Source organism: Kaistia hirudinis (genome assembly GCF_014196455.1).
In the GTDB taxonomy this organism is placed as follows: domain Bacteria; phylum Pseudomonadota; class Alphaproteobacteria; order Rhizobiales; family Kaistiaceae; genus Kaistia; species Kaistia hirudinis.
In genome coordinates this window covers 680,892-793,376 of record NZ_JACIDS010000002.1, presented here as the reverse complement: position 1 = coordinate 793,376, position 112,485 = coordinate 680,892, and the positions used below count along the sequence as shown (strand labels likewise).

Genomic DNA, 112,485 nt, shown 5'->3' with positions numbered 1-112,485 from the left:
CGGCCGGAGGCCGGCGGGAGAGGGTTTAGGGAATTCTCCGGATAGTCCGTAAACCCTCTCCCGGCCCTGCGGGCCGACCTCCCCCTCAGGGGGAGGTGAAAGAGGACCGCCGCCTGTGGCGGCGCCCCCCTCTGCCGCTCTCCCCCGCAAGGGGGGAGAGGGCTGATCGCGACCTCCATCGACGCCGGCCAAAGACGCGGAGAGCTGGCTTGCATTCCGCTCCACCGCCCCCGCAATCGCCGCTTCCGCTGCCTTGCTCAATGCCGTCGCCAGGGCGGCGCCTGTCAGCTTGCGGCTCATATCCGTTCCTCCTCGGCGTCGATGGTGAGGAAGCGGCGGTCCTCGGCCGCGTCGCGGAGGCTCGCGATGCGCAGGACGCGGCCGCGGTGCCGAAGGCGCATCGCGCCCGTCACGTCGTCGCGCCAGCGGATCGTCACGCGGTGGGTGATGCGCGTCGCGAGCCGGCCATTGGAGCTGTCTTCGCGAGCGGCGACCGGCTCGATCGCGGCCCAGACGGTCGCCAGCGTCTCGAAGGCGATCGTCGCGCCGCCGGCGCCGTCCTCGCTGCGGACGGGCCGCTCGATGACGACGCGATGCGCAATCCAGCCGGGATCGAAATCGTCCCTCACAGGGAACGGACCTTGTAGGGCGCGATCAGCGCCTCGAAGCCGGCGGGCGCGATCGCGCCGGAGAAATCATGGCCGACCATGCCGCGATGCTCGTACCAATGCGTGACGAGGATCAGAATCGCCTGGCGCAGCGGCGCCGGCACGTCGATCGACGAGACGCCATAGCCGGCGGTCAGGTCGATCTCGATGCCGTTGTCGTAGAGCGCGGCGGCCGGGCGGAGCTTCGCGACCAGGCGCGGCGGATTGGCCTGCGCCTCGACCCGCCAGTTCTCTTCCCCCCAGAGCGTCGGCGCGCCGACGATGTCGTAGAAGGTAACGGCGTTGACCGCGATCAGCGGCGAGACCGGCAGTTCGATCGCGCGGCCCTTCGGCCATTCGGACAGATAGAGGCGCCAGTTCTGACGGATCAGCGCGCGGCGCGTCGCGGTCTCGACATGGATGCGCGCGGAGGTGATCGCGGCGGTGATCAGCGCGTCGTCGTCGTCGAGATCGATGCGGAGGTGCGCCTTGACGTCGGCCAGCGACACGGGCTCCAGCGCCGGCCCGGTGGTGAGAGCAGCGGTCATGATGATGTCCTGCGAAAAGGGAAGGCGGAGGTGGTCAGCCGTGCCCGGTTCCCTCCCCCTTGCGGGGAGGGCTAGGGAGGGGCTACCGCCTCCGACGGATCAGGATGGGAAGGGAGCGCCGCTTCCAACGACATCGGCCGGCGCCGGTACCCCCTCCCCGATCCTCCCCGCAAGGGGGAAGGAGAAGAGTCGCCGGGGGCCGCTACGACGTCCCGAACTTCAGCAGCTTGATGGCGTCGAAATCCTGCACGCCGCCGCCGACACGCTTCGCCGTGTAGAAGAGCACATAGGGCTTGGCGGAATAGGGATCGCGCAGCACCGAGACGCCGAGGCGGTCGACGACGAGATAGCCGCGCTTGAAATCACCGAAGGCGAGCGCGAGCGCATTGGCGGCGATGTCCGGCATGTCCTCGGCCTCGGTGACCGGGAAGCCGAGCAGCGAGGCTTCGCCGCCCGCCACCGCCGCCGGCTGCCAGAGATAATTGCCTTCGGCATCCTTCAGCTTGCGGATCGCCGCCTGGGTGCGGCGGTTGAGCACGAAGCGGGCATTGGCGCGATAGCCGGCCTTCAGCGTGTAGATCAGGTCGATCAGCACGTCGGAGGGATTGGAAGCCGGCAAAGCACCGGACGCGCCGGTCACGACATAGCCGATCTTGCCCCAGCTCCAGGAGCCTTCCGCCGCCGTCGTATAGGCGAGGAAACCCTTCGGCTTGTTGGAGCCATCGCCGGAGACGAAGGCGGTGCCCTCCTGCGCGGCGAAGGCGCCCTCGACCTCGGCGGCGAGCCATTCGTCGATATTGACGGCCGAGTCATCCAGCAGCGCCGCCGTCGCCGCCGGCATGGCGTAGAGCTCCATGGCAGGGAAATCGAGCGCCGCGATGGTCGGCGAGGTCGTCTGGCTGCGCGCATCCGTCTCGCCGGCCCAGCCGACCGCCGGGCCCGCCGTCATGAAGGGACGGCGATAGGTGCCCGACGAGACCTGGCGCACATCGGCGATGGCGCGGATCGGCGAGATATTGGCGAGGCGCTTGCCGATCTCGGTCTCGGTTTCGAGCGGCACGGTGTAGCCGCCATCGGCATTGGAGCCGGCGGACAGCGCCTTGGCCTCAAGACGGCGGAGGCCATCCTCGTCGCCGCCGCGGACATAGGCCTCGAAGGCGGCCTTGTGCTCGCTCGGCCGCCGCTCGCCGCCCCGCTCGCCAGAGAGCGGCGGACGGCGGCTCTTCAGCGTCAGCTCGTCGAGCGACTTGTTGATGCGGTCGAGCTTCTCGACGGTGAGCGGATCGGCCGAGAGCTTCTGCTCGATCTCGGCGAGGCGCTCGTCATTCGTCTCCTTGAACGCCTCGAAGGCGGAGAGAAAATCGTCGAACGCCGCCGCGACGTCGCCGCCTTCGGCCGACTTCATCTCGGCCGGCTTCACCGTCCCGCCCTTGCCTTCGGCCGCCTTCGCCTCCGGCGCGCGGATCCGTTCCTCGATGCTGGTCATTTGGATGTCCTCTTGCTGCTGGTGGTGCCGTTCAGGGAGAGCGCCGCGCGCCGCATCTGCGCGGCCAGCGAACGGGAGGCGGGGCGCGCCTTGACGGCGGAGACGCGCGCCTCGGGCTGCATGGGAAAGGTGACGACCGAGATCTCCCAGAGATCGATTTCGGTCAGGCGGCGGATGCCGTTCGCCCGCTCGGCCCTCGCCTTCACGGTCTTGAAGCCGATCGAGAGCCCGTCGAGCGCGCCGGCCCGCATCAGGCTCGCCACTTCGCGGCCGCGGGCGACGTCGAGCGTCAGCCGGCCGCGAACGAAGAGGCCGCGCTGGTCCTCGCGAATGTCGAGCCAGACGCCGATCGGCTCGGCCGGATCGTGCTGGTAGAGCATGCGGATGCCCGAGGCGCGCCGCGCCGCGACCGAGCGGAGAAACGCGCCGGGCATGACGAGGCCGCCGGAGAGATCGGCGACGCCGAACAGGCTGGCATAGCCGGAAAACGTGCCCTCGCCGTCGATGCCGGACAGATCCGCGGCGGCGACTTTCGTTTCGAGCAAAGGCGGTGCGATCGGTGGTGGCATGGGGTCTCCATCGCGGCGCGGGCCGCGGTTGGCATGTCGTGCATCAGACGGTCGGGACGGAGGGCGGGAGCCCCCTCCCCAGCCCTCCCCCGCTGCGCGGGAGAGGGAGCAGGCCGGCGCCTTTCGATCGGCGTCGAGACAAGCGGCTGGCATCCCCTCTCCCGCTTGCGGGGGAGGGTTAGGGAGGGGGCTTGAAGCGCACGGCGCTTCAGAACTGAGTTGAGAAGGGAGCTATTTCCCGAATCCGCGGAATCCCTTGCGGCGACGGGCTCACAATCGGGTTCAGCCGTCCCATTCCCCCTCCCCTTCGGCGCCATAGCCGACGGCCTGGCGCTTCTCGTCGCGGGAGAGGAAATCGGCGGCGGCGACGCGGCGCCAGAGCGCCTCGCGCTCGTCGGCCAGCGCCTCGACGGCATCGGCGTCATAGCCGAGCCGGATGGCGCCGCCATAAGCGGGCGCCAGCCAGTTGGCGAGCGCCGCTGCCGTGCGCCCGACCAGCGGCAGCACGGTCTGGCGCCAGAAGGCGCGGTTGGCCTCGGCGTAGTTCGAATAGGTGCTGTCGCCGGGAATGCCGATCAGCATGGGCGGCACGCCAAAGGCGAAGGCGATCTCGCGCGCCGCGCCGTTCTTCGCCTCCATGAAATCCATGTCGCGCGGGGTCAGCGCCATCGACGTCCAGTCGAGCCCGCCTTCGAGCAGCAGCGGCCGGCCGGCCGAGATCGCGCCGGTATAATTGGCCTCCAGCTCGCGCTTCAGCCGCTCGAACTGGTCCTGGGAAAGGTTCGCCCCGCCCTCGCCGCGATAGACCAGCGCGCCGGAGGGACGGGCGGAATTGTCGAGCAGCGCCTTGTTCCAGGCGCCGGCGGCATTGTGGATGTCGAGCGCCACGGCCGCCGCCTCCATCGGCGCGAAGCCGTAGTAGTCGTCGAGCGGGTGGTAGCGCTTCAGATGCAGGATCGGCGCGATGTCGCCCGCGCCCGTCCCCTCGAAGCGCAGGGTCCGCCCGGCGGCGGTGTATTCATAGGCCTCGGGCCAGCCCTCCGGCCCCGGCACGATGCGCATCCGATCGGGCCGCAGCGCATGCAGCTCGGCCGGCGCGGCGCCGAGACGGACGAGCTCGGCATAGGCATTGCCGGCGACGAGCAGGTTCGCATAGAGCGTTTCCATCAACTCGGCGCCGCCCTGGTGGCGGTTCGGCCGGGCAAGCAGCGCCAGCAGCGGATGATCCGGCGCCTCCGCCTCGCCCTCATAGGCGAGCAGCGGCACCGAGGCCGCGGCTTCGGCGATCATCGTCACGGCGCGGTAGACGACCGCATTCTTCATGAAGCCCTCATGGGCGAGCGCGGCGAGATCGCGCGGCGTCCAACGGGCGCGGCCCTGCCCCTGCAAAGCCAGCAACGGCCCGGTCCGCGACGCCTTCGCCTCGGGCACGGCAACGCGCCGCCCGAGCAGGCGGGAAAGGAGTGAGGGTTTCATGAGAACTCCCGTCGATGAAGGATGTGCCGGCCGAACCGATGCGCCGCCGCGCCTTCCTCCTCTCCCTTGGGGGGAGGTGAAGAAGGGCGGGCGCGAGGCCGGATTGATGCCCTGCGGTGACTCGAGGTCGGGGCCTTACCCCCCGTCCCGGTGCGTCCTGAGGAACGCCCAGACGATCGAGGCGATGGTGGTGCCGCCGAGGATGGCGGCGACGAAAGGTTGCGCATGGGTGATCGCGACCGCCGTCACGGCGAGCGCGAGCAGCACGAAGGCGAAGGCAAACAGGCGACCCAGCAGATCGGCGCGCGCGAAAATCTCCGCCTCGCGGCGCTCCATCATGCGCCGATGGCCGGATTCGCCCTCCCATTGCCGCATGATCCGCTCGGCGCCGTCCGCGACCACGTCGTCAAACTGGCGCAGCAATTGCGGCGGCGGCAGCGGCCCGGCCCAGGCATAGGGATGGGCGGCGAGATCATCGGGCGGCGCCTCCTCCACGGCCGGATCGCTAGCCGGACAAGCGGGCACGATCGACGACCTTGCGGAAATCCGCGCCGAGCCGGTCCCAATCGCCGGCGAGCGAGCGCGCGACCCGCACCGATTTCGCCCCGGCATCGGCGCGCGGCGCGGGATGCGCGAACACGGCCAGCGCGCCGAGCCCGCGCAGCAGCGCCCCGATCGGCGACGCGCGGTGGGCGGGGTGCTTCTCCTTCGTCACGCCCATGGCGATCCTCCATCGCTCGAAGCGGCCTCAGATCATCCTCACCCGCGGCTCGCCGGCGCCTTTCAGCATCAGCGCGGTCAGCGCCCAGACGAGCGCATCGAGCCGGTCCGGCGAGCGGCCGTTCGAAAGCCCTTCCGGCCCGAAATCCGCCAGTTCGTCCTCCAGCTGCGGGAACGTCCCGGCATGGCGCACGCGGCCCTGTGCATAGAGCGCGGCCACCGGCTCGGCGCGCAGATATTTGCCCCGCGTCGCGCGCACCGGCGTCACCGGAATGTGCGGATCGACCTCGCCGATCACGCTCGCCACCATGTCGCCGCCCTGGTTGACCTCGGCGACGAGAATGTCGGCGTCGAGCGCGCGATAGAGCCCGACCGCCGCCGCTGCCCAGGCGGCGGGCTTCACCTCCGCCACCGAGCGGTCCGCCAGCACATAGGCCGTGCCGTCGCCGGCGAGGCCGCAGGCGACGATGCCGCAGGCATCCGCGCCGCGCCGCCGCGAGGCGGGCGGATCGACCGCGACCGCGATCCGCTGCAATTCCGGCGCGCTTTCGACGCGCAGCGCCTCGATCGCGTCACGGCTCCAGAGCGCGTCGGCGCGATCCTCGATCAGTTCGCCGTCGATCTCCTGCCGGCCGAGCCGCGTGCCCTTGTACCGGCCGAGCACGCGCTCCAGGAAGCCCGGCGCCAGATTGGCGAGGTTCGCCCCCGTCCCGGCTCGCGTCACCACGGTGCGTTCGGCGGCGATCAGGCGCTTCATCAGCTTCGTCGTGCGCGGCGTGGTCGTGACCAGTTGGCGCGGCAGATCGCCGAGGCGAAGGCCGAACTGCAGCATGTCCCAGGTCGCCTCGCCATGGCGCCATTTGCCGAGCTCATCCGCCCAGGCGGCCTCGAATTGCGGGCCGCGGAGGCTTTCCGGGTCCTCCGACGAGAAGCAGAGCGCATAGGCCCCGTTCGGCCATTCGAGCCGGCGGCGCGAGGGCTGCCACAGGGGCCGCTCGTCCCGCCGGTGCACGGCGAGGAGGCCCGAGACGCCCTCGATCATCACGTCGCGCACATCGGCCAGCGTCTCGCCGACGAGCGCGATCCGCCCGGCCGGCGCACTGGCATAGCCGGGGCGCCCCGCGGCCATGGCGCGGACCCATTCCGCGCCGGCCCGCGTCTTGCCGGCGCCGCGCCCGCCGATCATCAGCCAGGTGAGCCAGTCGCCCGCCGGCGGCAGCTGGTCGTCGCGGGCCCAGAAATCCCAATCCTTCGCGAAGGCGTCGATTTCAGCCGAGCTCAGCCGCGCGATCGCCGCCGCCGGGCTCCGGCCCGCCCGGATCGAGGCGTTCCAGGCGTTTCGCAAGCTCCGCGCGGAGCGTATCGAGATCGACGGCGACATCCTTCTTCCGGTCCTCCTCGGCCTTCAATCCGTTCAGCGTCTCGAATGTCTTGGCGAGCACGGCGAGCATGCGCGCATCCTTCTCGTCGCTCTCGCCATCGGCGGCCGCGAAGCGCTTTTCGAGATCGGCGATCTGTCGCTCGAAGGAGCGGAAGAGCCGCGCCACCAGCGAGACGCGATCGGCGGCGCGGATCGCCGCGGCCCGGGTCGGCGCATGCGGCCGCACCCAGCCCTCGCGTGTCGCCCGCGCCCGGAAGGTGCCGCGCGGCATGCCGGTCCGCTGCTCGATCTCCGCCTCGCTGAGCACCCCCTCCTCATAAAGCCGCCGCGCCGCGGCGACCGTCTCGTCGGAATGCGCGGGCATGGTAGAGTTCCTTTTGCGGACGCTATTCGTACGGCCTGCAGGCCGTCGCTCGTCGATCATGCAAGGCGCCGAAGGTGCCATCGTCTTGAGCCCTCCCCTTGAGGGAGGGCCAAAACCGCGTAGCGGTTTTGGGGAGGGGTCGCTTCGCGGGGAAGAGAAGCACGCTTCGGCGTTGCCGAAGCAAACCCCTCCCCGAAAGTGCTGCGCACTTTCGACCCTCCCTCAAGGGGGGGGTTCAAGCGGAGATCGCCGTCCACCCGCCGGCCCTCGCCACCTGCCACCCCCAAATAAGACGCGGCGATTCCGCCTTGCCGGGCCGACGCAGGACAACAGCCGCAGGCAAGGCGGAATCGCCGACCGGCCCGGGGAGGAACGGGCCGGGTCGGAGACCAACCAAGGATGAAAAGGGCAAAGAAAAAGCCCGCCAAAGCGGGCCACGAAGCTGTCTCGCATCGGACCGGCAAAACCACCACCCGGCGGCATCGCGCAACTGTCCGACTATGCCTGAACCCTACCGGAGCAGCGCGGCGCTGTCAAGGATTTTATTCCTAGGATTGGGTCCCTTGGCGCGCGACGCTGACAGAGTGCCGAGATGAAGCCCGCACAGGTTGTTGACGTTGGAGTTATTGCAATTAAAGATTGCGATCTATCCGGCATTCGCCTTTGGGGGGCAGGGAATGAGCGTGAGATCGACGGCCTTGGTTGTGGCCGTGGCGCTGGGGGTCAGTGCCTGCGCCTCCCGTCCGGATGATATCTCGGCGGCCTATGTATCGCCCCTTCCGTATCAGCAGCTGAGTTGCGAACAACTGGCCGCCGAGGCTCAGCGCGTCTCGATCAGCGCCGCAGCGTCTGCAGGCGCGCAGAACCAGCAGGCCAGCAATGACGCGGTGGCGACGGCGATCGGCGTCGTCGTGTTCTGGCCGGCGCTTTTCCTGATCAAGGGCGACAATGCCAAGGCCGGCGAGGTGGCGCGGCTCAAGGGCGAGATGCAGGCGATCGAGCAGGCGTCGATCGCCAAGCAATGCGATATCCGATTCCAAGGCGCGCCTCCGGCATCCGCGAAACGATCCCAGACGGCCTCCGCGCAAGCCAAGGCCGCACCCGCCGCACCTGCGCCGAAGGCCGCGCCGGCAGCACCACCGGCTCCGACTGTGACCACAACGGCTCCGGCCGCTCAAACCGTTGGCGCCACGCCCAACTGATGATCCTCCGGGCGGCCCCATCGACTGCCGAGACCAAGCAGTAACCGCCGCTCCCGTGCCGCGCTCGCCCGCCACCCGTCACATGCCCGCCAGCAAGACGTAGATGTCTGGGACTCGACCGGGCGTGACGGCGGCGGATCTCCACGGGTTCGCTCCTGACCACGCCCCCTCCCCCGTCATTGCCGGGCTTGACCCGGCAATCCAGGCCTCCTTCGCTGGGTCGAAGGCGGGCGCCGCGGGAAAGGCTGGATTGGCGGGTCGGGCCCGGCAATGACAAGCCTTGGCGGGCTGGCCGCGCGATATCTCGGCGCGGCGGATGCTGATCCTGCCGCGCCGTCCCCGGCGGATCAGTGCGGCCTGCGGGCCGGATGTGTCGCAGACGGCGCTCCTCTCATTCCGGCCGGCCTCCAACACTCCAATGTCATTTCCAACTCAACTGTTGGAATCTCGCCCCATCCATGCTTTGCTCTGTTCCAACAGCTGACCCCACAATCACCTTCCATTGCTGGAACCATGCAATTTCAAGAACTTGACAACGACCAGCGCCGTGAGATGGTCAATTCGCGGCAGCGTTTCGAGGCGTTTCAGGCGGCTTTGAAGCGAAGCGACAGCTATCGCGGGTCGATGGTGTTTTCGGCGACCGGCGGCACGGACTATCTGCTGAAGAGCTATTACGACCCCAAAAGCGGCCTCCGGCGGCAGAGATCGCTCGGCCCCCGCACGGCGGAAACCGAGGCGCTGAAGCAAGCGTTCGAGCGCGGGCGCGCGGAGGCGGCAGAGGATCTGAAGGCCGCGCGGGCCGCCATCGAACGGCAGGCCGGCATCAACCGGGCGCTCGGCCTCGACCGCATACCGGACCTCGGCGCGCGAATCCTGCGCGCGCTCGACGCTGCCGGCGTCATGGGCCGGGGCCTGCGCGTCGCAGGGACGAACGCGCTCTTCGCCTATGAGGCCGCGGCGGGGGTGCGCTTTCCGGTCGGCGTGACGACCACCGAGGACATCGACCTCCTGTTCGACGCCCGCGCCCGGATCGACTTTCTCGCCGAGGAGGAAGTCAGCGAGCGCAGCCTGATCGCGCTGCTGCGCCGGGTGGATCGCTCCTTCGAGCGGCTGCCGGCGGATTTTCGCGCGCGCAATCGCGATGGCTATCTCGTCGACCTGATCAGACCGCTCCGAAACCCGCCATGGCGCGAAGAGCGGACGGCCCTCTCCCCGGTCGCTTCGGACGAATTGCAGGCGGTGGGGATCGATGGGCTGGCCTGGCTCGAGAGCGCGCCGGAGTTCGCCGCGATGGCGATCGACCAGCGCGGCTATCCCGTCCGTCTCGTCGCGCCGGATCCGCGGGCGTTCGCCGTGCACAAGCTCTGGCTGTCGGGCCGGGTGGACCGCGAGGCGGAGCGGCGGGCGCGTGACCGGGCGCAAGCCGAGGCGGTCGCAGCCCTCGTCACCGCCCACATGCCGCATCTGCCGTTCGAGGTCGCGGCGCTGCAGAGCTTTCCGCGCGATGTCGTCGCGGCGGCCGCTCCCCTTTTCGTGGGGGAGACAGAGGCGGGGTTCACGTGGTAAGGAGCCTTTGCTGCCCCGGACGAAAGACGACCGGGGCGGATGCGGATCGGGAGCCCCCACAGCTCTTTTCCGCACCCTGCCCCGGCCCGCCCTCCCGGGCGTCTCTCCGGCGTGGGCCCTCCGCCCGCGCCGAAGGATGGTCAGGCGGCCTTGCCGCCGAGTTCCCGCATCTCCGCGATCCAGCCCGCGCGCGTTTGCGCGTCGACGCCCTCGACATTGCCGAGCAGCGTCTCGCGCACCGGCTTGATGCCGACGAAATTCAGAATGTTCCGCTCCATGCCCTTCAAGGCATGGGCGCCGAAATACCAGCGATAGAAGAAGGCCGGCATGCCCATGGTCACGACGAGGCGCGCCGACTTGCCGGTGAGCAGCTTCTTCGGGAAGCCGCCGTCGCCATCAGCGAAGGCGAGGTCCGGCCGCATCACCTGCTCGAGGAAGCCCTTGAGCAGCGCCGGCATGGTGCCGAGCCAGAGCGGGAAGACGAAGACGATGTGGTCGGCGGCGAGAACCGCGTCGCTGCACGGCTTCAGCGCATCGGGCACGGGGCTGTGCAGAAACGCATCCTGATTGCGCAGCAGCGCGAAATCGAGGGTGGCGACGCGGACGCGGAAGACCTCGTGCCCGGCATGCGCGGCACCCTCGCCATAGGCCTCGGCGAGCGCATCGCACAGATGCCCGCCGGCCGGATCCGGATGCCCGTCGATGATCACGATCTTCTTCGCCACGAAGCAGCCCACCCGCTCAATCGGATAAAGGCTAGGCGAGAAGCGGCGCCGCCAATTTGATCCCGATCAATCCGCCCTGCGGTCGATTGACCCGGCGATGCGATGCGCCAGGGCGACGAAGGTCGCGCGCTCGGCGTCTGTCAGGTCCGCGACGGCGCGCCGTTCGAGTTCGGCCAGCGCCGCCTCGGTGCGCTCGCGCAGCGCCTTGCCGCTCTCGGTCAGGCGGACGAGCGAGACGCGGGCGTCGTCGTCGGAGCGCGTGCGCGAGACGAGCCCGACCTCTTCGAGCCGGCGGAGCGATTTGGCGATGGTGGAATGGTCGAGCCGCTGCGCCTCGCACAGCGCCTTCTGCGATTGCCCGTCCTTGTCCCAGAGCAGCATCAGCGTGATCTCCTGGCCCGGAAAGAGGCCGAGATCGGCGAGCAGCGCCTGGACGGCGGCGCGGTGCGCGCGCGCCAGCATGGCGATCGCGCAGCTCGCGGGAAAGTCGCGGCCGAAGCTGGCCTCGGCCGCAACGCATTGACCGGCATCGACACCGCAGGGATCGTCCGGTCCGTCCTGCATCGCTCCTCCTATTCGGCGGCCTCGTGCACGGGCAGGCGCGGATAATCCGTATAGCCCGCCGCGCCGCCGCCGAAGAACGTCGCCTTGTCTGCTGTATTGAACTCGGCGCCGGACTTCAATCGTTCGACCAGATCCGGGTTGGCGAGCGCGAAGGTGCCGATCGGCTCGATATCGGCGATGCCGGCGGCCAGGTCGCGGCCGATCTGCTCGCGCGTGCGGCCGGGCCGTACGAGAAGCAGCGCATTCGGCCAGAGCGCGCGAATCTCGGCGAGCAGCGCCTCGTCGCCGAAATAGAAGAGATGCAGATAGGCGAGATCCAGCGCGGCGAGGCGCTCGACAAGGCGGCGATAGAGCTCCGGCCCCTCCGGACCCTCGTCGAGGCCAGCGATCACGAAGCCGGGCGAGAGGCGGATGCCGGTGCGCTCCGGGCCGATCTCGCCGGCGACGGCGGCGGCAACTTCGAGCGCGAAGCGGATGCGGTTGTCGATCGAGCCGCCATATTCATCGGTGCGGACATTGCCCGTCGGCGCCAGGAACTGGTTGATGAGATAGCCGTTCGCGCCGTGAATCTCGACGCCGTCGAAGCCGGCGGCAATGGCCGCGGCGGCGGCCCGGCGGAAATCATCGACCGTGGTGCGGATCTCGTCGGTGGTCAGCGCCTGCGGCACCGGGGCCGGCTGCGGTCCGGTCGGCGTGAAGACCGGCTCGCCGGTGGCGATGGCCGAGGGCGCCAGCAGCGGGCGATGATGCGGCGTGTTGTCGGGATGGCCGACGCGGCCGGCGTGCATCAGCTGCATGAAGATACGGCCGCCCGCCGCGTGCACGCGCTCGGCAACCTCGCGCCAGGCCGCCTGCTGCGCCGCCGTGTGGATGCCGGGCGTGTTCATATAGCCCTGCCCGTCCTCGGAGGGCTGCACGCCTTCCGTGATCAGCAGGCCGAGCCCGGCGCGCTGCGCATAATATTCGGCCGTGAGCGGGCCCGGCACGCCATCGGCTCCGGCGCGCGAACGCGTCATCGGCGCCAGCGCCAGGCGATGCGGCAGCTGGACGCCGCCCAGTTCGATCGGATCCCAGATCGTCGTCATTCCCGTGCTCCTTGATCCTTCGCCGCGCGCCCGGATCCTCCGCGGTCGCGCATCCGGCATTTCATGTTGCCGGCCACACATATCTAGGAGCGCATTATGTGGCTGGCAACATGATTCATGCGAATTTTTGAAGACGGGGCTGGTGGAGTGATGACCGGATGTAGGCACGCGGGTTGGGAAGTGCATGGGGAGGGAAGCGTGTCCGCAGCGTCTCCTTGCGAAAAGGCGGTCCGTATCGACGGGGTCTGCGCGCGCCGCCTCCCCTATTTGCCGTCATTCCGGCGAAAGCCGGAATCCATTCAGCCTGAGGCATCTCATCGTCCAGCACCGCGGCTGTATGGATCCCGGCTTTCGCCGGGATGACGCCGGAGTGTGGGGCGGCTCCGGTGAATCTGCTCTCCGCATGGGCGTCGCCAATGCGCAACGACGCGCGCCATTCGCGCGGCCCCCTCCCCCAGCTTGCCAAGCGACGTTTCGTCGCAGACACTGCGGCCCGCATGCGCGCCCGAGGCGGGAAGCGCGCGGCACGGGGGGATACCATGACGAGCGAGATCGAGCGGGACGGCGGCGCGGCGCGCCCTGGCCGGAGCCAGTCGCGCCTGTCGCGGCGCGGCTTCCTCGGCGCCGGCGCCGGTGCGCTCGCCACCCTGCCCGCGCTGCCGGTCGCCGCGGCCGAGCCGGCGATGAGCGGGATGAACCATGCGCATGGGCCGGCGGCGCAGCCGAGCGCCGGCGCGGCCGCGGTCCCGCCGGGCGATGGCCGCCTGCTCCGCGTGCCGTTCACGGCGGGCGAGCCGCTCGTCGAGCCCGAGGTGCGCCGCGCGGTGGACGGCGTGCTCGCGACGACGCTCCGCGCCGCCTATGCCTATCGCGATGTCGGCGGTTACCGCCTGTTCGTGCGCACCTATGAGGGCACGGTTCCCGGCCCGACGCTGCGCCTTGCGCCCGGCGACACGCTGAAGATCGACCTCGTCAACGACCTGCCGCCGAACCGCGATCCGATGCCGGCCTATATCGACCAGCCGCACCGGCTCAACACGACGAATTTCCATTTCCATGGCGCGCATGTCGATCCGGGCGGCATATCCGACAATGTCATGCGCTCGATGGAGCCGGGCCTGACGCATAAGATCGAGATCACGCTGCCGGAGGATCATCCGCGCGGCTCCTACTGGTACCACCCGCATCACCATGGCTCGGCCGATGTGCAGCTCGCGAGCGGCATGGTCGGCGCCATCGTGATCGAGGGCGATTTCGCCGACGTGCCGGAGATCGCCGCGGCGCGCGAGCGCGTGCTGGTGCTGAGCGAGATCGTCTATGACGGCTTCGGCATGATCGAGGGCTTCGAGACCCTCTTCCCCGAGACGGCGGCCCGCTTCTTCACCATCAACGGTCAGCGCGCGCCGGAGATCGACATGCGGCCCGGCGAGGTGCAGCGCTGGCGCCTCTTCCACACCGGCTATCAGGATGATTTCTTCCTGAAGCTCGACGGGCACACGCTGCAGGCGGTCGCGCGCGACGGCATGCCCCTGCCGCGCATGGGCACGCGCGAGATCCGCAGCGACGCCGACGCGACCGATCCCGACGCGATCCTGATCGCCCCGGGCCAGCGCATCGACATCCTAGTCAAGGCCGGCGCGCCCGGGGTCTATGATCTGAAGGGCCTGCCCTACGACCAGGGCTATCCCTCGCCGACCGGCCTGTTCGCGCGCATCCGCGTCGCCGGCGAGCCGATGGACATGGCGCTGCCCGCCGCGCTGCCACCGGCCCCCTTCCCCGATATCACCGACGCGGAGATCACCGGCCGCCGCACGCTGACCTTCTCGGCGATCACGCCCGAGGCCGATGCGGCCGGTCACTGGAGCGAGTTCAGCTTCCTGATCGACGGCAAGCCGTTCGACATGAACCGCGTCGACCAGCGCGTGAAGCTCGGCGCGGTCGAGGAATGGACCGTGGTCAACGCCCACAGGGACGACCACATCTTCCACATCCACGTGAACCCGTTCCAGCTCGTCGCGGTCAATGGCGCCAAGCTCACCGAGCCGGTCTGGCTCGACACCGCCGTGCTGCCGCGCGGTGGCTCCATCACCTTCCGCTCCCGCTTCCTCGATTTCACCGGCACCTTCATGCTCCACTGCCACATGATGAACCATGAGGAGCTCGGCATGATGCAGGTGGTGGAGGTGTATGAGGCGTGAGGAGGGACGACGGTCGGGGTCGTTGCGACTGTCTGGGGCCGCTCAGGCTTCCCAAGCGGCGGGGTCTGCCCTCCCCTTTCACCTCTCCCTGAGGGAGAGGTCGGCGCGCAGCGCCGGGAGAGGGTTTAGGGAACCTTCCGATCCTGCCGAGACGAATCAGCGCCCTATTCTGAGCCGTCCCTAAACCCTCTCCCGCCGACCTGCGGCCGTCGACCTCCCCCTCAGGGGGAGGTGAAGGAAGGGTGCCGTCCACTGCCGCGCTCCGCCGTCATCCCGTGCTCGACACGGGATCCATTCAGCCGAGGCGCGAGACGATGAGCCGCCTCAGGCTGCATGGATCCCGGCTTGCGCCGGGATGACGGCGTGCGGGACGAACGTCGGCGGCAAATCTCCGACGACGCGGCGTGCCAGCTGAGGCGTCCCCTCAGCTGAATCCCACCACCGCGTGCGGCACATAGGGCGCCTCGAGCTGGGCGATCTCGCTTTCGTCGAGACGGATCGACAGGGCGCCGGCCGCGTCGTCGAGATGTTCCGTCTTGGTGGCGCCGACGATCGGTGCCGTGATCACGCTCTTCGACAGCACCCAGGCGAGCGCGATCTGCGCGCGCGGCAGGCCGCGCTCGGCGGCGACATGGGCGACCGCCTCGACGACCTTCTTGTCCGCCTCGGCCGTCGCCTCATAGAGCGTCTTGCCGAAGGCGTCGGTCTCGGCGCGCGCCGTCGCCGCGTCCCAGTCGCGCGTCAGGCGGCCGCGCGCCAGCGGGCTCCACGGGATGACGCCGATGCCCTCGGAGGCGCAGAGCGGCAGCATTTCGCGCTCCTCCTCGCGATAGAGCAGGTTCACGTAGTCCTGCATCGAGACGAAGCGGGCGAAGCCCTCGCGTTCCTGCACGGCCAGCATCTTGGCGAACTGCCAGGCGAACATGGACGAGGCGCCGATATAGCGGGCGCGGCCGGAGCGGACGACCTCGTCGAGCGCGTCCAGCGTCTCCTCGATCGGGGTCGCATGGTCGAAACGGTGGATCTGGTAGAGATCGACATAATCCGTGCCGAGCCGCTCGAGGCTCGCATCGATCTCCGCGAGGATGGCCTTGCGCGACAGGCCGGCGCCGTTCGGGCCGGGGCGCATGCGGCCATGCACCTTGGTCGCGATCACGACATCCTCGCGGCGCGTGAAATCGAGCAGCGCGCGGCCGACGATCTCCTCGCTGGAGCCGTCGGAATAGACGTTCGCCGTATCGAAGAAATTGATGCCGAGATCGAGCGCCTTGCGGATGAAGGGACGGCTCGCCTGCTCCGGCAGCGTCCAGGCATGGTTGCCGCGGTTCGGCTCGCCATAGGACATGCAACCGAGGCAAAGGCGCGAGACTTCGAGGCCCGTGCGGCCGAGACGGGTATAGTTCATGGCGTGAGACTCCGGCGGATGGGGTGGGCGCAGAGCCTACGCCCGCACCCGCCCTGCGCCTACCGCCTTACCGTCACGATGCGGTGAGGCGGCCTCAGCCGGCCTCCTTGCCTTCCTTGTCGAGGGCGGCGAACTCCGCGTCCGACAGCGTCAGCGCCGCGCCCGCGACATTTTCTTCCAGATGCGCGACGCTGCCCGTGCCGGGGATCGGCAGCATCACCGGCGAGCGCTTGAGCAGCCAGGCGAGCGCCACCTGCCCCGGCGTCGCGCCGCGTTCGGCCGCGATCTTAGCCAGCACCGAGCCCGGCGCTGCCAGACGGCCGGAGGCGAGCGGCGCCCAGGGGATGAAGCCGATTGCCTTGTTGGTGCAATAGTCGAGCACGTCTTCGCTCTTGCGGTCGACCAGATTGTACTGGTTCTGCACCGACACGACGGGGAAGAACTTTTCGGCCGCCTGGATCTCCTCGATATTGACCTCGGAGAGGCCGACATGACGGATGAGGCCTTCCTTCTGCATCTCGGCGATCACGCCGAACTGCTCGGCCCGCGGCACCTGCGGATCGATCCGGTGCAACTGCCAGAGGTCGATGCGCTCGACCTTGAGCCGGCGGAGGCTCATCAGCACGCATTGGCGCAGATATTCCGGCCGCCCGACGACGCGCCAGATATTCGGCCCGTGCCGCGTCAGCGCCCCCTTGGTCGCGATCACCAGGCCCTTATAGGGCGCGAGCACCTCGGCGATCAGATCCTCGCTGACAAAGGGGCCATAGCTGTCGGCCGTATCGATCAGGTCGATGCCAAGCTCGGGCACGCGCTTCAGCACCCGCTTCGCCTCAGCCACATCCTTGGGTTCGCCCCAGATCCCAGGCCCGGTAATGCGCATCGCCCCGAAGCCAAGGCGCGTGACGGGAATATCGCCGAGCAGGAACGAACCGGACGGCGCAGCGGAGAGCGTGGCGGGCATGGCGGGGATCCTCGGGGTGGGGAAGCGGTCTTCGATGGACATAGGGGTTGAAGGGCCCGCCTTCCAGTGGCCGCCCCCTCCCCCGGCTTGACCCCGCGCGCCGGCGCTTTCAAAAGCAAGGGTGGGCGCGGGAGGAGAATGGGCGTGGCACAGGCGGCGATCGAGAGCGGCGGGACGGAGGCGCGGGCTTATAGCAAGGTCGTGCGGCGGCTGATCCCGCTGATGATGGTGCTCTATCTGGTCTCGTTTCTCGACCGGGTGAATGTCGGCTTCGCGGCGCTGACGATGAATGCCGATCTCGGCTTCACGCCTCAAATCTATGGCTGGGGCGCCGGCATCTTCTTCATCGGCTATTTCCTGTTCGAGGTGCCGAGCAATCTCGTGCTCGAAAAGGTCGGCGCGCGGCTCTGGATCTGCCGCATCATGGTCACCTGGGGGCTGATTTCCGCCGCCACAGCCTTTGCGAGCGGGCCGACGAGCTTCTTCATCCTGCGCTTCCTGCTCGGCGCGGCGGAAGCGGGCTTCCTGCCGGGCATGATCATGTATCTCGGCTACTGGTTCCCGCTCGCCATGCGCGCCCGCTATATCGCGCTATTCATGGCGGCGGTGCCGATCGCCAGCGCCGTCGGCGCGCCGCTTTCGGCGCTCGTCCTCCAGACCCATGGCTTCCTCGGCCTCGCGGGCTGGCAATGGCTGTTCATCATCGAGGGCGTGCCCGCGGCGCTGCTCGGCCTCGTCGTGCTGTTCCATCTGCCGGACGGGCCGCATCAGGCGCGCTGGCTGAACACGGCCGAAAAGCAAGCGATCGACGCGCGCCTCGCCGCCGACCATCAGGCCGGCGCGGGCGCGACGCATGAGGCGCTCTGGCCGGCGCTCGCCGATCCGCGCGTCCTCACGCTCGGCGCGATCTATTTCGGCGTCGTGGTGGGGCTTTATGGCATCGGCCTCTGGCTGCCGCAGGTCATCAGCGCCATGGGCTTTTCGACCGGGCAGATCGGCCTGATCCTGATCATCCCCTATGGCCTCAGCGCGCTCGCCATGCTCGCCTGGGGCCGGCACAGCGACATGAGCCGCGAGCGCATGCTGCATGTCGCCGCCTCCGCCTTCCTCGGCGGCGCCGGGCTGCTGGCCAGCGTGCACGCGCCCTCGCCGCTCCTCGCCATCGCCGCGATCACCGCCGCCTCGATCGGCATCTATTCCCTGCTGGGGCCGTTCTGGGCCGTGCCGCCGCTCTTCCTGCGCGGCACCGCGGCGGCGGCCGGCATCGCGCTGATCAATTCGATCGGCAATCTCGGCGGCTTCGTCGGCCCCTATCTCGTCGGCTGGATCAAGGGCACGACCGGCAGCTTCACCGCCGGCTTCGAAGTGCTGGCGGCGATCGTCGCGCTCGCCGGCGTGCTGACACTGGTGCTGCGGAGCCGGCTGCGGCGAGCGGGCGCGCGGACCATACTGAGAGAGGAAGGCACATCACGCTGAACGTGCCTACGACGACGACGCCGACCCGATCATCAACGACAACCGCGCCTTCACGGCAAAGCTCGAAGCCGCCGGCCGCCGCGTCGCTCTCATGGTCCAACCCGAGATGCGGCGCGGCTGTTATTTCTGCGCCAAGCTCCTCCCCCAAGGCAAAGCCGCCTTCGCCGCGATCAGGGCGTTTGTGGAGGGGTTGGGGTGACGGCGGGGTAAGGGGCAGCGGGCCGCGCGAGGCCGGTGGAGCTTTGCGGCGCCGTCGATGGATCACGAGGGTCATCACCCTCTCCTACAACCCGCCCTCCGAGGGCGGGGCACGGTGGCGCAGGCGATGAAACGGCACTCGCAGAAGGCTCAACGTCGATTGCCTCAGTGTTGGCCGGCCGGGTGCTCTGCTGCTTGGAAATTGACATACGCTTACTTGAGTGTCGAATATTCTCGCAGCTTGCATCGAATCTGATGCGCAACCGGATGGCTAGTCAGCCGAAAGTGAAAGGCAACGGATCAAGTTGATTTGCGATCAACTTGGGCCCGGTCGTCATTTGCGATGTAACGGAGAGGACGCGGAGAACGTGAGCGACCCAGTATCTGAAGGCAGGCAGGACACCTCCGCAGTGGATAGCGCGAAGTCTGAAGTTGGAGGGGTTAGCGTCGCTCCAGCCCTATCCAGCGAGATCCAGATCCTTAGGGACGCCGGCGACATCACTAGCTCTGTCGCCTTCGTCGGCGAAATTCCCGAGACTGATCTCGGTACCGCAGCACGAGATGACCAGTCGGCACTGGGCATTACCGACACCCGCTCCAACCGCGCAAGGCGCTGGACTCGTCTGGACTCAATCACCGTTCGCAATTTTAAGGCGACACAGGATGTTACAATTCCTCTTGGCAACGTAACAATTCTAGTGGGACCAAACGGCTCGGGGAAGTCTTCAGTACTTCAAGCAGTGCACTGGGCTGCTCGTGCCGCCAGTTACGTTGCACCCAAAAATACCAAGGAGATGATATCTTTTGAACGCTTGGACTACGTTCCGTCCAGCGAGCCCTTGCGGACCGCTCATAAGAGTGAACTCAAGACAGACTCAACGTCCACTCCCGTCGAGGTCGTATTTTCGCACATCCCGTTTGGGGAGGAGCGAACTGCGGCAACAGTAAAGATCCGCGCTGCCCGAAATCGTGGGGGCATCACGGCCTATATGGAGGGTGGTAGCGCGGTCACACCGTATAAGCAGCGCTTCCAATTCATCACCACCTACATTCCTGGCCTTGCGGGCCTCTCGGAACGGGAAAGCATCTTAGCGCAGCCCTCTCTCCGCCGGCAGGCAGCCAGCGGTGATGCGGGCGGAGTTATGCGAAATATTCTTCTGAATCTTCGCAGCCGTCGTTTGAACGAGGTCGACGATTCTGGCGGTACGGCTCGCCTCAAACGGCTCAATGAATACATAGACACCGTTCATCCAGGGAGCAGTGTTGATGTATCCTTCGACGAACGTGAAGACTATCATATTACTGCGACTTACTCTTCGCCTGGCCTTGACAATCAAGATCGACCTCTAGAAACGGCAGCTACTGGACTTCTTCAGGTTGTTCAAATATTTTCGTACCTGATATTATTCGAACCAAAGATCATGCTGATTGATGAGCCAGATGCCCATCTTCATCCAGACAAACAAGAACGACTGATCGAGACGCTGGAACGGGCCGCGACGGAATCAGAAACTCAAATTATACTGACAACTCACAGCCCTCATATCGCTCGTGGAGCGAGCCCATCTGCCAAGCTCGTCTGGATGAATCAAGGGCGTGTAGAGACCGACGATGGAGAAGCGATTCGCCGATTGCTAGGCTGGGGTGGCCTAGACAAGGCAGCACTGTTCTTCGTCGAAGACGAGGATGACACAGCTCTTCGAGCTATTCTTCGTCAATGGCCAGAATTGTCGAGACAAGTGGCCATCTGTCGATGCTTTGGAATTGAGAACCTCCCTAAAGACACGCTGTTGCGCGGACTACCCGTCGATGGACAAATAAAAACAAAGGCCATCATACATCGTGACGGCGATTTCATGAATACGGTTGAAGCCAAGATGTGGTCCGATCGCTTCAAAACCGAGGGTACCTTTCCTTGGGTCACATCGGGATGCGATGTAGAGGCTTATTTTTGTACAACGCCTTACTTGTCAAACCTCTATGATGTAGCCACCGATGTTGCAGAGGGATGGAGAAGCGAGGCTGCGGCAAAAATAAAAAAAGCCAAGGAAACGTTTTTCGAGAAGAGAAAATTAATAAATCGTGAGCTGTATCCGGACGGCGGATCACCAAATTCTGAGCATTTGTGGCTCCAAGCGGGCGGATCAACTGCATATACCGTCGTTGGGAAAAAGTTACTCTCCGCTCTTAAAGAAGTCATCAAGAGCAAAGGCTATGATGACAAACGTCTGAACACATATCGCACCACAAACAGTTATGAAGTTGCCAGCGATCTTCGAGCCTTGCTGGAGTCATGTCTCTTACCACATATGGCAGTGACGGGTGGCGCATAGCTTGTTGTGTTCGCTTAGCGCCAATAGAGCGCACAACGATTCGTTGCGGAACATCTAGGGATCTTGTTGTTTGACGCGCCCCTGAAGCCTCGCGAATGCCGGGTCCGGAGAGCCCCTCTCCCGCGCAGCGGGGGAGGGTTGGGGGGGGCTTGAAGCGCCGTGCCCCGACCGGGGATGAGAAAAGCCCGTCGCCTGCGGCGACGCCCCCTCTCCCGCTCTCCCCCGCTGCGCGGGAGAGAGGGCTGGCGGTGCGCGGCATCGGCGCCTTGCGGGTCGCCGGGCGTTGTTCGCGTGCGTCGCCCAGCCGTGGCGTCACTCCCGTGTCATTGCCGGGCTTGACCCGGCAATCCAGACTTGCTGTCCGCTTCGGAGTGTCCTCAAGAAAGTCTGGGTAGCTGGGTCAAGCCCGGCTACGACAGGGTTTTGGTGAGGACCGGAGGCTTGGTTCTGAACGGCCGCGGACTTTCGCGCAGCTCCGGAGGCGCGCACACGCGGCGCCCTTTGCGGCCCGGCATGGACCGAATGCCGACCGCCCCCTACCGCTCCGGCAATTCCCCCGGCCAGGTCACGATGAAGTCTTCATATTCCTCGACCGGGATGTCGGCTTCGCTCACCGTGCGGCCGGTGACGGAGATGCCGGCTTCGTGGACGGTTTCGGCGTCGCCGGAGACGAGGGGGTGCCACCAATAGAGGTCGCGGCCCTCGGAGACGAGGCGATAGGCGCAGCTGGCCGGGAGCCAGGTGAGCGAGCGCACCGCGTCGGGATCGAGGGGGATGCAGTCGGGCACGCGGGTGGTGCGGTTCGGATAATCCGAGCAGCGGCAGCTTTCATCGTCGAGCAGCTCGCAGGCGATCGCGGTCCACACGATCTCGCCGGTGTCCCAATCCTCGAGCTTGTTCAGGCAGCAGCGCGCGCAGCCGTCGCAGAGCGATTCCCACTCTTCCGTGGTCATCGCGTCCAGCGTCTTGGTCTTCCAGAAGGGCAGGCTCGCGGCATCCCCCGCATCGAGGGCGGGCGGCGCGGCGCCATCACCGTTTCCTTGCACGGCCATTTGAGTTGCGTATCCTTGCGGAAAAGCTGACAAGAAGCCCGTCCTAGAGGCTTTCGTGCCTTTTTGGAACAGGTCTCATCAGCGGGCGCCGCCAGCTTGCGTCCGTCTTCTTGGGCTCGCATGCGATCGGGTTGGTTCTTGCTGTCTCCGCGCACCCTTTTCCAACGGCTTTCGGACGGCATCGCCCGCCTGCTGGCGCATGGCCGCAGCGCCGCGCCGGACATGGATTTTCTGGCGCGCCGGCTCGGCGGCAAGGGGAGCGAAGGCCGCGATGCCGGTGCGGCGGGGAGTGGCGCGGCCCTACCGCCGCCGGCGGAGAGCCGCGACGCGCCGCCTTCGCTGGCGCCGCCGGTTCATCCCCCGCTCCTGCCCCCGCCGCTCCCGGAAGGGCCGCCGGCTCTGGCGCCGAACGAGGCGGCCGATGCGCCGCGGCGGCGGCTGCGGCTGATCGAGATCGATGCCTTCATCGATTCCTCGCTTTTCGCCGTCTGGTCCGCGCTCACGGCCGCCGTCGAGGGGCTGTCGCGCTTCACGCGGCGCTTCCGCGCCACCGGCTTTGCGCGCGTTCCGGTCGAGCTGGCCGGCGACGGTCTGACGATCGCGGCCGGCGGCGGCGTCGTCATGCTGATGCTGGCGCTGCCCGCCTTCGACGCGACCAAGCAGGACTGGCTGGCGCAATCAGACTATTCCGTCACCTTCCTCGACCGCAACGGCACGGAGATCGGCAAGCGCGGCGTGCGCCACAGCGAGGCGGTGCCGCTGGAAGCCATGCCCGACAGCCTGATCAAGGCGACGCTCGCGACCGAGGACCGGCGCTTCTATACGCATTTCGGCATCGACGTCTTCGGCACGTTCCGCGCGCTGTTCGAGAACCTGCGCTCCAATTCGGTCGTGCAGGGCGGCTCGTCGATCACGCAGCAGCTGGCCAAGAACCTGTTTCTCTCGAACGAGCGCACGATCGACCGCAAGATCAAGGAAGCGTTCCTCGCCATGTGGCTGGAGAGCAACCTCTCCAAGCACGACATCCTGCAGCTCTATCTCGACCGCGCCTATATGGGCGGCGGCAATTTCGGCGTCGCGGCGGCGTCGGAGTTCTATTTTGGCAAGAAGGTCACCGACATCAACCTCGCCGAGGCGGCCATGCTGTCCGGCCTCTACAAGGCACCGGCGCGCTATGCGCCGCATGTCAACCTGCCGGCGGCGCGCGCCCGCGCCAATGAGGTGCTGACCAATATGGTGCAGGCCGGCTACATGACCGAGGGTCAGGTGCTCGGCGCGCGGCGCAAGCCCGCCGACGTGGTGCCGGCGGCGGCCGACAATTCGCCGGACTGGTTCCTTGATTGGGCATTCGCCGAGGTGAAGCGGCAGGTGACCGGCGGCGACCGGACGCTGACGGTGCGCACCACGGTCGACATGAACCTGCAGCAGGCCGCCGACGACGCGGTCGAGAACGCGCTGCGCGAATCGGGCGAGCAGTTCCGCGTCAGCCAGGCGGCGATGGTGATCGCCGAGCCGGACGGCGCGGTGCGGGCCATGGTCGGTGGGCGCGATTATGGCGAGAGCCAGTTCAACCGCGCCACCGATGCACTCCGCCAGCCGGGCTCCTCGTTCAAGCCCTTCGTCTATACCGCCGCGGTCCAGAAGGGCTACACGCCGCAATCTATCGTCAAGGATGCGCCGATCTCGATCGGCAACTGGTCGCCGCGCAATTATGGCGGCCGCTATATGGGCTCGATCCAGCTCACCACGGCGCTGATCCACTCGCTGAACACCGTCGCCGTCCGCCTCGCCGCCGCGGTCGGTCGCGACACGATCATCGCGCTCGCGCATCGCATGGGCATCACGACGAATATCGTGAATTCGGTCGCCCTTCCGCTGGGCGCGACCGAGGTGACGGTGCTCGACATGACCGGCGCCTATGCGGTTTTCGCCAATGGCGGCTTCCGGGCGAAGCCCTATGCGTTCACGCAGATCGTCAATTCCGAAGGCAAGGTCGTTTTCGATCGCAAGCGCGATATCGGCGCGCCGGAACAGGTGCTGGACGAGAAGACGGTCGGCATGATGAACTACATGCTCAGCCAGGTTCCCGAGCGGGGTACGGGCCGCGCCGCCAAGCTTCAGGGCATCAAGACGGCCGGCAAGACCGGCACGACCAATGCTTATCGCGATGCCTGGTTCATGGGTTTCACAGGCAATTACGTCGGCGGCGTGTGGTTCGGCAATGACGACTTCACGTCGAGCAACAATATGACCGGCGGTTCACTGCCCGCACGGACCTGGAACCGCGTCATGACCTATGCGCATAGCGGGATAGACTTGAAGCCGATCCCTTATCTCGACGGCGGACCTTCCGATGGCGAGCGCCCTGCCCCCGCCATCGCCGCCGCCGGCGGCTCCGGCCAGCAGCCGCTGCTGCTCTCGGCCCGGACCACGGCGCAACTCGGCGCATTGCAGAAGGTGTTCGAGACGGCGCCGCCACTGAAGCGGCTGAACACGGCCGCGCTGACGCCGGAGCCTTCAGGTACGGCCAACTGATCGTGATGAATTTCGTTTGGGAAGCAAGAGGTTAGCATGACCGGATCCTCCGCGCGCGGCGCCATGGCAGAGCGGCTCGACGCCGTGATCGACGAGGCCGTCGGCCGATCCATCGTCGGCGCCGTGGTGCTGGTCGCCGAGCATGGCGACATCGTCTATGCCCGCGCCGCTGGCTATGCGGATCGCGAGGCGGGCCAGCCGACGCAACTCGACACGATCTTCCGCCTCGCCTCGGTGACGAAGCCGATGGTCGCCGCAGCGGCGCTGGCGCTCATCGAAAAGGGCGTCATCGAGCTCGATGCCCCGCTCACCCGCTATCTGCCGGATTTCCGGCCGAAGCTCGCCGATGGTCGCGAACCGGTCATCACGATCCGCAACCTGCTGACCCACACGAGCGGTTTCATCTATGGCTATCCGCCGGAGGCCGGGATTTCCGAAGGTCTCGCCGATCCGGGCCGCGGAATGGCGGAAAACCTTGAGAAAATCGCCGCCTGGCCGCTCGCCTTCGAGCCGGGAACGAAGTGGTTCTATTCGGTGTCGATCGATGTGCTCGGCGGCGTTCTCGAGAAGGCCGCCGGCAAGAGCCTTCCGCAAATCGTCGCCGAGACGGTTACCGGTCCGCTCGGCCTCAAGGATACGGCCTTCTCGGTTGTCGACCGCGCGCGCCTCGCCACGGCCTATGCCGACGGCACGCCGCCCTTCCCGATGGCGCCGTTCCAGAAGGTGCAGGCGCTCGACGGCGTGCTGGGCTTTGCCCCGGACCGCGTTTTCGATCCGGCCTCGTTCCCGTCCGGCGGCGCCGGCATGGTCGGAACCGCCGGCGATTTCCTCACCTTCCTCGAAGCCGTGCGCAAGGGCGGCGCGCCGATCCTCGGTTCCGAGAGCGTCGCGGGCCTGTCGCAGAACGCGCTCGGCGCGGTCGAGACGGGCCGGCCCGGCGTCGGCTTCGGCCTCGGCTGGTCGATCGTGCTCGATCCGGCGCTCGCGGAATCCCCGGCGAGCCGCGGCGCCTGGCGATGGGGTGGCGTCTACGGCAATGACTGGCTCGTCGACCCGGCGCGCGAACTCACCGTTGTCAGCTTCACCAACACCGCGGTCGAGGGCTGCATGGGCGCCTATCCCAAGGCGATCACCGGCGCGGTCTACGGGTGAAGCCAAGCCCCATTGACGCGGCCCGCATCGGCGGCTTTCCATGGCGGCCGCCGGCCGGAAGTGCATGGTGACGGCCAAGCTCCCGAGGCGCCCTTGCGACTGCTGATCGACCTCGCCATCGCCATCGCCGTCGCTGCGCTCGTCGGATTCGGCTCCGCCGTGCTGGTGCTCGACCGCGACAGCCTATTCGGGGCCGTCTCGCGCGGCCCCTGGACGGCCTGGCCGGATTCGGGCAGCCCGGATGCGGATCCCTACAGCAAGGCCATTCTGGCGCGTTCTGGCGAGGTTCCGCTGGGGGCGGGCGAAGGGATCGCGTTCCTCTCCGACCATGACAGCACCGGCAGCCGCCTCTCGGGTCGCTGTAATTATGAGGTCTCCGGCCAGACGCCGCCGGCGCGGCTCTGGACCCTCACGGCCTATGACGGCGACGGGCAGTTGATGCGCAATCCGATCGGACGGACGGAGTTCGCCTCGCGCGAGATCCTGCGGCGCGAGGACGGCTCGTTTGCGATCACGCTCTCGCCGGATGTGGTGCCGGGCAACTGGCTGCCCGTCGACCGGGACGCCAACCTCCGCCTCGTGCTCCGGCTCTACGACACGCCGCTGACGAGCAGCGGGGTCGGCGACGCCGTGCTGCCGGCGATCATGCGGGGGAGCTGCCGATGATCCGCACGCTCCTCTATGTCCTCGGCGGCATCTTTCTCGGCGGCATCATCCATATCGCCGTGGTGCTGCTCATCCCCGATTTCGCGAACCGCGACGCCTGGACGTCGATGGGCCGGTTCGGTCCGGACGGCGCCTTTCACATTCTGCCGATGTCCGAGCCGGGCACCGAGCCGCTGCCCTATCTCGATCCGCGCCTCGCGCATGCCGCCTGCCGCTTCTCGCTCGATGACGGCCCGATCCGGATCAAGGCGGCGATGCCGGACGAGTTCTGGTCTCTGGCGGTGTTCGACCGGCGCGGCAGCAATGTCTACAGCCTCAACGACCGCACGGCCGAGCGCACCGATATCGATCTGGTTCTCGCGACGTCGCTCCAGCTCACCAAGCTGCGTGAGAATCCCGTCGAGGCGCTCGATCAGTCGATCGTGATCGAGATCCCCGCGACGCGCGGCTTCGTGCTGATCCGGGCCTTCGTGACCGACAGCGCGGATACGAACCGCGTCAACACCGCGCTGAAGGCGGCGCAATGCTCCGCTCCGCTCGAGACGGCCCCTGCCCCGCCGCAGCCCGCCCAGCCCTGACGCCGTCTAGCGACCGAGGCCCGGGCTCGGGCGAACCCGGTCCGGCTCGACAGGCCGCTTCTCGGCCGGCGTGCGGTCGATCCTGACGCCATGGAAGATCACGATCTCCCCGCGCGGCCGGTCCTTTTGAGCCGGACGCTGACGGCGCCGCTTGTCGAGCGAGAAGGATAGAATGTCTGCCATGCGACCTCCTTTGGAGGTCCGTCTGACTGGATCGACGCCCCAACTGTCCGGCGGACGCTCTCGCTTGTCGTAAGTTTATTTACCGCCGAGCAAGGTTAACAGTCCGCTAACGAGTTGGCGGCAAGAATGGCGGCCGAGCCCGATGCTCCCGGTATCCGCGTACACCATGCATCCTTCCTTTCCCTCGGATGGTCTCATGGCCATGGCCGTTTCAAATCAGCAGAGCCGTGATGCAGCCCTCCTCCGGGCAACCACAGAGCTCTTTGCGCTCGGTTCCAAGCACGATGTCGACGAGATTCGTCGCTTCGAGGAACTGGCGACGCATTTTCTCGGCAAGGTGTCGTCTGCGGACCGCGCCTTCGTCGCCGAACGTCTCGCCAAGGCCAAGGATGCGCCGCCCTCTGTGCTGCGGATGCTGGGCAAGGATCTGATCGAGATCGCCCAACCCGTGCTCCGCCGCTCCGAATCGCTGTCCGAGATCGACCTCCTCTCGATCATTTCGTCGACCGGACCGGCGCATCACCGCCAGATCGCGCAGCGCGGCACACTGCCTGCACCCGTCGTGGCGGCGCTTCGCCTGGCCGGCGACCCGCAGACGATTTCCCTCCTGGCCGGCTATCCCGAAAGCCAGCCCGCAACAGCCCGCTCGGTCGAACCGCCCGCGCCGCGACCGGCACCCGCGCCTCTCCCGGCGCCGGCGGCACGGGCGGCCGCACCGCTGCCCGCCGAGACGAAGGCAGGCTCGACCGAACTGAAGCGCTTCGCCGCCGCTGGACGGCTCGAACGCGATCCGGGCGCCCGCGAAGTCTTCGCGACGGCACGCGCCATGACGGCGGCGCTCAGCCTCGAGATGGAGAGCTTCTCGATCTATCGCCCCGGCGAGCGAAAGAACGAGGCGCCGGTAGAGCTCCCGGAGGCTGAGGCCGCAGCACCACAGGGTGCCGCCGAGCCTCCGGTTGCTGCGGCGGAACCCGCACAGCCGGTTCAAACGGATGTCGAGACGCTCGCGCCCGCAGTTCCCGTTGCTGCCGACGTGACGCGTGCCGCACCGACCGAATCACCCGCGGAGGAACCGGCCGCCGAGGAGCCGTCCGAGCCGGCGCCCGAGATCGTTTCGACCTGTGTCGCGCCCGAGGCAATCGATCCGCTCGCCGATTTCCTCGCGCTGGACGCCCGTGGCCGTCTGGACGCCCTCGCGCGGCTTTGCGGCCGTGTCGGCCCTGCCGATCCGGGCATGACGGTGCTCGATGCCGACAGTGCCTTCCGTGTGGCGCTCGGCAGCGCGCGTGTCTCGCAATCCGCCCGCCGCCGCCAGCGCGAGGCGCTGATCCGCGCTCTCGCCGATGGCCTGAAGCTCGATACCGAGACCGTCACCGCCATCACCGACGACCCGTCGGGCGAGGCCTTGGTCGTCCTTCTGCGCGCAATCGGGCTTGCCGAGGCGGAAACGCATCAGGTGCTGCTCTTCGCCAACCCGACCGTCGCGGATGCCGTCGACACGTTCTTCCGCCTGGCGCGCCTCGGCGCCGAGGTCGGCCGTGACGCGGCCGAGAAGATCGTGGCGGGATGGCGCGGCGACGCTTCGTCGGGCCGGACCGGTCATCAGCCGCTTTTCGCCGATATGGAATTGCGGCGCGGCTCCCATGCCGGACACATGCGCGCTCCGGAGACCGCAGGCACGGTGGAAGCGGAGCGCCGTACCGCGGGCTAGAGCGGCAGACCGCTCAGAGCTTGTCGGGATCGATTGTTTCCAGGAATGCGCGGCCTTCCCGATCCTCGACCTCGACGAGCCAGAGGTCAGGATCGAAGCGCATTTCCTTGTCGAACCGCGCCAGAGCCACCGGACGCTCGGCGGCATGCTCCATGCGGATGAACAGGCGATCCCGCGGCCGGTCGTCGTCGAACGCCGTCTGTGGCGCCGGGCCGTACAGATCGACCGTCCCGTTCAGCCGATCGACGATGACGAAGATCGCGCCAGCCTCTTCCGCGCCACGCCGCATGGTGGCGGCGAAGCCACCCTGGACGAAGACGCGCCGGACATAGGCCGAAACCCAGAGCGCTGAGGTGACGCGGAGGGACATGGCGTCAGCCGGGCGGCATCGCGCCGATCATGACGAGCTTCGCGGCAAGCGCGTCGCTCACACGACCGGTCTGCGGCAGCCGGTTGTCGGCCTCGAAATGGCGAATGGCGGCGGCTGTCTTGTCGCCGTCGACCCCATCCTCCGGGATCGGCCCGTAGCCGATCTCGTTCAGCGCCTTCTGCACGCGCTTCAAGCGTGAATCGCCGACCGAGCCCGTAGACTGCGGCTCGATCGCAGCCGGATAGCCCTTGCGGATCTGCTGCAGCAGGCGCGGACTCGGCTGGCCGGTGGGGATCAGGCCGATCTTCATTTCGAAGCTCGAAATCGCCGATTTAGTCTGCGGCCCGAGGATGCCGTCCACCGGTCCATCATAGAGGCGCGAATCAAGGAGCGCGCGCTGCGTGTCCGCGATGAGCCCGGGCGCGCCGGCGGGCAGCGCCGTCGCGGGGGCGGATGCCGTCGTATTGCGCGCCGGGGCGGCCGTCTTGATGGCGGGCGCCGCGCTCGGCTTGGCGCGCGGCCGGGCGGGAGCCGGCGCGGCGACAGCCGACGTCTGCCGATCGCCGGCGCTGGTGTCGGCGGCTGGTGCGTCCGGGATCGCCTGCTGCTCGGCGGTCGGGAGCGGCGGCATGGGAGGTGTTGTCTCGGACGTGGTCGCCTGTGGCGCCTCGCTCGCTGGTGGCGTGGCCAGCTTGGTCGCGGGATGCGCCGGAGCCGCCGCCGTGCCGTCGGAGCGCGTCACGAAGAACGGATCCGGATGATGCGCCGTCTGGAAATAGGCCGCATTGGTGATGATCGCCCCGGAGATCAGGGCCATGGCGGCAAACCCGCCGGAGCGAACCGGGTTCTCGATCACGAGGTCCGCGAGGCGGCCGAACAGGCCATCGGACTCCGTGTAGACATCGGCATGGCGCGACAGCGGGCGGGAACGGCGGCGAGCGTCAGGCAATCTTGCGCTCCCTCTCGTCGAACCGGCCGACCGGCTGGAGGGCCACTACATCCGCCGGAAGACGGACGGTGACCGTGGTGCCCTGGCCGAGCGTGCTGGCGATCGACAGCGTGCCGCCATGCAGGGCGACCAGCCCCTTCACGACGGAGAGGCCGAGCCCCGTCCCCTCATAGCGACGGCCATAGCTCGCATCGACCTGAACGAAGGGCGTGCCGATGCGCGGCAGGTCGGCCGCCGGAATGCCGATCCCGTCATCGGCAACCTCGATCAAGAAGCTGCCCCGCTCCAGCCGTGCGGCGACGCTGACGCGCCCGCCGGGCTCGGTGAACTTGATGGCGTTCGAAAGGAGGTTGAGCAGGATCTGGCGGCATGCCCGCCGGTCCGCGAGAATGTCCGGGAGATTCGTGCCGATCCGGCGCGCGATGCGCAGCTGGCGCGCGGCGATCTGCTGCGAGAGCATCTCGACGGCGGAATCGACGACCGATCCGAGCGGAAAGCGCTCGCGCGTCAGATCGATGCCGCCGGCCTCGATCTTCGACATGTCGAGGATCGCGTTGACCACCTCGAGCAGGTGCTCCCCCGAGGCATGGATGAGGCGGGCATAATCATGATGCCGCTCGGCGCCCGCCCGTCCCGCCAGTTCCTCGCGCAGGATGTCGGAGAAGCCGATGATCGCGTTGAGCGGCGTGCGCAGCTCATGGCTCATATTGGCCAGGAACTGATCCTTGGCGCGGCTCGCCTGCTCGGCGTCGCCCCGCGCGCCTTCGAACGCCGCCTCGGCGTCCTTGCGCTGCGTGATGTCGCGCGTGACGGCGACCAGCATGCGCCGTCCATCGACGGGATCGACCGCCGGCCGGCAGCGCATCTCCAGCCAGGAATAGGTCGCCCGCGAGCCCGGCTCGCCGCGGCGCACGCGGAACTCGACAGACATCGACCGACCGGTGCGATCGGCCTCGGAGAAGGCCTGCAGAAAGGCCGGCCGGTCGGCGACCTGGACGCGCTCGAACAGGCCGCGGCCTTCGAGCTCCGCCGGGGCGCAGCCGGTCAGGGTGCGGGCGGACGGCGAGGCGAACTCGACATCGCCGGAAAGATCATGCCGGGTGATGAGGTCGGTCGCATTGTCGGCGAGCAGGCGATAGCGCCCCTCGCCGTCTCGCATGCGCTGCTCGGCGTCGGCATGGCGGGCGTGGAGGCGCAGAGCGAGGCTGGCGGCATAGAGAAGTGCCCCGCCCGCGACGACGAGCGTCAGCGCGCGATCCGGCACGCGCAGGTTCGGCAGCAGGCCTCCGAAATCGACGAGCGCGACAGCCGCGAGCGCGGCGCCGGCCACGAGAGCCGACACGGCCGTGATCCGCTTCGAGCCGGCAAGCGCGGCCTCGGCGGGGATCACCGCGAACCAGAGGATGACGGGCGAAGCGAGCCCGCCGGTCAGCGTGGCGACATAGGCCAGGAAGCCGGCGAGCGCGGCGCTCGACAGAAACTGCGCGGCGGCCAGACGGCCCGTGCGCGAAAGGAAGAACGCGATCGGCAGCGGCGCGGCCAGCCAGAGGAATGCGATCGCCGCGGCGAGCGAGGGGCGTCCGGCGACGGCGAGGAAGGCGGTCAGCGCGAGAAGGGCCAGGAGCCCAGCGGCGAGATGACTGGCGATGAAGTCGCGATGGCGGCGCGCCTCATGCACGTCTGCGACCACCGTCTCGTGCACGAGACCGTCGAGGTTCCGCCAGAGCGGGTCGAGGGAGTTCGTCAAACGCAACACGACAGGCGACGCCCAGTTCCAGCCTCAGGCAACACGCTCAGGCAACACGCCGGAATTCAAATTCCGGATGCAGCCATCATGCCCCTCGCGGCTTAAGGAACGCTGAAGGGGGCGGCGTCCCGGCAATCGCTAAAATTCTATCGATCGGCTGAACCGACGTTTCAATTCCTGGCGCTACAACCTGCGACGAGATCACGGCAATCCGTGACAGCAGCGACGTGTTTCTGCGTACCGAAGGTCAAGCCATGTTCATTCTGCGGGCCGCTTTCTGGTTGTGTCTTGTGGTTTTCCTGATCCCGGGCGATCCGGCCAACGGCAAGCCTGCGCCGGCGGCCGTCGCGATCGCCGCGCTTCAATCCGTGCGTGGCGCGATTGCCGATGTCGCGGGCCTTTGCGAGCGCCAGCCGGATGTCTGCAGCAACGGCATGGCGGCGCTACAGGCCGTCGCGGCCAAGGCTCGCGTCGGCGCCGCGCTGTTCGAGGCGGCCGTCGAGGGCGGCAACCATGGACCGGCCGGCGAAGCGGCACGCGGAACGCTGCGGCTCGAAGATCTCGGCCCCACATGGCGTGCGCCGGCTCCCGGCCGCGACGCCTGATCCTTGTTTCCCGGCGTGCCTTGCCGGGCGCCGCGGGCGTCCCTGCCCTTTTCGCCCGCGGCGCTTTTGTCTTCACGATCCGCCGCCAACGGTTTCGTTCCCTCAGCGCGGACGCTATATGTCCGCCATGACCGCTCCGGAAACCGTCCCCGCCCTCGCCCAGATCCTCGAGGATTTCGCTTTTCTCGATGATTGGGAAGACCGCTATCGGTACCTGATCGAGCTCGGCCGCGCGCTCGAACCGCTGCCGGAAGAGGCCCATAACGAAGCGAACCGCGTCCATGGCTGCGCCAGCCAGGTCTGGCTCCAGACGAGGCTCCGCCCCGAGGCCGATGGGACGCATATCGATCTCGTCGGCGACAGCGATGCGCTGATCGTGCGCGGCCTCGTGGCGCTGGCGATTGCGATATTTTCGGGCCGGACGACCGCCGAGATCGTCGCGACCGATGCCGAGGCGGTCTTCGCGCAGCTGGGGCTGCGCGAACACCTGACCGCGCAGCGCTCGAACGGATTGCGGTCCATGGTCAAGCGCATCAAGGACGAGGCAGCCGCCGTCGCCACCTGATCAGCCGGCGTCGCGGCGCAGCGTCTCGCTCCCCCGCCGCGGCGGACCGACCGCCTCGCGCGAGAAGCCATAATGGCGTGCAAGCGCCGAGAGGCCGAGTTGCAGGACGAGACGGGCCGAGCGTTTCGGCCAGCCCCGCTCCCGCTCGATGGCCTCGATGCCCTTCAGGAAGCAGCAGAAATCCAGCACCGTGCCGGACAGTTCCGGGCCGAGCGCGGTCATGGCGCGCTCGACGCGGATTCGGGCGGCGAGCGCCGCATCGGTCAGTTCGCCCATGCCGCCCGCCGCACCGCTGCGGCGGCCGGCCGGCGCGCCGAGATTCCAGTTCGCCGTCACCCGCGGCATCATCTGCCCGCGCGTGAAATCGGCGCGCAGCCGCTCCCCGGCCTCATAGGCGACGTCGTCGATCATCGGCTCGCCGTCGCGCCCCTTCCGCGCCCGCATCCAGGAGAGCGGGCTCTCGCCGAGATCGACGGAAACCCAGCGCTCGTCGGCGCCATCCCCGACCTTCGCGTGACCGCGGAGCTGGTGCTGCCCGTCGACGGCGCCGCCATTCGCCACCAGGCGTCGGGCAAGGCTGCGGCCCGGCTCGGAAAGCCGCCAATGGCCCTCGCCATCCTCCCGCAATGCCCCGCTCGCGCGGAGCCGCCGGAAGAGCGTTGCCGCCACCGGCGTCGCCTCGCCGCCGGAATCCGATCGCAACAGCACGATATCCCCGGTTACGACCAGGTAGCGTCCGAGGCCGGCGAGGCGCCGGACCAGCTTCATTTCGTCCGATGGCGTCTTCATGCGGCGCGTTCCCGCCCGGCCGCAGGGCCGATCCGGGCACTGACGGCACGATCGAGCTGTTCCACCAACCTGTCCGTCCGCACCCCGTCACGCGCTTCCTCGATCCGGCGACACGCATAGGCCGCCGTGGTCCGATCCCGTCCGAAGATCCGTCCGGCCTCGGTGAAGGTTACCCCGAAGCGCGTGCAGGCCAGATAGATCGCGACATGCCGTGCAAAGGCTGTCCGCGCATCGCCGCGCCCCTTTCGGGCGATGCGGCCCGGATCCACGGACAGCGTGCCGCCGATCATCTCGGCCAGCACCGTTCCCAGCCTTCGCGCAAACTGATCGCGCTCCCCATGGCTCCCCCGCGGTCGCCGCCCATTTGGTCCGCCAACCATTCGAATCTCCCCGACTCAACGCATACGCTAACACATAGGAATTTCTTCCTATGGTAGCGTAAGGCAGTTTCGGAAGGCGGGGATAGATTTCTTTGACCCGTCTGCTCAGTACCAGGGCCGGGTCGGCGGAAGCGGCGGAATGCGGTCCGTGGTGGTGACCGGGACCGCCAGGCTCCGCACCGGCGGCGCCGTCTTCCGGGCCTGTGTGACGGCGGGAACGTCGGTCGAGCGGATCGTGATCGTGCCGTCGCCGAAGGAGAAGCGCTTCAGGAGCCAGCGGCTCGAGGGCTTCACATAGACGAGTTCGAAGGCCAGCTTGAAGCTCGGTGTCGGCACCTCGCCGGCCAGCCTCAGTTCGCCGTCCGGGGACAGCGAAGGCGGCTCCGACAGCTCCGCATCCGCGATCGCGGCGAAGCCGAAATCACGCTGCTTCGCCCGCCAGGGCGCGAAGAGAGTGGCCAGCGCCTCGACGGGCAATACAGCAGCGGTTTCGGGGGTCATCAGCCCGCGCAGCAGGGCGTATTCGCCCGTTGCGTTCGAGAGGTTCGTGCCGATCAGCGTCGAGCGGAGCAGGATGGCCTCGGCGGGGCCAAAGGGAAGCCGGCGCTCCACCGTCGCCGGCTCAGCGGATTGGGCGGCGGCGGTGACCATCCCGCCGCACGTGGCGAGCACCACCAGCGCATAGCCTACACCCAGCCAAGCGAACCGGTTCGATCGACCAGCCATGGTCTCGCCCGTTGCTTACACCCAGCCTGTCCAGACATCAGGATACTGCGAAGGGCAACAACACGCCAATCATCCCCTGCCCCAAAACAAAAGGGCCCGGAAAACCGGGCCCTTCGCAATACAAGCAGCAGAATAAGAGATCAGCGGCGCTTGCGCTGCTGGCCGAGGCCCATCTTCTTGGCCAGCTCGGAACGCGCGGCAGCGTAGTTCGGCGCAACCATCGGATAGTCCGCCGGCAGGCCCCACTTCTCGCGATATTCTTCCGGGGAGAGGTCGTAATGCGTGCGCAGGTGGCGCTTCAGCGACTTGAACTTCTTCCCGTCCTCGAGGCAGATGATGAAGTCCGGGAAGACCGACTTCTTCGGATTGACTGCGGGCTTGAGCGGCTCGGGCTCGACCTCGACGACACCGCCGTGGGTGCGGCTGAGAGCCTGGAATACTTCCGAAATCAGCCCCGGCAGGTCATGTGCCGAGATCGAATTATTGCTGACGTAAGCGGAAACGATATCCGCCGTCAGATCGATCAGATCGGTGCTAGGGGTTTTATCACTCATCACGATACCTTACCTCGGTCGTTGTTCGTTGAGACTGTTGCGGTGATTCCACAAAATGCAGTCAGCCTGTCAAAGCTGCGGCTTCTTCGAGCGCAACTCACAGCCACCTGCAACCACGCTGATTCCGTTATTGGTCAGTTTCTATATAGACCTGATTATCTGAATACAAGTGCCGATCTGCCTATGCTTGAACATTGAGCGGCGATGGATCGCGGCGATTCGTCTCGCCACTAACTTTCCCGCATCATATGCGTGAACAGTCGGCATCATACCGCCGCGACGAGTAGTGCGAGGCCGAGCAAGGCCGTCGCTGCCAGCGCGATATCGCCGGTCCGCCAGTTCCCGGCCTCGAGCAGGCGGACCGCCCAAACCGGAAAACGCTCGCCAATTCCGGATCTTGCCGTTGTTAGCACGGGCTCGAAGAAGCCCTGCAGCTGCTTGCGCGCGCGGATCAGGCGGCCCAGCACCGCAGCCGGAAGCTCGCGCCACAGCCAGTCGAAATCAATCGTAATGCGTGACTTCGGCGCAAGTAGTTTCAGCAACACTCCGAAACAAATCCCGGCTGCGACGATAAGCTGAAGTTGGAACAGAATATGATCTGCGCTGAGCACCTTAACGGCCCCGATGGGCGGCGCAAGGCGGGCGAGCAGCGCCGGAGAGAAGCCGATGGCAAGATTGAACGCCGCCATGACGAGCATGGCGAGCTTCATAGAGACCGGCAGTGGCGCGACGGTGTCGGGCGCCTTCCCGTTCACGAGCGCGAAGAAGGGCAGCCTCAGACCGGCATAGAGGAACGAGCCGGCCGACACGGCTGTCAGGAGGAACCAGGCGAGGGCAGCATGGTCATCGGCCAGCGCGGCCATGATCGCCGATTTCGAGACGAACCCGGCCGTGAAGGGAACGGCGGCGAGCGAAAAGCCGCCGACCACCATGGCTGCGGCGGTCACCGGCATCAGCTTTGCCAGGCCGCCGAGCGCGGACAGGCGGATCTCGCCCGTGGCGCGCAGTATGGCGCCCGCCGCCATCATCAGCAGTGACTTGTAGAGGATATGGACGAAGGCATGCGCCGCCGCGGCGGCGAGCGCGTGCTCGGAGCCGATCCCGACGGCGACCAGCATGAAGCCGACCTGTCCGACGATCGAATAGGACAGCATGCGGCGGATGTCGTTCTCGATCAGCGCATAGACGAGCGCATAGATCGCCATGAAGAGACCGATCGGGACGAGCACCGCCTCGCCGGGAAACAGGCGGATCAGAACATAGACCGCCGCCTTGGTCGTGAAGGCCGAGAGGAAGACGGCGCCGGACCAGGATGCGCGCGGATAGGCGTCGGCGACCCAGGCAGAGACCGGCGGCGCACCGGCATTCACGAGGATGCCGGCGAGCAGCAGCCAGCTTCCGGGCGAACCGGCCTGGAACACCCGGAGCGCAAGGCCGCCGGGCTCGGCGGCAACGATGCCGAGGCCCGCGAAGAAGAGAATGCCGCCGAAGACATGCATCAGCGCGTAGCGGAGGGCGGCCTGGCTCGCTCCCCCGGCCAGGACGACGAGGGTCGAGCCGATCGCCATGAGCTCCCAATAGACGAAGAGCGTGGCGAGGTCGCCCGCGAAGGCGACGCCCATGGCGGCGCCAGCATAGAGCAGCGCCGCCGCGCGCTCCATCGTGCTGCGCCGGTCGAGCGCGAACAGCACGCCCGCCGCCGCGGCGAGCGCGAAGGCGGTTCCGAAGAGCCGCGCCAGCCAATCCGAGGCAACAGGGTGAAGCTGCAGGCCGAGCCACTGCAAGGGGACCGAGGTGCCTTCCGGGACGAGCCAGACCAGCGCGAGGGCCGCCAACGGCGCAAGCAGCGCGAGCGCATCCTGCACCACGCCGCGACGAAAAAGCAGGACGGCCAAACTCCCGACGATGAGCGGATAGGCGGGAGACATCGCGGCGAGCGCGTCAGTCATCGCGGCGCCCTCCGCGCACGGCGGCAAGGCTTGCCCAGCCGAGTGCCAGCGCGACGAAGAACACCGCCGACGCGAAGCCGTACCAGGCCGCGAAGCCGGGTGTGCCGTCGATGCCGAAGGCGCCGTGATGCTCGACGAAGAAATCCACCCCGACGAGAACGAGCAAGACGACGACGGCTATGGCGAGGACGCGCCGCCGCCGGGGCTCGATCGCAAGGATGCCGCGTGGCGTTGCCATGGCTAACTCCGGGGTCAGACGCCGACCATCGCGCGGGCGAGCCGCAGCGGAATGTCGGGCAGCAGGAAGAGCAGGATGGTGCCGGCGGCGGTTGCCGTGAGCGCCACGACCATCGCCAGCGGCGCCTCACGGACCGGCCCGTTCGCCGGCTTCATGAAGGCGCGGAAGATGATCGGCAGGAAGTAGGCGGCGTTGAGGACCGTCGAGACGATGATCACGCCAACCGCGAACCAGTTGGCGGCGCCCCCCGCCGCGCCGAGCATGAACCATTTGCCGAGGAAGCCGGCGGTCGGCGGCAGGCCGATCATCGACAGCGCGCCGATCGTGAAGGCCGCCATCGTCCAGGGCATGCGCCGGCCGATGCCGTCCATGGCGCTGACCTTGGTGACGTGCTCGGCCGTGTAGACCGAGCCGGCCGCGAAGAAGAGCGTGATCTTGGAAACGGCATGCGCGGCGATGTGCAGCGCCGCGCCGATCACGGCGAGCGGCGTCGCCAGCGCGGCCGCCATGACGATGTAGGAGAGCTGGCTCACCGTCGAATAGGCGAGCCGCCGCTTCAGGTCATCCGCACTGAGCGCGACAAAGGAGGCGGCGATGATCGTGAAGCCGGCCACATAGACCAGCCAGGCCGAGGAGCCGGTGGTCTGCAGCGTCTCGATCCCGAAGACGGAGACGACGACCTTCAGGATCGTGAACACGCCCGCCTTCACGACCGCGACGGCGTGCAGGAGCGCGGAAACCGGCGTCGGCGCCACCATGGCATTCGGCAGCCAGCGATGCAGCGGCATGACCGCAGCCTTGGCGGCACCGAAGACATAGAGGCCCAGCAGGACCGCCATCGCCTCCGGCCCGACGCGGCCCGCGAGGAAGCCTCCGGGCGCAAAATCGAGCGTGCCCGAGATGGCATAGGTCCAGATGATTGCCGGCAGCAGCAGGATCATCGAGGCGCCGATCAGCGTCAGCAGGTAAATGCGGCCGGCGCGCATCGCCTCGCGCGAGCGCTTGAGCGTCACCAGCGGATAGGTCGAGAGCGAGAGGATCTCGTAGAACAGGAACAGCGTCAGCAGGTTGCCGGCGAGCGCGAGGCCCATGGTCGCGAAGATCGCGATCGCGAAGCAGGCATAGAAGGTCGTCTGCCGCGGCTCATCATTCCCGCGCATATAGCCGATGGAATAGACGGAATTCGCGACCCAGAGCGTCGCCGCAATTGCCGTGAACAGCATGCCGAGCGGATCGACATGGAGCGCGATCGAGAGCCCGGGCGCCAGATGCGCCAGTTCGAGCGCTGGCCGCGCCCCCGCGAGGACGCCCGTCAGCAGATCGACGACCACGATGAACAGCGCCAGCGCGGCGACCAGCGTCGCGGCTTCGCGCAGATTCGGATGACGGGCGAGCGCGATGATCGCGAGCGCCGCCAGCGCCGGAATGACAAGGGCGAGCGCCAGGGACGCTTCGCCGGAGAGGAGCATGCCGGTCATGGCAGCGCCCCCTTCGAAACGCCGAGCAGCGCCTTCGCCGCGCTGCTCGCAAGCTCGACGGGAAAGCCGGCGTCGAGGCCGAACCAGATCGTGAGGGCCGCGAGCACGAGCGTCGGCGCCAGCAGGCTGAGGGGCACCGCCTGCGCCTCCAGCGAGCGCTTCGCGGGCTCGCGGAACCAGATCACTTCGAGGATCCGCCCGACATAGAGCACGGCCAGCACCGAGCTCGCGACGATCAGGATGGCGAGCCAGAGCCGCCCGGCCTCGATGGCGCCGAGGACGAGATACCATTTCGACACGAAACCGCTCGTGCCGGGCACGCCGATCAGCGCGAGCCCGGCGACGGTGAGCGCGCCGGCCGCCACCGGCATGGTGCGTCCGATGCCGGCGAGTTCGTCGAGCTTGGAGGACCCCGCGCTGATCAGGATCGCGCCGATCGCCATGAAGGCGGCGCCCTTCATCAGCGCGTGGTTCATGATGTGCAGGAAGGCCCCGGTCACGCCGGCCTCGTTGGCGATGGCGAGGCCGAGTGTGATGTAGCCGATCTGCGCGACGGAGGAGAAGGCGAGCAGCCGCTTGATGTCGTTCTGGAAGATCGCGGCAAGCGAGGCCGCGAACATGGCGAGCAGCGACAGCGCCATGAGGGCGTCGGCGACCGAGATCGGCCCGACGCTGCGCTGGATGCCGAAGACGGCGAAGAGATAGCGCGCCAGCAGATAGACCGCGACCTTGGTTGCCGTCGAGGCGAGCAGCGCCGTCGCGGAGGACGGCGCATAGGCATAGGCGTTCGGCAGCCAGGCGTGCAGCGGGAAGAGCGCCAGCTTCAGCGCGATGCCGACGACGATGAACGCCTCTGCGGCGATCAACGCGCGCGGGCTGGTGATCTCCGGCAGGCGCTCGACGATGAGGCCGAAGTTCAGCGTGCCGGTCGACAGATATAGCAGCCCGACGCCGATCACATAGAAGGTCGCGCCGATCGTGCCGACGATCAGATATTGGTAGGCCGCGAGCAGCGCGCGGCGGTCCCGCCCGAGCGCGATCAGCGTATAGGTCGAGAGCGAGGAGATCTCGAGGAAGACGAAGATGTTGAACGCATCGCCGCTCGCCGCCATGCCGAGCAGGCCGGCGAGGCAGATGAGCATCATCGTATAGTACCAGGCGACGCGCTCCGGGATGATCTCGACCGTAACGCTGCGGCGGGCATAGACGATGGCGGCGACGCCCATGGCCGCGACCAGCAGCAGGATCGGCGCGCTGACGGCGTCGATCCGGTATTCGATGCCGAGCGCCGGATCCCAGCCGCCGATCCGGTAGCTGATCGGCCCGCCCGCCATCACCTGGCCGGCGAGGGCCGCCGCGGCGGCCAACGTCGCGATACTTGCCACCAGCGCGATCCAGAACGCGGCCTCGTTGTGGCGCGACAGCGCGGCGAGCAGGCCGCCGAACAGCGGCAGCAGAACCACGAGGACCGGGAGATGGGCGGCGATCATTCGTCCCGCTCCACCCGCACGGCATCCTCACGCGCCAGGATCTCGTCCTCCTCGATCGTACCGAACGCTTCGCGGATGCGGACGACGAGGGCGAGGCCGAGCGCCAGCGTGCCGATGCCGACCACGATCGCCGTCAGGATCAGGACATGCGGCAGCGGATGGGCATAGACCTCGAAGGCGGGATCGATGATCGGCGCGGTGCCGCCGACGATCTTTCCCGGCAGGATGAAGAGCAGATAGACCGACGACTGGAACAGCGACAGGCCGACGAGCTTCTTCACCATGTTGCCGCGGGCGATGACCACGTAGAGCCCGGCCACCATGAGGAAGATGGTGACGCCGCGCGTCGCGAGCGCGATCAGCGGATCGATCAGCGTCATGCGCGTCTCCGGCCGGCGAAGGCGTAGAAGATGCCGACCATGCTGGAGAAGACGGTAACGAAGACGCCCGCCTCGACGAGAAAAACGCCCCATTCCTGGCCGTGCACCGCGTCGTGGGCGAGATGGTTGTAGCCGAGGAAATTCTCGCCGGTGAACATGCCGGCGACGCCGACAAGCGCGTAGATCAGCACGCCGGCCGGGATCAGCCGTTCGAGGACCGCGTCGGGGACGATACGTCGCGCCGCGGCGAGGCCGTTGATCAGCCCATAGAGGATGATCGCCGCCGCCGCGATGACGCCGGCCTGAAAGCCGCCGCCGGGCCCATAGTCCCCGTGGAACTGCACATAGAGGGCGAACAGGAGCAGCGGCGCCAGGATGAATTTGGTGGTGACGCGGAGGACGACGTCGAGCCGCATGGTCAGCCCTTCCCGTCGCTGCGGCGGCGCGCAAACAGCGCGAGAACGCCGATGGCCGCGGTGAAGACCACCGCCGTCTCGCCGAGCGTATCGAAGCCGCGATAGCTGGCAAGCACCGAGCTGACGACGTTCTGGATTCCCGTCTCGGGTATCGAACGGTCGAGATAGTCGGCGCCCTTGGTATGGATGGGCTGGTCGGCAGAGCCGAATTCGGGCAGATCGCTGAGGCCCCAGATCAGAACCCCTGCCGTGACCACGGCAACCAGCATCGGCGCCAGACGCCGTGCGCGGCCCGTCGCCTCCTTGACGTCCGTCAGATAGAGCGCGCCGAGGAAGAGAACCGTCGAAATGCCCGCGCCGACGGAGGCCTCTGTCATGGCGACATCGACCGCGTCGAGCACGATGAACAGCGTCGCCATCAGGAAGGAATAGGCGCCCAGCATGATCACGACCGCGAAGAGGCCGCGCACGCGCACGATCCCGAACGCGATCACCGCCAGCAGCAGAAGCAGCACCAGCGTGATGATCGGCTCCAGAAATTCGGCGGAGATCGTCATGCCTTGCCCCTCCCCTTGCGCGGCGGGGCCGCATGGGCCGCGACCTTCCTCGTGGCGCGCGCGGCGACCTGCTTGCGGGTTGTGGGCGAACCAGGCTTCAGGCCGGCCTGCAGAGCGGCGGCCGCCAATGCGTGGGTCGCGACCGGCCCCATGAACAGCATGAACATGAGAAGGAAGACGAGCTTCACCGTGACGAGCGAAAAGCCGCCATGGATCATCAATCCGATCAGGATCAGCCCGACGCCGGTCGTATCGGCCAGCGACGCGGCGTGGATGCGCGAGAAGAGCTCGGGCATGCGGTGCATGCCGATCGCGCCGATCAGGAAGAACGCCGCGCCGGCCGCCAGAAAAAGCCCGCCCACGATATCGCGCGCGATCTCGATCATGTCCCGTCCTCCGCGCCCGCGCCGAGCGAGCCGGAGCGGTAGAACTTCAGCACCGCGAAGGTCCCGACATAGTTGAGCAGCGCATAGGTGAGCCCGAGATCGAGAAACTCCGGCCTCTCGGTCAGGAAGCCGAACAGCGCCAGCAGCACGATCGCGGCATTGCCGATCGAGTTCGCGGCGAGCAGGCGATCGAAGGTCGTCGGGCCGCGCAGGACGCGGACGACGAGCAGAGCGACCGCGACGAGAACGGCGAGGAGCGCGCCGGCGATCATGCCGACCGACCTTCGAAGGCTTGGATACGGCGGTCCATCTCGCCCTCCTCGACGCCCTTCCGGCCGTCCGCCGTCAAAGCGTGCACGCTCAGCACGCCGCGCTCGCGGTCGATGCCGACCGTGACCGTGCCCGGCGTCAGCGTGATCGAATTGGCGTAGGTGGCGATGCCGACGGCGGTCTTCGGACCGCATTTCACCTCGAACAGGCGCGGCGCGATCGGCAGGCGCGGATCGATCACCACACGCGCGACCTGGAGGGAGGAGCGGATGATTTCGAGGGCGAGCCAGGGCCAGTAGCCGAAGCCGGCGGGAAGCCTTTCGACCGGGTGACCCTCCCCGTCCGCAAAGCCGAGCGCCCGCCCCGCCAGCGCAAGCACCACCGAGACGATGGCGCCCGCTCCGACGAGCCAGAGCGTATAATGGCCCGACAGGAGCAACCAGAAGGCAAAGAGAAAGAGCGCGAGGCTCACCGTCCGCAGCATTGGTCGCTCTCTCCTTCCCTTCGTTCATTCCCACGATTCGGCACATGACAAGAAAAGCACGGTCAAGCGAGTTTCCCAAGCAAAACCGGGACTTGCGCTGAATTCATCGTTCGGACCGCCCCGCCGGCGACGGCTCCGGACGCGCCCCTGTGCCGGATGCTCCTTGAAGCTGGAGCCCGATATGGGCAAATGAAGGACCCGGCCCGGCGGCCGTTGCCGCCCCTTCCTTCTCCCCGTGGAGCCCCTGCCCTTGAAACCTCCCGTTGCCGCCAAGCGACCCCTCGTCTCGCAGCACCATGGCGTGACGATCACCGACGACTATGCCTGGCTGCGCGCCGCCAACTGGCAGGAGGTGATGCGCGCGCCGGAGACGCTCGATCCCGCAATTCGCGCGCATCTCGACGCCGAGAACGCCTATACGGCCGCCGAGATGGCCGACACCGAGGCGCTGCAGGCGGCGCTCTTCAAGGAGATGCGCGCGCGCATCAAGGAGGATGATTCCTCCGTCCCGGCGCCCGACGGCCCCTATGCCTATGCGAGCCGCTACACCGAGGGCGCACAGCATCCGCTGATCGTGCGCACGCCCCGCGACGGTGGGCCGGAGACCATCCTGATCGATGCCGACGCGATGGCGAAGGGGCTCGCCTATTTCGATCTCGGCGGGGCGGACCACAGCCCGGATCACAGGCTGATCGCCTGGTCGTTCGACGATCGCGGCTCGGAGTCCTACACGATCCGCATCCGCGAGGCCGATACGGGTCACGATCTCGACGACCGGATCGAAGGCACGACGGGCGGCTCGGTCTGGGCCGCGGATGGGCGTACGCTGTTCTACACCGTGCTCGACGACAACCACCGGCCCTGCAAGCTGCTGCGCCATGTCGTCGGCACGCCGGCGAGCGCAGACGTGCTCGTCTATGAGGAGACGGATCCGGGGTTCTTCCTCGGCGTCGGCCAGACGCAGTCGGCGCGTTTCGTTCTAATTGAGACGCATGACCACGAGACGGCGGAGGTCCATCTCATCGACGCCGCCGATCCGACCGCCGCGCCGCGCCTCGTCGCGGAGCGCAAGACGGGCGAGGAATATGACGTCGACCACAATGGCGACCGGCTCTACATCCTGACCAATGCGGACGGCGCCGAGGATTTCAAGATCGTCACCGCACCGGTCGCCGCGCCCGGCCGCGAGAACTGGATCGACCTCGTGCCGCACCAGCCGGGCACGCTGATCCTCGGCCTGACCCTCTACAAGGACTTCATGGTGCGCCTCGAGCGCTTCGCCGGCCTGCCGCGGATCGTCATCCGCGCGCTCGCCAGCGGCGAGGAGCATGCGATCGCCTTCGACGAGGAGGCCTATTCGCTCGGCCTCGGCGATGGCTACGAATTCGACACGACGAATCTGCGCTTCACCTATTCCTCGATGACGACGCCGGCGCGGGTCTATGACTACGACATGGCGACGCGCACCCGCGTCCTGCGCAAGGAACAGGAAGTGCCGTCGGGGCACGACCCGGACGCTTATGTGACGCGTCGCGTGTTCGCGCCGGCCGGCGATGGCGAGACGGTTCCGGTGTCGCTGCTCTATCGCAAGGATACGCCGCTCGACGGCTCGGCACCGCTGCTGCTCTACGGCTACGGCGCCTATGGCATCACCATCCCCGCCTCCTTCTCGACGACGCGGCTCTCGCTGGTCGATCGCGGCTTCGTCTATGCCATCGCCCATATCCGCGGCGGCAAGGACAAGGGCTATCGCTGGTACCGGGAAGGCCGACGCGAGAAGAAGGTCAACTCCTTCAAGGATTTCGTCGCGGCCGGCGAATATCTCGCGCGGGAAGGCTTCACGGCGCGCGGCAAGATCGTCGCCTGGGGCGGTTCGGCCGGCGGCATGCTGATGGGCGCCGTCGCCAACATGGCGCCGGACCTCTTCGGCGGCATCATCGCCGAGGTCCCCTTCGTCGACGTGCTCAACACCATGCTCGACGACACGCTGCCGCTGACGCCGCCCGAATGGCCCGAATGGGGCAACCCGATCGAGAGCGCGGCCGATTTCGCGACGATCGCGGCCTATTCGCCCTATGACAATGTCACGGCCCAGGCCTATCCGCCGATCCTCGCCATCGGCGGGCTGACCGATCCGCGCGTCACCTATTGGGAACCGGCGAAATGGGTGGCGAAGCTGCGCGAGACGAAGACCGGCGACGCGCTCTTGCTGCTCAAGACCAATATGGACGCCGGCCATGGCGGCGCCTCCGGCCGGTTCGACAGCCTGAAGGAGACGGCCTTCGCCACCGCCTTCGCGCTGAAGGTCGCCGGCAGGGGCTGACCGCGGCGCGCACATCTTGACGCAGCCGGACACCTTCTGCGGCGTTATACTGTGCAGGAGGCGGGAAACCCGCCTCGTCGCCACAGGGAGGTCTCGCAGATGGGCGAGCGGATGAGGAAGTCGGCGCGAAGCGCAGCCATGGCGGCGGCGGTCGCGGCGGTCGCGGTTCTGGCCAGCGTTCCGGCTGCGGAAGCGCAGGTCGGGTTCGGCATGAGCTTCGGCGGTACCAATCTGAGCCAGGGCGATTGCCGCGCGCTCGCCGCCAAAGTCGGGCCGAACAAGGTCTGGTTCTCGCGCTTCTCGGGCTCGCAGCCCGACCCGTGGGATCGCGGCCTCTGGAGCGCCTGGGGCATCGGCTGCTTCAGGACCTACAAGGAATGCAAGGCCTGGCTCTACAACTCCCAGACCGCCTATCCGCGCCTGATGGATTTCACCTTCTGCAAGCAGGGCCTGCCGGCACGCTGACAGCGTGACCGATCAGCGCCCGCCCGCTGCGGCCGTGACCAGCGGCACCACATCGGCCAGTGTCGCGAGGATACGGCGCGGCAGTGGGACTTCCGCCGGCCAGGGCGATTCCTGGTTTTCCAGCCAGGCCGCCGGCATGCCGGCGGCTTCGGCGCCGATGATGTCGACGCGCGGATTGTCGCCGACATAGAGGCAGGCGCCCTCGGCCTCGCCAATCCGGCTTGCGGCACGCAGGAAGATCTCGGCATCCGGCTTGCTCACGCCCTCGATCGACGAGATCAGGATGACCTCGAAGAACGGCCGCAGGCCGATCGAATCCAGCTTGCCGTACTGGACCTCGGCGACACCATTGGTGATGACGCCGAGCTTCACGCCGAGGCCATGGAGCGTCTCGACGGCCGGCTTTGCCTCCGGCCTGAGCGTCGCGTAGCGCGGATAGAATTCCGTGTAGTCGTCGAGCAGGATCTTCGCCGCGCTCTCCGGCAGGCCGAGCTTTGCCGCCAGTTCCGGATAGACCGTCTTTTTCGGGATGCGCCCGAATTGCTCGACGTCGAGGAAGGTGTCCCTGTACCGATCGAGCGGGACAGCCTCGAGCACCGACGCGCAGCGCGCATGCTGGTCGACGACGAAGGCGCGGATCGCCGGCGCGCGGTCGATCAGCGTCTCGTCGAGGTCGAAGAACACCGCCTGGATCATGGCCGCCTCCCGAAAGCCCATAAAAAAGCCCCTCTCCCGGTCGGGAAAGGGGCCCTTGTCACGTCAGCCGTGCGAAGCCTCAGACGGCCTTCTCATACAGCTCCAGGACGTAGTCCCAGTTGATCAGGCTGTCGACGAACGCCTCGAGATACTTCGGACGTGCGTTGCGGTAGTCGATGTAATAGGAGTGCTCCCACACATCGACGCCGAGGATCGGCGTAGCGCCGTGCACCAGCGGGTTCTCGCCATTCGGGGTCTTGGAGATGGCCAGCTTGCCATCCTTGACCGAAAGCCAGGCCCAGCCGGAGCCGAACTGCGTCGTGCCGGCGGCGATGAAGTCAGCCTTGAACTTGTCGTAGCCGCCGAGGTCGGAATCCACCGCCGCCTGCAGCTTGCCCGGAAGCGACTTGCCGCCGCCGCCCTTCTTCATCCACTTCCAGAAGTGGAGGTGGTTGTAGTGCTGGCCGGCATTGTTGAAGAGGCCGGCATTCTTGCCGTAGCTCTCCTTGACGATGTCTTCGAGGCTCTTGCCCTCGAGGCCCGAGTCCTTCAGCAGGTTGTTGCCGTTGGTGACATAGGCCTGGTGATGCTTGTCGTGGTGGTACTCGAGCGTCTCCTTCGACATGAAGGGCGCGAGCGCCTCGTAGTCATAGGGAAGCGGCGGAAGTTCGAAGGCCATAGCGAGCACTCCTTTGGGCATGCAGTGGGGTCGGACAGCACGACAACGGCCGTCCGGAGGGAAGAGTTCCGCACGCACCATAGGCACCTCGCCGCGCGGGGGCAACGCCCACGGCGTGCCTTCCCACCATCACGCGACCCTCGTCCTGCCGGATCGCGGAACGACAACGAAGACATCGCCGAAATGTGCATCACGGCAGCATCATCTTTGCGTTATTAGAACGGCTCCGACTTGCAAGCGTCACCTTCTACGGGGACAGTCCTGCGGCAGTACTCACCACGGAAGGAATGATCCATGCGAGGAATCTGGGTTGCGGCCGGGCTCGTCATCGCCCTGGCGACAGGCAGCGCCGCGGTCGCAGCATCCGATCTCGGCGCCCAGCGCGAGGCGGATATGAAGGCGATCGGCGGCTCGCTCAAGACCGGCTTCGACATGGTGCAGGGCAAGACCGATTTCGACGCCGCCAAGGCCAAGGCGGCCATGGAGACGATCGTGGCGAAGGCGACGGAGTTCCCGACGCTGTTCCCGGCCGGCTCCGAGAGCGCCGACACCAAGGCCTCGCCCAAGGTCTGGACCGACAAGGCCGATTTCGAGGCCCATGCGGCGAAGCTCGCGAGCGACGCGAAGGCCGCAGCCGCTGCAGCTGATGGAGGTCTGGACGCGTTCAAGCCGGCGATCGGCGCCGTTGCCGCCAATTGCAAGGCCTGTCACCAGACCTACCGCCTCTCCGACTGATCGAGGTTCACCCTGCTTCGCCGGATCGCGCTCGTCATCGTGGCCGCCCTCCTCGTGGGGGCGGCTTCGTTCTGGTTGTTGACCGAGCCGAAGCCGCTTGCGGCCTCGGTCCTTCCCGATCGTGCGGGCGATCCCGTCAAGGGTGAATTGCTGTTCTGGGCCGGCGGCTGCGCCTCCTGCCACGCCGCGCCGGGCTCGAAGGGCGACGACCGACTGAAGCTCGCCGGCGGCGAGCCGATCGTCTCGCCCTTCGGCACCTTCCATGCCCCGAACATCTCGCCCGACAAGGTGCACGGCATCGGCAACTGGTCGACGCTCGACTTCGTCAATGCGATGAAGCGCGGCCTCGGGCCGGACGGCGAGCATCTCTATCCGGCCTTCCCCTACACGTCTTACCAGCGCATGCCGGTCGCCGATCTGGTCGACCTCAAGGCCTATCTCGACACGCTGCCCGCCGACGCGACACCGAACAAGGCGCACGAACTGCCGTTCCCGTTCTCGATCCGGCGCGGAGTCGGCCTCTGGAAGCTGTTCTATCTCGACGGCGAGACCTTCGCGCCCGATCCCTCGAAAAGCGACGAGATCAATCGCGGCGCCTATCTCGTCCAGGGTCCCGGACACTGCAACGAGTGCCACACGCCGCGGAACGCGATCGGCGGTCTCGACCGCTCGCGGGCGCTTGCCGGCGCGCCCGATCCGTCCGGCAAGGGCACCATCCCCAACATAACGCCCGGATCCAGCACCATGGGCGACTGGACGGCAGACGACATCGCCAACTTCCTCGAAACCGGCATGACGCCCGATTTCGATTCGGTCGGTGGAACGATGGTCGAGGTGCAGGAGAACATGGCGAAGCTGCCAGCCTCCGACCGCGCCGCGATCGCGGCCTATCTCAAGGACCTGCCGCCGATCGCCAGCGCGAAATGAGGCGGGCGCTCAGCGCTCGCCGGCCTTGATCCACTTGGCGACCGTGGGCGGCTCATAGGTCGCGAACCGGTCGAGCAGCAAAGCGGGATCGGTCTCGACGATCGCCATCCGGCGATGCTCCGGCTTGACGAAACCTTCCTCGACGGTCTGATCGAGAAAGGCGAGAAGCCGGTCATAATAGCCTTCGATGTCGAGCAATCCGACCGGCTTGCGGTGATAGCCGAGCTGCGCCCAGGTCCAGATCTCGAACACCTCCTCGAAGGTCCCCATGCCGCCCGGCAGCGCGACGAAGGCGCCCGAAAGGTCCGCCATCATCGCCTTGCGCTGGTGCATCGATTCGACGATGTGGAGTTCGCTCAGCCCTTCATGGGCGATCTCCTTGTCGCGGAGCGCCCGCGGCAGCACGCCGATCGCCCGGCCGCCGGCGCCGAGCGTCGCATCGGCGACGGCGCCCATCAGCCCGACCTTCGAGCCGCCATAGACGAGTTCGTCGCCGCGCGCGGCGATCGCCCGTCCGAGCGCCAGTGCCGCCTCGCGATATTGCGGACGGACGCCCTCGCTGGAGCCACAGAATACGCAGACCTTCAAGAACGGCCTCCTTCGGCAAGGGCCGCGAGGATGCGCGCCCAGGAACGGATGCCGCCATGATAGGAGGCGACATCGTATTTCTCATTCGGCGAATGGATGCGGTCGTCGTCATGCGCGAAGCCGACCATCAAGGCGTCGAGCCCGAGCACGCGGGCGAAATCGCCGGCGACGGGGATCGAACCGCCCGAGCCGATCAGGAGGCAGGGTTTGCCCCATTCCTCGGCCAGCGCGGCCTGGGTTTTCACGAGCGCCGCCCCATCGATCGGCAGGCGAACGCCCGGCGAGCCGCCATGCGGAACGAATTCGACGGAGCAATCGGCAGGGATCTTCGAACGCACATAGTCGCGGAACGCCGCGCGGATCGCCTCCGGATCCTGCTTGTCGACGAGACGGAACGAGACCTTCGCGAAGGCCTTCGACGCGATCACGGTTTTGAAGCCGTTGCCGGTATAGCCGCCCGAAATGCCGTTGATCTCGCAGGTCGGCCGCGCCCAGAGCTGCTCCAGCACCGAGCGTCCGGCCTCGCCGGCGGGAACGGACAGCCCGACCTCGCCGAGGAAGGCGTCCGGATCGAAGCCGGTATTCTCCCACTGCTTGCGGATCGCCTCGGGCAGCTCGCCGACGCCGTCATAGAAGCCCGGCAGCGTCACGCGGCCGGTTTCATCGCGCAGCCCGTCAAGGATCGAGACGAGGACCTGGATCGGATTGCGCGCCGCGCCGCCATAGAGGCCGGAATGCAGATCGCGCGACGCGGCCGTGATGATGATCTCTTCGCCGACCAGCCCGCGCAGCATGGTGGTCATGGCCGGCGTGGACTTGTCCCACATGCCGGTGTCGCAGATGAAGGCGACATCGGCCTTCAGCTCGTCGCGGTTCGCCTCCATGAAGGGGACGAGGTTCTTGCCGCCCGATTCCTCCTCGCCCTCCAGCATGACGGAGACGGGGATTGGCAATTCGCCGGTGACCGCCTTCCAGGCGCGGAACGCCTCGACGAAGGTCATCAGCTGGCCCTTGTCGTCGGAGGTGCCGCGGCCGACGATCTGCTTCTTGCCATCGGGCGCTGTCACGATCTTCGGTTCGAACGGCGCCGCATGCCACAGCGCGATCGGATCGACCGGCTGCACGTCGTAATGGCCGTAGAAGAGCGCGTGCGGACCGGCACCGCCGGAGGCATGGCCGACCACCATGGGATGGCCGGGCGTCGGACGGACCGCAGCGTCGAAGCCGATGGCGCCGAGCGCGTCGGCGAGCCACTCGGCCGCCTCGACGCAGCGTCCCGCATAGGCCGGATCGGTGGAGATGCTCTCGATCTCGACAAGGCGGAAGAGCCGCTCGAGGCTCTCGTCCAGATGCGTATCGATATAGGCGAGGACGTCGGCGAGACGGTCGGACAAGGCTGGCTCCTTGCGGACGAATGGGTGGGAGGCGCGTCCTGCTGATACGCTCCCGACCGCATAAAAGGAAGATGGCGGCAAACGCTATGGATCGCCGGAGCGCTCAGGAGGATGCGACGGCGGAGCGGATGTCCGTATGGACGAAGTCATCGCCCTTGAAGAGCAAGGCGGCCCCGCGCGATTTCGCCATCGCATAGGCGAAGCAATCGCCCATGTTCAATTGCGCCGGATGGCCTCGGCCTTTGCCGTAGAGGGCGAAGGCCTCCAGCGCGCCTTTGGCTGTCGTGGGATGGATCGGCACGACTTCGATGCCGGCCGCATCCAAGACGCTGTCGACGTCGCTCTGTGCTTCGGCCAGGGTCGAGCTTCGCACCCGACGAACGCCGAGAACCGCCTCGAAGATGGCGATGGGCGACGTAAAGGCGGCCGCCGAGCCATCGAGCGCGTCGGCGAGCACGGCAGCATCGGGCTCACCGACGATCATTGCCACCAGGGCGGAGGCATCGACGAATATCATTCGTCGTACAGCGAATCGTAGAACGCCTTGTCGGCCGCCTGGCCCGTGGGCTTTCGAGCCCGAACACGGTCCTGGATCGGCTTCAAACGCTCCCGCAGCGGAAGCTCGCTCGGGGGCCTTCGAAGCTCGTTCTCCAGCGCGTGGCGTACGGCGTCGGTCTTGCTGACGCCCCTGATCTGCGCCAGCTTGGTGGCGAGCCGGTTGACTTCCTCGTCGCGGATGTTCAGCGGCATGACGACCTCGCTGTGTAGACAGCCACAGGATAGTGTCTACACAGCCTCGTCACAACCACGCTCCGCTAGTTGCCGCGGAAGATTCCGCCGAGCATGCCGCGGACGATCGCGCGACCGATCGAACCGCCCATCTTTCCGCCCGAAGGCCCGGCGATCGTTTCACCGATCGACTTGCCGACATTGGCGACGACCTGGCCGGCGACATTGTTCGTGACCGTCCGCGTCACCTGACGCGCCACGCGCTGCGTCGCGGTCAAGCGCTCGCCGCGCTTACGGTTGGTTCCGAGCACCGAGCCGAGGATCGTGCCGAGGTCGATGCCGCCGCCCTGCGCGGCGTCGCCGCCGGACGTGCCGCCATTCGCTGGCGCCGCATCGCCGCCCGCCTGGGCGCCGAGGATTTCATACGCGGACTCGCGATCGACCGTCTTGTCATAGGCGAGCGCAACGGGACTGGTCGCCATGATCCGCGCCCGCTCGGCGTCGGTGACGGGGCCGATGCGCGAGGATGGCGGACGGATCCAGGTCCGCTCGACCATGCTCGGGACGCCCTTCGGCTCGAGCGTCGAGACCAGCGCCTCGCCGACGGCCAGCTGCGTGATCGCGTCCATCGTCGAGAAGGCGGGGTTGGGCCTGAACGTATCGGCCGCGACCTTCACCGCCTTCTGGTCGCGCGGCGTATAGGCGCGCAGCGCGTGCTGCACGCGATTGCCGAGCTGGCCGAGCACCGTGTCGGGCACGTCGAGCGGGTTCTGCGTCACGAAATAGACGCCGACACCCTTGGAACGGATCAGGCGCACGACCTGCTGGATGCGGTCGAGCAGCGGCTTCGGCGCCTCGTCGAACAGGAGATGCGCCTCGTCGAAGAAGAAGACGAGCCGCGGCTTGTCCGGGTCGCCGACCTCGGGCAGTTGCTCGAACAGTTCCGACATCAGCCAGAGCAGGAAGGTCGCGTAGAGCCGCGGCGACGACATCAACTGGTCAGCGGCCAGCACGCTGACCATGCCGCGCCCGTCCACCGTGGTGCGCATGATGTCTTTGATCTCCAGCGCCGGCTCGCCGAAGAAGGCATCGCCGCCCTGGTTTTCGAGCAGGAGCAGGCCGCGCTGGACGGCGCCGACCGACGCCTTGGTGACGTTGCCGTACTTGGCCGAAACCGTGTCCGCATTGTCCGCGAGGTAATTGAGGATCGCGCGGAGGTCCTTCATGTCCAAGAGCAGCCAGCCATTCTCGTCCGCGATGCGAAAGGCGATGGTGAGCACGCCCTCCTGCACCTCGTTGAGCTGCATCAGCCGCGAGAGAAGCAGCGGCCCCATCTCGCTGATCGTGGTGCGGATCGGATGCCCGGCCTTGCCGAACAGGTCCCAGAAAATCACCGGGCAGGCGCTGAACTTGTATTCGTCCGCGAAGCCGATCTGCGCGGCCCGCTTGGCCAGGAAATCCTTCGGCTCACCCGGTTCGGCAATGCCGGAGAGATCACCCTTGATGTCGGCGCAGAAGACCGGCACGCCGGCATCGGAGAAGCCCTGCGCGAGCACCTGCAGCGTGACGGTCTTGCCCGTGCCGGTCGCGCCGGTGACCAGACCGTGCCGGTTGGCGAGCGGCAGAAGGAGATATTCCGGCTTCTCGCTCGTCCCGAGATAGACCTTGTCGGCTTGAAGCATCGGCATGCGTTCTTGAACCCATTGTACAGTCGAAGCGAGACCCCGCGATCTCCCGAACCTACAGGACCACATGTTCGAAGCACAAACATGGCAGCCCCTTGCCGATCACCGGCCTTGCCAGGATCATCGCGCCGTTGGAACATCTGCGCCAGACTTCCCGCCACTTTGAGTCCCGGACAAAGGAGATAAGAAATTGTCCTATCCGATCATAGACATCGAAGGTATCGGCCCGGCCTATGCCGAGAAGCTGAAGGCTGCGGGAATCAGCACGACCGATGGGTTGCTCGACGCCGCGAAGGATCCGAAGGGCCGCAAGGCGCTCGCCGAGAAGACGGGGCTCGACGAATCCCGCATTCTCAAATGGGCGAACATGTCCGACCTGATGCGCATCAAGGGCGTGGCGGAGGAATATTCCGAACTGCTCGAAGCGGCCGGCGTCGACACCGTCAAGGAGCTCAAGACGCGCCGCTCCGACAATCTGCATGCCAAGATGGCCGAGGTGAACGAGGCCAGGAAGCTCGTCCGCCAGCTTCCGTCCGAGAAGCAGGTCGCGGACTGGGTTGAGCAGGCGAAGAGCCTTCCGCCGGTCCTCACCTACTGACGAGGCCGGCCCGGCGCTCCTGAATCAGCCGCGACGCGATGGCGATTGCGGCGGGTTCGGCGCGGCGCCTATAACCGCAGCCATGACCTGCGGCGCCACCGTGTCGCGGGTTCGGGAGAATCCCGCGGGTCGCGTGACGCCGATGACACATGCAGGACATGCCGCCGCGGCGGCAGAAGCCGAAGCCGGATGGCGCCGCCTTGTCGAAAAGGGGCTGCGTGGGCGTCCGTTCTCGGATCTCGTGTCGAACACAGCCGAGGGTTTCGCGATCGATCCCCTCACCCCGCCCGCTGCGCCTGTCAGCGCATTCGATCGGCCCGCGACGCCCTGGATGCGGCTGCAGCGCATCGATCACCCCGATGCCGGACGGTCCGCCGCCCTCTCGCTCGAAGCGCTGAACGGCGGCGCCGACGGTCTCGCTCTGGTCTTTAGCGATGCGCCGGGCGCGCGCGGCTTCGGCATAGCCGCCGACGATCTTTCGGATCTTCTCCGCGATGTCGTCATCGACGCCTGCCCGATCCGCCTCGAAACCGGCATAGACGGCGCCGACATCGCGGCACGCTTCGCCGCGGAGACGGAGGCCAGGCGGATCGATCCGGCGCTGATGCAGCTTTCCTTCGGCATCGATCCGCTTTCGGCATATGCCGCGTGCGGTCAGGATTTCGATCGTTGGCCGCAGACACGCGCGGCGATCGGCGCGCTCGTCGCCCGGCTCGCCACGAAGCGCTTTCGCGGCCCCTTCCTCGCCGCCGATGGGCGACGCGCGCATGAGGCCGGCGCGGATGTGGCGAGCGAACTCGCCTTCGTCGCGGCGGCCTATGTCGCCTATCTCCGCCTGCTCGCCGAGGCCGGCCTCGGCGATGACGTCACGGGCGCGGCAATCGAGGCGGTGCTCGCGGCCGACAGCGACCAGTTCATGACGATCGCCAAGTTCCGCGCCGCGCGGCTGATGCTGCGGCGGATCCGGAGCGCGTCGGGCCTCACGGCCGGCCCAATCCGCATCCATGGCGAGACGAGCTGGCGCATGACGACGCGGCGCGATCCCTATTCCAACCTGATCCGCGCTGCGATCGCCGCCTTCGCGGCTGGCGCCGGCGGCGCCGACAGCCTCGCGGTGCTGCCGTTCACCGCGCCGTTCGGGCTCGCCGGAGCGGTGCCGCGGCGCCTCGCGCTCGACACGCAGTCGATCCTGCTCGAAGAGGCGAACCTCTATCGGGTCGTCGATCCCTCAGCTGGATCGGGCAGCATCGAGGCGCTGACGGAGGATCTTGCCGCCGAGGCCTGGCGACGCTTCCAGGCCATCGAGGCGGAGGGGGGACTGGCCGCGTCGCTCAGGGCCGGAGCACTGCAGGGACGGATCGCCACCGAGCGGGCCGCGCGCCTCGCCGCAATCGCCGACGGCGTGGTCGCGATCGTCGGCACCAACATCTTTCCCGCGCCGGCATCGCTGCCGCCCGACATCGAGGCGCCCTTCCCCGCGTCGCAGGCGGAGGAGCCCGCCTTCGCCCTGCCCTCGATCCGGCTCAGCCAGGCGGCTGAAAGCGAGGCCGCATGAGCGCGATCCCCGATTTCTCGACCCTGCCCTTCGCCATCGAAACCGCTGCAGCGGACGAGCCCGGCGAGGCTTGGCAGACGGCGGAAGGCATCGCGGTCAAGGCCACCTATGGCGCGCAGGATCGCGACGGGCTCGACTTTCCGTGGAGCTATCCCGGCCTACCGCCTTTCGTGCGCGGCCCCTATCCGACCATGTATGTCCAGCAGCCCTGGACGATCCGGCAATATGCCGGCTTCTCGACGGCGGAGGAATCGAACGCCTTCTACCGGCGCAATCTCGCCGCCGGGCAGATGGGGCTTTCCATCGCCTTCGATCTCGCCACGCATCGCGGCTATGACAGCGATCATCCGCGCGTCGCCGGCGATGTCGGCATGGCCGGCGTGGCGATCGATTCGATCCTCGACATGCGCCAGCTCTTCGACGGCATCCCGCTCGACAAGATGAGCGTATCGATGACGATGAACGGCGCGGTGCTGCCGATCCTCGCGCTCTATATCGTCGCGGCCGAGGAACAGGGCGTGATGCCCGAGCAGCTTTCCGGGACCATCCAGAACGACATCCTCAAGGAGTTCATGGTCCGCAACACCTATATCTATCCGCCCGAGCCATCGATGCGGATCGTCGCGGACATCTTCGCCTTCACCTCGGCGCATATGCCGAAGTTCAATTCGATTTCGGTGTCCGGCTACCACATGCAGGAGGCCGGCGCGACGGCCGACCTTGAGCTCGCCTATACGCTCGCCGACGGGCTCGACTATATCCGCACGGGCGTGGCGGCCGGGCTCGATGTCGATGCCTTCGCGCCGCGGATCTCCTTCTTTTGGGCGGTCGGCATGAACTTCTTCATGGAGGTCGCCAAGCTGCGCGCCGGCCGCCTGCTCTGGTCGAAGCTCGTCGCCGAGAAATTCGCGCCGAAGAGCGACAAGTCACTCTCGCTGCGCACGCATTGCCAGACGTCGGGCTGGTCGCTGACGGCGCAGGGCGTGTTCAACAATGTGATCCGCACCGCCATCGAGGCGATGGCGGCGACGCAGGGCGGCACGCAGTCGCTGCACACCAACGCCTTCGACGAAGCGCTGGCGCTGCCGACGGATTTCTCCGCCCGCATCGCTCGCAACACGCAGCTGATCCTGGAGAAGGAAAGCGGCACCACGCGCTTCATCGACCCCTGGGGCGGCTCGTGCTTCGTCGAGCGGCTCACCGCCGATCTCGCGGCGCGTGCCCTCGCCCATATCGAGGAGGTCGAGACGCTGGGCGGCATGGCCAAGGCGATCGAGGCGGGCATACCGAAGCTGCGCATCGAGGAGGCCGCGACGCGCACGCAGGCCTGGATCGACAGCGGCAAACAGACCGTGGTCGGCGTCAATCGCTACCGTGTCGCGGGCGAGCCGCCCGTCGAGGTGCTGAAGATCGACAATTCAGCTGTGCGCGCCGCGCAGATCGCCAAGCTGGAACAGCTGCGGCGCGAGCGTGACGAAACAGCGACGCGTGCTGCGCTCGATGCGCTCGCGGAAGGAGCGCGCGGCAAGGCCAATCTGCTGGCGCTCGCCGTCGATTGCGCGCGCGCCAAGGCCACGGTCGGGGAAATGAGCGCGGCGCTTGAAACGGCGTTCGGCCGTCATCATGCCCGCGTCGAGGCGGTGCATGGCGTCTATGCGCGCGAGAGCCGCGACAGCGACGCGATCGCGCGCCTCAAGGCAATGACGGAAGCCTTTGCCGATAATGAAGGCCGGCGGCCCAAGATCATGGTCGCCAAGATGGGCCAGGACGGTCACGACCGCGGCCAGAAGGTCGTCTCGTCGGCGCTCGGCGATCTCGGCTTCGACGTCGAGATCGGTGAACTCTTCCAGACGCCTGAGGAAGCAGCCCGCGAGGCGATCGCGCAGGGTGCGCATATCGTCGGCGTCTCGTCGCTGGCCGCCGGGCATCTGACCCTGGTGCCGGCGCTGCGCGACGCGCTCGCCTCGTCAGGGCGGAGCGATATCATGATCGTGGTCGGCGGCGTGATCCCGCCGCAGGATTTCGATGCGCTGCGCGAAGCTGGCGCCGAAGCCATCTTCCCGCCGGGCACCGTCATCCCCGAAGCCGCCGAGCAACTCATCGAAGCGCTCAATCGCCGCCTTGGCTTCGTGCAGAAGCCGGCGGCCTGAGCGCATTCTACAAAGGGACGCCGCCCCGGCAATTCGGGGGCGGGACCGGGACGGCGCCGCCGACGCGCGGCCCACGGGGCCGCGCGCGACCGGAAGACCTTGCGAAAAAAGCGGCCCGGAGACCGGGCCGCTCGCATCCGGTCAGCCGGATTGCATCAGCCGGGCAGAAGCACGGTGTCGATGACGTGGACCACGCCGTTCGACTGCTCGACATTCGGGATCGTGACCTTGGACTTGCCGCCCTTCGCATCCATGATCCAGACGTTCTTGCCCTTGACCATGAAGGTCAGCGACTCACCATTGACGGTCTTGAACTCGGCCTTGCCGCCGCCCTTCTTCACCGCGGCGACGATGTCGGCAGCCGACACATGGCCGGGCAGCACGTGATAGGTCAGGATCGCGGTCAGCGTCTTCTTGTTGGCGGGCTGAACCAGCGTCTCGACCGTGCCCTTGGGCAGCTTGGCGAAAGCGGCGTTGGTCGGCGCGAAGACGGTGAACGGACCGGGGCCGGACAGGGTCTCGACGAGACCGGCCGCCTTGACCGCGGCGACGAGCGTCGTCAGGTCCTTGGCGGTGGAAGCGTTCTCGACGATGGTCTTGTTCGGATACATCGGCGCGCCGCCGACCATCACGGTCTTGGCGAAGGAAGGGCTGGTCACGGCGACCGTGCCGGTGACGGCGATCGCGGCGATCGCCGCAGCCCGGATAGCATTCGAAAAGGCGCTCATATTTTTCTTCTCCCGAATTTCGATCGGCGATAAAATACCCCGATCGCATCCATCGTCATTCCGGAGCAGATCGGATGACCGACGCCAGAATGTCCGTTTCTCATGATCTAAGTCGTCTTTTTCTTATTCGACGACATCTTGCTGCATATGGATTTCGGCCTCTTCGGAACTCCCGAATTCGCCGATCACATGAGCTTATACGGAGGCCGATGCAGAGCGGTTTCATGCCGGATCAAAATGACCGATCACGAGCGCGTGATCGGACCGGGAGAATTTCGTTCTGCGGGATAAGCCGGCACTAGGACAGGATTGCTTGCGCGGCAAATTTCACGGACCTATGGTCCGCCACTCCGCGGAGCTTTCCATGAAGACGACCAATCCCGTCTATACGGGCCTGCCGACGACGATCTTCGAAGTCATGTCGCGTCTCGCGATCGAGCATGGCTCGATCAATCTCGGCCAGGGCTTCCCCGATGTCGACGGTCCGGAGGATCTCCGCCGTCTGGCCGCCGACGCGCTCGTCGCGGGCCCGAACCAGTACCCGCCGATGATGGGCCTGCCCGAGCTGCGCGCGGCCGTCGCGGATGTGGATCGTCGTTTCTACGGTCTCGATCTCGACTGGAAGCGCGAGATCCTGGTTACCTCCGGCGCGACCGAAGCGCTCTCCGACATCATCACGGCACTGATCGAGCCCGGCGATGAGGTCGTGCTGATCGAGCCGCTCTATGACTGCTATCTGCCGCTCGTGCGCCGCGCCGGCGGCATTCCGCGGCTGGTGCGCCTGACGCCGCCGGAGTGGAAACTCGACGTCGCCGCGCTCGAAGCCGCGTTTTCGGACAAGACCAAGGCCATCCTGCTCAACAACCCGATGAACCCGGCCGCCAAGGTGTTCAGCCGGGAGGAACTGGCGGCGATCGCCGAGCTTTGCGTGCGCTTCGATGCCTATGCGATCTGCGACGAGGTCTATGAGCATATCCGCTTCGACGGCCGCGGCCATATCCCGCTCATGACCCTGCCGGGCATGCGCGAGCGCGCCATTCGCATCGGCTCGGCCGGCAAGACCTTCTCCTTCACGGGCTGGAAGGTCGGCTATGTCGCCGCGGCGCCGGCCCTGCTCGATCCGATCGCCAAGGCCCATCAGTTCACGACCTTCACGACGCCGCCGCATCTGCAGAAGGCCGTTGCGGCCGGTCTCGCCAAGGACGATGCCTATTATGCGGAGCTGTCCGGCGCGTTGGCGGCCAAGCGCGACCGGCTCGCCGCCGGGCTGGAGCGGCTCGGTTTCGGCGTCGTGCCCTGCGGGGGCACCTATTTCGTATCCGCCGACGTCGCCCCGCTCGGTCTCGGCGCCAATGATGTCGAGCTTTGCCGCCGCATGACGGTCGAAGCCGGCGTCACCGCAGTTCCGGTCTCGGCCTTCTATGCCGAGAACGGCCCATCGCATTTCGTCCGCTTCTGCTTTTCCAAGCGCGACGAGATCCTCGACGAGGCGCTGAACCGGCTCGGCACGTGGATCGAAGGTCTGCGCCGCGCCGTCGCGTGACGCATCGAAGCCTGATCGCTCGATGACAAAGGCTGCGGCCGTTCGGCCGCGGCGCTCTGGTCGCTATCGGATCACGCGCTCCATCGGGATCAACATCACCACATGCAGGCCACTCTCCTGCCAGTGGAATTCGATCTCGCCGCCCAGTTGCCCGGCGATGCTCATGCTGGCGAGGCGGCTGCCGAACCCCTGATGCGGCGGCGGGCCGGAGATTGGCGGGCCACCGGCCTCGATCCAGTCGAGACGCAGGCTCGTGCCCGCCTGGCGCCCGCGGATCGTCAGCGTGCCATCCGCCACCGAGAGCGACCCATATTTGGTCGAATTGGTCGCGAGTTCGTGCAGCACCAGCGCAAGGCTCGTTGCAGCCACGACGCCGACCTCGATCTCCGGCGCCTCGATGACCAGCTGGTCGCTCCGCACCAGATGGGGCGCCAGGATCGCCTGGAAGAGATCGACGAATGTCGTCTGCTCGACCTCGTCCAGTTCGGCGGTGATGGCGGGGCGGATCAGCTGATGCGCCGCCGCGAGCGCGACCAGACGGCCCCGCAGCACATTGGCCATCTCATCGACGCTGTGCACCGAACGTGCGGTCATGGTGACCATGCCGCCGATGATCGCGAAGGTGTTTTTGATCCGGTGATGCAGTTCGCGGACGAGCAGCCGGCGCTTCTCGTCCGAGACACGCCGATCGGTCACGTCGACCGCGGCACCGGAGACACGGACGACCCGCCCGGACGCATCGCGAAAGCCCGTGCCGCGAACCATGACCCAGCGGATCGAGCCGTCGGCATGGAGAAGGCGATGTTCGAGCGCGATGTCGACGCCATCCGCGACCGCCGCCTCCACATGCGCCTCGACATCGTCCCGGTCGGCGGGGTGGATCGCCGCCATGAATTCCGACCGCGGCACGCCATGGCGCGCCCGCTCCGCATTGACCGAATAGAACTCCGCAAAGCGCTCGTCGGTGAACATGTTGCCGGTTTCGAGATGCCAGTCCCAGATGCCGATGACGCCCGCCGCATTCAGCGCATGCGACAGGCGCTCGCGGTTCTGCTCCGCCTCGGCCTCCGCGAAGTGGCGACGCGTGGTCTCGTGCACGATCGCCAGCACCCCGGCCGGCTTGCCCGCTTCGTCGAAGACCGGGCTATAGTCGAGGTCGAGCCACACATCCTCGGCGACGCCGTTGCGCATCAGGACGAGATGCTGGTCCTCGAAGGCGAGCGACTCGCCCCGAAAGCCCGATTCGAGAACGTGGCGGTTGAAGCTCGCGACCTCCGGCCAGCCTTCAAGGACCTTCGAACCCATAATCGACGGATGGCGGCGTCCGGCGATCTCGGCATAGCCGGCATTGTAGAACATGACGCCGTCTTCGCCCCAAAGCAGCGTGATCGGCAAATTCGACGACAGCATGAAAGAAATCATCGAGCACAGGCATGGCGGCCATGTCTCGATCGCGCCGACCGGCGTCGTGTCCCAGCGATGGGCAGCGATGATGCGAGCGATCTCGCCGCCGCGCGACAGGAACGCCGGAAGCTCCGACATGACGCCGTCGCCGGTTTGGGCTGTTTCACGCATTACCATCTCTGAGCTACGCCACCCAGCCCTGCCGACATCCCGTTCCTCCCCACAACGATCTCGCGCCATTCGGGTTGCGACCGCAAGATCGAACGCCGGATCGCATTCATTCCGCCGGCAGCAGTGTTCCCGTGAAGACAACCGGCCCCGTGGCCTTCCCGGTCGGAGATCCGCCCTTCGGCTCGACCGAAATCGCCAGCAGTTCACCCGGCTTCAGCGCCACGTTCAGCGGCTTCAAATCCGAAATCGCGTCGGCCGTGCCGAGCGATACGGTGGGGCCCGAGGCGGGCACCTGCCAGAGCTCGAAGCTGCGATCGGACGGCGGCGCATGGCCGACACGGCGCAGACGGATCGTCCGCGCCTCCGTGTCGACCGAGGCGACGAAGGCCGGCTCGCCGCCCTGTCCGCCCAGGATCGCCACATAGCTGGCGCCGGGCTCCGGCTCGCCCTGGCGCTCGCCGATGATCACGATGGCAAGGATCGAGGCGGCGAAGAGCGCCGCGGCCGTGGCGAAACGCCAGCGGCGCACCGAGCGCCTCAGACGGACCACACGATCGCCGAGCTCGGCGCTGAGCCGGGAGGCAAGACCGGACCAGGCGGTCGCCGGCGGCTCCGTCTCCCCGGCGAGGTCGGCCAGAGGCTGCAGGCGCTCGGCCCATTTCGCGACGGCGGCGGCGAGGACCGGCTCGCGATGCATCCGCGCCTCGACCTCGTTCCGCTCGGATGCGTCGAGCGTCCCGAGGACATATTCCCCCGCCAGACCCTCCAATTCGTCATCCGCCACCGAGGCACTCCTTCAAGGACATCAGACTGCGCCGCAACAAGGTCTTCACCGTCGCCACCGGGCGGTCGAACCGGCGCGACAGTTCCTCCCGGCTCCAGCCATAGCAATAGGCGAGCAGCACCATGCCGCGCCGGTCGGCCTCCATCCCGTCGATGCAGCGCCGAAGCTCGCGCGAGGCGAGCACGTCCGACACGACCTCCGGCGCCGCCAGCCGATCGGCGAGAAGCTCGTCGATCGCCACCGCCGTCGACGCGATCCGCTCGCTGCTGCGGCGGATGTTGTCGATCGCCGTGTGCCGCGCGATCGTGGTCATCCACGTCATCGGCGACGCCAGCGCCGGATCGAAACGGTCGGCATGGTCCCAGATCCGCAGGAACGCCTCCTGCAAGGCTTCCTCCGCCGCGGCCTCGCTGACGGTGATACGGCGGATCACCGCGAAGAGTTTCGCTGACGAGCGCTCATAGAGACGGCGGAACGCGGCTTCCTTGCGCTGGGCCACATCCGCCAGCAGCGCGGCGAGTTCCCGCGCCCGCATGTCCGCATCGGCCTTCTCAGCCAAGCCGTCCTCCCAGAGCCATTCAAGGCAAGATAGGGCAGTTGCCCGCCTTGGGCCATTGCCCACGCGACACAGGCCTCGCCCGCGAGAAAGCGTCGCCGCGGCGCTTGCCCGCGCCGTTGCGGCAGCCTAAACCCGCGCCATGGCACCACCGCTTCTCCTGCTGCAGGATATCCGCCTCACCTTCGGCGGCCGTCCGCTCATCGAAAACGCCTCCCTCGCCGTCTCGGCCGGCGAGCGGCTCTGTCTCGTCGGGCGCAACGGCTCCGGCAAGTCGACGCTGCTCAAGATCGCCGAGGGGCTGGTCGAGCCCGATTCGGGCAAGCGTTTCCTGCAGCCGGGGACCACGGTGCGCTACCTGCCGCAGGAGCCGGACCTTTCCGCCTTCGCGACCACGCGCGCCTATGTCGAGGACGGCCTCGGACCGGGCGACGATCCGCACCGCGCGACCATGCTGCTCGAAGCGCTCGGCCTGACGGGCGAGGAGACGCCGGACCGGCTTTCCGGCGGCGAGACGCGCCGCGCCGCGCTCGCCAAGGCGCTGGCGCCCGAGCCGGACGTGCTGCTGCTCGACGAGCCGACCAACCATCTCGACCTGCCGGCGATCGAATGGCTCGAAGAGACGCTGCGCACCATGCGCTCGGCGCTCGTCCTGATCTCGCATGACCGCCGCTTCCTGGAGCGGCTGTCGCGCGCGACCGTCTGGCTCGACCGTGGCCAGACGCGCCGGCTCGACAAGGGCTTCGCCGAGTTCGAGACCTGGCGCGACGCCATCCTCCACGAGGAGGAGAAGGAGCGCGAGCGTCTCGACCGCAAGATCTCGCAGGAACTCGACTGGGTCCGCTACGGTGTCACGGCACGGCGCAAGCGCAATATGGGGCGCCTGCGCAAGCTCGAGGGCCTGCGCACCGAAAAGCGCGAGCAGCGGCGGCAGGTCGGCGAGGTCAAGTTCGGCGCCAGCGTGGGCGACGTCTCGGGCAAGTCGGTCGTCGAGGCGATCGGGATCTCCAAGGCGTTCGGCGAGCGCGAGATCGTGCGTGATTTCTCGACTCGGATTCAGCGCGGCGACCGCGTCGCGCTTGTCGGCGCAAACGGCGCCGGCAAGACGACGCTGCTCAGCCTTCTGACCGGCGTGCTCGCGCCCGATAGCGGCCGCATCAAGCTCGGCACGAATATCGAGATGGTGACGCTCGACCAGCGGCGCGACAGCCTCGATCCGATGATGACGCTCTCTGATGCACTGACCGACGGGCGCGGCGACACGGTAATCGTCAATGGCGAGGCGCGGCACGTGATCGGCTATATGCGCGACTTCCTCTTCCAGCCCGAACAGGCCCGCGCGCCGATCAGCGCGCTTTCGGGCGGCGAGCGCGGACGTCTGATGCTGGCGCGGGCTCTCGCCAAGCCCTCGAACCTCCTCGTCCTCGACGAGCCGACCAACGATCTCGATCTCGAAACGCTCGACCTGCTCGAGGAACTGCTCGACGACTATACGGGTACGATCCTGCTCGTCAGCCACGACCGCGACTTCCTCGATCGCGTGGCGACCTCGGTGATCGTCTCCGAGGGCGACGGGCGCTGGACCGATTATGCCGGCGGCTATAGCGACATGCTGGCCCAGCGCGGCGCCACGGCACCGGCCCGCACGGTGACCAAGGCCGATCGCAAGGACGAGCCGAAGGCAGCCGCCGCCCCGCGCGCGCCCGCCAAAGCCAAGCTCTCCTTCAAGCAGAAGCATGCGCTGGAGACGCTGCCGGCGCGGATCGAGAAGTTGGATGCCGAGATCGCCAAGCTCGCGGCAACGCTCGCCGAGCCGGACCTCTACACCCGTGATCGCAAGCGCTTCGACGCCGCCTCCGCCCGCCTCGCCGCGGCGCAGGCCGAGCACGGGGCCGCGGAGGAGGAATGGCTCGAACTCGAAATGCTGCGCGAATCGATCGAAGGCTGAGCCTTCGCGTCAGTTGGCCGCCGCGAAGGCCTCGACGGCGCCGAGAAGCCAGTCCCTGAACGCCTTGACGCTTCGCTGCGCCATGCGGTCGGGCCGGGCGACGAGGAAATAGGCGTCGGCGGTCGGTGCCGTATTCGCCAGCACGCGGACGAGACGGCCGGCGGCGAGTTCGTCGGCAGCATAGATGTCGCGCACCACCGCAAGGCCCTGCCCCGCGATCGCGGCGCGGATCAGAAGTGCGTCATCGGCGAAGATGGACCCGCCGCGCCAGCGCGGCGACGCCCCCGCGCCCGACGCCTCGGCCCATTGGCTCCAATCTCTGCGGTTGCGATCCTGCAGCAGCGGATGCGCCAGACAATCGGCCGGACGCCGGACCGGCGGGCCCTCCGCGAGGCGTCTCGGGCTCGCGACGACGACGAGATGCGGGTCGAACAGGCGGAGGCTCACAAGGCCCGGATAGTCGCCGCCGCCATGGCGGATCGCGAGATCCGCCTCGCCGCCATGCAGATCGGCAAGCCCCACGCCGGCCAGCAACCTGACCTCGATATCCGGATGAACAGCCGCGAAGGCGCCGAGGCGCGGTGCGAGCCAGGTCGCCGCAAAGGACGGCGTGGTCGTAACGGTCAGGAGGTTGGTCCGCCCCGGCCGCCCGCCATAGGGCCGCAACGCATCCTCGATCTGCCGAAAGCCCGGATCGAGCGCCGCAAACAGCCGCTCGCCCTCGGCCGACAGGCGGACGCCCCTATGCAAGCGTTCAAGCAGGACCACGCCGAGCCGCAGTTCGAGCGCCCTCACCTGCTGGCTGACGGCGCCGGGCGTGACGCCAAGCGCGGCGGCAGCATCCTTGACGCCGCCGCGCCGGCCGACTTCGACAAAGGCCCGGAGCGCGGGCAGCGGAGGCTGGATCATGATTTCAGTTTAGCGCGGCTAAAGCGAAGCTCAAGACTTCTGGTTTGAACGAGGGTCTGGAACGGCGCACCGCTCTCGCATGACAACCTCGCCCTCGCCGTCTCCCGCCCTGACCCCGTCGCTCGCCCGCCTGCTCGCCTTCGCGGCCGGCGCGGCGGTGGCGAACAGCTATTACAATCAGGCGATGCTCGGGCATATCGCGGGCGATTTCGCCCTGCCGGGCGCCGAGGTCGCGGCGATCGCCGCGCTGACCCAGCTCGGCAATGCGACCGGCGTCCTGCTGCTCGCCCCGCTCGGCGACCGCATCGAACGGCGACGGCTGATCCTGCTGACGCTGGGCGCGCTCGTGGTCGCGCTCGTCATGGCGGCCATCGCGCCGAGCTTCGGCCTGCTGCTGCTCGCGAGCCTCTGCGTCGGGACCTTCGCGACGGTCGCGCAGCAGATCGTGCCACTGGCCGTGCATCTCGCACCCGCGGACCGCAAGGGCAGCGTGCTCGGCACAGTTACCGGCGGAATCCTGACGGGCATCCTGCTGGCACGGACGGCGAGCGGCATCATCTCCGATCTTGCGAGCTGGCGCGTCGTCTTCCTTCTTGCTGCCGGGCTGATGCTGCTCACCGGCGTCCTGCTCGCGCGGCGTCTGCCCAAGGTCACGCCGACGACTTATATCGGCTATGGCGCGCTGATGGCGTCGCTGATCCGCCTCGTTGCGGCGCATCGCGCGCTGCGCCGGGCGACGCTGTCGCAATGCCTGGTCTTCGCCGCCTTCATGGCCTTCTGGTCAAGCATCGCGCTCGAACTGCACTCCGAGCGGTTCGGCCTCGGCTCCACCGCCGTCGGGCTGCTCGCCCTGGTCGGCGCCTCCGGCGCGGTGGCCGCGCCGCTGGCCGGGCGACTGGCGGATCGCGGCGGCGCGGGGCGAGTCGCCATGCTCGGCATGCTGCTGGCGGCACTCGCCTTCGCGCTGCTCGGCGTGAGCGAGGGTTCCATCGTCACCCTGGTCGCCGCGACGCTGATGCTCGACATCGCGGTGCAGACTTCGCAGATCGCGAACCAGAGCGTCGTCTATGCGATCGACCCGGCTGCGCGGAGCCGCCTCAACACGATCTTCATGACGGCGATGCTCGCCTCGGGCGCGATCGGCTCCTCGGCCGGCGCGCTGGCGTGGTCGCATTTCGGCTGGCGCGGCGTCTGCGCCTTCGGCGCCGCCGCGGCGCTCGCCGGAGCGGTGCTGGCCGCGCGCCGAGGCTGAGGGCTCAGATGCGGCGAACGCTCTCCCGCACCACCAGATCGCATTTGAGGCGGACATGCGAGATCGCGACGTCGCCATCCTTGCCGGTCATGCGCCGCAGCAGGTCGCGGGCGGCGAGCGTTCCCAGTTCCGTGCGCGGCTGACGCATGGTGGTGAGCGCGGGATCGTAGTGCACGGCATATTCCGTATCGTCGAAGCCGGCGACCGACACGTCGCCGGGTATGTCGAGCCCCTGATTCTTGAGCGCGCGCATGAAGCCGAACGCCATTTCGTCGGCAGCGGCGAAGACGGCGGTCGGCTTGTCCGCGAGCGCGAAAAAGCGCGGCGCGGCGCGCTCGCCCGACCCGAAATCATAATTGGTGGCGCCGCGCCATAGCAGCGCCGGATCGACGGGGAGGCCCGCCTCGCGCAGCGCATCGCAATAGCCGGCGCTGCGCTCACGCGCTTCGAGGCTCGCATCGGCGCCGGCGATATGGGCGATCCGCCGGTGCCCCTGCCCGATCAGATGGCGCACCATGGCCGCGGCGGCGGCGCGGTTGTCGACGTCGAAGACCGAGAATTCGTCCGTGCCCGGCACCTCCGAGAACATCAGCGAGATCGGCACCGAGCCGGGGATCTGCACGAAGGCCTCGTCGCGCGGGATGTTGCCGGTGACGACGAGGACGCCATCCACCTGGCCGGCGCGGATGACGCGGGCATAATGCGTCTCGCGGCGCGGGCTGTTGCGCGCATAGCCGATCAGCACGCCGTAGCCGGCCTCCGAAAAAACCTCCTCCAGCGCGTTGAGCACGGGGGTGAAAAACGAGTTGCCGATGCCGGGCAGGAGCACCAGCACCATGCGCGTCGACTTGGCCCGGAGCGACCGCGCCGCAGCATTCGGGGTGTATCCGGTCTCCCGGATCGCCGAAAACACAGCCTCGCGCGTCGCCTCCGTGACGCGATCCGGGAGCGCGATGGCGCGACTTACAGTTGCAGTAGAGACTCCGGCTCGCCGCGCAACGTCCTGAATCGTCACGGCTCCCGCCTTCTGCGCGCTCCTGTCCACTGCCATCGTCGTTTCCCCGCCAGCGGCCGTCTTACTCGTCGGTCGCCTGTTCTTTTGCAACGCAAAATAAATTCGCGTTGACAGCCGTTCGAGGAAGCATACAGTAGATGTAATCGATTACAAGTTTTGGAGCCCGAAGCGCCTGGGAGGTCTTCGCGGCTTTCAGGAGGAGGCGGCGCGGCAACTAAGCGCCTGATACTGGGAGGAGTTATCATGAAGCATGTTTCGAAAGCGCTGCTTGGCGCTGCGGCTTCGCTTGCCATCTTGGCAGGCTCGGCCTTTGCCGCCGAGAAGGCGGAGGTCATTCACTGGTGGACCTCGGGCGGTGAATCCGCCGCGGTCAAGGTGTTCGCCGACCAGTTCAACGCCCAGGGCGGCGAGTGGGTCGATGCGGCGATCGCCGGCGGCGAAGCGGCCCGCGCGGCCGGCATCAACCGCATCGTCGGCGGCAACCCGCCGACCGCCATGCAGTTCAACACCGGCAAGCAGTTCGAGGATCTCGTCGCGCAGGGCCTGCTCGGCAGTCTCGACGAAGTCGCCGCGGCCGATGGCTGGGCGAAGTTCCTGTCGCCGGTTCTCGTCAAGGCGGTGAGCCGCGACGGCCACTTCTATGCCGTTCCGGTCAACATCCATTCGAACAACTGGCTCTGGTACAACGCCGACGTCCTGGCGAAGAACGGCATCGAGCCGCCGAAGACCTGGGACGAGCTCTTCGCCGCCCTCGACAAGCTGAAGGCTGCGGGCGTCATCCCGATGGCGCAGTCCGGCGACGCCTGGACCCAGCTCCTGCTCTTCAACGACGTGGTCCTCGGCGTCGGCGGCCGCGATCTGTTCCTGAAGATCTTCCAGGACAACGATATGGAGGCGATCAAGTCGCCCGAGTTCAAGAAGGTCGCCGAGACCTTCGGCAAGCTGCGCGAATATGGCGATGCGGGCCAGCAGGGCCGGCAGTGGAACCAGGCCACGGGCCTCGTCATCGACGGCAAGGCCGGCTTCAACTTCATGGGCGACTGGGCCAAGGGCGAGATCATCGCCGCCGGCCTGACGCCCGGCAAGGAAGTCGGCTGCGTGCCGGGCCTCGGCAACCAGGTCTACTGGATCGGCGGCGACGTCTTCGTGTTCCCGAAGACCGACAATGCCGACGCCCAGAAGGCGCAGAAGCTCCTCGCCCATGTCATGCTTGAGCCGGACACGCAGGTCGCGTTCAACGCCAAGAAGGGCTCCGTGCCCGTGCGCGCCGACGTCGACACGTCGAAGCTCGACGTCTGCGCCCAGGAAGGCCTGAAGCTACTGGCGAAGCCGGACGGCGCCGTGCCGGGCACCGACTTCCTGCAGACGCCGGACACGCTCGGCTCGCTGCAGGACGCGATCGGCCAATTCTGGACCACGCCGTCGCAGACCCCCGACGAGCTCGTCGCCAAGGTCGTCAGCATCTGGGAAAGCAAGTAAGCGCCTGCCCCGCCGGCCCTCGGGCTGGCGGGGCGTCCGCCGATCGCTTTCACGGCCGGGGCGCGCTCGCCGCCCCGGCTCCGTGCAACCGGAGTATGGCAGCGTGAATCCCCGATTGAAGCGGTTCTGGTCGGCGCAGCTCGCGCTCACCCCCGCCTGGCTGATCGTGATCTTCGCCTATATCGGCACGATCCTGTGGACGGTGCAGATCTCGTTCACCAGCTCCAAGGTGTTCCCGGTCTCGAACTATGTCGGCTTCGCCCAGTATAGCCGCCTGTTCGCATCCGACCGCTGGATGATCTCGGTCAACAATCTCTTCATCTTCGGCGGCCTGTTCATTGTCGGCTGCCTCGTGATCGGCTTCCTGCTCGCGGTCTTCCTCGACCAGCGCATCCGCGCGGAGAGCATGTTCCGCACGATCTTCCTCTATCCCTATGCGCTGTCCTTCATCGTCACCGGCCTCGTCTGGCAGTGGACGCTGAACCCGACGCTCGGCATCCAGCAGACCGTGCGCAACTGGGGCTTCGAGAGCTTCACCTTCGACTGGCTGACGCGGGGCGACCGCGCGATCTATGTCGTCGCGCTCGCCGGGATCTGGCAGAGCTCCGGCCTCGTCATGGCGATCCTGCTCGCGGGTCTGCGCGGGGTCGACGGCGAGCTCTGGAAGGCGGCCAAGGTCGACGGCATTCCAACCTGGCGCGTCTATCTCCATGTCGTGATCCCGATCCTGGCGCCGATGTTCGTCACCGCCACGGTCCTGCTCGCGACCGCCGTCGTGAAGGTCTATGACCTCGTCGTCGCGCTTACCAATGGCGGGCCGGGCATCTCGACCGAAGTGCCCGCCAAATTCGTGATCGAATACCTGTTCCAGCGCCAGAATCTCGGGCTCGCCACGGCCGCGTCCACGGTGATGATGATCACCGTGCTCTGCGTCCTCGCGCCCTGGCTCTACTGGCAGTACTTCCGCCAGCCGAGGAGCGCGCGATGACCAGCGTCGATCTCGCCGCGGGGCCGTCCGGGCCACGGCCGAAGCGCCTCACCGCCGGGCGTGTCGGGCTCTATGCCTTCCTCGTCATCGCGGCGCTGTTCTTCCTCATTCCGCTCTACGTGATGATCATCACGTCGCTGAAGCCGATGTCGGAGATCCGCCTCGGCAATCTGTTCGCGCTGCCGTCGGACCCGAGTTTCTATGCCTGGGCCAAGGCGTGGTCCTCGGCCTGCACCGGCCTCAATTGCGACGGCATCCATGTCGGCATGCTGAACTCGGTGAAGATCCTGATCCCGAGCGTGATCGTCTCGATCTCGGTCGGCGCGGTGACGGGTTATGCGCTGTCGTTTTGGCGGCCCAAGGGCTCGAACTTCCTGTTCGCGGTTCTGCTGCTCGGCGCGTTCATCCCCTACCAGGTGTTCCTCTATCCGCTGGTGCGGATGCTCTCGATCGTCTCGCTCTATAATTCGATCCCGGGCGTCGTCTTCGTGCACTCGATCTTCGGCCTACCGCTGATGACGCTGCTGTTCCGCAACTTCTACGCCGGCATCCCGATCGACCTGTTCAAGGCGGCGCGCGTCGATGGCGGCGGGTTCTGGGCGATCTTCCTGCGCCTGATGCTGCCGCTCTCGACGCCGATCATCGTCGTCGCCGCGATCCTGCAGATCACCGGCATCTGGAACGACTTCCTCTTCGGCCTGATCTTCGCCGGCCGCGAGAACTTCCCGATGACGGTGCAGCTCAACAACATCGTCAATTCGAGCTTCGGCGAGAAAGAATACAATGTGAACATGGCGGCGACGATCCTGACCGCGCTCGTTCCGCTCTTCGTCTATTTCGTGTCGGGCCGCTGGTTCGTCCGCGGCATCGCGTCCGGCGCAGTCAAGGGGTAGTGATGGCCAGCGTTTCCATTCGCAAGCTCGATATCGAGTTCGGCAGCATCAAGGTCATCCGCGAGCTCGATCTCGAAATCGCCGAAGGCGAGTTCATCGTCCTGCTCGGGCCGTCCGGCTGCGGCAAGTCGACCTTGCTCAACGCCGTCGCGGGCCTCCTCGACGTTGCCGGCGGCCAGATCTGGATCGGCGGCAAGAACGTCACCTGGGAGGAGCCGAAGGACCGCGGCATCGGCATGGTGTTCCAGTCCTATGCGCTCTATCCGCGCATGACAGTCCGCGGGAACCTCACCTTCGGCCTGAAGATGGCGCGCACGCCCAAGGCCGATATCGAGGCGCGCGTCGCCAAGGCGGCCAAGATCCTGCAGATCGAGCCGCTGCTCGAACGCCGTCCGTCGGAGCTTTCCGGCGGCCAGCGCCAGCGCGTCGCGATCGGCCGCGCCCTGGTGCGCGATGTCGACGTGTTCCTGTTCGACGAGCCGCTGTCCAATCTCGATGCGAAACTCCGCACCGAGCTCCGCGTCGAGATCAAGCGGCTGCATCACGAGCTCGGCTCGACGATGATCTATGTCACGCACGACCAGATCGAGGCGCTGACGCTGGCCGACCGCATCGCCGTGATGAATGGCGGCATCATCCAGCAGCTCGCCTCGCCGAAGGAAATCTATCGCCGCCCGATCAACCGCTTCGTCGCGGGCTTCGTCGGCTCGCCGGCGATGAACTTCGTCGACGGCACGCTGAGCTTTTCGGGCGGCAGCCCCGCCTTCGTCCTGCCGGACGGAGCGCGGATCGACCTTTCCGGCTACGCCTTCCTGGGACAGGTCGAGGAAGGCCGCAAGGCGACGCTCGGCATCCGGCCCGAGCAGGTGGACCCCTTCGAGCGCGGCGATCACACATCGCAGTTGCCGGTCAATCTCACCATGCTGGAGCCGATGGGCGCCGACAGCCTCGTCTGGGGACGGGTCGGCAGCTCGTCCTTCTCGATCCGCATCGACGGCGACCAGCACATCGATACGCCGGCCAGGATCGACGCCTTCTTCTCGCCCGATCACGCCTCGATCTTCGACGCAGCGAGCGGCAACCGCCTCTGAACTTCCTCTACGCCCGTCCGCCGGACGGGCCGACCTGAAGAGACACCCCCATGGTCAATCATACGATTTCGTTCCAGCTCTATTCCGCGCGCAATTTCCCGCCGCTCGAGACCGTGCTCGAGGGCCTCGCCACCATCGGCTATGACGCGGTCGAGCCCTATTACCCGCTCTATGGCGACGATCCGGCCGGCTACCGCGCCAAGGTCGACGCGGTCGGCCTGAAGACGCCGACCTTCCATGCCCCGCTCACCGGCGTCACCGGCGAGACGAGCCGCTTCATCGATATCGCCGGCACGATCGGCGCTGAGACCATCGTCGTGCCCTATCTCGTCGCGGAGGAGCGTCCGACGACGATCGACGGCTGGAAGGAGCTTCACGCGCGCCTCGCTACAGCGGCCGCCACCGCCAAGGCGGCCGGCTTCGGCCTCGCCTGGCACAATCATGATTTCGAGTATTTCAAGCTCGTCGGCGGTACGCGGCCGATCGACTATCTGCTCGGCGGCGACGTCAAGGCGGAGCTCGATATCGGCTGGGTCGTGCGCGCCGGCGAGAACCCCGCGAACGAAATCGACCGTCTCGCCACGCAGACCATCGCCTATCACATCAAGGACCTCGCCCCGGCCGGCACCACGGTCGAGGATGGCTGGGCCGATGTCGGCCACGGCATCGTCGACTGGAAGGCCCTGAAGACGCATATCGACGACGCCGTCGACGCCAAGGTTCTCGTCGCCGAGCATGACAATCCTGCCGACTGGAAGCGCTTCGCGACGCGCTCCTTCGCCTCCATCAAGTCGCTGCTGGCCTGAGGCCCTTTTTCATGTCCACGATCCACCAGATCGGCATCATCGGTGCCGGCAATATTTCCGAAGCCTATCTGAAGCTCGCGCCGCTATTCCCGGGCACGAAGATCGTCGCGGTCGCCGATATCGCGCCGGCGGCCGCCAAGGCGCGCGCCGACCAGTTCGGCATCACCGCGCTCTCCGTCGACGAGATGCTCAAGAATTCCGAGATCGACACGGTCATCAACCTGACGATCCCGGCGGCCCATTACGAGATCAGCCATGCGATCCTCTCGGCCGGCAAGCACGCCTATTCGGAGAAGCCCTTCGCGCTGTCGCTCGATGACGCGAAGAAGCTGGTCGCCGAGGCCGACGCGCGCGGGCTGAAGCTCGGCAGCGCGCCCGACACCTTCCTCGGCGGCGGCGGCCAGACGGCACGCCGGCTCATCGACGAGGGCAAGGTCGGCCGCATCATCGCCGGCTCCATGTATTTCATGGGGCACGGCATGGAGGCCTGGCACCCCAATCCGACCTTCTTCTTCCAGCCGGGCGGCGGCCCGGTGCTGGATATGGGCCCCTACTACACCTCGGCGCTGATCAACCTGATCGGACCGGCGAAATCCGTCACCGCCATCGCCTCCAAGGGCTTCGACGAGCGCTTCGTCACGGCCGAAGGCCCGATGAAGGGCAAGTCGGTGCCGGTGCTGGTCCCGACGACGATCAATGCGATCATCGAATTCGTCTCGGGCGCGCAGATCACCTTCGGCACGAGCTGGGACGTGTGGAAGCATGGCCACGCCAACCCGATCGAGCTCTATGGCTCGGCGGGCACGATGCTGGTGCCGGATCCCAATTTCTTCGGCGGCACGGTCAGCTATTCGAAGGATGGCGGCGACTATGTCGAGGTCGACGCAGCGGATGCGCCGTTCGGGCGGGCCAACTGGACCGGCGAGCGCGCCAATTACCGCATGCTCGGCGTCGCCGACCTGCTCGACGCCGCCGAACAGGGGCGCGAGCCGCGCTGCTCCGGCCGCGTGGCGCTGCACGCGCTCGATATCATGGTCTCGATCCTCGAGGCCGCCGCGACGCGCAAGGTCGTCGATCTCTCGACGACGACGGAACGCCCGGCGCCGCTGACCGCGATCGACGCCGAACGGCTGATCGCCGCGCGCTGACGGCGCGGCACTATCCTGAAATGAGGAAACGGGGCCCGAGCGGCCCCGTTTTCATGTCACGCCCTAATTGCCGGCGTTCGCGCCGGGCGTCGCGAGCGGCGTGCGCTCGGCCTGCGGCAGCGCGAGCACCGCATCGAAGGTCTTCGACTGGATCTGCTCCTGCATCGCACCGACCTCGATGCGGATCTCGCGCAGATTGGCGTCGATCGCCGCGCGATCGGGCTGGGGCGCCGCGACCAGCGCGCCAAGCTCGGCGCGGAGCTTCCTGAGCCGCTCAACGCGGGCGAGGATGTCGGGACGCAGCGGCGCCAGCGACGCCTCGATCTGGCCGAGCGCTTCCGGCGACAGGCGATCCTTGAACCAGCGCAATTCCATCCGCGTCGCGCGCGCGCCCGGCTCGTCGCCGACATGGCGGAAGCGCAGGAATTCCATCACCAGCGCGCCGCCGAAGAAGGCGTTCACCGCGAGCGATGCGACGAGGGCGAGCACCAGCCAGCTGCGGCCTCGCTTGCCGTCTTTTCCGAGCGCCATCAGAAGCCCATTTCGGACGGACCGAACACCAGCGGATCGAGCTGAACGACGGTGACGGAGCCATCGGCGGGGCCACCGCGGATCCATTCCGACGCGCCGCCGAGCACACCCGCGACGACGAGCACGGCCGCCACGGCTGCGTAGCGCGAATAATGCCGCGACTTGCGGGGTTCGATGCGCGACAGCACGCCATCGGCGATGCGCGCCACCGAGCCCTTCGCCGCGATCCGCTCGTCCAGCGCGTCCGCCGCCGCCTTCAACTGGCGGTCCGCGGCCAGCGCGCCGTCGCGATAGGCGCGAAAGCCACGGTCGGACAGGAGCGCTTCGCGCGCATGGCGCAGCTGCGCAATGTCGGGCCACTTGGAGAGATCGGGGCCCCAGAGGTCGATCGCATCGCGCAGCCCGATCGGTCCGGCGCGCAGTTCAGGCGAGATGTCGGAATTCCGGTTGTTCGTCATGGTCTTTTCCAATCCTCCCCATCCGCGTCTCCATTGGCCGACAGGAGCGTTCGGAGCCTCCTGCGGGCGCGGGCGAGAAGCGATTCATAGGCATGCTCGCCGATCCCCAGGATGGCGGCGGCCTCGGCCTGGCCGAGTTCCTGGAAATGGGCGAGCACGATCACCGCGCGCTGCCGGTCGGAGAGCTGGTCGAGTGCCTCGTGCACGAGGCGCACATCGTCGATCCGATCGAGATTGCGATCGGGCGGCGCTGTCTCGTCCTCGATCAGATCGTCGTAATCGTCGATATCGACATGCGGTCGGCGGCGGCGCAGGCGGTCGATCGCAAGGCGGTAGGCGACACGATGGAGATAGGTGCCGATGCGGGCCCGCGGCTCCCAGGTCGGCGCCTGGCGCCAGAGCCGCAGCAGCGATTCCTGGACGATCTCCTCCGCCTCGGCGAGATCCGCCAGGATGGCCGTGACGAAGCGCGTCAGGCGCGGCGCCTCGGTATCGATGAGCCGGGCAAAGACGTCCCGCTCTCCGGCCGCAATCGCCTGCATCAGGGCGTGGTCGGCGCGCAGCGCGGCGTCTCTTCCGAAATCGTCCTTGTGCGGCAAGGGCTCGACCCGACCTCTCTCGTCCTTCACGGGAAGCGCCGCACCGTCATGGCCGGCGACGCGACGATAGCGCATCGCGCCGGTATCGGCAGCCACCTTCGAGCCATCGGTTTCGCGAAGCACCATCATCGCGCCCCCTATTCCGCCGCGATCGGCAGCGGCTGCTGCTTCTGCGGCGGTTCCCCGGCCGGAGCCGCGTCGCGCCGGGCGAGCGTCGCGACTTCGGCAAGTTCCTGAGCGAGGCGCTGCTCCTCGGCGGCGCGCGGCTTCGAGAAGCCGGCGAGCAGGAGGAACGAGACCGGCGTCAGAAAGAGCGTCGCCAGCGCCGAGAAGCCGAGGCCGCCGACCATGATCCAGCCGAGCGCAGCGCGCGCCTCGGATCCGGCGCCGCCGATCAGGATCAGCGGCAGGCCGCCGAGCACCGTCGCGATCATCGTCATCAGCACCGGGCGCAGGCGGATGCGGCAGGCATCGCGGATCGCATCGCGCACCGAGAGGCCCTCGTCACGGAGCTGGTTGGCGAATTCGACGATGAGGATGCCGTTCTTCGCCATCAGCCCGACCAGCATGACGAGGCCGATCTGCGTGTAGATGTTCAGCGAGCCACCGGAGAGCAGGATCGCATAGATGCCCGACGCCACGCCGAAGGGCACGGTCGTGAACAGGATCGCGGCCGAGACGAAGCTTTCGAACTGCGCCGCCAGCACGAGCAGGATGATGATGACGGCGAAGCCGAAGGTGACGAGCACGCCGCTCGACGTCTCGTTCAGCGTCGCCGCCTCGCCGGTATAGACGATGCCGAGCCCGGCCGGCAGGCGCTCCGCCGCGACGCGATCGAGGATGCCGATCGCGGAGCCGAGATCGACGCCGGGAGCGAGCGTCGCCGTGATCGGCACCGCACGGCGCTGCGACTGGCGCGCCAGCGTCGGCGAGGTCGAGCCTTCCGAGACCGTGACCACGGCCGACAGCGGCACCATCACGCCGCCGGCGGTGCGGACCTGGACATTCTCGAGGTCGTTCGGCGTCACGATCATGCCGTCCGGCGCGCGGGCGCGGATGTTGATCTTGTCGTCGCCGATATAGAAATCGCCCATGTCGGCGCCGGCAAGCAGCGTCGAGACGATCGTGCCGATATCGGCGACGGAGACGCCGAGATCGGCCGCGCGGTCGCGGTCGATGTTCACCGAGAGCTGCGGCTGGTTGAGGTCGTAATTGAGCTGGACGCTGGAGAAGGCCGGATCGGCGGACAGCGTGCCGATGAGATCCGTCGCGGCCTTGGCGATGGTGTCGTAATCCGTGCCGGTGACGGCGAAGGTCAGGCCCTGGCCGCCGCCGCGAATGCCAAGGCTGTTCGGCTGGCGGAGGCTGACGACGGCGCCCGGAATGGCGCGGACCTTGGCGGCGAGTTCAGCCGAGATCGCCTGCTGGCTGCGTGCGCGTTCGCCCCAGGGCGCCAGCGTCACGAACATGAAGCCGGAATTGGCGCTGCCGAAATTGCCCGACACCGAGAAGACGTTGGTCGCCTCGCCGGACTTGAGCAGCGGCTGCACGGCCTGCGTGACGAGCGCCATCTGGCCTTGCGTATAGTCGACCGTCGAGCCCTGCGGCGTGGACAGCGAGATGATCACCGCGCCGCGATCTTCCTGCGGCGTCAATTGCTGCGGCAGCAGTTCATAGGCCAGCACCGCGCCGCCGGCGAAAAGGAGGCTCGCCACGATGACGACAGCAGGCGCCGCCAGCGCCGCGTCGAGCAGCTTCTCATAGAGCCGCTGGCCGCCGCTGCCGACCGCATTGATGGCGCGGAAGAAAATGTTGGACTTCCCCTCGCCCGATTCCGCCTCGATGTCGCGCGCGGTCAGGAAGCGCGAGGCCATCATTGGCACCAGCGTCAACGCCACGAAGGCCGAAAGCGCCACCGAGAAGGCGAGCACGAAGCCGAATTCGGAGAACAGCCGGCCGGCGGTGCCCTTGAAGAAGGAGATCGGGATGAAGACCGCGGCGAGCGTCGCCGTCGTCGAGAGCACGGCGAAGAACACCTGCCGCGCGCCGAGCACGGCGGCGGCGCGCTGGCCCATGCCCTCATGCCGGCGGCGGGCGATGTTTTCGAGCACCACGATCGCGTCGTCGACGACGAGGCCGGTCGCCAGCACCAGCGCCAGCAGCGTCAGTATGTTGAGCGAGAAGCCCATCAGATACATCGCCGCGATCGTGCCGAGGAGCGAGACCGGCACGGTGACGGCGGGGATCAGCGTCGCGCGGAAGGAGCGCAGGAACAGATAGATGATCGCGATCACGATGAGGATCGCCAGCACAAGGCTGCGCTCGACCTCCTCGAAGGAGCCGGCGATGAAGTTCGCATCATCAGATGTGACGCGGATCGACACGTCCTTGGGCAGGTTCGCCTCGAGTTCCGTGACCGCGGCGCGCACGGCTTCCGAGATCGCCAGCGTGTTCGAGCTCGCCTGGCGGACGATGGCGAGGCCGACGCCGGTGCGCCCGTTGACCTGCAGCTGCGAGGATTTCGCCGCCGGCCCGAACACGACATCGGCGACGTCGCCGACGCGGGTGTCGCCCTTGATGCGGATCGCCTTGACGTCGTCGGCGCCCTTCACGCTCGCATCGGCACGCACGAACATGTTGCGGTTCGCGTCGTTCAGATTGCCGGCCGGCACGTCGAGCGCGACGGTGGCGAGCGCCGTCTTCAGATCCGCGACCGTCAGGCCATAGGCGGCGAGGCGCATCGGATCGATATAGATCGAGATCATCGGCGCGCGGTCGCCATTGACCTGCACATCGGCGACGCCGGGGACCGATTTGAGGCGATCGACGATCACGTCGTTCACGATCTGCGTCAGGTCCTCGATCTTCTGCGACGAGGACGTGACCGCGAGGCGCATGATCGCGTCGCCATTGGTGTCGGCCTTGGCGATGGTGGGCGGATCGGCATCCTCGGGCAGGTTGCGCTGGGCGTTGCCGACCGCATCGCGCAGATCATTCGCCGCGACGTTGATGTCGGTCGAATCGGAGAACTGGACGGTGACGCGGCTGCGCCCGCTGGTCGATTGCGACTGGATGTCGGTCCAGCCCGAGACGCCGGCCGCGGCATTCTCGATGATGGAGGTGACTTCCTTGTCCATCGTGTCCGGCGAGGCGCCGGTATAGGTCGTGGTGATCGTCACGACCGGCTGGTCGATATTGGGAAGCTCGCGCACCTCGACGGCGGAGAACGCCGCGAGGCCCGCCACGACGATGAGCAGGTTCGCCACGATCGCAAGCACCGGCCGCTTGACCGAAAGCGCCGAGATGCCGGACAGCTCCGCGGCGTTGCGCGGCACCGGATCGTGTTCGAGATGGTGGACGTCCTGTCCGGCGTTCTTCGGAGGCTCGGCGGCGCTCATGCGTCAGCCTCCCTTCGCGGCGGCGGCATCAGCCGCCGGCTGGGCGTTGAGCTCGGCGATCCGAGCGCCGTCGCGGAGGCGCTGCAACCCTTCGACGACGACCTTGTCACCCCGCTTCAGATCAGCGCTCGCCACCAGCACGCGCCCGCTCTGCCGCTCCAGCACCTCGATCGCGGCGCGCTTCACGCCGTCGCCGTCCACGCGCCAGACATAGGAGCCGTTTCGGTCCCACTGGATGGCGAGCGCGGAGACGGCGAGCTGCTCCTGGCCGGGAAAGGGCAGCGTCACCTTGATCGACATGCCCGGCCGAACGCCGGCGGCCGTTGCGCTCGCCGCGTCCAGCGTCGCCTCGACCTTGAGCGTGCGCGCGGCCTGATCGACGCGGGAATCGATGGCGGAGACCGCGCCGCTGATGGCGGCGTCGGGACGGCTGTCGGCCGTCGCCGTGATCGCCTGGCCGATCGCGATCCGCGCGGCATAGCGCTCCGGCACGAGGAAGGACACTTTGAGCGTCGTCAGATCATCGACCGTCGCGACCACGGTCGACGGCGTCACGAGGTCGCCCTCAGAAATATCGCTGATGCCGACGACACCCGCGAAGGGGGCGTTGATCGTGCGGCGGTCGAGCGCGATCTGCGCGCCAAGTACGGCGATCTCGGCCTTACGCTCGGCCGACTGGGCGTCCTGCAGCGCCGTCTGGGTGATGTTGTTGGTCGACGCCAGTTTCTGCGAGCGCTCCAGCGCCTTCTTCGCGTCGGCGAGCGCCACGTCGGCGAGATCGAGCGCCACCTTCTGGTCGGAATCGTCGAGGCGCACTAGCGGCTGATCCTTGGCGACCTGGTCGCCCGCCTTGAACAGCAGTTCGGTGACGATCGCCGTCACCTGCGGATAGACATTCACGGAGCGCGGGGCGAGCACGGTTCCGACGGCGCGCACGGACTCCGACGACACGTCGCTCGCCACCACATCGGTCACCACCGGCGTCGGTCCGAAGCCGCCCTGCCCCCGCTGCCCGCCGCCACCGCCAGCCGCGCCGGGCGCCGCAGCCGTCACAGCGCCCTCGCCGCCGAACAGGCTCGCGCGATGCTCGAAGACGTACCAGCCCGCGCCTGCGAGCAGGATGACGAGAAGCGAAAGGAAGAGCTGCTTGCCGACTGACATGAAGTGTCCCGGTTGATGCACGACAGCCTTGTAACGTCCCCGCGCGGCGTTTCCGTCGCGCCGGGGCGAAATCTCCGACTGCCGTCACCCCTCAGGCGCCGGGCGCCGTCGCTTCCCGGGTCTGCTCGAAATTGCGCCGCATGTCGCGCGGCGTGCAGCCATAGCGCTCCTTGAACGCCTCGTAGAAACGGCTGAGCGAACCGAAGCCGGCCTCGAAGGCGATCTCCGCAATGTCGCGGTCGCTGGCAAGCAGGCGGCCATGGGCGAGCATCAGCCGCTGGCGCGTCACATATTCGTTGATCGTCATACCGAGCGTCTTGCGGAACAGCGTCATGGCATAGTTCGGATGCAGGCCGACCGAGCCGGCGATATCGGCGACGGTGATCGGCTCGATCGCGTGCTCGGCGATGAAGCGGGCCATGCGATGCGCGCGGTCGCGCTGGTGCTCGCCGGAGCGGGGATAGCGCTCCAGCGCCCGGCGCTCCTCCTCGTCCGAGGTCAGGTCGCGCCAGCCATCGACGACGATGCGGCGAAGGCGCAGCGCGAGTTCGTCGCGCACGATCCCGTGCACCGCCTCGTTCCCCGAGGCCATGTCGGCATGCCAGCTCTTGAACATCGGCTCGTCGAAGGCGCGCAGATGATTCGTGACCAGCACGCCGCCCTGCAGGATCGGCGTCTTCAGCGGCTCGCAGCCCGGCATGGCGAGGAACATCTCCACCGGCAGGTCGATGCAGATGAAATAGGTCGGCTCGGCCACCTCGATGACACGGTGCGGGATCGCGGCCCAGAACAGCGCCAGATCGCCCTTGGCGAGCGTCACGGTCCGCCCGTTGAAGAGGTAGGTCATCGCGCCGTCGATCAGGAGATTCAGCTCGACATGGCTGTGCACATGCGCCGAGCGCATGAGGCGGACCTTCCAGACGTCGCCGACATTGAAATCGCTGCCCGCGGGCGTCGGATGGTCCGGATCGACCAGGAACTCGGCGCTCATCGTCCACTCCTCCAGGGGGCCGACCATAACGCAGCCGCACCCCGGCTCCTACCGATCCGGCCGGCGATCCGCGGCCGTGGCGCGGATTGTGGCAAGCCTCAAATCAGGACTTTACTCCGGCAGCGGGATCGTGGACGGTATCGCCCCGATGGGTTCCGTTTTGACCGGCGCGCGCAAGCGCAGTCGGGGATTGCTTGTTGGAGGCAAATATATGGCGAGTCTGACGCTTCGCGACATTCAGAAGTCGTTCGGCGAAGTGCCGATCATCCGCGGCGTCGATCTTGATGTGAAGGACGGCGAGTTCTGTGTGTTTGTCGGCCCGTCGGGCTGCGGCAAGTCCACGCTGCTGCGTCTCATCGCCGGCCTCGAAGGGACGACCGAAGGCACCGTGAAGATCGGCGAGCGCGACGTGACCCGTCTCGCCCCGGCAGAGCGCGGTGTCTCGATGGTGTTCCAGTCCTACGCGCTCTACCCGCACATGACCGTCGCCGAGAATATCGGCTTCGGCATGAAGATGGCGAAGATGCCGAAGACCGAGATCGCGGCGCGCACCGAGAAGGCCGCCAAGCTGCTGCATCTCACCGAACTGCTGAACCGTCGTCCGGCCCAGCTCTCGGGCGGCCAGCGCCAGCGCGTCGCCATCGGCCGCGCCATCGTGCGCGAGCCCGACGTGTTCCTGTTCGACGAGCCGCTCTCGAACCTCGACGCCGCGCTGCGCGTGCAGATGCGCATCGAGATCTCGAAGCTGCACAACGACCTCAAGGCGACGATGATCTACGTCACGCACGATCAGGTCGAGGCCATGACCATGGCCGACAAGATCGTCGTGCTGTCGGCCGGCCGCATCGAGCAGGTCGGCTCGCCGCTCGAGCTCTACCACCGGCCGAACAATCTCTTCGTGGCGACCTTCATCGGCAGCCCGAAGATGAACCTGTTCAACGTCAATGTGAGCGAAGTTACCGGCGGCTCGGCCATCGTGGCCCTGCCCGGCGGCTCGACCATCGCCGTGCCGACCCGCGGCGCGACGATCACCCCGGGCCCGATCACGCTCGGCGTGCGCCCGGAGCACCTGACGATCGCCCCGACCGAGACCGGCGGCATCCCCGGCACCGTGTCGCTCTCCGAGCATCTCGGCGGCGAGACGATGATCTATGTCGACGTCGCCGGCAGCGACACGACGATCGTCAAGGCCGACGGCCTCGCGCCGCAGCGCGCCGGCGACAAGGTCCGCATCATCGTGGCGCCGGAGACGGTCCACCTGTTCGACAAGAGCGGCAAGGCTCTGGTCAACGGCTCGCTGATCTGACGCAGGCAGCGTCCCTCTCGAAAGGCCCGGGAAGCACCGCTTCCCGGGCCTTTTTCATTTCCGGCCCTCCCACGGGAGCCCGCCCTGCGCCTTGCCCGGCGGCACCGCGACCGTTGAAAGCGGCAAAAGAAGACTTTAAAGAGAAGGATTAACGGCCGGCGCCTGCGCGCGCCCGCCCGGTTGCGTTTTCGCCGGCCGCGAATGAAGCGAGGGATGCCATATGCGCTTGACCCAGCAGACCAGTTATTCGATCCGCGTGCTCCTCTATTGCCAGGCCAACAAGGGGGGCACGAGCCGCATCCGCGACATCGCCGCGACCTACGGAATCTCCGAGCTGCATCTCTTCAAGATCATGCATGTGCTCGTCGAGGCCGGGTTCATCGAGACGATCCGCGGCCGGAACGGCGGCATCCGCCTGGCGAAGCCGGCTGACGAGATCACGGTCGGCGCGGTGGTGCGCGCGACGGAGAGCAATTTCTTCCTGACGGACTGCTTCGACACGACCAATCGCGACTGCCCGCTGGTCGATTCCTGCGGCGTGAACCGCGTCCTCGCCGAGGCGCTCAAGGCCTTTTTCGCGGTGCTCGACAGCTACACGATCGCGGACGTCTCCTCCGACCGCAACCAGCTGCGCGGCCTGCTGGAGATCGGCGGCGGCGAGGGGCTGCACCCCATGCTCGCGGCCTCGATGACGCCGAACGCCTGACCGGTTCGACGATTATATATTGACTTTCATACTCATGTTTTCCTAGTTGCTGGGGCGGCAGCGTTGTCGCGCGGTCCCCTTCGCAACGAGGTTGAACATGTCGATCGAAATCGGCAGTCGGTTTTCCCGCTGGCGCGCCCGCGCGGCCGGCTCCCTGATCGCGTTCGGCGCGCTCGTCGCCGCCCTGCCCGCCTATGGCGAGACGGCCGCGGATTCGATCGCGCTCGAGCTCAATGACGCCTCGGCCAATGCCAAGGCCTGCCGCCTCTCCTTCGTCATCGCCAACGGCCAGAGCGCCGCGATCGACGACATGGCGCTCGAACTCGTGCTGTTCGACAAGGATGGCCGCGTCGAGCGTTTCGTGGTCGTGCGCAGCGGCAAGGTGCCCGCCGGCAAGGATCGCGTGCGCCAGTTCGACATTCCCGAGACGGGTTGCGCTGATATCGGGCGGGTGCTGCTGAACGACGTCAAGGAATGCGCCGGCGCCGGCCTGACGCCGCCGCTGTGCAGCGACCGCATCAAGGCGAGCAGCCGCACCGCCATCGGCTTCGAAAACTAGAACGAGGCCCGGGCCGCCATGCTGCGTCGCCGCTGGATCGTCGCGATCGCGCTCTCCCTCGTCGCCCATGCCGGGCTGGTGATGGCGCTGACGCCGACCGACACCACGATGGAAGAGGCCGGCAGCGGCGCCGGCAGCAAGGTCGTCGGCTCGGTCGACGCGGTAATCGGCATCGACATGCCGGTCGAGACGCTGACCGAGGCGACCGAGATGGCCTCGGTCCAGCCGGTGACGCAGGCCGAGACGACGACGACCGAGGCGGCGCAGGCCATCGAGACCACCGAGGTCGCGGCGCTGCAGCCGACGGAGATCACCCCGCCGGCACCGTCCGTCGTGGAGCCCGCCCCGCTCGCCGCCACGGCGCCGCAGGAGATCGAGCCGCAGCAGGCCGCGCCGCAGGAGATTTCAGCGACGGCGCCGGCCGATCCCGTTGACGCGCCGTCGCAAAACGAAGTCGCGTCCGTCACGCCGCTGGAAGAGACCGCCGCAGCCGCGGTCGAGTCGGACCTCGCGGCAGCCGCGGCGGTCGTTCCCGAGAGCGAGCCGGTCGCGGCGGCGCCGGCGGTGGCGACCATCGAGACGGCCTCCGTCGCGCCCACCGAGGCGGTCGCGTCGGAGATTGCGCCGGCCGAGCCGGTCCAGCCGGTCGAGGCGCCGCGCGAGGTCGCGGCGGTGACACCGGTAACCCCGATCGAGGCCATCGAGCCGGTGCGCGAGGAGATCCCGGAGATTGCCGAGGCGCCGAAGCCGGAGCCGAGGCCCGCGGTGAAGCCCGAAGCGAAGCCGGAGCGGCGGGCCGCCAAGGTCCGCACCGCCCTGCTGCCGCGCAAGGCCGAGAAGCCGGTCACGCCGCCGCGTGGCAGCGGCGAGCTCGCCGACACCAAGGGCGGCGAGGAAGCCGATGCCGACAGCGAGGCGACGGATCCCGGACGCGGCCGCAGCACGGAAGCCGGACGCGGCAACGCCTTCAAGGCCGGCTATGCGGCCCGCGTCGCCGCCAAGCTGCGCCGGGCGCGCCGCGCGATCGACGACAGCGACGCGCGCGGCACGGCGCATGTCGCCTTCGTCATCGGCGCGGGCGGCGCGATCAGCGCCCTCCGCCTGGTCGCAAGCTCCGGCAATGGCGATGTCGACAGGGCCGCGCTGGCCACGGTCCAGCGTGCGGCGCCGTTCCCGCCGCCGCCGAAGTCGCCCTACCCCATTCGCGTGCCGATCGAATTCCGGAGCCGCTGAGCGCCGCTTGACGCCGCGCCGCACCGCAGCGAAGAATGCGCGGGCTCAGGGAGGGTACGATGGACGTCCGCGCCACGCTCGGCAAGATCAGCCTGTTCGCCGACGTCCTGCCTCCGGAGGAGCTCGACCACCTCGCCGCGCGCTGCCATGTCGTGGACTATGAGCCGGGCACGGTGCTGATGAGCGAGGGCGATTTCGGCACCTTCATGGTCGCGATCCTCTGGGGCCGGCTCGAGGTCTCCGTCGCCGGCACGCGCCATGCGACACGCGAAGTGGCGGTGCTCGGCCCCGGCGACATCGTGGGCGAGATGTCGCTGCTGACCGGCGCGCGCCGCTCCGCCACCGTGACGGCGGTCGAGCCGAGCCGGGCGGTCGAGATCACCAAGGTCGCGCTCGAATCCGTCTTCGTGCGCTCGCCGGAACTGCTCGACCGGATGGACGAAATGCTGGTGGAACGGCGGGCGCAGCTGATCGCGATCGCCGATGACGAACATGCGCACCGCCTGCTCGGCATCCGCACCGACGAGATCGCCGGCGCGGTGCGGCGCCTGTTCGGCCGCTCCGCCTGAACGCCTCAGCCCGTCAGCAGCACCAGCGCCAGCACCATGACCAGATAGGTGATCTGGTGCGCGAACTGGTCGATGCCGAAGGCCCACCAATAGGCGGGGTCGCGGACCGTCCAGCCATAATGGTTGCTGACGACGTTCTTCAGCCAGTCGATGTGGTAGTGGACGATGAATTCCAGCACCACGATCACGGCCGCCGGGACGAGGCCGACGGGATAGACGAGAAACACCGGCAGCGTGCCGATCGCATGGATGCCGGCATGGATCAGGCCACCGGGGTGGCCATAGATGCCCTTGTTTTCGATCTGGTGGCTGGTCTGCAGGAAGAAGTCGCAGATCAGGTGCTTGACCTGGAGGACCGTCAGGGCGACGAGCGCCGTGATAGCGGTATTCATCGATCGGCGGCTCCCTCACGTCCGGCGTGCGGCCGGTCGCTACTCACGGCACTCTAGGCCGAGTGGCACAGCTTCTAGTGTGATTGAGGTCACACTTCAATCAGCCATTTGTGGGATATTTTCCCCCGAATTGGCTGCATTTATCCGGATTTTCTCAGCGATTCGTTCGTAGTAGCCGGCAAAGCCCGCGGGCGCCGCTGCGGCTGCGACAATCCGCTCGGCTTCCGCCGTCTCCCAATCCGCGGCCGACATGGCGCCCACGAAGCGGCGATGGCTCGCCAGCCAGTCCGCCGGGCTGTCCTTGGGCGCGACCGTATAGAGGCGCGTCGCGATGGTCTTGCCCTTCACCTTGACGCGGTCGACCTCGACAATGGCGTCGCGGCCCGCCAGGCGCGCCGCCTGCTCGCCCATCAGCAGGCTGAGCCCATATTCCTTGGTGAGCGACTCGAAGCGGCTCGCGACGTTCACCTCGTCGCCGATGGCGGAATAGTCGAAGCGCGTCGCCGAGCCGAGATTGCCGACGCAGCATTCGCCCGTATTGATGCCGATGCCGATCCTGACCAGCGGCATGGTGCGCCCCGCCGCCTCGGCCTCGCGCTGCCAGGCCTCGTTGAGCGGCCCCATCGCCGCCAGCATCTCCTCCGCCGCCTCGACGGCATGGCGCGCATGGTCTGGATCGTCGAGCGGGGCGTTCCAGAACGCCATGATCGCATCGCCCATATATTTGTCGATCGTGCCGCGGTGCTTGAGGATGATCTCGGAGAGCGGCGTCAGCAGATTGTTGATGAAGCGCGTCAGCTCATGCGCCGTCATCCCCTCCGAAATCGTCGTGAAGCCGCGCACGTCGCAGAAGAGCAGCGTCAACTCGCGCACCTCGCCGCCGAGCTCGAGCCGCTTCGGATCGGCGATGATCTCGTCGACCACATCGGGCGAGACATAATACTGGAAGGCGCGCCGCACGCCGGCCTTGGCCCGCTCGGCCTCGCGATAGGTATAGAGCGCCGTGCCGATGGTGAGCAGGATCAGCACCAGCGCGGGATAGAGCACGTCGAACAGCATGCCGCCGACATCGAAGGCGAGAAAGCCGGCGACGAGCACGCCGCCGATCGCCGCGAAGCCGAGAACGGCGCCGAAGGTTGCCGAGAGGCGCGGCGCGATCACCGCGAGGAGCAGCCCGAGCAGCACCATGACCGCCAGCTCGACGCCGCGCGCATAGTCCGGTCGGGCGAGGAACTGGCCGGAGAGGATGTGCTCGATCACCTGCGCATGGATCTCGACGCCGGGCACGGCGACATCGATCGGCGTGGCGCGGAGGTCGAGCAGGCCGGCCGCGGACGTCCCGATCAACACGATGCGCCCATTGACGGCATCGGCCGGCATGGTCCCGTCGAGCACGGTGCGCGCCGGAATGAAGCTGCCGGGATCGGACGGGCGGAAGCGCAGCCAGATCGCGCCCTCCGCATCCGTCGGCACGACCAGCTCGCCGATCTTGATGTGGTTGAGGCCCGTCTCCGCGCCGAACGCCTCCTCGCCATTCGCGTTCGACGATTTGAGCACATAGCTGCCGGCGCCCTGCACGACGCGCAGCGCCTCGGCGGCGAGCGAGGGCACGAACTGGTTGCCGACGCGGAAGATGAGCGGAACGCGGCGCACGATCTGGTCGCGGTCCGGAATCCAGTTGATCGAGCCGGCGCCGGGTGCCGCATCCTCGAGCGCCGGCAGATTGCGGATGGCGCCGACGAAGTCCGGCACGAAGGGCTTCGGATCGTCGCCGGCGACCGCAAAGCCGGCCCGGATCTCAGGCTTCTCGCCGCCACCGCGCGACAGCGAAATGCCGAGCACGGACGGCGTCTGGGCGAGGACCGCCGCGAGCGCCTTGTCATTGCCGGCCGCGGGATCGATCGAGCCGGCGACAAGCGCCGCCTGCTCCGGCGGCAGCCGCTTCACCACTTCCTCGGGCGAGGTCTGGTCCGCCTCGGAGAACAGCATGTCGAAGGCGACCGTCGCCGCGCCGGCCTCGAACAGGCGCTGCGCGAGCTCGGCCATGCGCGTGCGCGGCCAGGGCCATTGTCCGAGCGCCTTGAGCGAATCCTCGTCGATATCGACGATCACCACAGGCTTGTCGGCAACCGGCGGCGCCGGATCGATGCGCTGATAGAGGTCGAAGCCGAGATAGCGCAGCGCCTCGACCGGAAACGGATCGGAAATGCGCAGCAGCACCGCGCCGACGAGATAGGCGACGACGACGAGATAATAGAGCGGACGGCCGGGCAGGCGCATGGCAGGCGGTCTCGGGCGGATCCCCGTGACGATAGCCGAGGCCGCGCCAATGCGCGAAGGGAAAGAGACGGGACACGACGTACACGAACCATGCTGCCCGGCCCTCTCCCCCCTCATTGGCGAGTTGGGGAGGCGGGGCCTGGCCGGGCGTCAGGCGCGGCATACCCAGACAGGTCCCCTACGCCGCCTCGTCTTCCGGCGGGGCCATCGCGCCCGTCATGATCGCCACGGCGTCCGACATCGAGTGGCGTTTCGGGTCGATGACCGCGATGCGCTTGCCGAGGCGGTGGATGTGGATGCGGTCAGCCACCTCGAAGACATGCGGCATGTTGTGGCTGATCAGCACGATGGGCAGGCCCCGCGCCTTCAGTCGCTCCATCAGTTCCAGCACCTTGCGCGATTCCTTGACGCCGAGCGCGGCGGTCGGCTCGTCCATGATGACGACGCGGCTGCCGAAGGCGGCGGCACGGGCGACCGCGACGCCCTGGCGCTGGCCGCCCGAGAGCGTCTCGACCGGCTGGTTGATGTTCTGGATCGTCAGAAGGCCGAGATCGGAGAGATGGCGACGCGCCTCGCGCTGCATGTAGCCGCGGTCGAGCGTCCGGAAGATCCGGCCGATCCAGTCCTCGCGCCGCTTCTCGCGGCCGAGAAACACATTGTCCGCGATCGAGAGCGCCGGCGACACGGCAAGGTTCTGGTAGACGGTCTCGATGCCGCGATGGCGCGCCTCGATCGGGCTCTTGAAGGCGACCGGCTGGCCGTTCAGCCTGATCTCGCCGAAATCGGGGATCACGGCGCCGGTCAGCGCCTTGATCAGGGTCGACTTGCCGGCGCCATTGTCGCCGATGACAGCCAAGATCTCGTCCGGCATCAGATCGAAATCGGCATTGTCGAGCGCGACGACGCGGCCATAGCGCTTGTTGAGGCCGCGGGCCTGGAGGACGGGTTCCGCTTTCATGTCGAGAGCTTCCTGATCCACTGGTCGATCGTGACGGCGACGATGATCAGCACGCCGACAGCGAAATCCTGCCAGAGCAGTTCGAGGCCGGAGAGCGCGAGGCCGTTGCGAAAGACACCCACGATGAGCGCGCCGATCAGCGTGCCGATGATCGAGCCGCGGCCGCCGAAGAGCGAGGTTCCGCCGATCACCACGGCGGTGATCGAATCGAGATTGGCGGTCTGGCCGGCCTGCGGGCTGACGCCGCCGATGCGTCCGATCAGCACCCAGGCCGCGATGGCGCAGATGAAGCCGGCCAGCGTGTAGACGCCGATCAGCGTCTTGGTCGTGTTGATGCCGGCGAGGCGTGCGGAATCCGGATCGTCGCCCGTCGCATAGACATGGCGGCCGAAGGCGGTCTTGTTGAGGATGTACCAGATGACCAGGGCGACGATGATCATCACCACCGAGCCATAGGTGAGCACCCATCCCTTGAGAAAGGGGAGATCGAGACCGAATGTCTGGGAGAAGAAGCTGTATGGCTTCATCACCGTGCCGGTGACCTGCAGGAAGGGCGCGTTGGCGTCCATGTCCTGCTGGCGGATGGTCTCGCTCCTCGAATACCAGACATTGAGCGCGCCGAAGATCGACCAGGTGCCGAGCGTGACGATGAAGGGCGGCAGCCGCAGCAGCGTCACGATGAGGCCGTTGAGGAGGCCGCAGGCCGTGCCGACGGCGAGGCCGAGCGGAAAAGCGATCTCGACCGGCACGCCATAGACGACCGCGGTGCGCCCCATGACCACCGAGGCGAGGATCATGATCATGCCGACCGACAGGTCGATGCCGGCGGTGAGGATCACCAGCGTCTGCGCGACGCCGAGGATCGCGATGATCGTGACCTGCTGCAGCACCAGCGAGAAATTGAATGGCGCAAAGAACTTGCCGGGCGCGGCGAAGGAGAAGATGAGGACGCCCGCGAGCAGGACGATGAACGGCACCATCGTCGGAAAGCGGTGCAGGAAGCCCTGCATCCGGCGGACGATGCCGACATCGCCCTCGTCGAAACTGGCGACCGACTGGTCGGCCCCTTGCAGACCGCGCTCGGCGAGAGCCGAGCCGGATTGATTGTCGCTCATGCGGCGATCCTCCCGACGCTCAAGGAGTGGGGGCGTCGATCGCCCCCACGCGAAAGGACGGCCGCCGCCTCACGGCAGCGGCCGGACCGGCTCAGCCCCAGCAGAGCTTGAGCCCCTCCTCGACGTTGATCGACGGCACGCCGTCGACGGGCTTGGCCGTGACCAGCTGGGCGCCGGTGTCGAAGAAGCCGACGGCCGGGTCGATCTCCGGCAGCTTGCCGGAATGGATCGCCTCGAGCGCGAGGGCCGCCATCTTCAGCGGGTATTGCTGGCTGGTCGCGCCGATCACGCCGGCCTCGACATTCTTGACGCCCGGGCAGCCGCCATCGACCGACACGATCATGACGGAGCCGTCATCCTTGCCGACGGCCTTGAGCGCCTGCCAGGCGCCGGCCGCGGCCGGCTCGTTGATCGTGTAGACCACATTGACGTCCGGGCACTTCTGCAGGGCGTTCTCCATCGCCGTGCGGCCCTTCTCCTGGTCGCCCTGGCTGATCTCGTGCGTGCAGATGCGCGGATCGGTCTCGTCGCCGTACTTGTTCGGGTCCTTCACGTCGATGCCGAAGCCCTGCATGAAGCCCTGGTCACGCAGAAAGTCGACGGTCGGCTGGTTGGTGGCGAGGTCGAGCAGGACGATCTTCGCGTCCTTGGCCTTGTCGCCGAGCGTGCCAGCGGCCCACTGGCCGATCAACTGGCCGGCCTTGCGGTTGTCGGTCGCAAAGGTCGCCGTGGCCGCGTCCATCGGGTCGAGCGGCGTATCGAGCACGATGACCATCAGCCCGGCGTCGCGCGCCTTCTTGATGGTCGGCACGATCGCCTTCGAATCCGAGGGGACGATCGCGAAGCCCTTGGCGCCGGCGGCGATCAGATTCTCGATCGCGGCCACCTGGCCGTCATTGTCGCCGTCATACTTGCCGGCGGCGGTGATCAGCGTGATGCCGAGCTCCTTGGCCTTGGCCTGGGCGCCCTCGCGCATCTTGACGAAGAACGGGTTGGTCTCCGTCTTGGTGATGAGGCCGATCGTCTCGTCGGCGAGCGCCGGCACGGCCGACAGCGCGATCACGGCGCCGGCCAGCAGAATCTTCTTCAGCATGTCGTTTCCTCCCTGGTCTCTCCCTTATCGCCCGCGGGGCGACCAGTTCCCCCGCGTGCACCCGGCTCCTCCCGGATATCGCGGCCGTCGCCCTCCCCGGCGTCGGCCGAACCTCGTCACGCCGGCTCAGCCGGCGAGGGTCTCGCGCATGCCCCGCTCGTCGCTGGCCCGCATCAGGATCGAGGCGCGCGGCGAGAAGGAATAGAACATCGGCAGGCTGGCGGCGCCGATCGCGCCGGCATCACGCCCGAACGAGCCATGGACCAGGCGGGGCGGCCGCCGCGCCTCCGGCGCCTCGGCGGCCAGTTGCGCGCCGAGCCGCGCGATCAGCGCGTCGACGAGCCCGGCGTCGATATCGGCATCCAGTACCACCACCGGCACGTCGAGCAGCGCCATGGCGGTCCAGATCGACGGCGTCAGCGCGTCGACGGCGTCCTCCAGCCACTCCGTCACGGCCGGATGGCCGGCGAGGAAGGCGGCCTCGGCATCCGCCGGCGCGCCGACGGCGAGCCCCGCCGCGGCGAGGTGGCGGTCGAGCGCGGTGAGCGAGGCGCGCGTGATCAAAAGTTCGCCGCTCGCCGGCGGGCGCGGCGCCGAGGCGAGGCGGCTCGGGCCGACGGGCATCACCGCCACGTCGCCGGCATTGCCATGGCTGCCGCGCAGCAGATCGCCGCCGGTGACCACGCCGCCGCCGATCGCCGGGCCGACAAAGAGATAGAGGAAATCGTCGAGGCGCCGGCCGACGCCATAGAAGAGCTCCGCGATCGCCGCCGCATTGCCGTCATTCTCGCAGGAGACAGGCAGGCCCGTCGCCTCCTGCAGGAGCCGCGCGAAATCGACCTCGTCCCAGGGCGCGAAGGTCTCGGGCGGCAAATCGAGGCGGCCGAGCCAGGCGCCGAGATTATAGGGCAGCGCGAGGCCCACGCCGGCGAAGCGCTCGCGCGCCGGGCGATCGAGCAGGGCCAGCAGCTCGCGGATGTCGCGCACGACCAGCGCCAGCGCTTCCTGCGGCCGCGGCAGCACGATGTCATAGGCGCGCCGGGCGATGGCATGACCGGCAAAATCGATCAGGATCGTCTCGATCGAGCGGCGGTCGAGGCGCACGCCGATGCCATAGGCGCCTTGCGGATTGAGGCGCAGCAGCGTCGCCGGCTGGCCGCGGCCGCCATCGTGCCGCTTGCCGACGGAAACGATCAGGCTCTGGTCTTCCAGCTTCTGGATGATGGCGCCGATCGCCGTGTTGGTGAGGTCGGCGGCGCGCGCGAGATCGGCCTTCGAAGCCTCGCCCGCACGGCGCAGCCGCTGCAGGACGAGCCGCTCATTATAGCGGCGAAGCTGCGCGGAATTGCTTCCGCGGCCGAAGCCGACGCTCTCCAACGCCGTCCCTCCCCAAAGCGGCTTCGAGGCCGCCATTAATTTATTCTGCTACACTTAATCGCCCTCCCCGACGACAAGTCAATCCGGATTCGATTCCGCATCGCGGTGCAAAACCGCAGAATTCTGCGGCGTTGCGAAGGATGCATCATCCACTCACCCCCGCGCGAACTCCTCGCGCAGCAGCGGATAGAGCCGGCGGAACCGCTCCAGCTTCGGCTGGTAGGCCGCGTGCGCGGCGCTGTCGGGCGTGAAGAGACGGCGCACCGGCGGCGGCGGAGAGGCCTCACGCGCACTGATCCCCGTCGTCGCCATGATGGCGAGACGCGCGGCGCCGAAGGCGGGTCCCTTCTCGCCGCCCTGGTGCACGACGATCTCAATGCCCAGCACGTCGGCGAAGATCTGCATCCAGAGCGGGCTCCGCGCGCCGCCGCCGATCGCGCCCATCCGCGTCGGCCGCGTTCCCGCCGTGGCGAGCGCCGCCTGCGCATCGGCGAAGGAGAAGGCGACGCCTTCCAGCACCGCGCGGATCAGGTCGGCGCGGCTGGTCGTCGGATCGAGGCCGAAGAACACGCCGCGGGCATAGGGATCGTTGTGCGGCGTGCGCTCGCCGGCGAGATAGGGCAGGAAGACGAGGCCGTCGCGTCCGCGCGGCGCCGCCTCCACCTCGGCGAGCAGCTTGCCGATATCGCTCTCGCCGACCGCCAAGGCCGCCCAGGCGAGCGCGCTCGCCCCGTTCAGCATCGCCGCCATCTGGAACCAGCGACCCGGCAGCGCATGCGCGAAGGTGTGCACATAGGCATCGGGATAGGGCCGGTAGCTTTCATTGACGACGAAATATTGGCCTGAGGTCCCGAGCGAGATGAAGGCGTCGTTCTCGTCGATCGCGCCGATGCCGATACCGCCGCCCGCCGCATCGCCCGCGCCGCCGGCCACCACCACCGGCCCCGCAATGCCCCAGGCCTGCGCGATGGCCGGCGAAAGCGTTCCCGCCGCGTCGGAGCCCTCGACCAGTCGCGGCATCACCGAGAGCGGCAGGCCGCAGGCGCCGACCACGGCCTCGGACCAGCGCCGCGCGCTCTCGTCGAGCCAGAGCGAGCCGGCCGCGTCCGACATCTCGGAGATATGGTCTCCGGTCAGGCGGAAGCGGACATAATCCTTCGGCAGCAGGATATGCGCGATGCGGGCGAAGATCTCCGGCTCGTGCTTCGCGACCCAGACCAGCTTCGGCGCCGTGAAGCCCGGCATGGCCGGCACGCCGGCGATCCGGCCGAGCCCGGGAACACGGCGCTCCAGCTCCGCGCATTCGGCGTGGCTGCGGCCATCGTTCCACAAGATAGCCGGCCGCAGGACGCGATCCGCCTCATCCATGAGCACGGCGCCGTGCATCTGACCCGAAAGCCCGATTCCGGCGACGGCGGCGAAGGCGGCGCCAGAGGCATCGCGGAGGCGCCGTACGGCGCGCTCGGTCGCCCGCCACCAATCCTCCGGATCCTGCTCGGACCACAGCGGATGCGGCCGCGCGATCGCCAGCGGCTCCTCGGCCTCGGCCAGAATCGTCTGCGCCGAGTCGACAAGCAGCGCCTTGACCGCCGACGTGCCGACATCGATGCCGAGATAGGTCGCCATTCTCTTCCTCCCGAATTTTATTGAGCCGAGACAAGGGCGATGCCCTTCTCCTGTCAATCGAAAAGGCGCTGGCGGAACGCATCGCGGCGGGTGGGCCGCTCCCGGGAAATCCACCCTAATTCCTTGTCAAAAAACGGAAATGCTTCGCTGGTATCCCCGTGCCGTCCGGAGGCAGACTGATCGTCGAGGCGGAGCACGGGACGTCGATCCCGTGAAGGGCGCGCAAGCGCGCCGATGCCCCGCTTTGGCGAGGATTTCTGCCGACGAAGCGGCATGGCGACGCCCCCCCGGCGCCGCCCATGCCTCCACCAGGAGTGCCTTCGATGTCCGAGACCTTCGTTCTCCCCCGATCGAGCGGGCCGCGCGGGAAGATGCACTGTCGGTGTTGGAACCACGCCTGATCACAGGCATTGGGGCGTGTCGCTTTCGTACGGCACAGTTCTTTCAGCCAAGATTTTTTGCCGCGGCCCGAAGCTTGCATGGCACGGGATGGCGCAAAGGGGTACTTCGATGTTCGACAATTACATCATCGAGATCGACGACAAGGCGGCCGGCATTCTGGTCCGCACGGGCCGTTCATTCGCCTTCCACGCACTGGAGCGCACCTTCGCTGCGCTCGAAGGTGCGATCTTCACCGACGCGGTCGCGGCCGAGCGCGCCGCCCGCAAGGTCCGCCGCCAGCGCCAGCCCGCCTCCGGGCAGCTCCAGGCGGCGCTGCAGGGCGCCTGATATCGCGGTTCGATGACGGCTGGCTGTTTCAGCCAGCCGAGGCGCAGATCATTCCTTCTGCGGCCGGCGAGACGCCCTCGCGTGCTGCCCCCGGCTGTCATTGCCGGGCTTGACCCGGCAATCCAGACGTCCTGCATCAACAGCAAGACCCGCCATGACCTCGATGGGTCGCCGCCCGGCCATCCAGACCATCGGGCACCCAAACGAAAACGCCGCCCTCCCAGGGGAGAGCGGCGTCTTTCTTGTCTCGGGATCAGAAGGCGACCGACGGGTCGTCTCATCCCCGAATGCTACCCCACGATACCGCCCCTTCGAGTCACGATCTCCGGTGCGTCTTCGTCGCGCTGGCGGCCGGCGATGGCGGCGGCGACGCTCGAGATGAAGGCGCCGACGAGGAGGGCCGCGACCGTCAGTAATGCCGTCGTCAATCCGGCCTTGCGGGCGGCATCGGCGGCTTCCTTGGCCTTCTGCTTGGCGGCTTCCATCTGGGCGAGAACCGCCTCGACCCGCTGCGTCGCGTCAGCCGGGGAGATGCCGGTGCGGCTGGCAACCATCTCGGCGAGATAGGTCTTGTCCGCGGCCGGGATTTCGCCGCTGGCAAGGCCGGTGACGATGATGCGCGTCGCTTCGGTCCGCGCTTCCGCGGCGTTCGCCTCGGACGGCGCGCTGCCGGCGGCCGGACGGAACAGCGTATCGATGAAATAGTCCGTCGGATCCGCCAGATTGGCCGACTGGGTTGCGCCCTGCGTCGCGCCCTGCGCGGCGCCCGCCAGCACGACCGCACCACTCTGCGCACCCTGCGAGACGATGCCCGCCAGCATGGACGAGAACACGGCTGCGACGATCAGCGTCGACAGGCACCAGGCGATGAAGCCATGGGCCGTATCGCGGAAGAACACCTCGTCACCGTGGAGATCGGTCCATTTCGTCCGCAGGCGCCCGGTGATGTAGCCGCCGAAGGCCGACGCGATCCACTGCGTCGCCACGAACCAGATCACCGCCGAGACGGCGAATGTCGTGACGGATGCGCCCGCCCCGGACCAGGGCGAGACGGCCGCGAGCCCGAGGCCGGAGCCGAGCAGCACGAGCACGAGCGAGACGGCCGACGCGACGACGGCGCCGGCGAGGATAGCGCCCCATGAGACGGCAGAACGCGGAGATTCCAGCGTACCGACCGTCGACGTTTCGACCATTGCCATAGGAGCCCCCGTCACCGGAAGAAGATCGCGAGGAGAATGATGATCGGGATAGGAACACCCAGCAGCCAGAGAAGAATGGAACGGCCCATGGCAACCTCCTGTGAATTGGACGCATGTTCAAACGAACAAAGCCGCAAGGAAGTTCCATCGAGGTGATGAGTGTCGCGCTCTCTTGTCTTGTCGGTGGTCGCGAAAGCCTGGACAGTGGCACCCGCCGGGCCTCCGGCCCAGCGGATTGACGCCGATTGAGGCATGCGGGCCGGACGACATGGCCAAACCACTCGCCAAGCGACGTTCGCGCCTTGTCATCCGGCCCGGCCTGGCGCCCCGCTCAGTGCGCCGTCATGCCGCCATCGGCCAGCCACACCGCGCCGTTGACGAACGATGCGGCGGGTGAGCACAGAAAGAGGACCACGCCTGCCATCTCCTCCGGCTCCGCAGCTCTCCCCATCGGGCTGTTGGCCATCAGTGCCTGCGTGAACTGGGGATCGGCCAGCCAGCGTTCCGTCATCGGCGTGCGGATCAGGCCCGGGGCTATGGCGTTCACGCGGATGCCGCGCTTCGCATAGTCGAGGGCGGCGGCCTTGGTCAGCCCGACCACGCCGTGCTTGGCGGCGGCATAGGGGGCCATGCCCGGATCCGCGATCACGCCCGCGACAGACGCCGTGTTGACGATCGCGCCGCCGCCCGTCTTCAGCATCGCCTGGATCTCATATTTGACGCACAGGAAGACCCCCTTGAGATCGACGCTGATGATCCGGTCGAAATCCTCCTCCTTCATGTCAGCGAAGTCGGCCGTCGGCGGCAGGATGCCGGCATTGTTGAATGCCGCATCGATCCGGCCATAGGTAGCGACAGCCGCATTCACCAAAGACTGAACCGACGCCGAATCGGCCACGTCGGCATGCTGGAAGATCGCTTCCCCACCCTTGGCGCGGATCTGCTCGACGGTGTCACGCGCGCCTTCGCCGACGTCGCCGATGACGATCCGTGCACCCTGCTCGGCGAAGGCCAAGGCCGTCGCCCGACCGATGCCCGACGCCGCGCCGGTGATCAGAACAGTCTTGCCCGAATAGTCCAGGAGATTCCGCGTCATGATTTTCCTTTCTTTGGCAACGCGTTGCGCCGTTTCCTCCGTCCGCCGAACCTGCCGACGGCCGCTGCTGCGAGCGAGACGCGGCCGACACTCCGTCCAGGCACTCGCTCAAGGGCAACATAGGAATTATTGATTTGAAAGCCAATCATATGTGACCCTTCTTTTTTCACCGAAGGACGTCCCGCGCTCTGCCTGCTACGGCGTCATTCGCGTGCGCGGCCCGGCGAGGCCATCTCCTCGAACCGGCCGTTGTGATCCGCTCCAGCAGCGCGCGGCCCCTTCATTTTGTTACCGGGATGACGATAAGACTAATCCGGATGATGCAACGAGAGACGACCGATTGACCGATCGCGAGACGCTGCGGGCCCGGGCGCGCGAACTGGCCGCACGCGAGGCCGAGAGCTTCGCGGCGTCGCATCCGCGCGCGCGGGCGCTCGCCGGCGAGACGGGACGGCACTTTCTCGGCGGCGTGCCGCTGCACTGGATGCTGGATTGGGGCACGCCCTTCCCGCTGTCGATCGTCTCGGCCGAAGGCTGCGCCATCACGGATGCCGACGGCCATCACTATGTCGATTTCTGCCTCGGCGACGGCGGCGCGCTGTTCGGTCATTCGCCGCCCGCCATCGCCAGGGCGATCGCCGCGCAGGCCGGCCATGGGCTCACTGCCATGCTGCCCGGCCCCGATGTCGCGGCCGTCGGGGCGCGGCTGGAGGCGATCTTCGGCCTGCCGTTCTGGCAGGTGACGGCGACGGCGAGCGACGCCAACCGCGCCGTCATCCGCTGGGCGCGGGCGCTGACGGGCCGCCCGCGCGTGCTCGTCTTCGACGGCTGCTATCACGGCCAGGTCGATGAGGCCTTCGTCGATCATCGCGACGGGCGGACCGTGCTCAAGGCGGGGCTGGTTGGCCAGGCGCCGGGAGCACCGGGGTCGATCGCCGTGCCGTTCAACGATCTCGGCGCGGCGGAAGCGGCCCTGGCGGCGGGCGATGTCGCGCTGGTTTTGACCGAGCCCGCGCTGACCAATACCGCCATGGTGCTGCCGCAGCCGGGCTTTCTCGAAGGCCTGATCGCGCTGGCCCATCGCCATGGCGCGCTGATCTGCCTCGACGAGACGCATACGATCGCCACCGCTTATGGCGGCCACATCGCGCGGGAGAGCCTGGCGCCCGATTTCTTCGTGCTCGGCAAGCCGGTCGCGGGCGGTCTGCCCGCCGCGGTCTATGGCTTCACAGCCGCCGTCGAGGCCGGCATGCGCGGCGTGCTCGACGCCAAGGCGCCCGGCTATAGCGGGATCGGGACAACGCTCTCGGGCAATCTGCTCGCCATGGCGGCCATGCGCGCCTGCCTGACCGAGGTCATGACGCCGGAAGCCTATGCGCAGATGACGGCGCTGGCCGGAACGCTCGCCGACGGCATCGACGCCGAAATCGCGCGGCGCGGCCTGCCCTGGTCGATGATCCGCCTCGGCGCACGTGTCGAACTCGTTTTTACCGATACGCCGCCCGTGAACGGGGCCGAGGCGCGCCTTGCGCTCGATCACGATCTGGAGCGGGCCATCCATCTCTTCCTTCTCAACCGCGGGGTTCTGTTGACGCCCTTCCACAATATGATGCTCGTCTCGCCCGCGACCGGCGCGGCCGAGGTCGACAAGCTCGTCGCGACGCTCGCCGCCGCCTTCGATGCCCTGCTCGGCGCGGGAGACCGGCCATGAAGGGCGGCGATCCGACCGAGGCGGAGGCCTTCCTCGCCGCGCATCCTCAGATCCGGCAGTTCGAGGCGTTCCTGACCGATCCCTCCGGCGTACAGCGCGGCAAGATCCTGCGCCGCGAAGAGCTCGTTGCCGCCTATCGCCACGGGCGGCCCCTGCCCTGTTCGATCCTCTCGCTCGATATTACCGGCGCCGATGTCGAAGAGACCGGCCTCGTCTGGGACCAGGGCGATTCCGACCGCGACTGCCGGCCGGTTCCCGGCACGCTGACCATGGCGCCGTGGCTCGACACGCCCTCGGCGCAATTCGTGCTCACCTCGTTCGAGAAGGACGGCACGCCGACCGAGGCGGATCCCCGCCATGCCGTCGCCCGCGTCGACGCGGCACTCCGGGCCGCCGGCTATTTCCCCGTCGTCGCGATCGAGCTCGAATTCTACCTGATCGACCGGGAGGCGATGCTCGCCGGCCGGCCGCGTCCGCCCGCCGGCAAGTCGGGCTTTCGCCAGTCGCAGCTCCAGGCCTATCTGGTCCAGGACCTCGAGGACTTCTCGCCCTTCCTCGACGAAGTCTATCGCGGCGCCGAGGCGATGGGCCTGCCGGCCCGCACGCTGATCGCCGAATATGCGCCGGGCCAGTTCGAGATCGTGCTCGGCCATCGCACCGATGCGCTCCGCGCCGCCGACGATGCCATCCTGTTCAAGCGGCTCGTCAAGGGCGTCGCCGAACGGCGCGGCTATGTCGCGACCTTCATGGCCAAGCCCTATGCGACCTGGTCGGGAAGCGGCATGCATGTCCATGCGAGCCTCGCCGATTCCGCGGGCAATAATCTCTTCGCCGGCGAGGGGGAGGCCAATCCACTGCTCAAATTCGCCATTGGCGGCCTGCTGGCGACGATGGGCGAAAGCATGGCGATGTTCGCGCCGAACGCCAATTCCTATCGCCGCTTCCGCCGCAACTCCTATGCGCCGGTCGGCCCGGCCTGGGCGATCGACAACCGCTCCGTCCCGGTCCGCGTCACCGCAGGCCCTCCCGCCAGCCGCCACCTTGAGCAGCGCGTCGCCGGCGCCGATGCCAATCCCTATGTCGCGCTGGCGACGGTGCTCGCCGCCATGCTCGAAGGCATTGAAAAATCTATCGATCCCGGCGCGCCGATCGTCGGCAATGGCTATGAGCAGATCGCGCCGAGCCTGCCGTCGAGCTGGCCGGACGCCCTCGCCGCCGCACGGGCCTCGGATTTTCTGCCGCGGCGCCTCGGCGAGCGGTTCACCGAAATCTATCTCGCGATCAAGCGGGCCGAATGCGAGCGGTTCTTCGCAGAGATACCCGATCTCGACTATGCGCTTTATCTGAGGCTCGCCTGAAAGCACCAATTAACCTGTATAGGCGCAATCTCCACTTCGGCAGAAAGAGTGATTGACGTGCACACTTCCGTCGAGGAGATCCACGAAGACATCGACCACGCCACGCAGTATTGCGATATACGCGATCTGCTGGCGTCCTGGCGGCATCACGCCAATGCGGGTCCGGTCGATGCCGCCACGCTGCGCGCGGAGTTCGCCCCCATCGCCGACCGGCTGATGGGGCTGTTCGAGGCAGACGGCGACCTCGTCTATGATCATGTCGGCCGGTCCGTTTCCGCGATTTTCAGCCATTTGCGGGCCGGATTGAAGGTGTCCGAGATCGACAATGCCGGCATGCGCCTGTTTGCCGATCGCTATTGGCGCATCCTTGAAGACGGAAAGCCCTCGCTCTGCCTGCAGCAGCGCTTCGGATCGAGCGCGATGGGCGTCAACGAGCGGCTGATCCTCCCGGTGCGGATCGACGGCCACCGGGGGCTGCTCATCTATGTGCGCAGCAGCGAGACCGAAAACGAACTTCTGCGCGCGGTCTTCCATGCCAGTTCCGATTCGATCACGGTCATCGAGGCGGTCCGGGACGAGGCCGGCAGCATCATCGATTTCCGAACCGTCGCTGCGAATGCCGAAGCGGGGCGCCGTCTCGGCGAGGCCGCCGATTCCCTCATCGGATCGCTCCTGACGGTGCGGTTCCCGTTTGCGCGGGCCGTCGGCGCGCTCGACCGCTTCATTGCCGCCGTCGAGACGCAGCAGTCCGGTTCATTCGAACTCAGCTATGTCCAGAACGGAATGGCCACCGACCGGCTCTTCCGGTTCATGCCGTGGGGCGAATATGTCACCATCACCGGGGTCGATATCGGTCCGGAAATCGCCGCGCGGCGCGCCATCGAGCACAAGCACGACGAATTGCTGAGTGCGCATGGCCTCCTCGAGCGGCACGCGATCGACCTGAAGGCGAGCAACGACGCCCTGAAGAGAACCACCGTCGAACTGCGCGAAGAAATCCGGCGCAACAAGATCCTGGAGCTCGAGCTCATCCATCTCGCCCAGCATGACGGTCTGACAGGCGCCCCCAACCGCAGCTATTTCGAGACCCGTTTCGAGGAGGCGCTCCTGGAAGCGGCACGTGACGGCAATCGCCTCGTGCTTTGCGTGGTCGATATCGACCGCTTCAAGGAGATCAACGATCGCTTCGGCCATGCTGGTGGCGACGAGGTGCTGCGTGAGGTGTCGCGCCGCCTCGCTGCGGCGGTCGGCAAGGCCGGCGTCGTCGGCCGCATGGGCGGCGACGAGTTTGCCGTGATCCTCACCGGCCCCAACGACCGGCGCGCGATCGAGGATGCCGTCGAACACCTCGTCCGTGCCGGGATGGCGCCGTTCACGATCGAGTGCCGGGAGGTGCCGATCAGCCTCTCCGTCGGCGCCGCCCTCTATCCCGACGACGGACAGATCGCCCGCGAGCTGACCGCCGCCGCCGATATGGCCGTCTATCGCGCGAAACGCGATGGTCGCGGCCGTCCGGTCTTCTTCGAGCCCACGCTACGCCTGCAGGCCGAGCGCATCTATCGCCTCATCGGAAGGCTCGGCGCCGCGATCGAGCGGGGCGAGATCATTCCTCACTACCAGCCCCTGCTCGATCTGCGGACAGGGCAGATCGTCGGATTCGAGGCGCTGGCCCGCTGGCGTCATCCCGAGCGCGGGCTGCTCTCTCCGGTACATTTCGCGGAGGCGCTCGATGTCCCGGACGTCGCCCAGGCCATGACGCGCCGCATGATCGATGCGATCGTCTCGGACATCAAGGAGTGGAGCAACGATGCCGTTCCCGCGCATGTCAGCGTGAACGTGACGAGCTTCGATCTGCGTCAGCCGGAGTTCGCGTCGGAGATTTCGGAGAAGCTGTGGGAGAACGGCCTGTCGAGCCGGCAACTCGCGATCGAGGTCACGGAGACCACGGTGCTGTCGCGCGATGCGGACCGGATCGCCGAGACGCTCGGCGCGCTGCAGGCCCTGGGCTTTTCGGTCGCCCTTGATGATTTCGGCACAGGCTTCGCCTCGCTGAGCCATTTGCTGAAGCTCCCCGTCAACAGCCTCAAGATCGATCGCTCCTTCGTCGCCGACATCGAGACGAGCGCGAAGACCACGGCGCTGGTGCGCTCGCTCGTCTCACTCGCCGGTGCGCTGGGCCTCGACATCGTGGCCGAGGGTGTCGAGACGCGGGAGCAACTGGATCTCCTGCGCGCCCTCGGCTGTCATCTCGTCCAGGGCTATCTGATCGCCGAGCCGCTGCCGGCGAGTGAGGTCCCCCGCTTCACGCGCAATTTTGCGTCCGGACAATCCGACCGGCGCCTGTCCGCGCGGCGCGCCGTATAGACGACCGCCCGGCTTTCGCTACGATGGCGGCGGAACGCCGCCATCAGCGGCACGCGTGCGCCGCTGCATCGCGGACGCCAGAGGCTCAAGGGAGAAATGCCATGGAATACAGACAGCTGGGCCGCTCCGGCCTGCGCGTCTCGACGCTGACGCTCGGGACCATGACCTTCGGCGGGCTGGGGCCGTTCGCCAATGTCGGCTCGACCGATGCGGCGGGCGCCGGCCGGCAGATGGCCATGGCGATCGACGCGGGCGTCAATTTCATCGACACGGCCAATGTCTATTCGAACGGCGTCTCCGAGGAGATTATCGGCGAGGCCCTGCCGGTTCCGCGCGACAAGGTGCTGCTCGCCACCAAATGCCGCATGACGATCGGGCCTGGCCCCAATGACGGCGGCGCGTCGCGCTATCACATCATCGCGGAACTGGAGAAGTCGCTGCGCCGCCTGCGCACCGACTACATCGATCTCTACCAGCTCCATCAATGGGACGGCCGGACTCCGCTCGAGGAGACGATGGAGGCGCTGGATACGCTCGTGCGCTCCGGCAAGGTGCGCTATGTCGGCGCGTCGAACTATTCCGGCTGGCACCTGATGAAGGCGCTCGCAGCGTCGGACCGGCACAATTTCCAGCGCTATGTCAGCCAGCAGATCCACTATTCGTTGCAGGCCCGCGAGGCGGAGTACGAACTCCTTCCGATCACGATCGACCAGGGGCTCGGCACGATGATCTGGAGCCCGCTGGCGGGCGGATTGCTGTCGGGCAAATATCGCCGCGGGATCGAGCCGCCGGCCGGCTCGCGCCATCTCACCGCATGGAACGAGCCGCCGGTGCGCGACCAGAGCCAGCTTTACGACATCGTCGAGGAACTGGTCACGATCGCCGCCGACCGCGACGTCTCGGGCGCGCAGGTCGCCCTCGCCTGGCTCCTCGGCCGCCCCGGCGTGACGACGCTGATCATCGGCGCGCGGACCGATGCGCAACTCGCCGACAATCTCAAGGCGGCGAGCCTGACCCTGACCGCCGACGAGCGCGCCCGCCTCGACAAGGCCAGCCAGCCGCCCCTGCTCTATCCCTACTGGCACCAGGCGGCCACGGCCTCCGAACGCCTGTCCGAGGCAGACCTGTCCCTGATCGGACCGTTCCTGAAGAAGAGCTGAGGCACGTCGCGTGAAGTCCGTGCCCAATTGGGCCCCATGATGTGATCCGGGCATGCGTGCTTGAGCGGCCCATGACCGGATCGAGACCACCGGAAGAACGCAGGATCAACGTGAAACTGACAAAGCCTACACTGAAGACCGCTCTCGTCGTCCTGCCCTTCCTTGTAACCCTCATCTTCATATGGCGCTTCGCAACACCCACACCGCTGACCGATGAGTGGATCCTTGTCTACAATGCGATGGTCGCCCAACATGCTTCGTTCAAGAACATCCTGGCGATCATCGGGGCCCTAGGCTGGAAGATCAATGATCACCCGCTGATTGTACCGAACCTGATCTATCTGACCATCGCGCCCGTCTTCGGCTTCGACGCGCGTGCCATGGTCGCCATAACAGCTGCTTGCTTTCTGGCCGTTGCCCTCGCCCTGGCGCGCTCCGGACTGTCGCTCGTGGCAGCGCTGCTGGCCGCGCTGATTCTCGCGAGCCCTGCGCATTTCATGGAATTTCAGTGGGGCTTCCAGTTCACGCTGACGCTGTCCATCTGGCTGCCGGTAATCGGTCTCGTCGTACTCGACCAGGGAACGCGAGAAGGCCGGATCGATCTGCGCTCTGCCCTAATCTTCGCGATTCTCGCGGCGCTCGGCGTGCTGTCCTCCGCGCCGGCCGCTTTCAGCCTGATCGCCGCCGGCGCGTTGATCGCGCTTAAGCCATTGCCCCGACGCGAGAAGCTGCTGGCAATCCTGGTGTTGGCCGCCGCGTTCATCGCAGTCGCCCTTGTGCTGCACGCCATCAGCGGGGGTGGCGATCAGGGCAGTCCCGCCCCTGTCGCCTACTACATCCTGACGGCGATCGGCGGCGTGCTGTTCAGTTCGCCCCTTGTCCTGAAGCAGTTCGGGTTCGACCTGCGATCCGCCACCGGGCTCGTTCTTGTCATCACCATGTTGGCGCTCGGTCTCTTCGCCGCAGTCAAGGGCCGCATCAGCGCCCTTGCCCTCCCGGCTGCGCTGACGCTCTACAGCGTCGCGCTGCTGGGTGCAGTGGCGGTGATCCGTGGCTATCTCGGCAATTGGCATATCCAGATGGCCGTTCCCGTCCTGCTCGCGGCGATCGTTCTCGCCGATCGGGCGTGGACGGCCGGTGCCCTGCCGGCACGCACCGGCGCCCTTGTCATCTTCGCCATCATCGCATTCGGCGTCGTCGGGGTCTGGAACGGCTTCACGGTGGAAGGGCCCGCCCATGCGCAATATGCCCAAAACGTCACAAACTATATGCGGAACATCCGCAACGCCCCCGCCGAGAAGCCATTTCCCGGCAACTGGGATGTGGCGCCCGAGATGGTCGACTTCCTGAAGAAGAAGGGCAATCCGTCCTTCGCGGACGAGAAATAGAGCCGATGGCGGAGAGGCCCTGGCGCACGGGGATCGACGCGACCGAAGCCGGCGACCATCACACTGAAAGTCTGGCTGGGGCGGAAGGATTCGAACCTTCGAATGGCGGTACCAAAAACCGCTGCCTTACCACTTGGCGACGCCCCAGCAGGTGGCACGCGCGGTGCCGGCCGGTTCGGCTCGTATAGCGTTTCGACTTTTCCCCCGCAACGGCGTTCGCTTCGTCCACAGGCTTTGCATTCGGTGCTTGCGGGCGAATGGCACGGCGGCTATATACCGCCTCGCCGGTGGTCACGGAGTGTAGCGCAGCCTGGTAGCGCACATCGTTCGGGACGATGGGGTCGCAGGTTCAAATCCTGCCACTCCGACCAACGCGCTTTCCCCCGATATACCGAGTTGTTGATTTCCCGCCTGGGGCGGAGCGAAACTGCGCTTTGCCGTTCAGACGCCGAGTTTGTCGAGCGCTGCGGCGAGACCGTCGGGCAGGAAGTCGAAGGTCACGGCGCGCCCGCCCCGAAGCATGATTTCCGTCCGGGCAGTGCCGGCCTTGCGCAGATCGGCGAGGAAATCGCTCGCGAGCTTTGCTCGAACCTCGCAGGAATGCGGGCCGCAGGAATCGAACGGCACGACCTTGGCGCTGCCGCTGCCGAGCTTCAGCGACATGCCGCGGCTGACCATCACGTCGGTCGGCGTCGTCCAGACGGCAACGAGACCGTCCTTGCCCTTCTCGATGGTCCAGGATGTCTCGAGATCGGTCTCGCCCGCGAGGGTGAGGCTCTGCGTGGCGGTGCAGAAGGCCGGCGTGGCCCCGTCGCAGGCCGCGCGCCAGCCCACCGGCGGCAGATCTGCCTCGGCCTGCGGGGCCTGCTCCGCCTCCCCCACCGCGATGTGCAGCGGCGCCGTCGCCGGGATCGAGCCCGTCGTCTCCCGGTCGAGCAAGGCGGGGTCGGGCGGCGGCGCGACCGCGAGCATCGCCTGAGGCTCGCTCGATCCGCCGAAGCCGATAGCGGCGACAAGATTGCGGACGGCCCTGAGCGTCCCGTCGGATTGCCACAGCACCAGCGCAAAGAGGAATGCGATCACGCACAACGCCTCGACGATCCGGTTGAGGATCGGTCGATCGCGCCGCGGTCCCTCGTCGTCGAGCGAATCAGCCATGCGCCGATCCTGCACGCAGCCGATTCGCGTGGTCAATCGCGCGGGATGGGATGGCACTATTTGATCCGGCCATAGGCGTCGGTGAAGCCGGCGAGCGGCATGACGAGCTTGATCGGCGCCTTTTCGAGATTCTGGAAGACGATGTCGAGTTCGTTGCCCTTCGACAGCGCACTCAGCAGATCAGCGGGCAGCGGCGCGCCGGCATAGCAGCCGCCGCCGTCGCAGGTCTGGATCGGCAGGCTCCGCCCCTTCGCGCCGTCGACCGCGAGCGTGACGCCCGATTCGATCGACAGCCCGAGCGGCACGCGCACCATCAGGACGGGCTTGCGCGTATCGGCCGGCACGCGGATCGTCACGGAGGCCACGATCTGGCCGGTCTGCTTGAGAACCGCGCGCTGCTCCATCCGGCATTCGAGCGTCGCGTCGCGGGCGGGCGCCTGGCAGCTGCTGACCCAGCCGGGCGGCGTCGCCTGCCCCGCCCCGCCCAGCGTCGGCAGCGCGTCGTCCTGCGCTGCCGCAAGGGCCGCCGTCCCGGCCAGCGCCAGTGCAAAGGCCGTCGCGGCCAGTCTCGTCATCGTCCCGCGGATCATGTCGCGAATCCCCCTTGGTTGGCGCCAGTCTGCCGGTCGGCGGCGGACACGCAAGTGGAGAGATGTGTCCCCGTCTCAGGTCCTGCGGCCAAATCCCAGCAGCGTCAGCGCATTCAGCGTCACGAGCACGGTGGCGCCCGTATCCGCCAGGATGGCCGGCCAGAGGCCGGTGATGCCGAGGATCGTCGTCACCAGGAACACCGCCTTGAGCCCCAGCGCGATCGCGACGTTCTGGTGAATGTTGCGAAGCGTCCGCCGCGCGAGGCGGACGAGCTCGGCAACGTCGCCGACGCGGTCGTTGAGGATCGCCGCATCGGCGGTTTCGAGGGCGACATCCGTGCCACCGCCCATCGCGATCCCGATATCGGCCGCCGCCAGCGCCGGCGCATCGTTGATGCCGTCGCCGACCTTGGCGACGCGGTGCCCGGACTGCTGCAATTCCTTGATGATGCCCTGCTTGTCGGCGGGCAGCAGTTCCGCGCGCACGTCGAGGCCGAGTTCGGCACCGACCGCATCGGCCGCGCGACGATTGTCGCCCGTCAGCATGAGGGGCTCGATCCCCATCTTGCGCAACGCGGCGAGGCCGGCCTTCGCGTCGGGACGCGGACCGTCACGCATCGCGAGGAGGCCCGCGGGCACACCGTCGACCGTGAGCACGGCAATGCTCTTGCCCTCGCCGGAGAGCGCATGCGCCCGCGCACCGAGCGCCTCGGGCAGCGACACGGCGCCCGGCGCGCCGAGGAAGAGGCGACGTCCCTCGACCGTGCCTTCGACGCCCTTGCCTGCGAGCGCCGCGAGCGCTTCGGCATCCGGCACGGCGACACCATCGGCAGCAGCCCGGGCGAGGATGGCGCGGGCGAGCGGATGGCTCGAGCCGGTCTCGAGCGCCGCGGCGAGGCGCAGCACCTCGCGCTCGTCGAACCCGGCCGGCACGATGTCGCTGACCACGGGCATGCCCAGCGTCAGCGTTCCGGTCTTGTCGAAGGCCACGCGATCGATGCCCGCGAGCCCTTCGAGCACGGCGCCGCCCTTCATCAGCAAGCCGCGCCGCGCGCCATTGGCGAGGCCGGCCGCGATGGCCGCAGGCGTCGAGATGACCAGCGCGCAGGGGCAGCCGATCAGGAGGATGGCGAGGCCCTTGTAGATCCACTCATCCCACGAAGCGCCGAGCAGCAGCGGCGGCAGGATGGCCACCAGCGCGCCGACGACGAGCACGCCGGGCGTATAGAAGCGCGCGAAGCGGTCGATGAAGCGCTCGGTCGGCGCCTTCGCCTCCTGCGCCTCCTCGACGAGACGGATGACGCGCGCAATCGTATTGTCGGTGGCCGCCGCGGTTACCTTCACGCGCAGCACCGCGTCCTGGTTGATCGTGCCGGCGAAGACATCGTCGCCGATGGTCTTCTTCTTCGGCACGCTTTCACCGGTGACCGGCGCCTCGTCGACACTGCCCGTGCCCGCGAGGACGATGCCGTCGGCCGCGATGCGGTCGCCCGGGCGCACCTGGATCACAGCGCCGACGACGAGCGTCTCGGCGCCGACCTCGACAAGGCCGCCGCCCTGCTCGAGAAGCGCGGTCTTCGGCAACAGCGTCGCCAGGCTGCGGATCGAGGCGCGCGCACGGCGCGCTGCCGCGCCCTCCAGCATCTCGCCGATCAGGAACAGGAAGACCACCATGGCGGCCTCCTCACTGGCGCCGATGCAGACCGCACCGACCGCGGCGATCGTCATCAGCGTCTCGATCGAGAAGGGCGTGCCATAGCGGGCGCCGGCGAGCGCCCGCCGCGCGATCGGCACCAGGCCGACCAGCATGGCGAGCGCATAGGGCCAGTGGCCGAGGCCGGGCGCGAACCGGGTGACGAGGAAGGCGACAGCGAGGGCCAGCGCCGCCAGCAGCGTCAGCCGCGCCTTGGGCGTCTGCCACCAGGCGAGCTCGCCATCCTCGGCGTCGTCATGGCCGTGCATCCCGGCGAGGGCCGACTCGCCCCTGCCGTCATCATGGCCAGCATGGTCATGACCTGCGTGGTCGTGGCTTGCGTGGTCGTGGCCCGAATGATCGTGGGCCGCATGGCCGTAGTCCTCATGATCATGCGCATGATCGTGATCCTCGACCGGCGCGGCAGGCACCGCCGCACCGGAGCGCGGGGCCGCGGTTATGCCATAGCCGAGCGCCCGCACGCTGGAGGACACCGGCCCCTCGATCGCGGCATCCGGCCGCCGCTGGACGACCAGCGTGCCTGCCGTGACGGAGACCGAGACATCCTCGACACCCTCGATGCGCCGCACCGCCCGGTCGATCTTGGCGGCGCAACCCGCGCAATCCATGCCCGTGACACGGTAGCGTTCCTCGATCTTCTGTGCGGCACCCATCATCCGGTTCCCGATTCTTGCAAATCCTGACGATGACGCTACATCCTCCAGTGACTAGAGGATCAAGGACAAAATCGACCATGCATGCGATCTCGATCGGCGCGGTCTCACGCGAGACCGGCATCAAGGTTCCGACCATCCGCTATTATGAGGATATCGGGCTGCTGCCCGCTCCCGACCGGACGGAAAGCAACCGCCGAACTTATGACGCCCAGAGCATCCAGCGGCTCCGCTTCATCCGCCATGCGCGCGATCTCGGCTTTGAAGTCGAGGCGATCCGGCAATTGCTCGATCTCTCCGACCAACCCGACCGCTCCTGCGCCGAGGTCGATGTGATCGCGCGGGCGCATCTGTCGGAGATCGACGACAAGATCGCGCGCCTCACGGCGCTCCGCAGCGAGGTCAAGCGGATGGTCGAGGAAGGCGAGCACGGGCGCGTCGCGCAGTGCCGCGTGATCGAAGTGCTCGGCGACCACGCCGGCTGCCTGCATGAACGGCACTGAGGGCGCCCGTCGACCGGGCGCCCGCCACGCGGTTCAGACCTTGGGCCGCAATGCGCCCTGGGTATTCAGATAGACCGAATAGAGGCTCGTCGTGCCGCAGATATACATGCGGTTGCGCTTGCGGCCGCCGAAGGTGACGTTCGCGACGACCTCGGGAATGAGGATCTTGCCGATCAGCTTGCCGTCCGGCGTGAAGCAATGGACGCCGTCGGCGGCCGAGCTCCAGATATTGCCGTGCACATCGACGCGGAAGCCGTCGAACAGGCCCTGGTCGCAGGTCACGAAACGACGGCCGACGCCGACGCCCTTGCCATCCGAATTGACCGGATAGGCGCGGATGTCGGGCGAGCAGTCGGGCTTGTGCGTCAGACCCGTGTCGGCGACGTAAAGGATCTTCTCGTCCGGGGAGAAGGCGAGGCCGTTCGGGCGCACCATGTCGGTGATCACCGCCGTGACGCCGCCGTTGGACGGATCGATGCGGTAGACGTTGCAGGCGCCGATTTCGGAGACGGCGTAATCGCCCTCATATTCGCCGTCGATGCCGTAGGTCGGGTCCGTGAACCAGATCGACCCGTCCGACTTGACGACGACGTCGTTCGGCGAATTGAGCTTCTTGCCCTCGAAGCGGTCGGCGAGGATCTTGCGCGAGCCGTCATGCTCGATGCGGGTGACCGCGCGGCCGCGATGCTCGCAGGCGATGAGCCGGCCCTCGAGATCGACTGTATGGCCGTTCTGGTTGTAGCACGGGGTCTGGAAGACGGAGACCGAGCCGTCGGTCTCGTCGTAACGCAGCAGCCGATCGTTCGGTATGTCCGACCAGATCAGATATTTGCCGGCCGCGAAATAGGCCGGGCCCTCGGCCCAGCGCGAGCCGGTCCACAGTTTTTCGATGTGCACGTTGCCCATGGCGTAACGCCGGAAACGGTCATCGAGCACCAGGAAGTCCTTGTCGAGCATGTTTCCTCCCGAACGTCTTGTCTCGAACCGCCGGGAGCATAGGACAAAGCGGCAGGGCCGCAAGGGCGGGCGCGATCGATTGAGAGCCAGACAATCCCGCAAACAGACTGTTCACCGAAGCACGGCTTTGCAAATCGCGCGCATAAGACGATCTACGGTGCACCGCATCACACGACGAACTGAAGGAGAACGTCATGACCAAGGTTCTGGTCCTTTACTATTCGGCCTATGGCCATATCGAGAAGATGGCCGAGGCCGTCGCCGAGGGCGCCCGTTCTGCCGGCGCGACCGTCGATATCAAGCGCGTGCCGGAGCTGGTTCCGGACGACGTGGCCAAGGCGTCCTACTACAAGATGGACCAGGCTGCCCCGGTCGCCACCCCGGCCGATCTCGAGGGCTATGACGCCATCATCGTCGGCGCCGGCACGCGCTACGGCACGGTCGCCTCGCAGATGCGCAATTTCTGGGACCAGACCGGCGGCCTCTGGGCGCAGGGCAAGCTGGTCGGCAAGGTCGGTTCGATGTTCACGAGCTCGGCCACGCAGCATGGCGGCCAGGAGTCGACCATCCTCGGCTTCATCCCGACCTTCCTGCATCACGGCCTGATCTATGTCGGCCTGCCCTACGCGTTCCAGGGTCAGATGGGCGTCGAGCAGGTGAAGGGCGGCTCGCCCTACGGCGCCTCGACGATCACCGATGGCGACGGCAGCCGCCAGCCTTCCGAGATCGAGCTCGAGGCCGCCCGCTACCAGGGCGCCCACGTCGCCAAGATCGCGGCGAAGGTCTCGGCTCCGGCTGCGGCGAACGCCTGATCACAGGGATCGCGACGCCGCGCCCCTCCTTCAGACGCGGCGCGCGTCAGACGCCCCGGCCACTGGCCGGGGCGTTTCTTTTTGAGGGCGGGTTGATCTGGCCGGCAGCCCGACCCAACTTGCCGCCATGACCGACCCGACATCATCCCGTGCCGAATCATCCAGGAGCGACGACATCGCCTTCGAGCGCGACTTCGATCCGCGCTACGGCGTCGCCGTCGAGATCCTGCCGGGCGTGCGCCGCATCACGGCGCCGAATGCGAGCCCGTTCACCTTTCACGGCACCAATAGCTATATCGTCGGGACGGGCGAGGTCGCGATCATCGACCCGGGTCCCGACGATCCCGGCCATATCGACGCCCTGGTCGCTGCGACGCGCGGCGAG

107 protein-coding genes and 2 tRNA genes (1 of these 109 cut by a window edge) are annotated in these 112,485 nt (G+C 67.5%); 43 read left to right on the top strand and 66 right to left on the bottom strand.

Annotated elements, in window-relative coordinates; all coding sequences use genetic code 11:
• Positions 1–296 precede the first annotated feature (296 nt).
• The 9 genes from GGR25_RS08800 to GGR25_RS08760 form a co-directional block, all read right to left on the bottom strand.
• Positions 297–629, bottom strand: a complete 333-nt coding sequence (locus GGR25_RS08800; protein WP_183398362.1) for a phage head closure protein — start codon at positions 627–629, stop codon at positions 297–299.
• A complete protein-coding gene (locus GGR25_RS08795) occupies positions 626–1,195 on the bottom strand; it encodes a head-tail connector protein (protein WP_183398361.1) in 570 nt (189 codons plus the stop codon). The genes GGR25_RS08800 and GGR25_RS08795 overlap by 4 nt, the downstream gene beginning before the upstream one ends.
• 202 nt (positions 1,196–1,397) lie before the next feature.
• Positions 1,398–2,600 carry a phage major capsid protein gene (locus tag GGR25_RS08790; protein ID WP_246409488.1) on the bottom strand — a complete coding sequence of 401 codons (1,203 nt, stop codon included), beginning with the start codon at positions 2,598–2,600 and terminating at the stop codon, positions 1,398–1,400.
• 77 nt (positions 2,601–2,677) lie between these two features.
• The gene (locus GGR25_RS08785; protein ID WP_183398359.1) at positions 2,678–3,250 is read right to left on the bottom strand and encodes an HK97 family phage prohead protease; all 573 of its coding nucleotides are present in this window, start codon (positions 3,248–3,250) and stop codon (positions 2,678–2,680) included.
• A 282-nt stretch (positions 3,251–3,532) separates the two neighbouring features.
• Entirely contained in the window at positions 3,533–4,726 is a 1,194-nt protein-coding gene (locus GGR25_RS08780) for a phage portal protein (protein ID WP_183398358.1), read from the bottom strand.
• Positions 4,727–4,861: 135 nt separating this feature from the next.
• Positions 4,862–5,221 (bottom strand): DUF2335 domain-containing protein, encoded by a 360-nt coding sequence (locus tag GGR25_RS08775; RefSeq protein ID WP_183398357.1) that lies wholly within the window; start codon positions 5,219–5,221, stop codon positions 4,862–4,864.
• 10 nt (positions 5,222–5,231) lie between these two features.
• Positions 5,232–5,447: a hypothetical protein gene (locus tag GGR25_RS08770; RefSeq protein WP_183398356.1), complete on the bottom strand. Its 216-nt coding sequence runs from the start codon at positions 5,445–5,447 to the stop codon at positions 5,232–5,234.
• A gap of 27 nt (positions 5,448–5,474) precedes the next feature.
• The gene (locus GGR25_RS08765; protein WP_343068015.1) at positions 5,475–6,737 is read right to left on the bottom strand and encodes a DNA-packaging protein; all 1,263 of its coding nucleotides are present in this window, start codon (positions 6,735–6,737) and stop codon (positions 5,475–5,477) included.
• The gene (locus tag GGR25_RS08760; protein WP_183398354.1) at positions 6,715–7,191 is read right to left on the bottom strand and encodes a hypothetical protein; all 477 of its coding nucleotides are present in this window, start codon (positions 7,189–7,191) and stop codon (positions 6,715–6,717) included. The genes GGR25_RS08765 and GGR25_RS08760 overlap by 23 nt, the downstream gene beginning before the upstream one ends.
• 677 nt (positions 7,192–7,868) lie before the next feature.
• Here GGR25_RS08760 and GGR25_RS08755 point away from each other — a divergent pair.
• Positions 7,869–8,393, top strand: a complete 525-nt coding sequence (locus GGR25_RS08755; RefSeq protein ID WP_183398353.1) for a hypothetical protein — start codon at positions 7,869–7,871, stop codon at positions 8,391–8,393.
• A 552-nt stretch (positions 8,394–8,945) separates the two neighbouring features.
• Positions 8,946–9,959, top strand: coding sequence for a GSU2403 family nucleotidyltransferase fold protein (locus GGR25_RS08750; protein WP_246409373.1), 1,014 nt, complete (start codon positions 8,946–8,948; stop codon positions 9,957–9,959).
• A 140-nt stretch (positions 9,960–10,099) separates the two neighbouring features.
• On the opposite strand, the gene GGR25_RS08745 is transcribed toward GGR25_RS08750, so the two are convergent.
• From GGR25_RS08745 to GGR25_RS08735, 3 genes are all read right to left on the bottom strand, one after another.
• Positions 10,100–10,684 carry an NAD(P)H-dependent oxidoreductase gene (locus tag GGR25_RS08745; RefSeq protein ID WP_183398351.1) on the bottom strand — a complete coding sequence of 195 codons (585 nt, stop codon included), beginning with the start codon at positions 10,682–10,684 and terminating at the stop codon, positions 10,100–10,102.
• A gap of 66 nt (positions 10,685–10,750) precedes the next feature.
• Positions 10,751–11,248 carry a MarR family winged helix-turn-helix transcriptional regulator gene (locus GGR25_RS08740; protein WP_210299856.1) on the bottom strand — a complete coding sequence of 166 codons (498 nt, stop codon included), beginning with the start codon at positions 11,246–11,248 and terminating at the stop codon, positions 10,751–10,753.
• A gap of 8 nt (positions 11,249–11,256) precedes the next feature.
• The gene (locus GGR25_RS08735; RefSeq protein WP_183398350.1) at positions 11,257–12,333 is read right to left on the bottom strand and encodes an alkene reductase; all 1,077 of its coding nucleotides are present in this window, start codon (positions 12,331–12,333) and stop codon (positions 11,257–11,259) included.
• Positions 12,334–12,872: 539 nt separating this feature from the next.
• Between GGR25_RS08735 and GGR25_RS08730 the strand changes: the two genes are divergently transcribed.
• Positions 12,873–14,531 carry a multicopper oxidase family protein gene (locus GGR25_RS08730; protein WP_183398349.1) on the top strand — a complete coding sequence of 553 codons (1,659 nt, stop codon included), beginning with the start codon at positions 12,873–12,875 and terminating at the stop codon, positions 14,529–14,531.
• A 424-nt stretch (positions 14,532–14,955) separates the two neighbouring features.
• On the opposite strand, the gene GGR25_RS08725 is transcribed toward GGR25_RS08730, so the two are convergent.
• Positions 14,956–15,936, bottom strand: coding sequence for an aldo/keto reductase (locus tag GGR25_RS08725; RefSeq protein WP_183398348.1), 981 nt, complete (start codon positions 15,934–15,936; stop codon positions 14,956–14,958).
• Positions 15,937–16,030: 94 nt separating this feature from the next.
• A complete protein-coding gene (locus tag GGR25_RS08720; RefSeq protein WP_183398347.1) occupies positions 16,031–16,900 on the bottom strand; it encodes an aldo/keto reductase in 870 nt (289 codons plus the stop codon).
• Between the two features lie 138 nt (positions 16,901–17,038).
• Between GGR25_RS08720 and GGR25_RS08715 the strand changes: the two genes are divergently transcribed.
• Both GGR25_RS08715 and GGR25_RS08710 read left to right on the top strand, forming a co-directional pair.
• Positions 17,039–18,376: an MFS transporter gene (locus GGR25_RS08715; protein ID WP_183398346.1), complete on the top strand. Its 1,338-nt coding sequence runs from the start codon at positions 17,039–17,041 to the stop codon at positions 18,374–18,376.
• Between the two features lie 566 nt (positions 18,377–18,942).
• Positions 18,943–20,907 (top strand): AAA family ATPase, encoded by a 1,965-nt coding sequence (locus tag GGR25_RS08710; protein WP_210299855.1) that lies wholly within the window; start codon positions 18,943–18,945, stop codon positions 20,905–20,907.
• 536 nt (positions 20,908–21,443) lie between these two features.
• Here the strand turns inward: GGR25_RS08710 and GGR25_RS08705 are convergent.
• Positions 21,444–21,959, bottom strand: coding sequence for a YcgN family cysteine cluster protein (locus GGR25_RS08705; protein ID WP_183398345.1), 516 nt, complete (start codon positions 21,957–21,959; stop codon positions 21,444–21,446).
• Between the two features lie 339 nt (positions 21,960–22,298).
• On the opposite strand from GGR25_RS08705, the gene GGR25_RS08700 reads away from it, so the two are divergent.
• The 4 genes from GGR25_RS08700 (at position 22,299) to GGR25_RS08685 (ending at position 26,890) form a co-directional block, all read left to right on the top strand.
• On the top strand, positions 22,299–24,494 hold the full coding sequence (locus GGR25_RS08700) for a transglycosylase domain-containing protein (RefSeq protein ID WP_380146373.1): 2,196 nt from the start codon (positions 22,299–22,301) through the stop codon (positions 24,492–24,494).
• 36 nt (positions 24,495–24,530) lie between these two features.
• The gene (locus GGR25_RS08695; RefSeq protein ID WP_183398344.1) at positions 24,531–25,646 is read left to right on the top strand and encodes a serine hydrolase domain-containing protein; all 1,116 of its coding nucleotides are present in this window, start codon (positions 24,531–24,533) and stop codon (positions 25,644–25,646) included.
• Positions 25,647–25,739: 93 nt separating this feature from the next.
• The gene (locus GGR25_RS08690) at positions 25,740–26,312 is read left to right on the top strand and encodes a DUF1214 domain-containing protein (protein WP_183398343.1); all 573 of its coding nucleotides are present in this window, start codon (positions 25,740–25,742) and stop codon (positions 26,310–26,312) included.
• Positions 26,309–26,890 carry a DUF1254 domain-containing protein gene (locus GGR25_RS08685; protein WP_183398342.1) on the top strand — a complete coding sequence of 194 codons (582 nt, stop codon included), beginning with the start codon at positions 26,309–26,311 and terminating at the stop codon, positions 26,888–26,890. The genes GGR25_RS08690 and GGR25_RS08685 overlap by 4 nt, the downstream gene beginning before the upstream one ends.
• A gap of 6 nt (positions 26,891–26,896) precedes the next feature.
• On the opposite strand, the gene GGR25_RS08680 is transcribed toward GGR25_RS08685, so the two are convergent.
• Positions 26,897–27,073 (bottom strand): hypothetical protein, encoded by a 177-nt coding sequence (locus tag GGR25_RS08680; protein ID WP_183398341.1) that lies wholly within the window; start codon positions 27,071–27,073, stop codon positions 26,897–26,899.
• Positions 27,074–27,269: 196 nt separating this feature from the next.
• Here GGR25_RS08680 and GGR25_RS08675 point away from each other — a divergent pair, with 196 nt between their 5' ends.
• Positions 27,270–28,784 (top strand): DUF2336 domain-containing protein, encoded by a 1,515-nt coding sequence (locus GGR25_RS08675; protein WP_183398340.1) that lies wholly within the window; start codon positions 27,270–27,272, stop codon positions 28,782–28,784.
• Between the two features lie 13 nt (positions 28,785–28,797).
• Here the strand turns inward: GGR25_RS08675 and GGR25_RS08670 are convergent, their stop codons facing one another.
• Genes GGR25_RS08670 through GGR25_RS08660 form a run of 3 tightly spaced genes read right to left on the bottom strand, consistent with a single transcriptional unit; the run spans position 28,798 to position 31,850 of the window.
• Positions 28,798–29,154 carry a DUF1491 family protein gene (locus GGR25_RS08670; RefSeq protein ID WP_183398339.1) on the bottom strand — a complete coding sequence of 119 codons (357 nt, stop codon included), beginning with the start codon at positions 29,152–29,154 and terminating at the stop codon, positions 28,798–28,800.
• Positions 29,155–29,158: 4 nt separating this feature from the next.
• A complete protein-coding gene (locus GGR25_RS08665) occupies positions 29,159–30,103 on the bottom strand; it encodes a peptidoglycan-binding domain-containing protein (RefSeq protein ID WP_183398338.1) in 945 nt (314 codons plus the stop codon).
• Positions 30,096–31,850, bottom strand: a complete 1,755-nt coding sequence (locus GGR25_RS08660; protein WP_183398337.1) for a PAS domain-containing sensor histidine kinase — start codon at positions 31,848–31,850, stop codon at positions 30,096–30,098. Before GGR25_RS08660 ends, GGR25_RS08665 begins: the two co-directional genes overlap by 8 nt.
• Before the next feature lie 254 nt (positions 31,851–32,104).
• On the opposite strand from GGR25_RS08660, the gene GGR25_RS08655 reads away from it, so the two are divergent.
• Together GGR25_RS08655 and GGR25_RS08650 are read left to right on the top strand one after the other, a co-directional pair.
• Positions 32,105–32,455 (top strand): DUF5330 domain-containing protein, encoded by a 351-nt coding sequence (locus GGR25_RS08655; protein ID WP_210299854.1) that lies wholly within the window; start codon positions 32,105–32,107, stop codon positions 32,453–32,455.
• Between the two features lie 118 nt (positions 32,456–32,573).
• Positions 32,574–33,020 carry a SufE family protein gene (locus GGR25_RS08650; RefSeq protein ID WP_380146348.1) on the top strand — a complete coding sequence of 149 codons (447 nt, stop codon included), beginning with the start codon at positions 32,574–32,576 and terminating at the stop codon, positions 33,018–33,020.
• Here GGR25_RS08650 and GGR25_RS08645 read toward each other — a convergent pair whose 3' ends face one another.
• From GGR25_RS08645 to GGR25_RS08585, 14 genes are all read right to left on the bottom strand, one after another.
• Positions 33,021–33,809: a DUF6456 domain-containing protein gene (locus GGR25_RS08645; protein WP_183398335.1), complete on the bottom strand. Its 789-nt coding sequence runs from the start codon at positions 33,807–33,809 to the stop codon at positions 33,021–33,023. It lies immediately after the preceding gene.
• Positions 33,806–34,099 carry a helix-turn-helix domain-containing protein gene (locus GGR25_RS08640; RefSeq protein ID WP_183398334.1) on the bottom strand — a complete coding sequence of 98 codons (294 nt, stop codon included), beginning with the start codon at positions 34,097–34,099 and terminating at the stop codon, positions 33,806–33,808. The genes GGR25_RS08645 and GGR25_RS08640 overlap by 4 nt, the downstream gene beginning before the upstream one ends.
• Positions 34,100–34,294: 195 nt before the next feature.
• Entirely contained in the window at positions 34,295–34,915 is a 621-nt protein-coding gene (locus GGR25_RS08635; protein WP_183398333.1) for a hypothetical protein, read from the bottom strand.
• A gap of 140 nt (positions 34,916–35,055) precedes the next feature.
• On the bottom strand, positions 35,056–35,469 hold the full coding sequence (locus GGR25_RS08630; RefSeq protein WP_183398332.1) for a Ros/MucR family transcriptional regulator: 414 nt from the start codon (positions 35,467–35,469) through the stop codon (positions 35,056–35,058).
• 266 nt (positions 35,470–35,735) lie between these two features.
• Positions 35,736–37,418: a proton-conducting transporter transmembrane domain-containing protein gene (locus tag GGR25_RS08625; protein ID WP_183398331.1), complete on the bottom strand. Its 1,683-nt coding sequence runs from the start codon at positions 37,416–37,418 to the stop codon at positions 35,736–35,738.
• A complete protein-coding gene (locus GGR25_RS08620) occupies positions 37,411–37,656 on the bottom strand; it encodes a hypothetical protein (RefSeq protein WP_183398330.1) in 246 nt (81 codons plus the stop codon). Before GGR25_RS08620 ends, GGR25_RS08625 begins: the two co-directional genes overlap by 8 nt.
• Before the next feature lie 14 nt (positions 37,657–37,670).
• Positions 37,671–39,125, bottom strand: a complete 1,455-nt coding sequence (locus tag GGR25_RS08615; RefSeq protein WP_210299892.1) for a proton-conducting transporter transmembrane domain-containing protein — start codon at positions 39,123–39,125, stop codon at positions 37,671–37,673.
• A gap of 5 nt (positions 39,126–39,130) precedes the next feature.
• Positions 39,131–40,624, bottom strand: coding sequence for a monovalent cation/H+ antiporter subunit D family protein (locus GGR25_RS24565; RefSeq protein ID WP_210299853.1), 1,494 nt, complete (start codon positions 40,622–40,624; stop codon positions 39,131–39,133).
• On the bottom strand, positions 40,621–41,004 hold the full coding sequence (locus GGR25_RS08610) for a cation:proton antiporter subunit C (RefSeq protein WP_183398328.1): 384 nt from the start codon (positions 41,002–41,004) through the stop codon (positions 40,621–40,623). Before GGR25_RS08610 ends, GGR25_RS24565 begins: the two co-directional genes overlap by 4 nt.
• On the bottom strand, positions 41,001–41,420 hold the full coding sequence (locus GGR25_RS08605) for a Na(+)/H(+) antiporter subunit B (RefSeq protein ID WP_183398327.1): 420 nt from the start codon (positions 41,418–41,420) through the stop codon (positions 41,001–41,003). The genes GGR25_RS08610 and GGR25_RS08605 overlap by 4 nt, the downstream gene beginning before the upstream one ends.
• Positions 41,421–41,422: 2 nt before the next feature.
• A complete protein-coding gene (locus GGR25_RS08600; RefSeq protein ID WP_183398326.1) occupies positions 41,423–41,977 on the bottom strand; it encodes a DUF4040 domain-containing protein in 555 nt (184 codons plus the stop codon).
• Entirely contained in the window at positions 41,974–42,363 is a 390-nt protein-coding gene (gene mnhG / locus GGR25_RS08595; RefSeq protein WP_183398325.1) for a monovalent cation/H(+) antiporter subunit G, read from the bottom strand. The genes GGR25_RS08600 and mnhG overlap by 4 nt, the downstream gene beginning before the upstream one ends.
• Complete coding sequence (locus GGR25_RS08590; protein ID WP_183398324.1) at positions 42,360–42,635, bottom strand: MrpF/PhaF family protein; 276 nt, start codon at positions 42,633–42,635, stop codon at positions 42,360–42,362. The genes mnhG and GGR25_RS08590 overlap by 4 nt, the downstream gene beginning before the upstream one ends.
• A complete protein-coding gene (locus GGR25_RS08585; RefSeq protein WP_183398323.1) occupies positions 42,632–43,117 on the bottom strand; it encodes a Na+/H+ antiporter subunit E in 486 nt (161 codons plus the stop codon). The genes GGR25_RS08590 and GGR25_RS08585 overlap by 4 nt, the downstream gene beginning before the upstream one ends.
• Positions 43,118–43,367: 250 nt before the next feature.
• On the opposite strand from GGR25_RS08585, the gene GGR25_RS08580 reads away from it, so the two are divergent.
• The gene (locus GGR25_RS08580) at positions 43,368–45,440 is read left to right on the top strand and encodes a S9 family peptidase (protein ID WP_183398322.1); all 2,073 of its coding nucleotides are present in this window, start codon (positions 43,368–43,370) and stop codon (positions 45,438–45,440) included.
• Between the two features lie 99 nt (positions 45,441–45,539).
• Positions 45,540–45,905 carry a hypothetical protein gene (locus GGR25_RS08575; RefSeq protein ID WP_183398321.1) on the top strand — a complete coding sequence of 122 codons (366 nt, stop codon included), beginning with the start codon at positions 45,540–45,542 and terminating at the stop codon, positions 45,903–45,905.
• Positions 45,906–45,917: 12 nt separating this feature from the next.
• Here the strand turns inward: GGR25_RS08575 and GGR25_RS08570 are convergent, their stop codons facing one another.
• A complete protein-coding gene (locus GGR25_RS08570) occupies positions 45,918–46,601 on the bottom strand; it encodes an HAD family hydrolase (protein ID WP_183398320.1) in 684 nt (227 codons plus the stop codon).
• Between the two features lie 79 nt (positions 46,602–46,680).
• On the bottom strand, positions 46,681–47,280 hold the full coding sequence (locus tag GGR25_RS08565; RefSeq protein ID WP_183398319.1) for a superoxide dismutase: 600 nt from the start codon (positions 47,278–47,280) through the stop codon (positions 46,681–46,683).
• Positions 47,281–47,574: 294 nt separating this feature from the next.
• On the opposite strand from GGR25_RS08565, the gene GGR25_RS08560 reads away from it, so the two are divergent.
• Together GGR25_RS08560 and GGR25_RS08555 are read left to right on the top strand one after the other, a co-directional pair.
• Positions 47,575–48,015, top strand: a complete 441-nt coding sequence (locus GGR25_RS08560; RefSeq protein ID WP_183398318.1) for a c-type cytochrome — start codon at positions 47,575–47,577, stop codon at positions 48,013–48,015.
• 39 nt (positions 48,016–48,054) lie between these two features.
• Complete coding sequence (locus GGR25_RS08555; protein ID WP_380146350.1) at positions 48,055–48,942, top strand: c-type cytochrome; 888 nt, start codon at positions 48,055–48,057, stop codon at positions 48,940–48,942.
• Between the two features lie 9 nt (positions 48,943–48,951).
• Here GGR25_RS08555 and GGR25_RS08550 read toward each other — a convergent pair whose 3' ends face one another.
• The 5 genes from GGR25_RS08550 to GGR25_RS08530 all read right to left on the bottom strand — a co-directional run bounded on the left by GGR25_RS08550 (position 48,952) and on the right by GGR25_RS08530 (position 53,335).
• Entirely contained in the window at positions 48,952–49,530 is a 579-nt protein-coding gene (locus tag GGR25_RS08550; protein WP_183398317.1) for an LOG family protein, read from the bottom strand.
• The gene (locus GGR25_RS08545) at positions 49,527–50,924 is read right to left on the bottom strand and encodes a M20/M25/M40 family metallo-hydrolase (protein WP_183398316.1); all 1,398 of its coding nucleotides are present in this window, start codon (positions 50,922–50,924) and stop codon (positions 49,527–49,529) included. The genes GGR25_RS08550 and GGR25_RS08545 overlap by 4 nt, the downstream gene beginning before the upstream one ends.
• Before the next feature lie 103 nt (positions 50,925–51,027).
• The gene (locus tag GGR25_RS08540) at positions 51,028–51,441 is read right to left on the bottom strand and encodes a type II toxin-antitoxin system VapC family toxin (protein WP_210299852.1); all 414 of its coding nucleotides are present in this window, start codon (positions 51,439–51,441) and stop codon (positions 51,028–51,030) included.
• Complete coding sequence (locus GGR25_RS08535; protein WP_183398315.1) at positions 51,438–51,674, bottom strand: type II toxin-antitoxin system VapB family antitoxin; 237 nt, start codon at positions 51,672–51,674, stop codon at positions 51,438–51,440. Before GGR25_RS08535 ends, GGR25_RS08540 begins: the two co-directional genes overlap by 4 nt.
• A 65-nt stretch (positions 51,675–51,739) precedes the next feature.
• Entirely contained in the window at positions 51,740–53,335 is a 1,596-nt protein-coding gene (locus tag GGR25_RS08530; RefSeq protein WP_183398649.1) for a helicase HerA-like C-terminal domain-containing protein, read from the bottom strand.
• Positions 53,336–53,528: 193 nt separating this feature from the next.
• On the opposite strand from GGR25_RS08530, the gene GGR25_RS08525 reads away from it, so the two are divergent.
• The 3 genes from GGR25_RS08525 to scpA all read left to right on the top strand — a co-directional run bounded on the left by GGR25_RS08525 (position 53,529) and on the right by scpA (position 57,641).
• Complete coding sequence (locus GGR25_RS08525; RefSeq protein ID WP_183398314.1) at positions 53,529–53,936, top strand: DUF4332 domain-containing protein; 408 nt, start codon at positions 53,529–53,531, stop codon at positions 53,934–53,936.
• Between the two features lie 142 nt (positions 53,937–54,078).
• The gene (locus GGR25_RS08520) at positions 54,079–55,491 is read left to right on the top strand and encodes a methylmalonyl-CoA mutase family protein (protein ID WP_183398313.1); all 1,413 of its coding nucleotides are present in this window, start codon (positions 54,079–54,081) and stop codon (positions 55,489–55,491) included.
• A complete protein-coding gene (gene scpA / locus GGR25_RS08515) occupies positions 55,488–57,641 on the top strand; it encodes a methylmalonyl-CoA mutase (RefSeq protein ID WP_183398312.1) in 2,154 nt (717 codons plus the stop codon). The genes GGR25_RS08520 and scpA overlap by 4 nt, the downstream gene beginning before the upstream one ends.
• A 155-nt stretch (positions 57,642–57,796) precedes the next feature.
• Here the strand turns inward: scpA and GGR25_RS08510 are convergent, their stop codons facing one another.
• Complete coding sequence (locus tag GGR25_RS08510) at positions 57,797–58,369, bottom strand: fasciclin domain-containing protein (RefSeq protein ID WP_183398311.1); 573 nt, start codon at positions 58,367–58,369, stop codon at positions 57,797–57,799.
• 364 nt (positions 58,370–58,733) lie between these two features.
• On the opposite strand from GGR25_RS08510, the gene GGR25_RS08505 reads away from it, so the two are divergent.
• On the top strand, positions 58,734–59,912 hold the full coding sequence (locus GGR25_RS08505) for an aminotransferase (RefSeq protein WP_183398310.1): 1,179 nt from the start codon (positions 58,734–58,736) through the stop codon (positions 59,910–59,912).
• A 63-nt stretch (positions 59,913–59,975) separates the two neighbouring features.
• On the opposite strand, the gene GGR25_RS08500 is transcribed toward GGR25_RS08505, so the two are convergent.
• From GGR25_RS08500 to GGR25_RS08490, 3 genes are all read right to left on the bottom strand, one after another.
• Positions 59,976–61,487 (bottom strand): sensor histidine kinase, encoded by a 1,512-nt coding sequence (locus tag GGR25_RS08500; protein ID WP_183398309.1) that lies wholly within the window; start codon positions 61,485–61,487, stop codon positions 59,976–59,978.
• Positions 61,488–61,593: 106 nt separating this feature from the next.
• Entirely contained in the window at positions 61,594–62,271 is a 678-nt protein-coding gene (locus GGR25_RS08495) for an anti-sigma factor (RefSeq protein WP_183398308.1), read from the bottom strand.
• Positions 62,261–62,830, bottom strand: a complete 570-nt coding sequence (locus GGR25_RS08490) for a sigma-70 family RNA polymerase sigma factor (protein WP_246409364.1) — start codon at positions 62,828–62,830, stop codon at positions 62,261–62,263. Before GGR25_RS08490 ends, GGR25_RS08495 begins: the two co-directional genes overlap by 11 nt.
• A 139-nt stretch (positions 62,831–62,969) precedes the next feature.
• Here GGR25_RS08490 and GGR25_RS08485 point away from each other — a divergent pair, with 139 nt between their 5' ends.
• A complete protein-coding gene (locus tag GGR25_RS08485) occupies positions 62,970–64,775 on the top strand; it encodes an ABC-F family ATP-binding cassette domain-containing protein (RefSeq protein ID WP_183398307.1) in 1,806 nt (601 codons plus the stop codon).
• Between the two features lie 9 nt (positions 64,776–64,784).
• Here GGR25_RS08485 and GGR25_RS08480 read toward each other — a convergent pair whose 3' ends face one another.
• Positions 64,785–65,684, bottom strand: coding sequence for a LysR substrate-binding domain-containing protein (locus tag GGR25_RS08480; RefSeq protein ID WP_183398306.1), 900 nt, complete (start codon positions 65,682–65,684; stop codon positions 64,785–64,787).
• 79 nt (positions 65,685–65,763) lie between these two features.
• On the opposite strand from GGR25_RS08480, the gene GGR25_RS08475 reads away from it, so the two are divergent.
• Positions 65,764–66,936 (top strand): MFS transporter, encoded by a 1,173-nt coding sequence (locus GGR25_RS08475; protein WP_183398305.1) that lies wholly within the window; start codon positions 65,764–65,766, stop codon positions 66,934–66,936.
• A gap of 4 nt (positions 66,937–66,940) precedes the next feature.
• Here the strand turns inward: GGR25_RS08475 and GGR25_RS08470 are convergent, their stop codons facing one another.
• Positions 66,941–67,987, bottom strand: coding sequence for a LacI family DNA-binding transcriptional regulator (locus tag GGR25_RS08470; protein ID WP_183398304.1), 1,047 nt, complete (start codon positions 67,985–67,987; stop codon positions 66,941–66,943).
• A gap of 207 nt (positions 67,988–68,194) precedes the next feature.
• Here GGR25_RS08470 and GGR25_RS08465 point away from each other — a divergent pair, with 207 nt between their 5' ends.
• The 6 genes from GGR25_RS08465 to GGR25_RS08440 all read left to right on the top strand — a co-directional run bounded on the left by GGR25_RS08465 (position 68,195) and on the right by GGR25_RS08440 (position 74,356).
• Positions 68,195–69,430, top strand: a complete 1,236-nt coding sequence (locus tag GGR25_RS08465) for an ABC transporter substrate-binding protein (RefSeq protein ID WP_183398303.1) — start codon at positions 68,195–68,197, stop codon at positions 69,428–69,430.
• A gap of 103 nt (positions 69,431–69,533) precedes the next feature.
• Positions 69,534–70,418 carry an ABC transporter permease subunit gene (locus GGR25_RS08460; RefSeq protein WP_183398302.1) on the top strand — a complete coding sequence of 295 codons (885 nt, stop codon included), beginning with the start codon at positions 69,534–69,536 and terminating at the stop codon, positions 70,416–70,418.
• Entirely contained in the window at positions 70,415–71,311 is an 897-nt protein-coding gene (locus GGR25_RS08455) for a carbohydrate ABC transporter permease (protein WP_183398301.1), read from the top strand. Before GGR25_RS08460 ends, GGR25_RS08455 begins: the two co-directional genes overlap by 4 nt.
• Before the next feature lie 2 nt (positions 71,312–71,313).
• Complete coding sequence (locus tag GGR25_RS08450; RefSeq protein WP_183398300.1) at positions 71,314–72,402, top strand: ABC transporter ATP-binding protein; 1,089 nt, start codon at positions 71,314–71,316, stop codon at positions 72,400–72,402.
• 50 nt (positions 72,403–72,452) lie between these two features.
• Positions 72,453–73,208, top strand: coding sequence for a sugar phosphate isomerase/epimerase family protein (locus tag GGR25_RS08445; protein ID WP_183398299.1), 756 nt, complete (start codon positions 72,453–72,455; stop codon positions 73,206–73,208).
• 11 nt (positions 73,209–73,219) lie between these two features.
• Positions 73,220–74,356: a Gfo/Idh/MocA family protein gene (locus GGR25_RS08440; RefSeq protein WP_183398298.1), complete on the top strand. Its 1,137-nt coding sequence runs from the start codon at positions 73,220–73,222 to the stop codon at positions 74,354–74,356.
• Positions 74,357–74,419: 63 nt separating this feature from the next.
• On the opposite strand, the gene GGR25_RS08435 is transcribed toward GGR25_RS08440, so the two are convergent.
• The 6 genes from GGR25_RS08435 to GGR25_RS08410 all read right to left on the bottom strand — a co-directional run bounded on the left by GGR25_RS08435 (position 74,420) and on the right by GGR25_RS08410 (position 81,494).
• On the bottom strand, positions 74,420–74,887 hold the full coding sequence (locus GGR25_RS08435; protein WP_183398297.1) for a periplasmic heavy metal sensor: 468 nt from the start codon (positions 74,885–74,887) through the stop codon (positions 74,420–74,422).
• On the bottom strand, positions 74,887–75,345 hold the full coding sequence (locus GGR25_RS08430; RefSeq protein WP_183398296.1) for a hypothetical protein: 459 nt from the start codon (positions 75,343–75,345) through the stop codon (positions 74,887–74,889). The genes GGR25_RS08435 and GGR25_RS08430 overlap by 1 nt, the downstream gene beginning before the upstream one ends.
• Positions 75,342–76,073, bottom strand: coding sequence for an RNA polymerase sigma factor (locus GGR25_RS08425; RefSeq protein ID WP_183398295.1), 732 nt, complete (start codon positions 76,071–76,073; stop codon positions 75,342–75,344). The genes GGR25_RS08430 and GGR25_RS08425 overlap by 4 nt, the downstream gene beginning before the upstream one ends.
• An 8-nt stretch (positions 76,074–76,081) precedes the next feature.
• A complete protein-coding gene (locus GGR25_RS08420; RefSeq protein WP_183398294.1) occupies positions 76,082–79,342 on the bottom strand; it encodes an efflux RND transporter permease subunit in 3,261 nt (1,086 codons plus the stop codon).
• Between the two features lie 3 nt (positions 79,343–79,345).
• Positions 79,346–80,503 carry an efflux RND transporter periplasmic adaptor subunit gene (locus GGR25_RS08415; RefSeq protein ID WP_183398293.1) on the bottom strand — a complete coding sequence of 386 codons (1,158 nt, stop codon included), beginning with the start codon at positions 80,501–80,503 and terminating at the stop codon, positions 79,346–79,348.
• A gap of 91 nt (positions 80,504–80,594) precedes the next feature.
• Positions 80,595–81,494, bottom strand: coding sequence for an AraC family transcriptional regulator (locus tag GGR25_RS08410; RefSeq protein ID WP_183398292.1), 900 nt, complete (start codon positions 81,492–81,494; stop codon positions 80,595–80,597).
• 211 nt (positions 81,495–81,705) lie between these two features.
• Between GGR25_RS08410 and GGR25_RS08405 the strand changes: the two genes are divergently transcribed.
• From GGR25_RS08405 to GGR25_RS08385, 5 genes are all read left to right on the top strand, one after another.
• Positions 81,706–82,800, top strand: a complete 1,095-nt coding sequence (locus GGR25_RS08405) for an ABC transporter ATP-binding protein (protein WP_183398291.1) — start codon at positions 81,706–81,708, stop codon at positions 82,798–82,800.
• Between the two features lie 220 nt (positions 82,801–83,020).
• On the top strand, positions 83,021–83,506 hold the full coding sequence (rirA, locus tag GGR25_RS08400) for an iron-responsive transcriptional regulator RirA (RefSeq protein WP_183398290.1): 486 nt from the start codon (positions 83,021–83,023) through the stop codon (positions 83,504–83,506).
• Positions 83,507–83,603: 97 nt separating this feature from the next.
• Positions 83,604–84,065: a hypothetical protein gene (locus tag GGR25_RS08395; protein ID WP_183398289.1), complete on the top strand. Its 462-nt coding sequence runs from the start codon at positions 83,604–83,606 to the stop codon at positions 84,063–84,065.
• A gap of 18 nt (positions 84,066–84,083) precedes the next feature.
• The gene (locus tag GGR25_RS08390; RefSeq protein WP_183398288.1) at positions 84,084–85,298 is read left to right on the top strand and encodes an energy transducer TonB family protein; all 1,215 of its coding nucleotides are present in this window, start codon (positions 84,084–84,086) and stop codon (positions 85,296–85,298) included.
• Between the two features lie 59 nt (positions 85,299–85,357).
• Positions 85,358–85,867, top strand: coding sequence for a Crp/Fnr family transcriptional regulator (locus GGR25_RS08385; protein WP_183398287.1), 510 nt, complete (start codon positions 85,358–85,360; stop codon positions 85,865–85,867).
• A gap of 5 nt (positions 85,868–85,872) precedes the next feature.
• On the opposite strand, the gene GGR25_RS08380 is transcribed toward GGR25_RS08385, so the two are convergent.
• The 7 genes from GGR25_RS08380 to xylB all read right to left on the bottom strand — a co-directional run bounded on the left by GGR25_RS08380 (position 85,873) and on the right by xylB (position 94,708).
• Positions 85,873–86,259 (bottom strand): DUF3307 domain-containing protein, encoded by a 387-nt coding sequence (locus GGR25_RS08380; protein WP_183398286.1) that lies wholly within the window; start codon positions 86,257–86,259, stop codon positions 85,873–85,875.
• Between the two features lie 96 nt (positions 86,260–86,355).
• On the bottom strand, positions 86,356–88,539 hold the full coding sequence (locus tag GGR25_RS08375; RefSeq protein ID WP_183398285.1) for a CHASE2 domain-containing protein: 2,184 nt from the start codon (positions 88,537–88,539) through the stop codon (positions 86,356–86,358).
• Between the two features lie 178 nt (positions 88,540–88,717).
• Entirely contained in the window at positions 88,718–89,497 is a 780-nt protein-coding gene (locus GGR25_RS08370) for an ATP-binding cassette domain-containing protein (RefSeq protein WP_183398284.1), read from the bottom strand.
• Positions 89,494–90,612 (bottom strand): ABC transporter permease, encoded by a 1,119-nt coding sequence (locus GGR25_RS08365; RefSeq protein ID WP_183398283.1) that lies wholly within the window; start codon positions 90,610–90,612, stop codon positions 89,494–89,496. The genes GGR25_RS08370 and GGR25_RS08365 overlap by 4 nt, the downstream gene beginning before the upstream one ends.
• 91 nt (positions 90,613–90,703) lie before the next feature.
• The gene (locus GGR25_RS08360; RefSeq protein ID WP_183398282.1) at positions 90,704–91,705 is read right to left on the bottom strand and encodes a sugar ABC transporter substrate-binding protein; all 1,002 of its coding nucleotides are present in this window, start codon (positions 91,703–91,705) and stop codon (positions 90,704–90,706) included.
• A 126-nt stretch (positions 91,706–91,831) separates the two neighbouring features.
• The gene (locus GGR25_RS08355; protein ID WP_183398281.1) at positions 91,832–93,118 is read right to left on the bottom strand and encodes an ROK family transcriptional regulator; all 1,287 of its coding nucleotides are present in this window, start codon (positions 93,116–93,118) and stop codon (positions 91,832–91,834) included.
• 117 nt (positions 93,119–93,235) lie between these two features.
• Positions 93,236–94,708 carry a xylulokinase gene (gene xylB / locus GGR25_RS08350; RefSeq protein WP_183398280.1) on the bottom strand — a complete coding sequence of 491 codons (1,473 nt, stop codon included), beginning with the start codon at positions 94,706–94,708 and terminating at the stop codon, positions 93,236–93,238.
• Between the two features lie 510 nt (positions 94,709–95,218).
• Between xylB and GGR25_RS08345 the strand changes: the two genes are divergently transcribed.
• The gene (locus GGR25_RS08345) at positions 95,219–95,437 is read left to right on the top strand and encodes a hypothetical protein (protein WP_183398279.1); all 219 of its coding nucleotides are present in this window, start codon (positions 95,219–95,221) and stop codon (positions 95,435–95,437) included.
• A 290-nt stretch (positions 95,438–95,727) separates the two neighbouring features.
• Here the strand turns inward: GGR25_RS08345 and GGR25_RS08340 are convergent, their stop codons facing one another.
• Complete coding sequence (locus GGR25_RS08340) at positions 95,728–96,636, bottom strand: hypothetical protein (RefSeq protein WP_183398278.1); 909 nt, start codon at positions 96,634–96,636, stop codon at positions 95,728–95,730.
• Between the two features lie 331 nt (positions 96,637–96,967).
• Complete coding sequence (locus GGR25_RS08335; RefSeq protein WP_183398277.1) at positions 96,968–97,732, bottom strand: SDR family NAD(P)-dependent oxidoreductase; 765 nt, start codon at positions 97,730–97,732, stop codon at positions 96,968–96,970.
• Between the two features lie 340 nt (positions 97,733–98,072).
• Here GGR25_RS08335 and GGR25_RS08330 point away from each other — a divergent pair, with 340 nt between their 5' ends.
• The 5 genes from GGR25_RS08330 to GGR25_RS08310 all read left to right on the top strand — a co-directional run bounded on the left by GGR25_RS08330 (position 98,073) and on the right by GGR25_RS08310 (position 105,713).
• Positions 98,073–99,443 carry a transaminase gene (locus GGR25_RS08330; protein ID WP_183398276.1) on the top strand — a complete coding sequence of 457 codons (1,371 nt, stop codon included), beginning with the start codon at positions 98,073–98,075 and terminating at the stop codon, positions 99,441–99,443.
• A complete protein-coding gene (locus GGR25_RS08325; protein WP_183398275.1) occupies positions 99,440–100,801 on the top strand; it encodes a glutamine synthetase family protein in 1,362 nt (453 codons plus the stop codon). The genes GGR25_RS08330 and GGR25_RS08325 overlap by 4 nt, the downstream gene beginning before the upstream one ends.
• A gap of 57 nt (positions 100,802–100,858) precedes the next feature.
• Positions 100,859–103,165, top strand: a complete 2,307-nt coding sequence (locus tag GGR25_RS08320) for an EAL domain-containing protein (RefSeq protein ID WP_183398274.1) — start codon at positions 100,859–100,861, stop codon at positions 103,163–103,165.
• A gap of 101 nt (positions 103,166–103,266) precedes the next feature.
• Complete coding sequence (locus GGR25_RS08315; protein WP_183398273.1) at positions 103,267–104,325, top strand: aldo/keto reductase; 1,059 nt, start codon at positions 103,267–103,269, stop codon at positions 104,323–104,325.
• 71 nt (positions 104,326–104,396) lie between these two features.
• Complete coding sequence (locus tag GGR25_RS08310) at positions 104,397–105,713, top strand: hypothetical protein (protein ID WP_183398272.1); 1,317 nt, start codon at positions 104,397–104,399, stop codon at positions 105,711–105,713.
• Positions 105,714–105,785: 72 nt separating this feature from the next.
• Here the strand turns inward: GGR25_RS08310 and GGR25_RS08305 are convergent.
• Positions 105,786–105,860 (bottom strand) — tRNA-Gln (locus GGR25_RS08305).
• 147 nt (positions 105,861–106,007) lie between these two features.
• Between GGR25_RS08305 and GGR25_RS08300 the strand changes: the two genes are divergently transcribed.
• Positions 106,008–106,084, top strand: a tRNA-Pro gene (locus GGR25_RS08300).
• A gap of 70 nt (positions 106,085–106,154) precedes the next feature.
• Here the strand turns inward: GGR25_RS08300 and GGR25_RS08295 are convergent.
• The 3 genes from GGR25_RS08295 to GGR25_RS08285 form a co-directional block, all read right to left on the bottom strand.
• Positions 106,155–106,871, bottom strand: coding sequence for an invasion associated locus B family protein (locus GGR25_RS08295; protein ID WP_183398271.1), 717 nt, complete (start codon positions 106,869–106,871; stop codon positions 106,155–106,157).
• 56 nt (positions 106,872–106,927) lie between these two features.
• Complete coding sequence (locus tag GGR25_RS08290) at positions 106,928–107,461, bottom strand: invasion associated locus B family protein (protein WP_183398270.1); 534 nt, start codon at positions 107,459–107,461, stop codon at positions 106,928–106,930.
• 75 nt (positions 107,462–107,536) lie between these two features.
• A complete protein-coding gene (locus GGR25_RS08285) occupies positions 107,537–109,828 on the bottom strand; it encodes a heavy metal translocating P-type ATPase (RefSeq protein ID WP_183398647.1) in 2,292 nt (763 codons plus the stop codon).
• Positions 109,829–109,908: 80 nt separating this feature from the next.
• Between GGR25_RS08285 and GGR25_RS08280 the strand changes: the two genes are divergently transcribed.
• A complete protein-coding gene (locus tag GGR25_RS08280) occupies positions 109,909–110,331 on the top strand; it encodes a MerR family transcriptional regulator (RefSeq protein ID WP_183398269.1) in 423 nt (140 codons plus the stop codon).
• Between the two features lie 33 nt (positions 110,332–110,364).
• Here the strand turns inward: GGR25_RS08280 and GGR25_RS08275 are convergent, their stop codons facing one another.
• Complete coding sequence (locus GGR25_RS08275) at positions 110,365–111,288, bottom strand: SMP-30/gluconolactonase/LRE family protein (RefSeq protein WP_183398268.1); 924 nt, start codon at positions 111,286–111,288, stop codon at positions 110,365–110,367.
• Positions 111,289–111,482: 194 nt separating this feature from the next.
• On the opposite strand from GGR25_RS08275, the gene wrbA reads away from it, so the two are divergent.
• Both wrbA and GGR25_RS08265 read left to right on the top strand, forming a co-directional pair.
• The gene (wrbA, locus tag GGR25_RS08270) at positions 111,483–112,100 is read left to right on the top strand and encodes an NAD(P)H:quinone oxidoreductase type IV (protein ID WP_183398267.1); all 618 of its coding nucleotides are present in this window, start codon (positions 111,483–111,485) and stop codon (positions 112,098–112,100) included.
• Positions 112,101–112,227: 127 nt separating this feature from the next.
• A protein-coding gene (locus GGR25_RS08265; protein ID WP_183398266.1) for an MBL fold metallo-hydrolase crosses the window boundary here: on the top strand, positions 112,228–112,485 show its 5' end (the start). The gene runs 699 nt beyond the window's last position; 258 of the gene's 957 nt are visible here — the first part of the coding sequence; its start codon is at positions 112,228–112,230; the stop codon falls past the right edge of the window.

Coding starts and splice junctions, on each gene's coding strand:
- GGR25_RS08440 (WP_183398298.1), top strand. CDS start 73,220: ATGTCCACGATCCACCAGATCGGCATCATCGGTGCCGGCAATATTTCC.
- GGR25_RS08760 (WP_183398354.1), bottom strand. CDS start 7,191: ATGCCCGCGCATTCCGACGAGACGGTCGCCGCGGCGCGGCGGCTTTAT.
- scpA (WP_183398312.1), top strand. CDS start 55,488: ATGAGCGCGATCCCCGATTTCTCGACCCTGCCCTTCGCCATCGAAACC.
- GGR25_RS08730 (WP_183398349.1), top strand. CDS start 12,873: ATGACGAGCGAGATCGAGCGGGACGGCGGCGCGGCGCGCCCTGGCCGG.
- GGR25_RS08795 (WP_183398361.1), bottom strand. CDS start 1,195: ATGACCGCTGCTCTCACCACCGGGCCGGCGCTGGAGCCCGTGTCGCTG.
- GGR25_RS08695 (WP_183398344.1), top strand. CDS start 24,531: ATGACCGGATCCTCCGCGCGCGGCGCCATGGCAGAGCGGCTCGACGCC.
- GGR25_RS08480 (WP_183398306.1), bottom strand. CDS start 65,684: ATGATCCAGCCTCCGCTGCCCGCGCTCCGGGCCTTTGTCGAAGTCGGC.
- GGR25_RS08455 (WP_183398301.1), top strand. CDS start 70,415: ATGACCAGCGTCGATCTCGCCGCGGGGCCGTCCGGGCCACGGCCGAAG.
- GGR25_RS08785 (WP_183398359.1), bottom strand. CDS start 3,250: ATGCCACCACCGATCGCACCGCCTTTGCTCGAAACGAAAGTCGCCGCC.
- GGR25_RS08345 (WP_183398279.1), top strand. CDS start 95,219: ATGTTCGACAATTACATCATCGAGATCGACGACAAGGCGGCCGGCATT.
- GGR25_RS08790 (WP_246409488.1), bottom strand. CDS start 2,600: ATGAAGTCGGCCGAAGGCGGCGACGTCGCGGCGGCGTTCGACGATTTT.
- GGR25_RS08435 (WP_183398297.1), bottom strand. CDS start 74,887: ATGGCGCTCGGAAAAGACGGCAAGCGAGGCCGCAGCTGGCTGGTGCTC.
- GGR25_RS08430 (WP_183398296.1), bottom strand. CDS start 75,345: ATGACGAACAACCGGAATTCCGACATCTCGCCTGAACTGCGCGCCGGA.
- GGR25_RS08600 (WP_183398326.1), bottom strand. CDS start 41,977: ATGACGATCTCCGCCGAATTTCTGGAGCCGATCATCACGCTGGTGCTG.
- GGR25_RS08365 (WP_183398283.1), bottom strand. CDS start 90,612: ATGAGCGACAATCAATCCGGCTCGGCTCTCGCCGAGCGCGGTCTGCAA.
- GGR25_RS08635 (WP_183398333.1), bottom strand. CDS start 34,915: ATGGCTGGTCGATCGAACCGGTTCGCTTGGCTGGGTGTAGGCTATGCG.
- GGR25_RS08650 (WP_380146348.1), top strand. CDS start 32,574: ATGTCCGCCATGACCGCTCCGGAAACCGTCCCCGCCCTCGCCCAGATC.
- mnhG (WP_183398325.1), bottom strand. CDS start 42,363: ATGATCGAGATCGCGCGCGATATCGTGGGCGGGCTTTTTCTGGCGGCC.
- GGR25_RS08420 (WP_183398294.1), bottom strand. CDS start 79,342: ATGAGCGCCGCCGAGCCTCCGAAGAACGCCGGACAGGACGTCCACCAT.
- GGR25_RS08585 (WP_183398323.1), bottom strand. CDS start 43,117: ATGCTGCGGACGGTGAGCCTCGCGCTCTTTCTCTTTGCCTTCTGGTTG.
- GGR25_RS08540 (WP_210299852.1), bottom strand. CDS start 51,441: ATGATATTCGTCGATGCCTCCGCCCTGGTGGCAATGATCGTCGGTGAG.
- GGR25_RS08625 (WP_183398331.1), bottom strand. CDS start 37,418: ATGACTGACGCGCTCGCCGCGATGTCTCCCGCCTATCCGCTCATCGTC.
- GGR25_RS08560 (WP_183398318.1), top strand. CDS start 47,575: ATGCGAGGAATCTGGGTTGCGGCCGGGCTCGTCATCGCCCTGGCGACA.
- GGR25_RS08575 (WP_183398321.1), top strand. CDS start 45,540: ATGGGCGAGCGGATGAGGAAGTCGGCGCGAAGCGCAGCCATGGCGGCG.
- rirA (WP_183398290.1), top strand. CDS start 83,021: ATGCGCTTGACCCAGCAGACCAGTTATTCGATCCGCGTGCTCCTCTAT.
- GGR25_RS08740 (WP_210299856.1), bottom strand. CDS start 11,248: ATGCAGGACGGACCGGACGATCCCTGCGGTGTCGATGCCGGTCAATGC.
- GGR25_RS08725 (WP_183398348.1), bottom strand. CDS start 15,936: ATGAACTATACCCGTCTCGGCCGCACGGGCCTCGAAGTCTCGCGCCTT.
- GGR25_RS08645 (WP_183398335.1), bottom strand. CDS start 33,809: ATGAAGACGCCATCGGACGAAATGAAGCTGGTCCGGCGCCTCGCCGGC.
- GGR25_RS08510 (WP_183398311.1), bottom strand. CDS start 58,369: ATGAGCGCCTTTTCGAATGCTATCCGGGCTGCGGCGATCGCCGCGATC.
- GGR25_RS08505 (WP_183398310.1), top strand. CDS start 58,734: ATGAAGACGACCAATCCCGTCTATACGGGCCTGCCGACGACGATCTTC.
- GGR25_RS08630 (WP_183398332.1), bottom strand. CDS start 35,469: ATGAGTGATAAAACCCCTAGCACCGATCTGATCGATCTGACGGCGGAT.
- GGR25_RS08780 (WP_183398358.1), bottom strand. CDS start 4,726: ATGAAACCCTCACTCCTTTCCCGCCTGCTCGGGCGGCGCGTTGCCGTG.
- GGR25_RS08395 (WP_183398289.1), top strand. CDS start 83,604: ATGTCGATCGAAATCGGCAGTCGGTTTTCCCGCTGGCGCGCCCGCGCG.
- GGR25_RS08470 (WP_183398304.1), bottom strand. CDS start 67,987: ATGGCAGTGGACAGGAGCGCGCAGAAGGCGGGAGCCGTGACGATTCAG.
- GGR25_RS08770 (WP_183398356.1), bottom strand. CDS start 5,447: ATGGGCGTGACGAAGGAGAAGCACCCCGCCCACCGCGCGTCGCCGATC.
- GGR25_RS08370 (WP_183398284.1), bottom strand. CDS start 89,497: ATGAAAGCGGAACCCGTCCTCCAGGCCCGCGGCCTCAACAAGCGCTAT.
- GGR25_RS08605 (WP_183398327.1), bottom strand. CDS start 41,420: ATGCGGCTCGACGTCGTCCTCCGCGTCACCACCAAATTCATCCTGGCG.
- GGR25_RS08390 (WP_183398288.1), top strand. CDS start 84,084: ATGCTGCGTCGCCGCTGGATCGTCGCGATCGCGCTCTCCCTCGTCGCC.
- GGR25_RS08610 (WP_183398328.1), bottom strand. CDS start 41,004: ATGACGCTGATCGATCCGCTGATCGCGCTCGCGACGCGCGGCGTCACC.
- GGR25_RS08475 (WP_183398305.1), top strand. CDS start 65,764: ATGACAACCTCGCCCTCGCCGTCTCCCGCCCTGACCCCGTCGCTCGCC.
- GGR25_RS08315 (WP_183398273.1), top strand. CDS start 103,267: ATGGAATACAGACAGCTGGGCCGCTCCGGCCTGCGCGTCTCGACGCTG.
- GGR25_RS08655 (WP_210299854.1), top strand. CDS start 32,105: ATGTTCATTCTGCGGGCCGCTTTCTGGTTGTGTCTTGTGGTTTTCCTG.
- GGR25_RS08570 (WP_183398320.1), bottom strand. CDS start 46,601: ATGATCCAGGCGGTGTTCTTCGACCTCGACGAGACGCTGATCGACCGC.
- GGR25_RS08335 (WP_183398277.1), bottom strand. CDS start 97,732: ATGACGCGGAATCTCCTGGACTATTCGGGCAAGACTGTTCTGATCACC.
- GGR25_RS08290 (WP_183398270.1), bottom strand. CDS start 107,461: ATGATCCGCGGGACGATGACGAGACTGGCCGCGACGGCCTTTGCACTG.
- GGR25_RS08535 (WP_183398315.1), bottom strand. CDS start 51,674: ATGCCGCTGAACATCCGCGACGAGGAAGTCAACCGGCTCGCCACCAAG.
- GGR25_RS08640 (WP_183398334.1), bottom strand. CDS start 34,099: ATGATCGGCGGCACGCTGTCCGTGGATCCGGGCCGCATCGCCCGAAAG.
- GGR25_RS08450 (WP_183398300.1), top strand. CDS start 71,314: ATGGCCAGCGTTTCCATTCGCAAGCTCGATATCGAGTTCGGCAGCATC.
- GGR25_RS08375 (WP_183398285.1), bottom strand. CDS start 88,539: ATGCGCCTGCCCGGCCGTCCGCTCTATTATCTCGTCGTCGTCGCCTAT.
- GGR25_RS08705 (WP_183398345.1), bottom strand. CDS start 21,959: ATGGCCGTGCAAGGAAACGGTGATGGCGCCGCGCCGCCCGCCCTCGAT.
- GGR25_RS08715 (WP_183398346.1), top strand. CDS start 17,039: ATGGGCGTGGCACAGGCGGCGATCGAGAGCGGCGGGACGGAGGCGCGG.
- GGR25_RS08360 (WP_183398282.1), bottom strand. CDS start 91,705: ATGCTGAAGAAGATTCTGCTGGCCGGCGCCGTGATCGCGCTGTCGGCC.
- GGR25_RS08565 (WP_183398319.1), bottom strand. CDS start 47,280: ATGGCCTTCGAACTTCCGCCGCTTCCCTATGACTACGAGGCGCTCGCG.
- GGR25_RS08680 (WP_183398341.1), bottom strand. CDS start 27,073: ATGGCAGACATTCTATCCTTCTCGCTCGACAAGCGGCGCCGTCAGCGT.
- GGR25_RS24565 (WP_210299853.1), bottom strand. CDS start 40,624: ATGATCGCCGCCCATCTCCCGGTCCTCGTGGTTCTGCTGCCGCTGTTC.
- GGR25_RS08425 (WP_183398295.1), bottom strand. CDS start 76,073: ATGATGGTGCTTCGCGAAACCGATGGCTCGAAGGTGGCTGCCGATACC.
- GGR25_RS08620 (WP_183398330.1), bottom strand. CDS start 37,656: ATGGCAACGCCACGCGGCATCCTTGCGATCGAGCCCCGGCGGCGGCGC.
- GGR25_RS08405 (WP_183398291.1), top strand. CDS start 81,706: ATGGCGAGTCTGACGCTTCGCGACATTCAGAAGTCGTTCGGCGAAGTG.
- GGR25_RS08670 (WP_183398339.1), bottom strand. CDS start 29,154: ATGTCCCTCCGCGTCACCTCAGCGCTCTGGGTTTCGGCCTATGTCCGG.
- GGR25_RS08755 (WP_183398353.1), top strand. CDS start 7,869: ATGAGCGTGAGATCGACGGCCTTGGTTGTGGCCGTGGCGCTGGGGGTC.
- GGR25_RS08500 (WP_183398309.1), bottom strand. CDS start 61,487: ATGCGTGAAACAGCCCAAACCGGCGACGGCGTCATGTCGGAGCTTCCG.
- GGR25_RS08310 (WP_183398272.1), top strand. CDS start 104,397: ATGACCGGATCGAGACCACCGGAAGAACGCAGGATCAACGTGAAACTG.
- GGR25_RS08675 (WP_183398340.1), top strand. CDS start 27,270: ATGGCCATGGCCGTTTCAAATCAGCAGAGCCGTGATGCAGCCCTCCTC.
- GGR25_RS08340 (WP_183398278.1), bottom strand. CDS start 96,636: ATGGCAATGGTCGAAACGTCGACGGTCGGTACGCTGGAATCTCCGCGT.
- GGR25_RS08415 (WP_183398293.1), bottom strand. CDS start 80,503: ATGTCAGTCGGCAAGCAGCTCTTCCTTTCGCTTCTCGTCATCCTGCTC.
- GGR25_RS08380 (WP_183398286.1), bottom strand. CDS start 86,259: ATGAATACCGCTATCACGGCGCTCGTCGCCCTGACGGTCCTCCAGGTC.
- GGR25_RS08410 (WP_183398292.1), bottom strand. CDS start 81,494: ATGAGCGCCGAGTTCCTGGTCGATCCGGACCATCCGACGCCCGCGGGC.
- GGR25_RS08355 (WP_183398281.1), bottom strand. CDS start 93,118: ATGGCGGCCTCGAAGCCGCTTTGGGGAGGGACGGCGTTGGAGAGCGTC.
- GGR25_RS08590 (WP_183398324.1), bottom strand. CDS start 42,635: ATGATCGCCGGCGCGCTCCTCGCCGTTCTCGTCGCGGTCGCTCTGCTC.
- wrbA (WP_183398267.1), top strand. CDS start 111,483: ATGACCAAGGTTCTGGTCCTTTACTATTCGGCCTATGGCCATATCGAG.
- GGR25_RS08685 (WP_183398342.1), top strand. CDS start 26,309: ATGATCCGCACGCTCCTCTATGTCCTCGGCGGCATCTTTCTCGGCGGC.
- GGR25_RS08750 (WP_246409373.1), top strand. CDS start 8,946: ATGGTCAATTCGCGGCAGCGTTTCGAGGCGTTTCAGGCGGCTTTGAAG.
- GGR25_RS08325 (WP_183398275.1), top strand. CDS start 99,440: ATGAAGGGCGGCGATCCGACCGAGGCGGAGGCCTTCCTCGCCGCGCAT.
- GGR25_RS08280 (WP_183398269.1), top strand. CDS start 109,909: ATGCATGCGATCTCGATCGGCGCGGTCTCACGCGAGACCGGCATCAAG.
- GGR25_RS08485 (WP_183398307.1), top strand. CDS start 62,970: ATGGCACCACCGCTTCTCCTGCTGCAGGATATCCGCCTCACCTTCGGC.
- GGR25_RS08720 (WP_183398347.1), bottom strand. CDS start 16,900: ATGCCCGCCACGCTCTCCGCTGCGCCGTCCGGTTCGTTCCTGCTCGGC.
- GGR25_RS08615 (WP_210299892.1), bottom strand. CDS start 39,125: ATGCTCCTCTCCGGCGAAGCGTCCCTGGCGCTCGCCCTTGTCATTCCG.
- xylB (WP_183398280.1), bottom strand. CDS start 94,708: ATGGCGACCTATCTCGGCATCGATGTCGGCACGTCGGCGGTCAAGGCG.
- GGR25_RS08735 (WP_183398350.1), bottom strand. CDS start 12,333: ATGACGACGATCTGGGATCCGATCGAACTGGGCGGCGTCCAGCTGCCG.
- GGR25_RS08385 (WP_183398287.1), top strand. CDS start 85,358: ATGGACGTCCGCGCCACGCTCGGCAAGATCAGCCTGTTCGCCGACGTC.
- GGR25_RS08445 (WP_183398299.1), top strand. CDS start 72,453: ATGGTCAATCATACGATTTCGTTCCAGCTCTATTCCGCGCGCAATTTC.
- GGR25_RS08530 (WP_183398649.1), bottom strand. CDS start 53,335: ATGCTTCAAGCCGACAAGGTCTATCTCGGGACGAGCGAGAAGCCGGAA.
- GGR25_RS08465 (WP_183398303.1), top strand. CDS start 68,195: ATGAAGCATGTTTCGAAAGCGCTGCTTGGCGCTGCGGCTTCGCTTGCC.
- GGR25_RS08520 (WP_183398313.1), top strand. CDS start 54,079: ATGACACATGCAGGACATGCCGCCGCGGCGGCAGAAGCCGAAGCCGGA.
- GGR25_RS08295 (WP_183398271.1), bottom strand. CDS start 106,871: ATGGCTGATTCGCTCGACGACGAGGGACCGCGGCGCGATCGACCGATC.
- GGR25_RS08275 (WP_183398268.1), bottom strand. CDS start 111,288: ATGCTCGACAAGGACTTCCTGGTGCTCGATGACCGTTTCCGGCGTTAC.
- GGR25_RS08285 (WP_183398647.1), bottom strand. CDS start 109,828: ATGGGTGCCGCACAGAAGATCGAGGAACGCTACCGTGTCACGGGCATG.